This is a genomic window from Janthinobacterium sp. BCJ23 (assembly GCF_059617945.1).
The window spans coordinates 169,682-281,348 of the sequence record NZ_JCAQAW010000003.1 but is presented as its reverse complement, the minus strand read 5'-3'; the positions used below and the strand labels follow the sequence as shown (position 1 = coordinate 281,348).

Annotated in this window: 113 protein-coding genes and 2 other RNA genes (2 of these 115 cut by a window edge); 69 read left to right on the top strand and 46 right to left on the bottom strand. The window is 63.0% G+C overall.

The annotated features are described in order from the left end of the window. The 8 genes from AC54AG_RS12915 to AC54AG_RS12880 all read right to left on the bottom strand — a co-directional run. Nucleotides 1-1,013: the 5' portion of an MFS transporter gene (locus tag AC54AG_RS12915; RefSeq protein WP_496630566.1), read on the bottom strand. It extends 316 nt beyond the left edge of the window; the window shows 1,013 of its 1,329 coding nt (coding positions 1-1,013); it begins with the start codon at nt 1,011-1,013; the stop codon falls past the left edge of the window. Between the two features lie 26 nt (nt 1,014-1,039). Beyond that, nucleotides 1,040-1,888, bottom strand: a complete 849-nt coding sequence (locus AC54AG_RS12910) for a carbohydrate ABC transporter permease (protein WP_070303701.1) — start codon at nt 1,886-1,888, stop codon at nt 1,040-1,042. Between the two features lie 12 nt (nt 1,889-1,900). Beyond that, nucleotides 1,901-2,770 carry a carbohydrate ABC transporter permease gene (locus AC54AG_RS12905; RefSeq protein WP_072454376.1) on the bottom strand — a complete coding sequence of 290 codons (870 nt, stop codon included), beginning with the start codon at nt 2,768-2,770 and terminating at the stop codon, nt 1,901-1,903. A gap of 7 nt (nt 2,771-2,777) precedes the next feature. Continuing rightward, a complete protein-coding gene (locus AC54AG_RS12900; RefSeq protein ID WP_331777485.1) occupies nt 2,778-4,037 on the bottom strand; it encodes an ABC transporter substrate-binding protein in 1,260 nt (419 codons plus the stop codon). A gap of 132 nt (nt 4,038-4,169) precedes the next feature. Then, nucleotides 4,170-5,183 carry an SIS domain-containing protein gene (locus AC54AG_RS12895; protein WP_034759831.1) on the bottom strand — a complete coding sequence of 338 codons (1,014 nt, stop codon included), beginning with the start codon at nt 5,181-5,183 and terminating at the stop codon, nt 4,170-4,172. After that, the gene (nagA, locus tag AC54AG_RS12890; RefSeq protein WP_034759829.1) at nt 5,173-6,285 is read right to left on the bottom strand and encodes an N-acetylglucosamine-6-phosphate deacetylase; all 1,113 of its coding nucleotides are present in this window, start codon (nt 6,283-6,285) and stop codon (nt 5,173-5,175) included. The genes AC54AG_RS12895 and nagA overlap by 11 nt, the downstream gene beginning before the upstream one ends. Beyond that, a complete protein-coding gene (locus AC54AG_RS12885; RefSeq protein ID WP_046685618.1) occupies nt 6,282-7,016 on the bottom strand; it encodes a GntR family transcriptional regulator in 735 nt (244 codons plus the stop codon). The genes nagA and AC54AG_RS12885 overlap by 4 nt, the downstream gene beginning before the upstream one ends. A 2-nt stretch (nt 7,017-7,018) precedes the next feature. Next, entirely contained in the window at nt 7,019-7,891 is an 873-nt protein-coding gene (locus tag AC54AG_RS12880; protein WP_496630564.1) for a glucosamine kinase nucleotide-binding domain-containing protein, read from the bottom strand. A 348-nt stretch (nt 7,892-8,239) separates the two neighbouring features. On the opposite strand from AC54AG_RS12880, the gene AC54AG_RS12875 reads away from it, so the two are divergent. Next, nucleotides 8,240-8,527 (top strand): hypothetical protein, encoded by a 288-nt coding sequence (locus AC54AG_RS12875; protein WP_034759823.1) that lies wholly within the window; start codon nt 8,240-8,242, stop codon nt 8,525-8,527. Between the two features lie 51 nt (nt 8,528-8,578). Here the strand turns inward: AC54AG_RS12875 and AC54AG_RS12870 are convergent, their stop codons facing one another. Further along, entirely contained in the window at nt 8,579-8,857 is a 279-nt protein-coding gene (locus AC54AG_RS12870) for a hypothetical protein (protein ID WP_496630563.1), read from the bottom strand. Between the two features lie 414 nt (nt 8,858-9,271). Between AC54AG_RS12870 and AC54AG_RS12865 the strand changes: the two genes are divergently transcribed. The 8 genes from AC54AG_RS12865 (at nt 9,272) to bufB (ending at nt 16,852) form a co-directional block, all read left to right on the top strand. Next, the gene (locus tag AC54AG_RS12865) at nt 9,272-9,796 is read left to right on the top strand and encodes a hypothetical protein (protein WP_070303680.1); all 525 of its coding nucleotides are present in this window, start codon (nt 9,272-9,274) and stop codon (nt 9,794-9,796) included. A gap of 51 nt (nt 9,797-9,847) precedes the next feature. Next, a complete protein-coding gene (locus tag AC54AG_RS12860; RefSeq protein ID WP_496630562.1) occupies nt 9,848-11,488 on the top strand; it encodes an ExeA family protein in 1,641 nt (546 codons plus the stop codon). Between the two features lies 1 nt (nt 11,489). Continuing rightward, complete coding sequence (locus AC54AG_RS12855; RefSeq protein ID WP_496630561.1) at nt 11,490-12,164, top strand: general secretion pathway protein GspB; 675 nt, start codon at nt 11,490-11,492, stop codon at nt 12,162-12,164. Between the two features lie 100 nt (nt 12,165-12,264). After that, a complete protein-coding gene (locus AC54AG_RS12850; protein WP_496630560.1) occupies nt 12,265-13,749 on the top strand; it encodes an alkaline phosphatase family protein in 1,485 nt (494 codons plus the stop codon). A gap of 94 nt (nt 13,750-13,843) precedes the next feature. After that, the gene (gene mobB / locus AC54AG_RS12845) at nt 13,844-14,380 is read left to right on the top strand and encodes a molybdopterin-guanine dinucleotide biosynthesis protein B (protein WP_496630559.1); all 537 of its coding nucleotides are present in this window, start codon (nt 13,844-13,846) and stop codon (nt 14,378-14,380) included. A gap of 57 nt (nt 14,381-14,437) precedes the next feature. Beyond that, nucleotides 14,438-14,638 (top strand): YjfB family protein, encoded by a 201-nt coding sequence (locus AC54AG_RS12840; RefSeq protein WP_034781856.1) that lies wholly within the window; start codon nt 14,438-14,440, stop codon nt 14,636-14,638. Between the two features lie 265 nt (nt 14,639-14,903). Then, nucleotides 14,904-15,206 carry a BufA1 family periplasmic bufferin-type metallophore gene (locus AC54AG_RS12835; RefSeq protein WP_070303676.1) on the top strand — a complete coding sequence of 101 codons (303 nt, stop codon included), beginning with the start codon at nt 14,904-14,906 and terminating at the stop codon, nt 15,204-15,206. Nucleotides 15,207-15,223: 17 nt separating this feature from the next. Continuing rightward, on the top strand, nt 15,224-16,852 hold the full coding sequence (gene bufB, locus AC54AG_RS12830; RefSeq protein WP_496630558.1) for an MNIO family bufferin maturase: 1,629 nt from the start codon (nt 15,224-15,226) through the stop codon (nt 16,850-16,852). Nucleotides 16,853-16,856: 4 nt separating this feature from the next. On the opposite strand, the gene AC54AG_RS12825 is transcribed toward bufB, so the two are convergent. From AC54AG_RS12825 to fumC, 3 genes are all read right to left on the bottom strand, one after another. Beyond that, entirely contained in the window at nt 16,857-17,141 is a 285-nt protein-coding gene (locus AC54AG_RS12825; RefSeq protein ID WP_034759786.1) for a hypothetical protein, read from the bottom strand. A 124-nt stretch (nt 17,142-17,265) separates the two neighbouring features. Continuing rightward, complete coding sequence (locus AC54AG_RS12820; RefSeq protein WP_035825476.1) at nt 17,266-17,487, bottom strand: RNA-binding S4 domain-containing protein; 222 nt, start codon at nt 17,485-17,487, stop codon at nt 17,266-17,268. A 95-nt stretch (nt 17,488-17,582) separates the two neighbouring features. Next, on the bottom strand, nt 17,583-18,977 hold the full coding sequence (gene fumC, locus AC54AG_RS12815; RefSeq protein ID WP_496630557.1) for a class II fumarate hydratase: 1,395 nt from the start codon (nt 18,975-18,977) through the stop codon (nt 17,583-17,585). A 172-nt stretch (nt 18,978-19,149) separates the two neighbouring features. On the opposite strand from fumC, the gene AC54AG_RS12810 reads away from it, so the two are divergent. After that, nucleotides 19,150-20,274 (top strand): type IV pilus assembly protein FimV, encoded by a 1,125-nt coding sequence (locus tag AC54AG_RS12810; protein ID WP_496630556.1) that lies wholly within the window; start codon nt 19,150-19,152, stop codon nt 20,272-20,274. 417 nt (nt 20,275-20,691) lie between these two features. Here the strand turns inward: AC54AG_RS12810 and AC54AG_RS12805 are convergent, their stop codons facing one another. Further along, complete coding sequence (locus AC54AG_RS12805) at nt 20,692-20,964, bottom strand: flagellar protein FliT (protein WP_496630709.1); 273 nt, start codon at nt 20,962-20,964, stop codon at nt 20,692-20,694. A gap of 268 nt (nt 20,965-21,232) precedes the next feature. Between AC54AG_RS12805 and AC54AG_RS12800 the strand changes: the two genes are divergently transcribed. From AC54AG_RS12800 to AC54AG_RS12790, 3 genes are all read left to right on the top strand, one after another. Continuing rightward, nucleotides 21,233-23,317, top strand: a complete 2,085-nt coding sequence (locus AC54AG_RS12800; RefSeq protein ID WP_496630555.1) for a M13 family metallopeptidase — start codon at nt 21,233-21,235, stop codon at nt 23,315-23,317. A gap of 70 nt (nt 23,318-23,387) precedes the next feature. Beyond that, on the top strand, nt 23,388-24,032 hold the full coding sequence (locus AC54AG_RS12795) for a class I SAM-dependent methyltransferase (RefSeq protein WP_496630554.1): 645 nt from the start codon (nt 23,388-23,390) through the stop codon (nt 24,030-24,032). 175 nt (nt 24,033-24,207) lie between these two features. Next, a complete protein-coding gene (locus tag AC54AG_RS12790) occupies nt 24,208-24,393 on the top strand; it encodes a CsbD family protein (RefSeq protein ID WP_034759763.1) in 186 nt (61 codons plus the stop codon). Between the two features lie 69 nt (nt 24,394-24,462). Here AC54AG_RS12790 and AC54AG_RS12785 read toward each other — a convergent pair whose 3' ends face one another. From AC54AG_RS12785 to AC54AG_RS12775, 3 genes are all read right to left on the bottom strand, one after another. Continuing rightward, nucleotides 24,463-26,670, bottom strand: a complete 2,208-nt coding sequence (locus AC54AG_RS12785; RefSeq protein ID WP_496630553.1) for a S9 family peptidase — start codon at nt 26,668-26,670, stop codon at nt 24,463-24,465. A gap of 191 nt (nt 26,671-26,861) precedes the next feature. Then, nucleotides 26,862-27,701 carry a PhzF family phenazine biosynthesis protein gene (locus tag AC54AG_RS12780; RefSeq protein WP_496630551.1) on the bottom strand — a complete coding sequence of 280 codons (840 nt, stop codon included), beginning with the start codon at nt 27,699-27,701 and terminating at the stop codon, nt 26,862-26,864. A gap of 17 nt (nt 27,702-27,718) precedes the next feature. Then, a complete protein-coding gene (locus AC54AG_RS12775) occupies nt 27,719-29,113 on the bottom strand; it encodes an MATE family efflux transporter (RefSeq protein WP_496630550.1) in 1,395 nt (464 codons plus the stop codon). Nucleotides 29,114-29,302: 189 nt separating this feature from the next. Between AC54AG_RS12775 and AC54AG_RS12770 the strand changes: the two genes are divergently transcribed. The 6 genes from AC54AG_RS12770 to AC54AG_RS12745 all read left to right on the top strand — a co-directional run bounded on the left by AC54AG_RS12770 (nt 29,303) and on the right by AC54AG_RS12745 (nt 34,283). After that, nucleotides 29,303-29,962: a beta/gamma-crystallin gene (locus tag AC54AG_RS12770; RefSeq protein WP_496630549.1), complete on the top strand. Its 660-nt coding sequence runs from the start codon at nt 29,303-29,305 to the stop codon at nt 29,960-29,962. Between the two features lie 179 nt (nt 29,963-30,141). After that, a complete protein-coding gene (locus AC54AG_RS12765) occupies nt 30,142-31,014 on the top strand; it encodes a beta/gamma crystallin family protein (RefSeq protein WP_496630547.1) in 873 nt (290 codons plus the stop codon). Nucleotides 31,015-31,115: 101 nt separating this feature from the next. Beyond that, on the top strand, nt 31,116-32,111 hold the full coding sequence (locus tag AC54AG_RS12760; RefSeq protein ID WP_496630546.1) for a beta/gamma crystallin family protein: 996 nt from the start codon (nt 31,116-31,118) through the stop codon (nt 32,109-32,111). Between the two features lie 159 nt (nt 32,112-32,270). Next, nucleotides 32,271-32,951 (top strand): beta/gamma crystallin-related protein, encoded by a 681-nt coding sequence (locus AC54AG_RS12755; protein ID WP_319992453.1) that lies wholly within the window; start codon nt 32,271-32,273, stop codon nt 32,949-32,951. Between the two features lie 96 nt (nt 32,952-33,047). Beyond that, entirely contained in the window at nt 33,048-33,968 is a 921-nt protein-coding gene (locus AC54AG_RS12750) for a DnaJ C-terminal domain-containing protein (protein WP_072454394.1), read from the top strand. A 3-nt stretch (nt 33,969-33,971) separates the two neighbouring features. Beyond that, nucleotides 33,972-34,283, top strand: a complete 312-nt coding sequence (locus AC54AG_RS12745) for a chaperone modulator CbpM (RefSeq protein WP_070303663.1) — start codon at nt 33,972-33,974, stop codon at nt 34,281-34,283. Between the two features lie 3 nt (nt 34,284-34,286). Here the strand turns inward: AC54AG_RS12745 and AC54AG_RS12740 are convergent, their stop codons facing one another. Next, nucleotides 34,287-34,514: a hypothetical protein gene (locus tag AC54AG_RS12740; protein WP_034759733.1), complete on the bottom strand. Its 228-nt coding sequence runs from the start codon at nt 34,512-34,514 to the stop codon at nt 34,287-34,289. A 159-nt stretch (nt 34,515-34,673) separates the two neighbouring features. Then, complete coding sequence (locus AC54AG_RS12735; protein ID WP_496630545.1) at nt 34,674-35,591, bottom strand: LysR family transcriptional regulator; 918 nt, start codon at nt 35,589-35,591, stop codon at nt 34,674-34,676. Between the two features lie 134 nt (nt 35,592-35,725). Between AC54AG_RS12735 and AC54AG_RS12730 the strand changes: the two genes are divergently transcribed. From AC54AG_RS12730 to AC54AG_RS12720, 3 genes are all read left to right on the top strand, one after another. Continuing rightward, on the top strand, nt 35,726-36,331 hold the full coding sequence (locus tag AC54AG_RS12730; protein WP_034759726.1) for an FMN-dependent NADH-azoreductase: 606 nt from the start codon (nt 35,726-35,728) through the stop codon (nt 36,329-36,331). 144 nt (nt 36,332-36,475) lie between these two features. Continuing rightward, nucleotides 36,476-37,024 carry a hypothetical protein gene (locus tag AC54AG_RS12725; protein WP_496630543.1) on the top strand — a complete coding sequence of 183 codons (549 nt, stop codon included), beginning with the start codon at nt 36,476-36,478 and terminating at the stop codon, nt 37,022-37,024. A 287-nt stretch (nt 37,025-37,311) separates the two neighbouring features. Then, a complete protein-coding gene (locus AC54AG_RS12720) occupies nt 37,312-37,485 on the top strand; it encodes a hypothetical protein (protein WP_496630542.1) in 174 nt (57 codons plus the stop codon). On the opposite strand, the gene AC54AG_RS12715 is transcribed toward AC54AG_RS12720, so the two are convergent. Next, complete coding sequence (locus AC54AG_RS12715) at nt 37,467-37,706, bottom strand: TIGR02450 family Trp-rich protein (protein WP_034759713.1); 240 nt, start codon at nt 37,704-37,706, stop codon at nt 37,467-37,469. The two genes, AC54AG_RS12720 and AC54AG_RS12715, sit on opposite strands and share 19 nt — an antisense overlap. Before the next feature lie 72 nt (nt 37,707-37,778). Between AC54AG_RS12715 and AC54AG_RS12710 the strand changes: the two genes are divergently transcribed. Together AC54AG_RS12710 and pncB are read left to right on the top strand one after the other, a co-directional pair. Beyond that, nucleotides 37,779-38,642 carry a cysteine hydrolase family protein gene (locus tag AC54AG_RS12710; protein WP_219329264.1) on the top strand — a complete coding sequence of 288 codons (864 nt, stop codon included), beginning with the start codon at nt 37,779-37,781 and terminating at the stop codon, nt 38,640-38,642. Between the two features lie 79 nt (nt 38,643-38,721). Next, complete coding sequence (gene pncB, locus AC54AG_RS12705) at nt 38,722-39,912, top strand: nicotinate phosphoribosyltransferase (RefSeq protein WP_496630541.1); 1,191 nt, start codon at nt 38,722-38,724, stop codon at nt 39,910-39,912. An 8-nt stretch (nt 39,913-39,920) separates the two neighbouring features. Here pncB and AC54AG_RS12700 read toward each other — a convergent pair whose 3' ends face one another. From AC54AG_RS12700 to AC54AG_RS12690, 3 genes are all read right to left on the bottom strand, one after another. Then, nucleotides 39,921-40,220, bottom strand: a complete 300-nt coding sequence (locus AC54AG_RS12700; RefSeq protein WP_496630540.1) for an antibiotic biosynthesis monooxygenase family protein — start codon at nt 40,218-40,220, stop codon at nt 39,921-39,923. An 83-nt stretch (nt 40,221-40,303) separates the two neighbouring features. Further along, the gene (locus AC54AG_RS12695) at nt 40,304-40,777 is read right to left on the bottom strand and encodes a host attachment protein (RefSeq protein ID WP_496630539.1); all 474 of its coding nucleotides are present in this window, start codon (nt 40,775-40,777) and stop codon (nt 40,304-40,306) included. Nucleotides 40,778-40,804: 27 nt separating this feature from the next. Next, nucleotides 40,805-41,215, bottom strand: a complete 411-nt coding sequence (locus AC54AG_RS12690) for a hypothetical protein (protein ID WP_128140310.1) — start codon at nt 41,213-41,215, stop codon at nt 40,805-40,807. A 171-nt stretch (nt 41,216-41,386) separates the two neighbouring features. On the opposite strand from AC54AG_RS12690, the gene AC54AG_RS12685 reads away from it, so the two are divergent. From AC54AG_RS12685 to AC54AG_RS12670, 4 genes are all read left to right on the top strand, one after another. Beyond that, nucleotides 41,387-41,968: a DJ-1/PfpI family protein gene (locus AC54AG_RS12685; RefSeq protein WP_058051378.1), complete on the top strand. Its 582-nt coding sequence runs from the start codon at nt 41,387-41,389 to the stop codon at nt 41,966-41,968. A 64-nt stretch (nt 41,969-42,032) separates the two neighbouring features. Beyond that, nucleotides 42,033-43,265, top strand: coding sequence for a GAF domain-containing sensor histidine kinase (locus tag AC54AG_RS12680; protein WP_034759687.1), 1,233 nt, complete (start codon nt 42,033-42,035; stop codon nt 43,263-43,265). A gap of 32 nt (nt 43,266-43,297) precedes the next feature. Next, complete coding sequence (locus AC54AG_RS12675; protein ID WP_034759680.1) at nt 43,298-43,945, top strand: response regulator; 648 nt, start codon at nt 43,298-43,300, stop codon at nt 43,943-43,945. A 155-nt stretch (nt 43,946-44,100) separates the two neighbouring features. Next, nucleotides 44,101-44,796: a Crp/Fnr family transcriptional regulator gene (locus tag AC54AG_RS12670; protein ID WP_034759676.1), complete on the top strand. Its 696-nt coding sequence runs from the start codon at nt 44,101-44,103 to the stop codon at nt 44,794-44,796. A 7-nt stretch (nt 44,797-44,803) separates the two neighbouring features. Here the strand turns inward: AC54AG_RS12670 and AC54AG_RS12665 are convergent, their stop codons facing one another. Continuing rightward, nucleotides 44,804-45,997, bottom strand: coding sequence for an MFS transporter (locus AC54AG_RS12665; protein ID WP_496630538.1), 1,194 nt, complete (start codon nt 45,995-45,997; stop codon nt 44,804-44,806). 91 nt (nt 45,998-46,088) lie between these two features. On the opposite strand from AC54AG_RS12665, the gene AC54AG_RS12660 reads away from it, so the two are divergent. Further along, nucleotides 46,089-46,556 carry a winged helix-turn-helix transcriptional regulator gene (locus AC54AG_RS12660; protein WP_496630537.1) on the top strand — a complete coding sequence of 156 codons (468 nt, stop codon included), beginning with the start codon at nt 46,089-46,091 and terminating at the stop codon, nt 46,554-46,556. After that, complete coding sequence (locus tag AC54AG_RS12655; protein ID WP_496630536.1) at nt 46,553-47,773, top strand: D-amino acid dehydrogenase; 1,221 nt, start codon at nt 46,553-46,555, stop codon at nt 47,771-47,773. The genes AC54AG_RS12660 and AC54AG_RS12655 overlap by 4 nt, the downstream gene beginning before the upstream one ends. Here the strand turns inward: AC54AG_RS12655 and AC54AG_RS12650 are convergent. Both AC54AG_RS12650 and AC54AG_RS12645 read right to left on the bottom strand, forming a co-directional pair. After that, entirely contained in the window at nt 47,748-48,827 is a 1,080-nt protein-coding gene (locus AC54AG_RS12650; protein WP_496630535.1) for a hypothetical protein, read from the bottom strand. The genes AC54AG_RS12655 and AC54AG_RS12650 overlap by 26 nt on opposite strands. Before the next feature lie 67 nt (nt 48,828-48,894). Then, nucleotides 48,895-49,929: a MerR family transcriptional regulator gene (locus AC54AG_RS12645; RefSeq protein ID WP_496630534.1), complete on the bottom strand. Its 1,035-nt coding sequence runs from the start codon at nt 49,927-49,929 to the stop codon at nt 48,895-48,897. 340 nt (nt 49,930-50,269) lie between these two features. Here AC54AG_RS12645 and AC54AG_RS12640 point away from each other — a divergent pair, with 340 nt between their 5' ends. The 13 genes from AC54AG_RS12640 to AC54AG_RS12580 all read left to right on the top strand — a co-directional run bounded on the left by AC54AG_RS12640 (nt 50,270) and on the right by AC54AG_RS12580 (nt 62,650). Further along, nucleotides 50,270-51,280, top strand: coding sequence for a zinc-binding alcohol dehydrogenase family protein (locus AC54AG_RS12640; protein ID WP_496630708.1), 1,011 nt, complete (start codon nt 50,270-50,272; stop codon nt 51,278-51,280). 1 nt (nt 51,281) lies between these two features. Next, a complete protein-coding gene (locus AC54AG_RS12635) occupies nt 51,282-52,418 on the top strand; it encodes a mannitol dehydrogenase family protein (protein ID WP_496630532.1) in 1,137 nt (378 codons plus the stop codon). A 114-nt stretch (nt 52,419-52,532) separates the two neighbouring features. Then, entirely contained in the window at nt 52,533-53,450 is a 918-nt protein-coding gene (locus tag AC54AG_RS12630; protein ID WP_034759665.1) for a GntR family transcriptional regulator, read from the top strand. Nucleotides 53,451-53,475: 25 nt separating this feature from the next. Further along, nucleotides 53,476-53,811 carry a UxaA family hydrolase gene (locus AC54AG_RS12625; RefSeq protein ID WP_070303651.1) on the top strand — a complete coding sequence of 112 codons (336 nt, stop codon included), beginning with the start codon at nt 53,476-53,478 and terminating at the stop codon, nt 53,809-53,811. After that, entirely contained in the window at nt 53,808-55,031 is a 1,224-nt protein-coding gene (locus AC54AG_RS12620) for a UxaA family hydrolase (RefSeq protein ID WP_496630530.1), read from the top strand. The genes AC54AG_RS12625 and AC54AG_RS12620 overlap by 4 nt, the downstream gene beginning before the upstream one ends. 11 nt (nt 55,032-55,042) lie before the next feature. Continuing rightward, complete coding sequence (locus tag AC54AG_RS12615) at nt 55,043-56,062, top strand: aldo/keto reductase (RefSeq protein WP_496630529.1); 1,020 nt, start codon at nt 55,043-55,045, stop codon at nt 56,060-56,062. Further along, nucleotides 56,059-56,889, top strand: coding sequence for an amidohydrolase family protein (locus tag AC54AG_RS12610; RefSeq protein WP_496630528.1), 831 nt, complete (start codon nt 56,059-56,061; stop codon nt 56,887-56,889). Before AC54AG_RS12615 ends, AC54AG_RS12610 begins: the two co-directional genes overlap by 4 nt. A 100-nt stretch (nt 56,890-56,989) precedes the next feature. Continuing rightward, nucleotides 56,990-57,319 (top strand): L-rhamnose mutarotase, encoded by a 330-nt coding sequence (locus AC54AG_RS12605; protein WP_319992467.1) that lies wholly within the window; start codon nt 56,990-56,992, stop codon nt 57,317-57,319. 83 nt (nt 57,320-57,402) lie between these two features. Then, nucleotides 57,403-58,158, top strand: a complete 756-nt coding sequence (locus AC54AG_RS12600) for an SDR family oxidoreductase (RefSeq protein WP_034759659.1) — start codon at nt 57,403-57,405, stop codon at nt 58,156-58,158. Between the two features lie 21 nt (nt 58,159-58,179). Beyond that, the gene (locus tag AC54AG_RS12595; protein ID WP_496630526.1) at nt 58,180-59,046 is read left to right on the top strand and encodes a fumarylacetoacetate hydrolase family protein; all 867 of its coding nucleotides are present in this window, start codon (nt 58,180-58,182) and stop codon (nt 59,044-59,046) included. Nucleotides 59,047-59,127: 81 nt separating this feature from the next. Continuing rightward, entirely contained in the window at nt 59,128-60,639 is a 1,512-nt protein-coding gene (locus AC54AG_RS12590; protein ID WP_485882172.1) for a sugar ABC transporter ATP-binding protein, read from the top strand. A gap of 20 nt (nt 60,640-60,659) precedes the next feature. Beyond that, nucleotides 60,660-61,634 carry an ABC transporter permease gene (locus AC54AG_RS12585; RefSeq protein ID WP_070257549.1) on the top strand — a complete coding sequence of 325 codons (975 nt, stop codon included), beginning with the start codon at nt 60,660-60,662 and terminating at the stop codon, nt 61,632-61,634. 80 nt (nt 61,635-61,714) lie between these two features. Further along, nucleotides 61,715-62,650 carry an ABC transporter substrate-binding protein gene (locus AC54AG_RS12580; RefSeq protein WP_070304000.1) on the top strand — a complete coding sequence of 312 codons (936 nt, stop codon included), beginning with the start codon at nt 61,715-61,717 and terminating at the stop codon, nt 62,648-62,650. A gap of 15 nt (nt 62,651-62,665) precedes the next feature. Here the strand turns inward: AC54AG_RS12580 and AC54AG_RS12575 are convergent, their stop codons facing one another. Beyond that, entirely contained in the window at nt 62,666-63,565 is a 900-nt protein-coding gene (locus tag AC54AG_RS12575; RefSeq protein ID WP_456131789.1) for a LysR substrate-binding domain-containing protein, read from the bottom strand. Between the two features lie 98 nt (nt 63,566-63,663). Here AC54AG_RS12575 and AC54AG_RS12570 point away from each other — a divergent pair, with 98 nt between their 5' ends. Then, complete coding sequence (locus AC54AG_RS12570; RefSeq protein WP_456131788.1) at nt 63,664-64,731, top strand: SDR family oxidoreductase; 1,068 nt, start codon at nt 63,664-63,666, stop codon at nt 64,729-64,731. Between the two features lie 120 nt (nt 64,732-64,851). Here AC54AG_RS12570 and AC54AG_RS12565 read toward each other — a convergent pair whose 3' ends face one another. The 3 genes from AC54AG_RS12565 to AC54AG_RS12555 form a co-directional block, all read right to left on the bottom strand. Further along, nucleotides 64,852-65,796, bottom strand: coding sequence for an SMP-30/gluconolactonase/LRE family protein (locus AC54AG_RS12565; protein ID WP_200873082.1), 945 nt, complete (start codon nt 65,794-65,796; stop codon nt 64,852-64,854). A gap of 75 nt (nt 65,797-65,871) precedes the next feature. Then, complete coding sequence (locus AC54AG_RS12560) at nt 65,872-66,114, bottom strand: Imm32 family immunity protein (RefSeq protein ID WP_496630524.1); 243 nt, start codon at nt 66,112-66,114, stop codon at nt 65,872-65,874. Between the two features lie 5 nt (nt 66,115-66,119). Beyond that, nucleotides 66,120-66,869, bottom strand: a complete 750-nt coding sequence (locus tag AC54AG_RS12555; RefSeq protein WP_496630523.1) for a hypothetical protein — start codon at nt 66,867-66,869, stop codon at nt 66,120-66,122. 214 nt (nt 66,870-67,083) lie between these two features. Between AC54AG_RS12555 and AC54AG_RS12550 the strand changes: the two genes are divergently transcribed. From AC54AG_RS12550 to AC54AG_RS12530, 5 genes are all read left to right on the top strand, one after another. Continuing rightward, complete coding sequence (locus AC54AG_RS12550) at nt 67,084-67,320, top strand: hypothetical protein (protein WP_496630522.1); 237 nt, start codon at nt 67,084-67,086, stop codon at nt 67,318-67,320. A 163-nt stretch (nt 67,321-67,483) separates the two neighbouring features. Continuing rightward, on the top strand, nt 67,484-68,854 hold the full coding sequence (locus AC54AG_RS12545; protein WP_496630520.1) for a hybrid sensor histidine kinase/response regulator: 1,371 nt from the start codon (nt 67,484-67,486) through the stop codon (nt 68,852-68,854). 72 nt (nt 68,855-68,926) lie between these two features. Continuing rightward, nucleotides 68,927-69,343, top strand: coding sequence for a hypothetical protein (locus AC54AG_RS12540; protein ID WP_496630519.1), 417 nt, complete (start codon nt 68,927-68,929; stop codon nt 69,341-69,343). Next, on the top strand, nt 69,340-70,803 hold the full coding sequence (locus AC54AG_RS12535; protein ID WP_496630517.1) for an ATPase domain-containing protein: 1,464 nt from the start codon (nt 69,340-69,342) through the stop codon (nt 70,801-70,803). Before AC54AG_RS12540 ends, AC54AG_RS12535 begins: the two co-directional genes overlap by 4 nt. 103 nt (nt 70,804-70,906) lie before the next feature. After that, the gene (locus AC54AG_RS12530) at nt 70,907-71,149 is read left to right on the top strand and encodes a hypothetical protein (protein WP_496630516.1); all 243 of its coding nucleotides are present in this window, start codon (nt 70,907-70,909) and stop codon (nt 71,147-71,149) included. Nucleotides 71,150-71,196: 47 nt separating this feature from the next. Here AC54AG_RS12530 and AC54AG_RS12525 read toward each other — a convergent pair whose 3' ends face one another. Next, the gene (locus AC54AG_RS12525) at nt 71,197-72,351 is read right to left on the bottom strand and encodes a sensor histidine kinase (RefSeq protein ID WP_496630514.1); all 1,155 of its coding nucleotides are present in this window, start codon (nt 72,349-72,351) and stop codon (nt 71,197-71,199) included. A gap of 281 nt (nt 72,352-72,632) precedes the next feature. Here AC54AG_RS12525 and AC54AG_RS12520 point away from each other — a divergent pair, with 281 nt between their 5' ends. Continuing rightward, a complete protein-coding gene (locus AC54AG_RS12520) occupies nt 72,633-73,472 on the top strand; it encodes a hypothetical protein (protein WP_496630513.1) in 840 nt (279 codons plus the stop codon). Between the two features lie 2 nt (nt 73,473-73,474). Beyond that, the gene (locus AC54AG_RS12515; RefSeq protein WP_496630512.1) at nt 73,475-73,924 is read left to right on the top strand and encodes a GTP pyrophosphokinase; all 450 of its coding nucleotides are present in this window, start codon (nt 73,475-73,477) and stop codon (nt 73,922-73,924) included. A gap of 181 nt (nt 73,925-74,105) precedes the next feature. On the opposite strand, the gene AC54AG_RS12510 is transcribed toward AC54AG_RS12515, so the two are convergent. The 9 genes from AC54AG_RS12510 to AC54AG_RS12470 form a co-directional block, all read right to left on the bottom strand. Continuing rightward, entirely contained in the window at nt 74,106-74,627 is a 522-nt protein-coding gene (locus tag AC54AG_RS12510) for a GNAT family N-acetyltransferase (protein ID WP_496630511.1), read from the bottom strand. Nucleotides 74,628-75,195: 568 nt separating this feature from the next. Further along, complete coding sequence (locus AC54AG_RS12505; RefSeq protein ID WP_496630510.1) at nt 75,196-76,314, bottom strand: helix-turn-helix domain-containing protein; 1,119 nt, start codon at nt 76,312-76,314, stop codon at nt 75,196-75,198. A 5-nt stretch (nt 76,315-76,319) separates the two neighbouring features. Then, nucleotides 76,320-76,973: a hypothetical protein gene (locus AC54AG_RS12500; RefSeq protein ID WP_496630508.1), complete on the bottom strand. Its 654-nt coding sequence runs from the start codon at nt 76,971-76,973 to the stop codon at nt 76,320-76,322. 360 nt (nt 76,974-77,333) lie between these two features. Beyond that, nucleotides 77,334-77,694: a transfer-messenger RNA gene (gene ssrA, locus AC54AG_RS12495) on the bottom strand. Nucleotides 77,695-77,863: 169 nt separating this feature from the next. Then, nucleotides 77,864-78,190, bottom strand: a transfer-messenger RNA (tmRNA) gene (ssrA, locus tag AC54AG_RS12490). 127 nt (nt 78,191-78,317) lie between these two features. Beyond that, complete coding sequence (locus AC54AG_RS12485; RefSeq protein ID WP_496630507.1) at nt 78,318-79,022, bottom strand: HAD family hydrolase; 705 nt, start codon at nt 79,020-79,022, stop codon at nt 78,318-78,320. 68 nt (nt 79,023-79,090) lie between these two features. Further along, nucleotides 79,091-79,786: a bifunctional 2-polyprenyl-6-hydroxyphenol methylase/3-demethylubiquinol 3-O-methyltransferase UbiG gene (ubiG, locus tag AC54AG_RS12480; RefSeq protein ID WP_496630506.1), complete on the bottom strand. Its 696-nt coding sequence runs from the start codon at nt 79,784-79,786 to the stop codon at nt 79,091-79,093. 127 nt (nt 79,787-79,913) lie between these two features. Beyond that, the gene (ompA, locus tag AC54AG_RS12475) at nt 79,914-80,624 is read right to left on the bottom strand and encodes an outer membrane protein OmpA (protein WP_034751810.1); all 711 of its coding nucleotides are present in this window, start codon (nt 80,622-80,624) and stop codon (nt 79,914-79,916) included. A 164-nt stretch (nt 80,625-80,788) separates the two neighbouring features. After that, nucleotides 80,789-81,142 carry a hypothetical protein gene (locus tag AC54AG_RS12470; protein WP_139248369.1) on the bottom strand — a complete coding sequence of 118 codons (354 nt, stop codon included), beginning with the start codon at nt 81,140-81,142 and terminating at the stop codon, nt 80,789-80,791. A gap of 138 nt (nt 81,143-81,280) precedes the next feature. On the opposite strand from AC54AG_RS12470, the gene gyrA reads away from it, so the two are divergent. From gyrA to AC54AG_RS12395, 15 genes are all read left to right on the top strand, one after another. Further along, the gene (gene gyrA / locus AC54AG_RS12465) at nt 81,281-83,959 is read left to right on the top strand and encodes a DNA gyrase subunit A (protein ID WP_034751809.1); all 2,679 of its coding nucleotides are present in this window, start codon (nt 81,281-81,283) and stop codon (nt 83,957-83,959) included. A gap of 151 nt (nt 83,960-84,110) precedes the next feature. Next, nucleotides 84,111-84,695: a DUF2059 domain-containing protein gene (locus AC54AG_RS12460; RefSeq protein ID WP_496630504.1), complete on the top strand. Its 585-nt coding sequence runs from the start codon at nt 84,111-84,113 to the stop codon at nt 84,693-84,695. Between the two features lie 28 nt (nt 84,696-84,723). Beyond that, a complete protein-coding gene (gene serC, locus AC54AG_RS12455; protein ID WP_496630503.1) occupies nt 84,724-85,815 on the top strand; it encodes a 3-phosphoserine/phosphohydroxythreonine transaminase in 1,092 nt (363 codons plus the stop codon). A 179-nt stretch (nt 85,816-85,994) separates the two neighbouring features. Continuing rightward, nucleotides 85,995-87,065 (top strand): prephenate dehydratase, encoded by a 1,071-nt coding sequence (gene pheA / locus AC54AG_RS12450; RefSeq protein ID WP_496630707.1) that lies wholly within the window; start codon nt 85,995-85,997, stop codon nt 87,063-87,065. A gap of 149 nt (nt 87,066-87,214) precedes the next feature. Continuing rightward, nucleotides 87,215-88,321: a histidinol-phosphate transaminase gene (gene hisC, locus AC54AG_RS12445; protein ID WP_496630502.1), complete on the top strand. Its 1,107-nt coding sequence runs from the start codon at nt 87,215-87,217 to the stop codon at nt 88,319-88,321. Nucleotides 88,322-88,325: 4 nt separating this feature from the next. Then, nucleotides 88,326-89,234: a prephenate dehydrogenase gene (locus tag AC54AG_RS12440; RefSeq protein ID WP_496630501.1), complete on the top strand. Its 909-nt coding sequence runs from the start codon at nt 88,326-88,328 to the stop codon at nt 89,232-89,234. Nucleotides 89,235-89,252: 18 nt separating this feature from the next. After that, nucleotides 89,253-90,608 carry a 3-phosphoshikimate 1-carboxyvinyltransferase gene (gene aroA / locus AC54AG_RS12435; RefSeq protein WP_496630500.1) on the top strand — a complete coding sequence of 452 codons (1,356 nt, stop codon included), beginning with the start codon at nt 89,253-89,255 and terminating at the stop codon, nt 90,606-90,608. A 15-nt stretch (nt 90,609-90,623) separates the two neighbouring features. After that, the gene (gene cmk, locus AC54AG_RS12430; RefSeq protein ID WP_496630499.1) at nt 90,624-91,292 is read left to right on the top strand and encodes a (d)CMP kinase; all 669 of its coding nucleotides are present in this window, start codon (nt 90,624-90,626) and stop codon (nt 91,290-91,292) included. 118 nt (nt 91,293-91,410) lie between these two features. After that, nucleotides 91,411-93,123, top strand: coding sequence for a 30S ribosomal protein S1 (rpsA, locus tag AC54AG_RS12425; RefSeq protein ID WP_071650172.1), 1,713 nt, complete (start codon nt 91,411-91,413; stop codon nt 93,121-93,123). A 20-nt stretch (nt 93,124-93,143) separates the two neighbouring features. Then, nucleotides 93,144-93,449 (top strand): integration host factor subunit beta, encoded by a 306-nt coding sequence (locus tag AC54AG_RS12420; RefSeq protein ID WP_008446215.1) that lies wholly within the window; start codon nt 93,144-93,146, stop codon nt 93,447-93,449. Nucleotides 93,450-93,705: 256 nt separating this feature from the next. Next, nucleotides 93,706-94,008 (top strand): LapA family protein, encoded by a 303-nt coding sequence (locus tag AC54AG_RS12415; RefSeq protein WP_034751796.1) that lies wholly within the window; start codon nt 93,706-93,708, stop codon nt 94,006-94,008. Between the two features lie 46 nt (nt 94,009-94,054). Next, the gene (gene lapB / locus AC54AG_RS12410; protein ID WP_034751794.1) at nt 94,055-95,230 is read left to right on the top strand and encodes a lipopolysaccharide assembly protein LapB; all 1,176 of its coding nucleotides are present in this window, start codon (nt 94,055-94,057) and stop codon (nt 95,228-95,230) included. Between the two features lie 79 nt (nt 95,231-95,309). Next, entirely contained in the window at nt 95,310-96,677 is a 1,368-nt protein-coding gene (locus AC54AG_RS12405; protein ID WP_072454428.1) for a UDP-glucose dehydrogenase family protein, read from the top strand. Continuing rightward, on the top strand, nt 96,674-97,627 hold the full coding sequence (gene rfaE1 / locus AC54AG_RS12400; protein ID WP_051991229.1) for a D-glycero-beta-D-manno-heptose-7-phosphate kinase: 954 nt from the start codon (nt 96,674-96,676) through the stop codon (nt 97,625-97,627). The genes AC54AG_RS12405 and rfaE1 overlap by 4 nt, the downstream gene beginning before the upstream one ends. 178 nt (nt 97,628-97,805) lie before the next feature. Then, on the top strand, nt 97,806-98,510 hold the full coding sequence (locus AC54AG_RS12395) for a ComEA family DNA-binding protein (RefSeq protein ID WP_070303965.1): 705 nt from the start codon (nt 97,806-97,808) through the stop codon (nt 98,508-98,510). A 94-nt stretch (nt 98,511-98,604) separates the two neighbouring features. Here the strand turns inward: AC54AG_RS12395 and AC54AG_RS12390 are convergent, their stop codons facing one another. After that, entirely contained in the window at nt 98,605-100,170 is a 1,566-nt protein-coding gene (locus AC54AG_RS12390) for a phospholipase D family protein (protein ID WP_496630497.1), read from the bottom strand. A 227-nt stretch (nt 100,171-100,397) separates the two neighbouring features. Here AC54AG_RS12390 and AC54AG_RS12385 point away from each other — a divergent pair, with 227 nt between their 5' ends. Beyond that, nucleotides 100,398-101,732: a M20/M25/M40 family metallo-hydrolase gene (locus AC54AG_RS12385; RefSeq protein ID WP_496630495.1), complete on the top strand. Its 1,335-nt coding sequence runs from the start codon at nt 100,398-100,400 to the stop codon at nt 101,730-101,732. Here AC54AG_RS12385 and AC54AG_RS12380 read toward each other — a convergent pair. After that, the gene (locus AC54AG_RS12380; RefSeq protein WP_331777436.1) at nt 101,729-103,486 is read right to left on the bottom strand and encodes an FAD-dependent oxidoreductase; all 1,758 of its coding nucleotides are present in this window, start codon (nt 103,484-103,486) and stop codon (nt 101,729-101,731) included. The genes AC54AG_RS12385 and AC54AG_RS12380 overlap by 4 nt on opposite strands. Before the next feature lie 252 nt (nt 103,487-103,738). Between AC54AG_RS12380 and cysM the strand changes: the two genes are divergently transcribed. Continuing rightward, a complete protein-coding gene (gene cysM / locus AC54AG_RS12375; protein WP_034751785.1) occupies nt 103,739-104,641 on the top strand; it encodes a cysteine synthase CysM in 903 nt (300 codons plus the stop codon). 98 nt (nt 104,642-104,739) lie between these two features. On the opposite strand, the gene AC54AG_RS12370 is transcribed toward cysM, so the two are convergent. The 5 genes from AC54AG_RS12370 to AC54AG_RS12350 form a co-directional block, all read right to left on the bottom strand. Further along, the gene (locus tag AC54AG_RS12370; protein WP_034751784.1) at nt 104,740-105,072 is read right to left on the bottom strand and encodes a hypothetical protein; all 333 of its coding nucleotides are present in this window, start codon (nt 105,070-105,072) and stop codon (nt 104,740-104,742) included. 438 nt (nt 105,073-105,510) lie between these two features. Next, complete coding sequence (mltB, locus tag AC54AG_RS12365) at nt 105,511-106,674, bottom strand: lytic murein transglycosylase B (RefSeq protein ID WP_496630493.1); 1,164 nt, start codon at nt 106,672-106,674, stop codon at nt 105,511-105,513. Continuing rightward, nucleotides 106,665-108,686 carry a transglutaminase TgpA family protein gene (locus AC54AG_RS12360; protein WP_496630492.1) on the bottom strand — a complete coding sequence of 674 codons (2,022 nt, stop codon included), beginning with the start codon at nt 108,684-108,686 and terminating at the stop codon, nt 106,665-106,667. Before AC54AG_RS12360 ends, mltB begins: the two co-directional genes overlap by 10 nt. Further along, nucleotides 108,683-109,714 (bottom strand): DUF58 domain-containing protein, encoded by a 1,032-nt coding sequence (locus AC54AG_RS12355; protein WP_496630490.1) that lies wholly within the window; start codon nt 109,712-109,714, stop codon nt 108,683-108,685. The genes AC54AG_RS12360 and AC54AG_RS12355 overlap by 4 nt, the downstream gene beginning before the upstream one ends. Before the next feature lie 5 nt (nt 109,715-109,719). After that, complete coding sequence (locus AC54AG_RS12350) at nt 109,720-110,628, bottom strand: AAA family ATPase (RefSeq protein ID WP_496630489.1); 909 nt, start codon at nt 110,626-110,628, stop codon at nt 109,720-109,722. A gap of 211 nt (nt 110,629-110,839) precedes the next feature. Here AC54AG_RS12350 and AC54AG_RS12345 point away from each other — a divergent pair, with 211 nt between their 5' ends. Beyond that, on the top strand, nt 110,840-111,667 hold the 5' portion of the coding sequence (locus AC54AG_RS12345) for a histone deacetylase family protein (protein WP_496630488.1). Its footprint extends 99 nt past the window's final position; the window shows 828 of its 927 coding nt (coding positions 1-828); the start codon lies at nt 110,840-110,842; the stop codon falls past the right edge of the window.

Sequence of the window (111,667 nt, the reverse complement as noted above, 5' to 3'; positions counted from 1 at the left end):
GCGGCCGTGATCAGGGTCAGGTCGGTCGGCATGCTGTGGCTCAGGTAATAGAACACCAGGTTCGGCAAGTTCATGGCCAGGATGAGGAAGAACATGGCGCGTTTCAGGCCCAGCCACGACGTGAAGTAGCCGCCGCCGATGCTGCCCAGCAAAAAGGCGACGGTGCCGGCCGTGCCGTACACGGCGCCCACTTCCGTCGTCGACAGGCCCAGCCCTCCAAGCTCGCGCGCTTCGCGCAGAAACAGCGGGCCGATGGTCTGCACTTGCGCCTCGCCCGCGCGGAACAGGATGATGAAGGCGATCATGCCCCAGATGCCGGGCTTTTTCAGGAAGTCCACCAGCACGTCCCACAAGGTGCGGCTGATGCCCACCACGCTCTTGTCGGCCACGGCCGCGTTGCGCACCTGCGGCAGTGCCCACAGGTGATAGGCGGCCAGCGACAGCATCATGGCGCCGATGATCAGGAAGATCACCGACCAAGCGGGCTTGACGCCGATTTTTTTCTCCAGGTAGCCAGCCAGGATCACCAGGCCGCCCAGCGAGATGAATTTGCCCGCATTGAAAAAGGCGCCTTGCCAGCCCGCGTAGGCGGCCTGCTGCTTGTCCGACAGGCTGGCGATATACAGGCCATCGCAGACGATGTCGTGCGTGGACGAGGCCAGCGCGGCGACGAACAGCACGGCGATGCAGGCGGCGAACCACAGCGGCGTTTGCAGGGCCAGCGCGATCAGGCCCAGGCTCAGGCCGCCAAGGAACTGGAACAGCACCACCATGGTCTTCTTGCTCGAGGCCAGCTCCATGAAGGGGCTCCACAGCGACTTGAAGACCCAGGCAAAGCCGATCAGGCCCGTCCAGCGGGCGATCTGGTCGTTCGGCACGCCCATGCTCTTGAACATCAGGCCTGCCACCAGGGCCACGGCGTAGAACGGCAAGCCCTGGGCGAAGTACAAGGTGGGCACCCAGGAAATCGGGCTGCGGACTTTCTTGCTGATGCTGATGCGCTGGTCGTGCATGGAGGCTTCCTTATCGAGAGACGTTTTCATTTGACTGCGCCGTCCATGCCGCGCATGAAGAAGCGTTGGGTAAACAGGAAGGCGAGCAGGGTCGGCACGATGGTGATCAGGGTGCCGGCCGCGATCACGCGCGTGCTGCTGCCGAAGGTGCCGCGCAAGTACAGCACGCCCACCGACAGGGGAAATTCATCCGGCTTGCTCATGACGATGGACGGCCAGATGTATTCATTCCACGATTCTACGGCTGTCAGGATGCCGACGGTGGCCAGCCATGGCGTGATCAGGGGCAGCATGATGCGGCTGAAGATGACCCACTCGGACGCGCCATCGACACGCGCCGCGTCGATCAGGTCTTGCGGCACTTCCTCGAACGCCTGCTTGAGCAGCAAGATGGCCACGGCCGTCACCACGTTGGGCAGGATCACGCCCGTGTAGGTATCGACCAGGCTCATTTGCGTGATGGTGATGAAGTTGACGAGGAAGTTGACCTCGGACGGCAGCACCAGGGTAGCCAGGATCAGGCCGAACACGAGTTTGCGGCCGCGGAATTTCAGGCGCGCCAGCGGATACGCGGCCAATGAACACAGCAGCAGTTTCCAGAACACGGTGAATACGGCGATCAGCACGGAGTTCTTGAAGAACGACCAGATCGGGATCGCCTTGAACACCTCGATGAAGTTGTCGAATGACGGCGCCTTCGGCCAGAAGGTGGGCGGGAAGGCGAAGATATTGCCTTCCGTGGAAATGGCCGTCACCAGGGTCCACCAGAACGGGAAGACGCAGACGACGGCGATCGCGCACAGCACGGCGTAGTGGCCCGTGTATTGGCCAATGAGCTGCAGGCGGGTTTTCAGGGGGCGGGAGCGGTTTGTCATGGTCATTCCCGGTTAGCGGTGCTTCGGTTTCAGATAGCGCAGGCACAGCAGGGCGATGGCTATGCAGAACAGCGAGACGACGAAGCTGGCCGCCAGCGCGCGCGGCAGTTTTAAGTGTTTGAGGCCTTGGTCATACGCGTAGTACAGCGCCGTGAAGGTGGAATTCATCGGCCCGCCCTGGGTCAGCACGTCGACTTCCTGGTACGCCTTCAGGGCCGCCAGCACGGACAGGATGGAACACAGCATGATGGTGGGGCGCAGCATCGGCACGGTGATCTTCCAGAAGCGCTGCCAGCGGTTGGCGCCATCGAGCATGGCCGCTTCCTGCATGTCCGACGGTATCGATTGCAGGGCCGCCAGATACATCACCATGTACCAGCCCAGGCCGCGCCACAGGGTGACGAACATGACGGCAAACAGGGCCAGGCTGTCGTTCGTCAGCCAGCCCACGGGCGCGTTCACGAGCTTTAACGTCATCATCACGTAGTTGAGCGCGCCCTGTTCATGGAACATGAAGCCCCACATGATGCCGACCACGGAAACGGTGGTCACCACGGGCACGTAGAAGGCGGCGCGGAACAAACGGATGCCGGGCAGGCGGTTGTTCACCAGCACGGCCAGCACGATGGCGCCCACCTGCACGAAGGGCACCATCAGCAAAAACATCAGCGAGTTTTTCAGGCCCGAGACGAACATCTCGTTGTTGAAGATGTAGCGGAAGTTGTCGAAGCCGACGAAGCGCGTCTCGCGTATCAGGCTGTAGTCGGTAAACGCCAGCACGGAGCCGTAGCCGACGGGCCAGAAGGAAAAGGCGGCCAGCAGCAGCAGGGCGGGAGTCAGGAACAGCCAGGCTTGCACGGTGTGGCGGTGGGCGAGTTTCATGGTGTCCTTAGTGGCGCGGCAGGGTGGCCAGCTTGCGGTTCCAGATGGCGACGGCCTGGTCCAATGCCTGCTTCACATCCTGCTTGCCCGTGACCCCGGCTTCGACGGCTTTCACGAGCGAGCGGCGCAACTCGTCGTAGTCGTCGATGCCGGCCACGTACAGGGTGCGCGAGTGGCCCATCGACAGGGCGCCGGCGGCCACCGCTTTTTCAGCCGCGCCCGCGTTTGCTGGCGTGGCGAGGAAGAACGGATCGGCCGCCGCTTTCACCGTGGTGGGAAAGACGCTGGCCTGGCGCGCGAAGGCCAGCTGGTTCTCGTCGTTTGTCAGGAAGCGCGCGAACTTGCCGACCGACGGCAGCTGGCGTGCCGGCACGCCTTTCGGAATGGCGAAGTGCACGAGCCAGCCGCCGTCGGCGATGCCGGTGGGGCCCAGCGGCGCGGGAGCCACGTCGGTGATGGCGTAGATGTCTTTCGCATCGCCGCGGATGCGCTGCATGGCCGTCGGCGGTGCCAGCAGCATACCCAGGCGGCCGCCCTTGTAGGCGTCGATCACGGCCGGGAAATTGTCTTCGGCGAACAAGCTTTCCTTCAGCAGGCCGCCGACCTTGTAGGTGTCGGCCAGTTTCTGCACCAGCGCCACGTGCTGCGGCGAATTGAAGACGGCGCGGTTGTCGGTGATGACGGACAGGCCCTGCTGCATGAACAGGCCGTCGATCTTGGACAGGGCCGGGGCGATGCCGGCCTTGCCCGTGCGTTGCGCGATCTGGCGCGCGTACGCCAGCTGTTCATCGAGGCTGGCGGGGCCGCGCGTGAGGCCCGCCTGCTTGAAGATGGCGGTATTGAAGGCGATCACCGCGACATTGCTGTACATGGGAAAACCATAGGTGCGGCCCTTGAAGCGCAAGTCGTCCAGGGCGCTGGGAATGTAGCTGGCGCGCGCTTCCCCGATCAGGCCATCGACGGGTGTGAGCAAGCCGTCGCGCGCAAATTCGTCGGCCCAGGGCACGTTCAGGCTGACCAGCGCGGGCGGCGTGCCGGCCACGATGCGCGTGACCAGCTTGGTCTGGATGATGTCCCACGGGAAGTCGACCCATTCGATCTTGACGCCGGGATTCTGCGCCTCATAGCGCGCCACCACCGCATTGAAATACGGCGTGAACTTGGGCTTCATGCTGAAGGTCCAGAATTCGATTTTCTCGGCAGCCCATGCCTGCGGCGCGAGCAGGCCCGCGCAGGCAACAACCGCCAACAGTCTCTTGATCGTCATTTTTATCCTGGAGCGTGGCGCTCCAATGTCCATGAGTCCGCGGCGCGGGTACATGCCCTTGCCGTCGCTTATATTCGGGTGCTTCTGACGGCAGCCGCACCCCGTGCCGGGGGCGTAGCTGCCGGGTAGTGCCTAGTTGGTCTTGGTGACCTTGCTCAAGTGACGCGGCGCATCCGGATCCATGCCGCGCGCGGCCGACAGTTTTGCCGCCATCACGTAGAAGGACTGGATGGCGACGATCGGATCGAGATCCGGCGTGGCCGCCACGGGCAGGGTCAGGTCGCGCTCGGCCACGTCGGCGGGCGCCGCCAGCAAGACCTTGGCGCCGCGGCCGCGCATCTCTGTTGCCAGTTGCAGCAGGCCGGCCTGGGTAGGGCCGCGCGTGGCGAAAATCAGCAGCGGGTAGCCGTCTTCGATCAGGGCCATCGGGCCGTGCTTGATTTCGGCGCCGCTGAACGCTTCCGCCTGCAGGGCCGAGGTTTCCTTGAATTTCAGGGCCGATTCCAGCGCCACGGGGAAGCTGATGCCGCGTCCGACAACCATGATGTTGCGGGCCGGGGCCAGCACGTCGATCGCCGGCGACCAGTCGACGCGGGTCGCTTCGAGCAGCGCCTCGGGCAGCGCTTCCAGGCCGCCCAGCAGCTCGGGGTCGTTCTGCCACTGTGCCACCATGCGCGCGCCGGCGACCAGGCTGGTAATAAAACTCTTGGTGGCGGCGACGCTCTGTTCCTTGCCGGCGCGCAGGGGCATGGCCCATTCGGCGGCGTGCGCCAGCGGCGAATCGATGTCGTTGACGAGGGCCACGGTGGTGGCGCCGCCGTCGCGGAAGTAGCGGATCGGCTCGACCACGTCCGGGCTCTGGCCTGATTGCGAGATCGAGATGGCCAAGGTGTCGCGCGTCACCAGCGGCGACTTGTTCAGGGTGACCAGCGACATCGGCAACGATGCGACGACGCGGCCCAGGCGCGCCATGATCAGGTAGGCGACGTAGTTGCAGGCGTGGTCCGAGCTGCCGCGCGCGATGGTCAGCGCGGTCGAGAACGAGGTGCTCCTCAATTTGCGGCCCAGTTCCGCGTAGCGTTCCGTGTCGCTGGCCAGTTGCAGGGCGACGCATTCGGCGGCGGAAATGGCTTCTTTAAGCATCATTGAGGTCACAGATTTCTCCTTCTATATACACAGCTTTGAGTTTGAGATCGCGATCGAGTACCACCAGATCGGCGTAAGTGCCGGGGGCCAGCCGGCCGCGTTCTTCCAGGCCCAGGTAATCGGCGGCGTTGGTCGACACGCGCTTGGACGCGTCGGCCAGGTCCAGTCCCAGTCCCACCAGGTTGCGCAGCGCCTGGTCCAGGGTCAGGGTGCTGCCCGCCAAGGTGCCGTCGGGCAGGCGCACGCCGCCCATGCATTTCTGCACGGCGTGGCGGCCCAGCATGTATTCGCCGTCCGGCATGCCGGTGGCGGCGGTCGAATCGGTGACGCAGTACAGGCGCGGGATGGCGCGCAGGGCTACCTTGATGGCGCCTGGATGCACGTGCAGCAGGTCGGGAATCAGTTCCGCGTATTCGGCGTGCGCAAGGGCGGCGCCGACCATGCCCGGCTCGCGGTGGTGCAGGCCGCTCATGGCGTTGAACAGATGCGTGAAGCCCATGGCGCCGTGTTCCAGCGCGGCCACGCCGTCTTCGTACGAACCGAGCGTGTGGCCGATCTGCACGCGCACGCCGGCGTCGGCCAGGGCGCGCACCAGGTCCAGGTGGCCGGCGATTTCCGGCGCCACGGTGATGACGCGCAGCTTGGCCAAGGTTTGCAGGCGTTCGATTTCAGCCAGGGTGGCGGCGCGCGCGAAGTTCGGCTGCGCACCGAGCTTGCCGGAATTGATGTACGGGCCTTCCAGGTGGGCGCCCAGCACGCGCGCCGTGTTCGGGCGGCGGTGGTTGGCGGCGATGCCGATGGCCGTCAGGGCCATGTCGATATCTTCCGGCGGCGCCGTCATGGTGGTGGCCAGCAGGCTGGTGGTGCCGTGGCGCGCGTGGATGGCCGCGATGGTGTAGACGGCTTCGCCGCCTTCCATGATGTCCTTGCCGGCGCCGCCATGCACGTGCAGGTCGATAAAGCCGGGCAGAATATAGTCGTCGCTGTTGTTCGACGGGTGGAGGGAGTTGCCCTCGATGCTGTCGACGCGCTCGCCGAAGGCGATGGCGCCGTGGATCCAGCCGCCGGGGGTAAGGATATTGCCTTTGATAGTGCTGCTCATCTGCGCGACTCCGCTACGAATTCATAATAATCACTGCGGCAATACGAGTGGGTCAGTTCCACCGCTGCGCCGTTGTCGAGATAACTGACACGGGTGATGTGCAGCATGGCTTCACCCGTCTTGATATTGGCCAGCTTGGCCTGTTCCGCCGTCGCGTTGACGGCGCGGATATGCTGCAGCGCGCGCATCGGGATGGTGCCGCGCGACTCCAGGTAGCCGTACAGCGAATCGGTCACCTGCTGCGGGTCCGGCATGTACAGGGCGGGGATGGTGGTCGTTTCGATCGCCATCACCACTTCATCGGCCGTGCGCAGGCGGCGCAAGCGCGCCACCGGCATGTGCGGCGACAGTCCCAGCGACAGCAGTTCCAGCGGCGCGGCCGAGCCGATGTCGCGCTGCAGCCAGCGCGAGCCGGCCGTAAAGCCCCGCTGGCGCAATTCTTCCGAAAAGCTCGTCAGGCGCGACAGCGGCTGTTCCAGCTTGGGCGTGATGTAGGTGCCCGAGCCGCGCTTGCGCGTCAGCATGCCCCGGTCGCACAGCATGTCGATGGCCTTGCGCGCCGTGACGCGCGAGATTTCCAGGATATCCGACAGCACGCGCTCGGAAGGCAAGGCCTGGTTGGCGCGCCAGTCTCCGCTGGCGATGCCGTCCGACAGCATGTTCGCCAGCTGCATGTAGAGCGGCGTGTCGCTGGCCGGATTGGGTTTGAAGGTGGACAGTTTGGCCAGCATGGTCATTGCTCCTGCAAGTGCTTGCGTATCAGGCGCAGACCGCCTGCGGCCGAGTCGCCCTGTGCCGGCACGACCAGTTGCAACAGTTCCGCCGGCAGGTAGTCGGACAAGGGCGCCGCCAGGCCGCCGCACAGGGCTACGGGCAAGGCGCCGGCCGGGTCGAGCGCCTTGGCGATCAGCGCGATCTGCCGGCCTGCGTCGACCAGGATGGTGCGCGCCACGGCATTGCTGGCCGCGTGTTCAAGCACCAGCCGTGCCAGTTGCGCGAAATTGGTCTGGCTGGCGGCGGCCAGCCACACTTGCATGGCGTCGCGCTGGCCGCCGCAGGCGTCGATGACGGCCGTGGCGAAGGCGCTGCCGGGCACGCGGCCGTCGACCACTTGCTGCGCGTGGTTGATGGCGCGCATGCCGATCCAGGCGCCGCCCGCCTCGTCGCCGGAGGGGAAGCCCCAGCCGCCCACTTCGTGGCGGCTGCCGTCCGCGTGCAGCACTTCGCCCACGCTGCCGGTGCCGATGGCAACGATGGCGCCCGGCTGGCCCGCATGCGCGCCCAGCAGGGTGGTCAGGGCATCCGATTCCAGCACCACAAAGGCATAGCCTGGATTGTGTTCGACGAAGCTGACGGCCCACTGCTTGTTGTGCACGCCGGCCAGGCCCAGGCCGATGGCCATGCGCTGCAACGACGGCTGTTCCAGGCCGGCCGTGCGGAAGGCCACGGTGACGGCATGCGCCACGGAGGTCCAGGCCCGTTCGATGCCCAGTCCCAGGCCGGAGGGGCCGCTTTGTCCCTGTGCCAGCTCCTGGCCGTCGAGGCGCGCCAGGCGTACGCGGGTACCGCTTCCCCCGCCGTCGACGCCGATTATGTATTCGATCATGTTGTGCAGTCCCGCGTTTGGTTGAGTGCGCCTGTCTCGGTTCTTTTATTTGTCGGGCGGCGAAAAAGCTGAAGGCACTATATTGTCGCCCCGAGGGCTTGTCAACAGGTATTTAAGTGGTATTAATAATTGCGTTGCGCGGCGTCGCGCCATGCCCGAGGGATTGATTGCAAGTATCTGTTAATAAAGGATTTTTTGTGGATGCCGAATGGTATTGAAATTGGCCTTGTTTAATGCCAATTTTTTGCAACTGGTCTGTTGTTGGGCGCGCGGTATTGCTTGTATGCATGCTTGGCAAGGGACGCCATGAAGAGTAAAGTCCGCCTTTTACACCTGAGTTGGAAGAGCATGATGAACGACAAGGCAGCAAAGAGCGAGTACTGGGACGACTGGCAGCAAGAGGCGCTGGCCGCTGGCGTGTCGGCGCCGCTGGCCGCGCTGGGCATGGAAATGATGCGCACGCACCGCAAGAACCGCTGGCCGAAGGATTTCCTGGGCCGCGAAAGCGATGGCCCGGTCATGATCGAAATGTGCCTGGAAGATGAAGCGGAAACGGAATTGTTCTTTATCGAGAACCTGTATCCCTACGATGCGGCGCTGATCGAAAAGACGCGCCGCCGTCTGTGCCTGCACTGATTGTGCGCTGACGCGTGACTGGAACGGCCGCCTTGCGCGGCCGTTTTCACGTCAGGTGCTGAATTTTTCGCTGCTGGTGGTGCTGCTGGCGCGCATGCGCAGGCTCAGCAGCACGATGGTGACCAGCAGCAGCGAATGCGTTCCCGGTTCATGCGACGCGGGGACGCGCAGGCTGGCGTCCGGCGAATGGAAACTGGCCAGGCGCGTGGCCAGGGTGGGGGGGGGCGCCTGGTAGGCGGCCATCTGAACCGGCGGCGTCTCTGCCGCCTGCGTGTTGCCAGCGGCCCAGAGCGTCAAGGCCGCGCCCAGCAAGATCATTGTTCTCATCATATTGTCTGTTTCCGCCGAGGGCTGTAAATCGATTACACATGGTCGTGCCGTATGCCGGCCATGTCCTGTCCCCAGTTTGTATGCTTGTTTCCGTGCTGGTCACGCCGCACCGGAATGATATCTATTTATAAAGTTCGTGTATTAAAACATAATAAAATAAAAATGCAAACGTCTTTTTGCAAATAAGCGCATGCGCTGCCCGTGCTTGCCGGGCGGGATCTATTGCATGGGGGAAATGACGTGGCATTTTCATGGGGGAGTGTCATAATGGCCCAGGCATTTCCGCCCAGGCATGGAGTAGATGATGAGCAAGGCACAGGACAGCAAGAAAGAAGCCAAGAAGGAACCGGCCAAGACCATGAAGGAAAAGAAGGAAGCCAAGAAGGTCAAGAAAGAAGAGCGCAAGCGCTGACCATGCGCGTGCGCCGTTCATCGATGCGCCCGTGGCGTGCGCCGGCCTTGCTGGCGGCGTTCGCCCTGCTGGCCTGCGGCGTGCCCGTGTCCGGCGTGCTGGCGCAGCAAAAGCCGCCGCCGTCCACGTTCGGGCAAGTGGTGGGCAATGCCGTGCTGTGCATCGACCAGATCGACAACAAAGCCTTCTATGCGTATCTGCTGACGGCCTTCGGCCCCGCCTACAAGCATGAAGGGGGCGCCTACTGGTTCCGCACGGACGCCACCTTGTGGGGCGCGCCGATTACCGACGTGATCGTCAGCGACGACACCAGTCCCCTCGTCTTCATGGGCGTGGTGGCGGACTCGACACCGGAAAAGCTGGAGCCGGCCATCCGCGGCGTCTCGGGCCTGCGCTTCAATAAACTCGACAATTCCGCCTTTCCTGTCCGTGGTTCCGTGCCTGGCAGTAAAATCGTCTACTTCCGCAGCAAGGCGAAAGTCTATTGCGCCAAATACAAGCCGTTGCCGCCCGCCCGCACCCGATGAGGGTATCGGCTTGCCGCTGCGCATTTTGATCGTTTCATCCGCAGGGTCTCCATGTACACGCATTATTTCCAGCTCAAGCAATCGCCGTTTTCGATCGCCCCCGATCCGCGCTACCTGTTCATGAGCGAACGCCACCGCGAAGCGCTGGCGCATTTGCTGTATGGCGTAGGCAGCGGCGGCGGCTTCGTGTTGCTGACGGGAGAAATCGGCGCCGGCAAGACCACCGTTTGCCGCTGCTTCATGGAGCAGATTCCGGAAAACTGCCAGCTCGCGTATATCTTCAATCCGAAACTGTCCGTCGAGGAATTGCTGCTGTCGATCTGCGAGGAATTCCGCATCGCCCTGGCGCCCGGCGTGGCCAGCGTGAAAGGCTATGTCGACGCCATCAATGCGCACCTGCTGGCCAGCCATGCGCAGGGCAAGAACAATGTGCTGATCATCGATGAAGCGCAAAACCTGTCCGCCGCCGTGCTGGAACAGTTGCGTTTGCTGACGAACCTGGAGACGAGCGAGCGCAAGTTGCTGCAGATCATCCTCATCGGCCAGCCGGAATTGCGCGCCATGCTGGCCCGGCCGGAACTCGAGCAGCTGGCGCAGCGCGTGATCGCCCGCTACCACCTCGGCTCGCTGACGGCGGACGAGACGGCCAGCTACATCCGCCACCGGCTGGCCGTGGCCGGCAGCACGGCGCAGACGCCGTTCGCGCCGCGGCTGATGGCGCACATTCACGCCATGAGCCACGGCGTGCCGCGCCGCATCAACCTGCTGTGCGACCGCGCGCTGCTGGGCGCCTACGTGGAAAACCAGCCGCAAGTGACGCGCCAGATACTGCGCCGCGCCGCCGAAGAAGTGTTTGCGGAAGAGGGCGGCAGGGCGGCTGTGTCCGGCTTGCGCTGGCCGCACGTTGCCGGCGGCGTGCTGGCCGGCGCCGTGGTCACGGCCGCGCTGGCCTGGCATTTCATGCCGCGCCCGTCCGCTGTACCCGCTGTACCTGCCGTGGCCGCCTCCGTACCGGCAGCCTCCGCCGTGGCGGCTGCCGCTGCATCCGCATCCACGCCCGTACCCGCCAAGGTGCCGGACCGCAACGCCGTGCTGCGCCAGCTGGCCAACCTGTGGGGCGAGCAGTTGCCGGCCGGCGACGCTTGCCAGGCGGGCGCCCGCGCCGGCCTGCGCTGCCTGCACAGCAGGGGCGGCATCGCCGAGCTGCGCGTGCTGGACCGTCCCGCCATGCTGGCCTTGCGCGATGCGGATGGTGCGGAACAGCTGGCGCTGCTCACGCGCGTACAGGACGACAGCGCTACCTTGATGCTCGATGGCAAGCAGCAAAGCCTGCCGCTGGCCCAGCTGGCGCAGCGCAGCGATGGCAGTTTCACGACCTTCTGGCGCGCCCCGCGCGGCTGGCGCGACGAAGTGCCGCTGGGCGCGCGCGGCGCCGACGTGGACTGGCTGGCGCAGCGCCTGGCGCAACAGCGGGGCTTGCCGGTGCCGGCCGCCAATCTGCCGCTCGATGCCGAGATGCAAGGCCAGCTGCGCGCGTTCCAGCTAAGCCAGAAGCTGCGGGCCGATGGTCTGGCGGGCCCGAAAACGTATATACGCCTGATGCAGCTCGGTGATAACGCGGAGCCGCGCCTGAGCAGCGCAGCTCCTGCCGTGGCAGCGCCCGCTGCGACGGCGATGGTGGCGGGGAAATAAGATGTCTTACATACTTGAAGCACTGAAAAAATCGCAAGCCGAGCGCCAACTGGGCGAGTTGCCGTCGATCCACGCACCGCAAGTGCAGCTGCACGATGGCGCAGCATCGGGCGCGGCGAGCCGCGCGCCCGTCTGGCTGGCGCTGGGCGGCGTGGCGCTGGCCGTGGCTGCCGCACTGCTGCTGTGGCAGCCTTGGCAGGCAGCGGCCACGGCGCCTGCGGCCGCGCCTGCCGTGCTGGCCCAGGCCGTGCCCGCGCCGGTGCCAGCAGCAGTCCCGCCCGCAGTCTCTGTGCCTGCGCCTGTGGCTGTGCCCGTGCCCGTGCCGCCGGCACCCACCATCGCGCCAGTGCAGCATGCCAGGCCCGTGGCGGAACCGAAGCAAGAGCCGCCAGTCCCCGCTCCGGCGCCGGCCGTGCCCGTCCCTGCGGCGGCGCCATCGGCCGAAGAGACCGTGCCCGGCATGCGCGACTTGCCCGAGCCGATACAGCGGCAAATCCCCCCGGTCGCCATCGGCGGCTATATCTATTCGAAGAATCCGGCCGACCGCCTGCTGCTGATCGACAAGGTCCTGCGCCACGAAGGCGAGGAACTGGCGCCGGGCCTGGTGCTGGAAAAATTGCAGCCGAAGGCGGCCATCTTCAGTTTCAAGGGCTACCGCTACCGCGTGCCGTATTGAATTGTTGTGCATCAAGGCCGGGTAATAGTAGCTGAACCATACTGGCCTGGCCTGGTCGAACCAGGGTCGCTGCGACCGTGTGCGCGGCCGGGGAGTTCCGATGATTGCTGCCGCAGCGGGTGAGGGTGCTTTTGATGCGCATGGCTTGGGAAACCTGGCGCGCATCGACCATATCGTCGTGCTGATGATGGAGAACCGATCGTTCGATCACATGCTCGGCTACCTGAGCCTGGAAGGCGGGCGTGCCGACATCGACGGCTTGCAGGCCGGCCATGCCAACGTGCATGCGGGCGTGAGCTACCCCGTGCACCATTTGCGGCGCACGGCTTTTGGCCCGCAGCAAGACCCGTCGCATACGGGCATGTCGGTGGCGCAGCAATTGCAGAACAATAATGGCGGCTTTGTCGACGACTATGCGCAAACGCATCCGGGCGACCCCGACATCGACCTGGTGATGGGCTATTACAATGCATCCGACTTGCCCATGTACGATTTCCTGGCACAGCAGTTCTGCGTCTGCGACCGCTGCTACAGCTCCGTTCCGGGCGCCACCTGGCCTAACCGCCTGTATGCCGTCAGCGGCAAGGCGGCCGGCAGCCGCGACAGCAAGCGCGTGCCCCTGTATACGAACAAATCCTTCGTGCGCCACCTCGACCGCGCCCAGGTCAGCTGGAAATTTTATTCCGCCTGGAAGCCCTGGAGCCTGGCGCTGACGGACGACCATTACCGCTCATCCGAGCTGTACGAACCGTTCGGTTCCAGCGCGCGCCGCTATGGTTTCATCGGCGATGCGCTGGCGGGTACCTTGCCCTCGGTCAGCTGGATCGACCCGCATTTTTTTGAGAATGACGACCACCCGCCGGCCGATATCCGCGCCGGCCAGGCGCTGGTGGCGCAGGTCTACCAGGCCCTGTCGCGCGGTCCGGCTTGGGCGCGCACCTTGCTGATCCTCAGCTATGACGAGCACGGCGGCTTTTTCGATCATGTGCCGCCTGGCCCCGCGATCGATGACGATCCCGCGTTTCGCCAGTACGGCGTGCGCGTGCCCATGCTGCTCGTGTCGCCGCTGATCGCGCCGGGCAGCGTCAGCCACGAGGTGGTCGACCACACGTCGATCATCAAAACCATTCTGCAGCGCTTTTGCCGCGCCGCCGATGGCGCCTTGCCCCAGATGGGCGCGCGCGTGGCGGCCGCCAGCGGCCTGGGCGCCGTGCTGACCCTGGCACAAGCGCGCGCGGCGCCTGCCGTGCCCGCTGCTGTGCTGGCGCAGCGCGCCACATGGGAGGCGGATGTGCGGGCGCAGGATTTTACGCCGCTGGCGCCCGCTTGCCAGCCTGACGGCGAAGTGGCCGCCGCTGCCGCCGTGCCGTTCCAGTCCGATGCCGAAGCGGGCGCGATCGCCGCCCACCGGCAATTGGCGCGCACGGCCAGGAATGCGCAGGCGGGAAATAGTAAAACGGCGAGTAAAACAGCGGGCAAAACGGCGGGCGCGGCAGTGCCGAAGCCGGCGGGCAGGCGCCGGCGGCAGGGCGGCACACCGGCGCCCGCCAGTGCCGGGAATGGCGGAAAACCCGGAGCCGCTTGACTTGGGTGGTGACTTGGGCAATGCGCGGGGCCGGCGCCGGCGGTCGCGCCCGTGGGGCTGCGTATAATCATTCCTTCTCAAACAAGGAGTGACCATGCACGATGCGATGCCCGCCCACCCGGTACTCGGTGTGATCGGCCGTTCCGGTAGCGGCAAGACGACCCTGCTGGAATTTGTGGTGAAGGAACTGGCGACGCGCGGCTTGCGCGTCAACCTGGTCAAGCACAGCCACCATGACCTGGCGCTGGAACCGCCGCAAAAGGACAGCGCCCGCCTGCGCATGGCGGGGGCGGCGGAAGTGCTGGTGGCGTCGCCGTACCGTTTTGCCATCGTGCACGAGCTGCGCGGCGCGCCCGAGCCGAGCCTGGCGCAGCAATTGGCCCGCATGGGGCCGGCAGACTTGACCTTGGTCGAGGGTTTCAAGACGGATCCCATCCCCAAGCTGGAAGTGTTCCGCCCGGAAGTGGGGCAGGCGCCCCTGTATCCGCATGACCCGCATGTGATCGCCGTCGCCTCCGACAGTCCGGCGCCGGCCGACCTGCGCGAGGGCGTGCAATGGCTGGACTTGAATGCGCGCGAGCACGTGCTGGCCTGGTTGCTGCTGCAGTTGGAAAATAAGCTGGAAAAATAAGCTAAAGGTTTGCCGGCGGCATCCGTTAACAAGGGTAGAACCTCATTGGAGAAACGTATGGACGTCGGAAGCATTGCTCAACTGTCAACCACGATGGCGGAGACAGGCACGCGGCAAGCCGTTGGCTTGACTGTCCTGAAAAAAGCTCAGGATATCCAAAGCTCGACTGCCACTGCCTTGCTGGCAGCGCTGCCACCAGTACAGTCGGCGCCGAGTCTGCCGGCTCACCTCGGCAACCGCATCAACACGACTGCCTGAGCGCAGTCCGGCGGCGCCAGCCTGGCGCTCGCGCTATCTACGCCGACACCACCGTCATCGACGGTGGCGAGTGGGTGTTTTTGTCTGTCTTCCTTCCGCCTTCCTTCCCACCGCTGCCAGCTTGACTGATTGAACATGGTTCGCCATGGCACGGCCGATTCAGTAGAATGACGTCCATCACCTCGCGTTGCCCATCGTGCAGCCAGGGGCGTGCCGTGACTGAATGATTACTTATCGATTACTTTGACCCAGCAAGAGGATTTCCATGAATAAACGTCAAGCTCTCATCGCCGCTGCCCTCGCGGGCATCTGTGCCGGCGCCACCATCAACGCGGCCGCGCACGACGGTCCCGCCCCTGGCGACAAGGAAAAATGCTATGGCGTGGCCAAGGCGGGGCAGAACGATTGCGCCTCGTCCGATGGCGCGCATTCCTGCGCAGGCCAGGCCGAGGCGGACAATCTGCCTACCGAATGGACCTATGTTGCCAAGGGCACGTGCGAACAGGCGGGCGGCTCCGTCAAGCCCATCAAGGCTGGCAAGGCTGCCAAACCGGCCACGCAGCCCTAAGCGTCCGTCGCCTGCCCATGCCGCCGCCCATCCAGGCGCTTGCAGGCGTCGGCCTGCGCGCCGCGCATTACCGCGACTTTCTGGCGCGCCGGCCCAGGGCGGGCTGGCTGGAAGTGCACACTGAGAATTATCTGCAGCCATCTGGCTGGGACTGGCACGTGCTGCAGACCCTGTGCGAGGATTACCCGATCAGCTTGCATGGCGTGGGCCTGGGCCTGGGCTCCGCGCACGGCTTTTCCGAGCCGCACCTGCAGCGCGTGCGCGCCGTGGTCGAGCGCATCGAACCGGCCCTCGTGTCGGAACACCTGAGCTGGGGCGCCGTGGCGCGGCAGCAACTCAACGATCTGTTGCCGCTGGCCTTGAACGGCGCCGCCCTCGACTTGCTGTGCGCCAGAGTGGGGCGGGTGCAGGATGTGCTGAAAAGGCCGATCTTGCTGGAGAATGTCTCCACTTATCTGCGTTTTGCCGACGATGCCATGAGCGAGGCGCAATTCCTGGCGGAACTGGCGCGCCGCAGCGGCTGCGGGCTGCTGCTCGATATCAATAATCTGTATGTGAACCAGTGCAACCACGGCGAAGACGCCATGCTTGCGATGCAATCCATCGCGCCGGGCAGCGTGGGCGAGCTGCACCTGGGCGGCCACTTGCTGACGCCGCATGCCGTGATCGACCACCACGGCGCCGCCATCGCCGATCCCATCTGGGATTTGTATGCGGCCGCCTTGCTGCGCTTTGGCGCCATTCCCACCCTCGTCGAATGGGATACGGATTTGCCACCGCTTGATATCCTGCTGGGAGAAGCGGACAAGGCGCAGTCCATGCTGGCGCGCCATGCGCCGCAGCCACCATGGCAGGGAGCGGCGCTGCCGTCCCCGCCGTCCCCGCCGCCCGTGTCGCCTGACGCGCTGGCGGCTAGCCAGCAAGCGTTTGCCATGGCCTTGCTCGATACTGCGGCAGCCCTGCCATCGTTCGCGGGAGAATCGGTACCGCAGCGTTTTTCACTGTACCGCGGCAACTTGAGCGCCACCTGGCGCCGTACCCTGGGCCACGTCTATCCCGTCGTGCTGGCGCTGGTGGGCGAGGCATTCTTTGCCGGACTGGCGCGCGCGTATGGCCGGCAGATGCCATCCGATAGCGCCGATTTGAATGAGTTTGGCGCGCGTTTCGCCGATTTTCTTGCCGCCTTCCCGCCCGTGGCCGACTTGCCCTACCTGCCGGACATGGCGCGCCTGGAATGGGCCTTGCACCTGGCCCATTACGCGGCCGATGCGCAGGGCCTGGCTCCCGAGTCGCTGGCCGCCTTGCATCCTGATCAATTGGAAACGCGCTGTTTTACCTTGCATCCCGCTTGCGCCTTGCTGGCATCGAACTGGCAAGTGGCGGCCCTGTGGCAGGCGCATCAGGAGGGAGACGGGCAGGGGATGTTTCCGCAAGAGATGCAGGTGGCCAGCTACGAGCTGGTTTGTCGGACACGCTGGAAGGCGCAGGTGCTGATACTCGATGCGGCCGCGCATGCGGCCTTGCTGGCTTTACGGCAAGGTCAAACGTTTGGCGCCGCGCTCGATGCGGCGTTCGCGCTGGACCCGGCATTCGACCTGGCCGCACACTTGCGCCAGTGGCTGGCGCATGCGGTGTTGACGGCGTAACGGTTTATTCGAAGGCCCGCAGCAGGCGCGCTTCGCCCGTCTGATCGCGGTACAGGGCATTCGCCGCCAGGGTGGCGTCCATCATGCGCGTGACTTGCTCTTCTTCAAAGCGGGCCAGCTCGGCAGTGGCGGCGACAAGGGCCAGTTCCAATCTGGCGCGCGCGCTCTGGTACAGGCTGCTGGTGTATTTGTCTGTGTTACGCAGCAATTCTTCCGCGTTTTCTATGACCTGGCGCAAATCGCCGATCAGGCGTTCCTGGCTGCGCGTACCTTGTTCAGGATGGTCCATGGCGCTCCCCTTCTGCAATCGATATTTATCTGGCAATAACGACGTGTTTGCAGCTTGATGCAGGCAGCCGGCTGGCGGGGTGCTGGCTGGACGCATGGGGCCGCTTTCGCGCCCCATGCCGGGGTCAGACTGGAGCGACGACCGTGATACGGATATCGCCCACGCTGACGACCTGGCCGGCGCGGATCTTGGCGGTCTTGCGCAATTCCTTCTTGCCATCGACCTTCACCACGCCGCTATCGACCATGACCTTGCCTGCGCCACCGCTGTCGCACAAGCCGACCAGCTTCAATAGCTGGTTCAGCTCGACGAACTCGGATGTTAAATCAAAGCTTACTTTTTGCATTGTATCCCTTATTGCAATGATGTGTTTTCAACACTTGATGACGACCTCAACTAACTCGTAGTTTACCTGAAGCCGCCAGCAATGCAGGGTGGAAGTCAGCTTTTGTTGGGGCGCGTCATCTCCAGGGGCACGATCCACGCACTGAATTGTTCCTCCGTCACAAAGCCCAAGGCCAGCGCCGCTTCCTTCAGGGTCGTGCCTTCGTGCTGGGCCTGCTTTGCGATTTGCGCCGCCTTGTCGTAGCCGATATGCGGCGCCAGCGCCGTGACCAGCATCAAGGAACGCTCCATCAGTTCGGCGATGCGCTCGCGGTTCGGCGCGATGCCGTGCGCGCAATGCTCGTCGAAGCTGCGCATGCCGTCGCCCAGCAGGCGCGCGCTTTGCAGGAAGTTGTGTGCAATCAAGGGCTTGAAGACATTCAGCTCGAAATTGCCCGAGGCGCCGCCCACCGTGATGGCCACGTCATTGCCGAACACCTGGCAGCACAGCATGGTCAGCGCTTCGCACTGGGTAGGATTGACCTTGCCCGGCATGATGGAGCTACCCGGCTCGTTTTCGGGGATCGTGATTTCGCCGAGGCCGGAGCGGGGACCGGACGCCATCCAGCGCACGTCGTTGGCGATTTTCATCAGGGCCGTGGCCAGGGTTTTCAGCGCGCCATGGGCGGCGACGAGGGCGTCGTGGGCGGCCAGCGCGGCAAACTTGTTGTTGGCCGTTTCGAACGGCTGGCCCGTCAGACGCGCCAGTTCTGCCGCGATGCGGCCGGCAAATTCCACATGGGCATTCAAGCCTGTGCCGACGGCCGTGCCGCCGGCGGCCAGTTGCAGCAGCGGCGGCAACGATGCCGTGATGATGTGCTCGGCAAAATCCAGCTGCGCCACATAGCCGGAAAACTCCTGGCCCAAGGTCAGCGGGGTCGCATCCTGCAAATGGGTGCGGCCGATCTTGACGATGTCGGCAAATTCCGCCGCTTTCGCATCCAGGGTGGCGCGCAGCTGGCGCAGCGGTGGCAAGACCGTGTTGGCGACGGCCAGGGCGGCGGCCACGTGGATGGCGGTCGGAAAGATGTCGTTCGAGGACTGGCCCAGGTTGACGTCGTCGTTCGGATGCAGCAGGCGCTCGGCGCCGCGCAAGCCGCCGATCAGCTCGGAACCGCGGTTGGCCAGCACTTCGTTCATGTTCATATTGCTTTGCGTGCCAGAGCCCGTCTGCCAGACGGCCAGCGGGAATTCCGCGTCGTGCTTGCCGGCCAGTACTTCGTCGGCCGCCTGCGTGATGGCCAGGGCTTTCTTGCCATCCAATAAGCCCAGGTCCAGGTTGACGTGGGCGGCCGCGCGCTTGACGGTGGCCAGGGCGGCGATCAGTTCAGGCGGCATCTTTTCCGTGGAGATATGGAAGTGCTCGAGCGAGCGCTGCGTTTGCGCTCCCCACAGCCGGTCGGCGGGTACGTCGATCGGGCCGAAACTGTCGCGTTCGATTCTGCTACTCATGACATCCCTTTCATCGATAGAGGTGGATCGAGTGTACTCCAGGCGTCAAAACTGCACAGGATGATGCTGTATTGCATCATTTTTGCCTTGGCCCATCTATATTTTTGCGATTTCCTGCCGTTAAAGACAGGCGAGTCCCGATTATCTATCCTGTTATCAAAGCGATCAGTCCATGCAGAGCAGCATCTTTCCCCGTTGGTCCCTGATCGCGTGCGCCGCCGCCAGCCTGGCCTTGCCGTCTGTGGCGTGCGCGGCCGAACTGGGCGAGATGGCCGTGCTGTCGCACGTGGGCCAGCCTCTGCTGGCCGAGATCGAACTGACGGCCCTGGCGCCCGAGGAAGCCAGCGGCGTGGCCGTGCGCCTGGCTTCGCCCGATGTGTACCGCGGTGGCGGCATCGGCATGGACCCGGCCCTGCAGACCTTGACGATCAGTCCGCTGGAACGCGGTGGGCGCCACTATGTGCGCGTGAGTACCCGGCAAGCGATCCAGGCGGGTCACGTGCATCTGTATTTATTGCTGGGCAATGGCAGCGGCGCCGTCGTGCGCCTGGGTACCTTGTGGCTGACGCCGGCGCCGCCTGCTGCCGCCCCCGTCAGTGCGCCAGTCCGGCCCGCCGTTCCGGCGCCCGTGCCAGCGCCGTTACCACGTCCTGTACCCGTCGCGCCGTCGCCCGACGCCGCCGCACTGGCGGCCCGCGCGCGGGCCGAGGGCTTCGTGCGTCCGGCGCGCGTGTTCGTGCCGCCGCCCGCCGCACCCACGCCAGCTGCCGCACCGCAGCAGCGCCCGGCGCCGGTACGCCGTGCCACGGCGCCCGTGGCCGCTTGCGCGCCGCAAGCCGATATGGAGCAGGCGCAAGCGTGCATGGCGCTCGATGAGAAAAACACGGCCCTCAATGCAAAGCTCGGCGAATTGGAAGGCAAGATCGGCGACTTGCAAAAGGCGCTGGCGCTGCCCGCCACCACCACCGCTGTGCCAGCCGCCGCGCCCGTCGAAGCGCAGGCGCCCCATGCCAAGCCCAAGCCACTGCACGCGGCGCCCGCCGCGGACAAGGACAAGAAGGCGGGCGGCAACGGTCTGTTGTGGCTCGGTATCGGCACCTTGCTCTTTCTGTTGTTGACGGCCGTCATCGTGTATGTCGTGCGCAAGCGCAGGCAGGAGGCGGGGTCGCGCGCGCCGTCGAAATACTGGGTCTTGCTGCGCAAGCCGTTTAGCCGCAAGAAGAAGGATGTGCCCGTGCTGACGGAAGCCGTGGAAGAAGGGGCGGCCGAGCCGGAACCGGAGCCGTTCTCGCGTTAAAGACATGGCAAGGCGGCGCCGAAATTTGATATAAAAAAAGATATTGAAAAAATACATGGAAACGCTGGCCAATCGCGTTGCCTATTTCTTAAAGATGGTGATATGATTAATTCAGTGGACTTGCTCTACGACAAAACAGCCCCAGCCTGGCGCAGTCACCAACGATAGTGTGGCGCGGCAAACAGGTGTAGCGTTGCATAAACGCCTGGGTCTGGAAGCGGTTCGCGATGCCGACGATGTGCTCGCGAACGCCGGATGCAACCGGCAGCGAGGCGACGCCAGGAGATACCTGGGGCTCGCCTTCCAAATTCCCCCTCCTTGCTTCCCGGGCGCCGCAGATGGCGCGCTCCCCTGGCATGGCGGCAGACGTAAAAAAAGCACCTTCGGGTGCTTTTGTCGTTTCTGGCGCGGCAAGCTTTACATACGTGCGCGCGAACCCTGCATGGCGTTCGGCAGCTGAGTCATCCATGGTTCCGTGATGGCGCGGATTTCGCGGTCGTTGGCCAGGATTTGCTTGAGCAAGTCGATCTTGCGCAGGCGCGAGGCGCCGGCCAGAGCGGGCACCTTGCCTGTCATGGTCGCGCTGGCGGCGCTGGCACACTGGTTTTCCAGGGTATCCAGGCCATCCCAGTCGCTCGAACGTGCGGCCACGACCATTTTATTGGTCATTCCTGCAATATTTTCATACATCGAAAGAACGTCGTTGGAGGTCATGAGCACACCCGTAACTAGTGAATGGATTACCGCTTGTCCAGATTAACGGCAGGTCCAAGCGGAACTTGAGGGTATTTTTGAAAAAAAAGTGAAAATAATTTAGATGATTGCTTGGCTGCTGCCGACATCGCCCGCCAAGCCGCATGTCTGCTGGCGTCGCGGTGGCAGGGGAGTGTGTTGCGGCGCCTCAAAACGCGTTATGATTTTGCACACTACTGTCGTTACTTTGCCTGAAAGGATCACCATGCGCGTTGCCACTGCTGCCGCTTCCTCTTTCCCTGCTTCCTGGCGCAAGCGCGCCATGGTGCTGGCCCTGTCCGGCATCGCGCTGGCCGGGGGCACCGTCCACGCGCATGCACAGGAGGAGGCCGCCAGTCCCGCCGCCGCGATGGCGGCGCCCACGGCGGTCTTGCCCGGCGACGATTTCTATGACTACGTGAATGGCGACTGGCTGCGCAGCACGGAGATTCCCGCCGACCGCAGCAGCTGGGGCTCGTTCGCCATCCTCGCCAACGCCACCAACGAGCGCATCATCGCCCTCGTCGAAGGCCTGGCGGAGGCGCCACAGGCCGATGCCTCCGCGCGCCAGGTCAGCGATTTTTACCGTTCCTGGGTCGACGAAGCGGCTATCGAGGCGAAGGGCTGGGCGCCGATCAAGCCGCTGCTGCAGAAGATCGATGGCATACGCGACCAGGTGGGACTGGCCCGCGCGCTGGGCGAAAGCCTGCGCGCCGATGTCGACCCGCTCAATTCCACCAATTTTTATACGGAAAACCTGTTCGGCCTGTGGGTGGCGCAAGATTTGAACGACACCACGCGCAATGTGGCCTATCTGCTGCAGGGCGGACTGGGCTTGCCCGACCGCGCCTTTTACCTGAGCGACAGCGCCCGCATGCAGGGCTTGCGCGCAGGCTACCAGGCGCATATCGCCGCCATGCTCAAGCAGGCCGGCTACAGCGATGCGCCGGCCCGGGCCGCGCGCGTATTTGCGCTGGAGCAGCAAATTGCCGCCAGTCACGCCAGCCGCGAGGATTCGGCCGATGTCGCCAAGGGCAATAATCCGTGGCGCGCCGCCGACTTCGCCAGCAAGGCGCCTGGCCTGGACTGGAAAGCCTTCTTCCAGGCGGCCGGCCTGGGCCAGCAGACGGATTTCATCGTCTGGCATCCGACGGCCATGACGGGCAGCGCGGCCCTGGTGGCTAGCGTGCCGCTGGCCACATGGAAGGATTTTCTGGCCTTCCACGCGATCAACCATTTCAGCACGACCTTGCCGAAGGCGGCCGCCGACCAGCGCTTTGCTTTCTATGGCAGCGCCCTGAGCGGCACGCCGCAGCAGTCGCTGCGCAGCAAGCGCGCGCTGGCCGCGACGAATGCGGCCTTGAGCGACGCCGTCGGCAAGCTCTACGTGGAACGCTATTTCCCGCCTGAATCGAAAGCGCGCGTGCAGGAGATGGTGACGAATATCGTCGCCGCCTTCTCGCGCCGCATCGACAAGCTCGACTGGATGGCGCCGGCCACCAAGGCGCAGGCGCAGGAAAAACTCAAGACCCTGTACGTGGGCGTCGGCTATCCGGAACGCTGGGAAAATTATGCGGGCTTGCGCGTGGTGCGCGGCGATGCGCTGGGCAATGTGCAGCGGGCGGAGCAGTTCCATTACCGGCAGGAGCTGGCCAAGCTGGGCCAGTCTCCCGACCGCAAGGCCTGGGCCATGCCGGCGCAGCTGGTCAACGCCGTCAACCTGCCGCTGCAAAATGCGCTGAACTTCCCGGCCGCCATCCTGCAGCCGCCGTTCTTCGATCCGGCAGCGTCCGACGCGGCCAACTACGGCGGCATCGGCGCCACCATCGGCCACGAGATCAGCCACAGTTTTGACGACCAGGGCGCGCAGTTCGACGCCCAGGGCAAGCTGCGCGACTGGTGGACGCCAGCCGACCTGGCGCATTTCCAGGCAGCCTCGAAGCAACTGGTGGTGCAGTTCGCGGCCTACAAGCCGTTCCCCGACCTGGCCATGAATGGCCAGCTGACCCTGAGCGAAAACCTGGCCGACCTGGCCGGCGTGGCTGCCGCGCATGACGCGTTCACCCTGTCGCAGCAGGGCAAGCCGGCGCAGCCGGGCGCGGACCGCGATTTCTTCATCGGTTACGGCGTCAGCTGGCGCAGCAAGGCGCGCGAGGCAGCGGCGCGCCAGCAAATCCTCACGGATGGCCATGCGCCGGCGCAATACCGCGCCGCCACCGTGCGCAACCTCGACGCCTGGTACCCGGCCTTCGACGTCAAGCCGGGGCAGCAGCTGTACCTGGCGCCGGAACAGCGCGTGCGCGTCTGGTAGCAAATGGTGACGGTGCCGGCGCACAGCGCGCCGGCACCGTAAAATGGCGGAACATATCGACAGGACCGCCATGAAGCCGACCCCACCGCAAGATCAGCAAGACCCCATCCACGCCATCACCGAACGTACCCTGGCCCATTACGACGCCAGCGCCGAGCAGTTTTTCGAAGGCACGCGCGACCACGACGTCAGCCAGAATATCAGTGCGCTGCTAAACGCCATCGGCAAGCCGGCGCCTGTGGAGATTCTCGACCTCGGCTGCGGCCCGGGCCGCGATCTGAAAGCGTTCACGGCCATGGGCCACCACGCCACCGGTGTCGATGGCAGCGCCCGCTTCGTCGAGATGGCGCGCGCCTACAGCGGCTGCACCGTATGGCAGCAGGATTTCGTCGACCTCGACTTGCCTGCCGCGCACTTCGACGGCGTGTTCGCGAATGCCGTGCTGTTCCACGTGCCCAGCGCCGTTCTGCCCGGCGTGCTGCGCGCCTTGTACGTGTGCCTGAAACCGGGTGGCGTGCTGTTCAGCTCGAATCCGCGCGGGCAGAACCAGGAAGGCTGGAACGGCGCGCGCTACGGCAGCTACCACGACGAAGCGACGTGGGCCGCATACGTGCAGGCGGCCGGTTTCAGCCTGGTCGAGCAGTACTACCGCCCGCCCGGCTTGCCGCGCGAGCAGCAGCCTTGGCTGGCGACGGTATGGCGCAAAGCGGGCTGATTCCGCGTAATTAGCTGATTTTTGGCATGTGTTAGGGACCGTACATAGTTTTTGCAACCTCAAGCGTAGTATGGACACATCGACACGCAGCAAGCAGTTTGCAACGGCGTGTGAGCCGCAGTACCGGCCCTTCGGGGCAGGACAACAGATGTACCAACTACAGTGAGGATCCATCATGAACAAAGATCAAGTCGAAGGTAAACTGAAGGAAGTCGGCGGTAAAATCCAGGAAGCCGCTGGCAAAGTCGTCGGCAGCGAAGAACAGCAAGCCAAGGGCCTGGCAAACCAGGTCGAAGGCAAAGTGCAGAAGAAGGTTGGCGACGTCAAGGATGCGGTCGAGACCGTTACGCGCAAGCCGTAATCTGACGCACGCATAAAAAAACCGCCGCCTGTCGCGAGACAGGCGGCGGTTTTCATTTGCGGGTGCGCTTTACTTCGCTACGCCCAGGTTCTGCTTGAAGAACATCTCGATTTTCTTGTACACGTGGCGCTGGCCCGCGCGCGACGAGATGCCGTGCTTGGCGCCCGGGTACGTCATCAGGTCGAACTGCACGCCGCGGTTCACGAGCGCGTCGATCAAACGCGTGCTGTTGCTGAACAAGACGTTGTCGTCGGCCATGCCGTGCACCAGCAGCAGCGGCGACTTCAGGCCGTCGAGGTGGGCGAACACGGTGCTGGCCTTGTAGCCATCGACGTTTTCCTTCGGCATGCCGAGGAATTGCTCCGTGTAGTGGGTGTCGTACAGCGACCAGTCGGTCACGGGCGCTACAGAGACGCCCATGGCGATCTTGTCGGACGCTGCCGACAGAAGGCGCAGGGTCATGAAGCCGCCATAGCTCCAGCCGAACACGCCGATGCGTTTGGCATCGACGAAGCTTTGCTTGCCCAGCCAGTCGATGCCCACCATTTGGTCGGCCACTTCGGCCGCACCCAGGTTGTGGTAGATGGCGTCCGTGAACGCGCGCTCGCGGCGCGATGAACCGCGGTTATCGAGGCGGAAGACGACAAAGCCCTGCTGCGCCATGTACTGGTCGAAATTGTTGCCCCAGCGGCGAGCCACATGCTGCGAGTGCGGGCCGCCATACGTCGACAGGTAGACGGGGTAGCGCTTGCTTGCGTCGAAGTTCGACGGCTTGACGATGGAGTAATACAGCGTCTGGCCATCGTTGGCCTTCAAGGTGCCATATTCCGTCGGCAGGTGGTCCGCCTTGTATTTGGCGTACGGGTGGCTCGCGTTCAGCGCGTTTTCTTCAAGCCAGCCCACCATGGCGCCGTCCGGGCGGCGGATGCTCACCTGCGGCGGCGTGGCGGGGTCCGAATACGTATCGACGAAGACTTCGCCATTGCGCGAGAACGTCGTGTCGTGCCAGCCATCGGCTTTCGTCACGCGCTGCGGCTTGTCGGCCGTGCTGCCGTCGAGCGCCAGCGCGTAGGTCTGCTTGTCGATCACGGCGTCGCGGTTCGACGCGACGAATACTTTACCGGTCTTCTGATTCACGGCCAGCACGCTGTCGATGCCCCATGCGCCGGACGTGACCGGGTGCAGCAGCTTGCCGCTCATGTCGTACAAATACAGGTGATTGCGGCCCGTGCGCTCGGACGACCACAGGAAGGTGCCGTTCGACAGGAAGCGCAGGTCGTCATGGATGCTGACCCAGGTTGTCGACGTTTCCGTCAGCAGGGTGCGCTGCGCCAGCGTGGCTGCGTCGACGGCGACCAGGTCGAGGATCTTCTGGTCGCGCGACTGGCGCTGGTACACGAGCGACTTGCTGTCCGCGCTCCAGTCGGCGCGCACCAGGTAGATGTCCGGGTTCGTGCCCAGCTCCACCTGGCGCTGCACGCCCGTTTCCGGCGAGACGATCAGCAGCTGCACCAGCACGTTCGGGTCGCCGGCGGCAGGGTAGCGCTGCTCGACGACGTCCGTGCGGTCGGCGAAGATTTCAAAGCGGCGCACGACAGGAACCGGTGCTTCGTCGTAGCGTTTGTAGGCGATGGCGGAATCGTCCGGGGCCCAGTAGTAGCCGGTGCGCTGGCCCATTTCTTCCTGCGCCACGAATTCGGCTTCGCCGTTGCGTATCGTGCCCTTGCCATTGGTCGTCAGCTGGCGTTCCTGGCCCGACTTCAGGTCGATCACATAGATGTTCTGGTCGCGCACGAACGAGACGTAGCGGCCTTTCGGCGAGATTTTCGGGTCGAGCACATTGCCCTTGGCGACCAGGCGCGCCTTGTCCGGATGGGCCGCGTCGACCAGGTACAGATTGCCGGCCAGCGGCACCAGCAGTTGCTTGCCGTCGGGCGACCAGCTGTAGCTGAGAATGCCGTTCAGGCTGGCCGTGCGCTCGCGTTCGCGGCGCGCCTGCTCTTCGGGCGAAATCGTTTCATTCGGCACCAGCGCCTTCGAGTCGACGAGGCGGTGCGTGCTCTTGTCCTTCAGCTTGAATTCCCACAGGTCGAGCTGGAACTGGTTGTCGGCGCGGCCGCGCAGGAATGTGACTCGCTCGCCATCGGGCGACACCTTCAGGTTGCGCACGCCGGGGCCGGCCAGCGCCGGATCGGCGTGGATGCGTTCCAGGGTCAGCTTTTCAGCCGATGCGGGAACGCTGGCCATCGCGGCCAGAAAACAAAGAATAAAACGCATGGATGTCTCGGTAGTTGGAAGAATGAAGGGCACTGCATGCATAGGCGAACTTGAGCGTTGCCTAAGCGTAAGACGATACCAGAGCGTGCCTCTTTATGCGATAGGCCCGGCCACGGAATATGGGCGTGCTGGCCGTATTTCCTTCGTGAAAAATATCCAGGCACCACCCATTCGATGGCGCTTTGCCCGGTTCAGGCCAATATCGACCCCGTGACGACGCTCAGGCAGGCGCCGCCTATCCAGGCGTGACCATCGCGGAAGCTGACGGACACGCGGCCGGCGCGCTGCAGGCAGGTGCCCTGGCGGACAGTGTAGTCGCCACCGGCCAGCAGCTGCGCGATGCAGGCGTTGGCACTGCCCGTGACGGGGTCTTCCACCAGCGCGCCATGTTCGCTGAGCAGCGCGCGCACTTCGTAATCGGCCGGCCCGCCCGCAGCGTGCGGGCCGTACAGCGCCAGGCCGTCCGCTCCGGCTGCGGCCAGCAAGGCCGTCAGCGATGCGATATCGACACGCACGGCCAGGCAGGCGGCGGCGCTTGCCAGCGGTACGCACAGCCAGCGGATGCCCATGTCGACGACGGTGCCGGCAGCGGCTGGCGTGCCGCCCAGCGCGGTTTGCAGCAGCGGCAGCAGAGTGGGTTTGAGCGCGAGCGCCGTGCACGGCGGCGCCTGGAACGCCAGCCCGGCGCCCGCCTGCCGCTCGATCTGTACGAGGCCGACGCCGCATTCCTGCACGATGCGCGCGCCTTTCGGCTGCATGCCGGAGTCGAGCAGGGCGTGCGCCGTGCCCAGGGTCGGGTGGCCGGCGAACGGGAATTCAGTCTCGGGCGAAAAAATCCGCACGCGGTAGTCGGCTGCCGGATCGTGCGGCGCCAGCACGAAGGTGGTTTCCGACAGGCCCGTCCAGCGCGCGATCGCCTGCATCTGCGCGGTATCGAGGCCGTCGGCGTCGAGCACGACGGCCAGCGGATTGCCCATGAAAGGCAGGCTGCTGAACACATCGACTTGCCTGAAGGGGCGCGGCTGCGGCATGGCGAATTCCTTGAAAGTTATGGCGCTGCGCGCAGGCGCTGCAGCGACAGCCGGTTCAGATACCAGGTCAACAGCACGGCGGCTACCGTCAAGCCCGTGACGAGGCCGATCCAGAAACCGGCGGCGGCCATCGGCTCGGCCGGCGACCAGATGAAGCCTTGCGGCGCGAGGCCCAGCACATAGCCGATCGGCAGCGAGAAGCCCCAGAAGGCCAGCAGCTGGATCAGCATCGGCTGGCGCGTCACCTTGTAGCCGCGGATAGCGCAGGACGTGGCCACCTGCGTCGCGTCGGATAGCTGGAACAGGGCGGCGAACAGCAGCAGCTGCGCGCACAGCGCCTGCACTTGCGGGTCGGACGTGTAGGCTTGCGCGATCTGGTGGCGGAAGAGGGTGATGACGGCGGCCGAGACGATGGCCGCCGTCAGCGACATGGCCACGCCCACCCACGAAATGAAACGGGCCTTGCGCAAATTGGCTTCGCCCACGGCATGGCCCACGCGCGTGACCAGCGCGATGCCGAACGTGAGCGGCACCATGAAGACGACGGACGAGAAATTCAGCGCAATCTGGTGCGCCGACACCTGGATCACGCCGAAGCGCGCGACCAGCAGGCTGATGACGCCAAAGGCGCTCACTTCGGCAAAGTAGGTGACGCCGATGGGCAGGCCCAGGCGCAGCATGGGGCCGATGGACGACAGCTCGGGCCATTCCCAGTGTGTGAATGGATACGTGGCGCGGTAGGCGGGCGCGATCCTGATCCAGGCCAGCATGGCCAGCAGCATCATCCACACGCAGCAGGTGGTGGCCACGGCGCAGCCCACGCCACCGAGTTTCGGCATGCCCCAGTGGCCGTAGATCAGCAGGTAGTTGACGAAAATGTTCAGCGCCAGCGCGGCCAGCGCGATCACCATCACGGGCTTGGTCTGGTTGATGCTGGTGCTGTAGCCGTACAGCGCGCGGTAGGCGGCGAACGGCGGCAGCGCGCAGCTGATGATGTGCACGAACAGCTTGGCCTTGGCTGCCACTGCCGGTTCGAGCATCAGATGGTCGAACACGAGCGCCGCCATGTTCGTCAGCAGACAGGCGACCAGGCCCACGAGCAGCGCCTTCCACAGCGACTGGCGCACGATGTGCGGCACCCGGTCGTGGCGCGCGGCGCCGATTTCATGCGCCACCAGGGTATTGATCGCCATCATGATGCCGCTCACCGTGACGAGCACGATGGACCAGATGGCTGCGCCCAGCGACACGGCCGCCAGTTCCTCGGGATTCGTATGGCCCGTCATCGCCACGTCGGCCGCGCCCATGCCGACGGTGGCCAGCTGGCCGATCAGGATGGGCCAGGCCAGCTTCCACAGCGACGAGACTTCAGTGCGGATGGCGGGCAGGGTGAACGAGGTAGTGTGTGGCATGGGCGGAAAGCTTGACTAAACACAAGATTCTACCGGCATTCGCCGTGCTTGTCCGCCGTGGCACCCCGGGCGCTCGGGCACGGTAATCATTTGTTACAGCTAAGTGGGCCAGTCGCGGATAGACTGCGCGCTCTATTTGGCAAAATGACCAAATAGTCAACCGCAGTACCCTGACTATGGAGCAAGACCATGCTGAGACACACCCTGAACTGCGCCCTGTTGCTGGGCGCCGCCATGACGGCCGAACTGGCCGGCGCCGGCGAACTGACCCTGTACTCGCGCGACGATTATCACGGCCGCTCGCAGACCGTGCGCGATGCCGTCGCCGACCTGGAAGACGTCCGTTTCAACGACACGACGCAAAGCATCCGCGTGCGCTCGGGCCGCTGGGAAGCGTGCGAGGAAGCCGATTTCCGCGGCGATTGCTTCCTGCTTGAGGCGGGCGAGTATCCGTCGCTCGACGACCGCGCCAACAAGATCACGTCGCTGCGCGAAGTGCGCGGCGGCTGGGATGGGCATCCGGGGCGTGACCGTGACCGTGGGCGCGACCGGGACGGCCGCTGGGAACGCGAGCGCGGCCATTTGCCAGGGCGCTCGCTGGGCGGCGAACTGACCTTCTATACGCGCGATGATTTCGCCGGCCGCAGCTTGAGCGTGCGCAACGCTTCAGCCGACTTGCGCGAGCGCGACTTCAACGACACGGTGCAAAGCGTGCGCGTGCGCTCCGGCTATTGGGAAATGTGCGAGGACGTGGGCTTCCGTGGCCGCTGCCGCACCTTGGAACCGGGCGAGTACGCGAGCCTGGAGCGCATGAGCAACCGCATCTCGTCGGTGCGCGAAGTGCGCTGATGCGGGTCAGTTAGCATCTCAAATTGCAATAACCGGTTCGTGCAGGGCCGGCTATTGCTTTTGGTAACAATTTATTGTGCTTTTCCCATACTTTGTTACACCGTTTTTTCTACGGATGGCTACACTGACATCAGTTGTCATGTCGATCACTTGCCTTTGCCGCCACCGGAGACCTTCCCATGAATCGCCCGTTCGCCTTTGCTCTGCTGTGCGCCAGTTCGCTGTTTGTCCATTTCGCGGCGCAGGCCGGCGAGATCCGTCTGTACACCGATGACAATTTCAAGGGAAGGGTCGTGGTCTTGCGCGATACGACGGACGACTTGTCGCGCGTCAATTTCAATGACACCGTCTCGAGCATCCAGGTCGATTCGGGCAGCTGGGAAGTGTGCACGCATGGCGATTTCAAGGGCGATTGCAAGACACTGGAAAGGGGCGACTACCGCTCGATGCCGGGCATGAACGATAAAATTTCATCCGTGCGCGAAATCGGCGGCGGGCAGGGTAGCGGCAGCGGTAGCGGACGCCGCGCGGCGCTGGAGCTGTACGCCGGCGGCGGCCAGCGCGGCGCGTCGGTCGGCGTGAATGCGGACCGCGACGACCTGGTCGACATCGGCTTCAACGACCGCGCCAGCAGCGCGCGCGTCGAGTACGGCTACTGGCAGCTGTGCAGCGATTCCAACTACCATGGCAGCTGCCGCGTATTCGGGCCTGGCAGCCACGATGACCTGGGCAGCCTGAATGGGCGCGTGTCATCGGCGCGCCTGGTCGATCCGCGCGAGGAGAACCGTCCGCAAAATGACGAGGGCCTGGTGGTGCTGTATGGCCGCGCGTTCCTCAAGGGGCGGGGGCTGCAGGTGAACCGCGACGTCAGCGACCTGGTGCTCCTGAACTTCAACGACCAGGCCGAATCCATCGCCATCAACGAAGGCACCTGGGAAGTCTGCACCAACTCGCAGTTCAACGGCACCTGCGAGCGCATGGGGCCGGGCAGGTATGAAGTGCTGGACACGGCGCTCGACAAGCGCATTTCCTCGCTGCGCCGCCTGTACTGAACGCGCGATCGGACCTTCCCTGCGGGCTGGCACTTGTTACAATGGCATCCTGGCGTTTTGCCAGGCAAATCATCACCAAAGAATGAAGAATGGAGTTAATCATGACGGGCCCTTTCAAACACACGCTGGCATGCGCGGCCACCTTGCTGCTCTCGCTGGGGGCCCATGCGGCCGCCCATGCGGGCGATATCACCTTGTTCGAAGACGTTGATCTGCGTGGCCGCGCAGTGAACCTGCGCGAGACGACGGACGATCTGTCGCGCATGGGCTTCAACGACAAGGCGTCGAGCATCCTGGTGCGTTCGGGTACCTGGGAAGTGTGTACCGATGCCGGTTTCCGCGGCAATTGCCGCACCCTGGGGCCGGGCGAATACCGCTCGATGCCGGGCATGAACGACGCCATCAGTTCGGTGCGCGAGTCGGGGCGCGGCGATGGCTACAACCCGGGGCGTCCCGGACGCGATCCCGACCGGGGCCATGGCGGCGGCTATGGCCGTGGCGGCACCCTGGAAGTGTATTCGGGCGCGGGCCAGAATGGCGGCTCGGCGCGCCTGAACCGCGACACGGACGATTTCGTCAATATCGGTTTCAACGACCGCACCAGCAGCATCGTCGTCTATAACGGCTACTGGCAGCTGTGCAGCGATTCGAACTACAACGGCGTATGCCGCATCTTCGGCCCTGGCCGCCACGACGACCTGGGACGCGGCCTCGATGGGCGCGTCTCGTCGGCGCGCATGGTCGACGAGCGCGAAGCGCGCCGCCAGCAGCAGTACGATAACCAGTACCAGCGGCCGCAGTACGATCAGCCGCAATATCCGCAATACCAGCAGCCGCAGTACCAGCAGCGCGGCGCCGTGCTGCTGTTCCCCGAAGCGGGCATGCGCGGCGAACCGCTGGCGCTGGACCGCAATGCGGAAGACCTGGTGCGCTACAACTTCAACGACCGCGCCTCGTCCATCGTCGTCAACGATGGCCAGTGGGAAGTGTGCAGCGACTCGAACTTCCATGGCCGCTGCGAAGTGATCGGGCCGGGCGAATACGGCCGCCTGAACGCCATGGAAAACCAGATTTCCTCGCTGCGCCGCGTACGCTGATTCCTTCCTGCGCCGCGTTGACACGCCGCCTGCCGGGTTCATCCCGCCAGGCGGTTTTTACATTCGCTGCCGTGCGCTGACATTTGCTTGCCCTTTGTTACACTCGCCGCCTGCCGCCTGGTCTACACTGGCGAAAATGTCATCAGTATTGGAGTTGTCATGGTTTTATCTTTCCGGCCCGCGCTGTTGTGCGCCGCCACCTTGCTCGCCCCCCTTGCCGCATCCGCAGGCGAAATCACCCTGTTCGAGGACGCCGGTTTCCGCGGCCGCCCCGTGACCCTGCGTTACGACACGGGCGACCTGTCGCGCATGGGCTTTAACGACAAGACCTCGAGCATCATCGTGCGCTCGGGCACGTGGGAAGTGTGCAAGGACGCCAATTACCGTGGCAACTGCCGTACTTTCGGACCTGGCCGCTACGGCAGCATGCCGGGCATGAACGACGCCGTATCCTCCGTGCGCGAAGTGGGCCGCCCGGGCCATGGCGGCGGCGACCACCGACCGTATCCGCCGCGCCCCCCGCGTCCTGAGCCGGAGCGCCCCTATCCCGGTTATCCGGGCCACGGCGGCGGCCACCGTCCCGACGCGAATGGCGCCGTGCTGCTGTTCCCCGACGCCGGCATGCGCGGCCGCCCCGTGCGCCTGGACCGCGAAGTGCACGACTTGAGCCGCTATGGTTTCAATGACCGCGCCGAATCGCTCGTCGTCAATTACGGCCGCTGGGAGTTCTGCGTCGACGCCAACTTCCGCGGCCGCTGCGTGGTCATGGGGCCAGGCAGCTACGGCCGCCTGCACGGTGGCCTCGACCGCCGCATTTCTTCGGTGCGCCGCGTGCGCTGATCCCGCCGCCGGGCGGCGCTGTATTGTGCGCACGCTGTCCTTTGACCAATTCGTGTACTCTTCCCATAGGCACTTCAACCATGGGGAGCAGGCACGGTGGAATACAAGGACTACTACAAGGAACTTGGCGTCGAGAAGACGGCGTCCGAGGCCGATATCAAGAAAGCGTACCGCAAGCTGGTGCGCAAATACCATCCCGATGTCAGCAAGGAGCCGGACGCCGACAAGCGCACCAAGGCCCTGAACGAGGCTTATGGCGTGCTGGGCGACGCGGAAAAGCGCGCGGCCTACGATGAACTGGGCCGCAACCCTGGCGCACAAGGCCAGCCATTCCGGCCGCCGCCGGACTGGGGTGCCGGCTACGAATCGTCGGGCGCCGACGACAGCGATTTCTTTGCCGACCTGTTCGCCCACGTGGGCGGACGGCGCCGCGCCAACAGCACCTTCCAGATGCAGGGCGAGGACAGCCACGCCGCCATCACCATCGACCTGCAGGACAGCTACCAGGGCGCCAAGCGCCACATCGTCATGCGCGTGCCCGAAGCGGATGCGCAAGGCCACGTGGTGACGCGCGAGCGCACCCTGGAAGTGACGATACCGAAAGGCGTCACGGAAGGGCAGCAGCTGCGCATGAAGGGGCAGGGCAATCCCGGCAGCGGCGGCGCGCCCGCCGGCGATTTATACCTGGAAATCCGCTTCCGTCCCGATGCGCGCTACAAGGTGGAAGGGCGCGACGTCTTCGAGACGGTGCCCGTCACGCCATGGGAAGCGGCGCTGGGCGGCGACATCGACGTGCCCACGCCATCGGGCACGGTGACCGTCACCGTGCCGCCCAATTCGCAGACGGGGCGCAAGCTGCGCCTGAAGGGACGCGGCATTCCCGCTGCCCAGCCGGGCGACCTGTATCTGCTGCTGGAAGTGGTGCTGCCGCCGGCGAACGACGACAAGGCGCGCGAACTGTATGCAACTATGGCGCGCGAGATGGCTTTCAATCCGCGCCAGAAGCTGGGAGGCTAGATCATGACAAACAAGGTAATTGGCGAATTGCTGGAAGACCGTGCCCTGAGCCTGGAAGAACTGGCGCGCGCCTGCGCCGTGGAGCCGGACTGGGTGGTGCAGCACGTGCGGACGGGTGTGCTGCTGCAGGACGGCCCGCCGGCGGGCCAGCTGACGGCCTGGCGCTTCACGAGCCTGGACCTGGTGCGCGCGCGCCGCCTGCATGAAATCGAATCCGTGTTCGACGCGAACGCCGAACTGGCCGCGCTGGTGGTCGACCTGTCGGAAGAAGTGGCGCGCCTGCGCCGGCGCCTGCACGTGCTGGGCGTCGAGTAGTCCTCAGGCAGGATCGCCGTGCCGCTGCACGGTGATCCTGCCGATATAAAACTGCCCGTCGACGACGACGCGGTGCGGTATGCCGGCCACGTCGAAGCCGGGGCCGCCGTCTTCCATCCATTCCTGCGCCAGCGAGTCGAACTGCTGCGGCGTCATGCGCAGCATCTGCGCCGTGATGACGAAGCGCGCGCCAGGTTTTTGTTTGTTGACGAAGTCGTCGATGCCGGCCATGGTAAATCCTTGTAATTGAAAGTTGACTCCGGGTTGACTCCGTTAACGGCCGGGGTCAGACCCCCGGAAACGTTGGCACTGAGCCTTGCGTTAGCGGTGTTGAGGGTCTGACCCCAGACTTCCGCCGCGGGTTACTATCATACCTTCACTCTCACTTAACTAGAACCCTGCCTCTGGCAGCAACGGCAACTGCTCCGCAAACCGCTCCGTCAGCCACTTGCCCGCCTGCTCCGGCGGCGTGTCGGCGCGCTGGATCAAGTAAATCGGGTAATTCTCGCCATTGTCGACGGCCAGCGGCAGGTGCACCAAACGGCCTTCGGCCAGGTCCTCGCGCACCATCGCTTCGGGCATATTGCCCCAGCCCAGGCCCGCGCGCAGCAGCGCGTGCTTGGAACCGAGGTCGCCCAGGCGCCAGTTGCGCAATCCCAGCACGCCGAAATCCTGGCCCTGCGTCAGCACGCTGCGGTCGCTGAGCACCAGTTGCACGTGTTCGCGCGCCACGTTGGAGGCGATCGGCCCGGCCAGCTGCGCCAGCGCGTGGCTGGGCGCGGCCACGGGAATCAGGCGCACGTGGCCGACGGCCATACGCTCGAAGACGCTGGCCGTGGCCGTCATCCAGCCACCGAGGCCGATGTGGCAGCTGCCATCCATCACCAGCTGCGCCACGGCGCCCATCGCTTCGATGCGCAGGCGCAGGGCGACGGTGGGGAACTGCGCCTGGAAGGCTTCGAGCACGCGCACCAGCACGCAAGTGGGAAACATCACGTCGACCACCACCGACACTTCCGCCTCGAGCCCGCCGGCCAGCGCCTTGGCCCGCGCGCGCATGCCATCGACCTTCAGCGCCACGGCCCGCGCGTCGGCCAGCAGGGCCTTGCCCGCGTCCGTCAGCGTGGGCTTGCGCTTGCCGCGGTCGAGCAGCACCACGTTCAGCTGTTCTTCCAGGTTGGCGATGGTGTAGCTGATTACCGATTGTGTGCGGTGCAGCTGGCGCGCCGCGTGGGCGAAACCGCCTGCGTCGATGACGGCGACGAAGACGCGCAACTGGTCGAGCGAAGGCTGGCCCGGTTCTCTCATGACAACTCCATATCTAAAAATTCGATGCTAACCATTTATTTTTACACGGTTTCATCGATAGTAGACCCGAACTATGATGTGTGCAAGTGCAGCAAACGCCGCACCCCCATCTATCGATCTTGAAGGAGTGCATCATGGCAAACGTACTACACATCAATAGCAGCGTGCGCAACAGCGGTTCCCTGTCGCGTCAACTGTCGGGCGAATTCGTCGCCAAACTGGCCGCGCAAGGCGACACCATCGTCGTGCGCGACCTGGCCGCGCAACCGGTGCCGCACCTGACGGAAGAAGTCATGGGCGCGTTCTTCACGCCGGCCGAGCAGCGCAGCGCGCAGGCGGCCGCGGCCGTGCAATTGTCCGATACCCTGGTCGATGAATTGCTGGCCGCCGACGTGCTGGTGCTGGCCGCGCCCATGTACAACTTTTCCGTGCCCTCGACCCTGAAGGCGTGGATCGACCACGTGGCGCGCGCGGGCCGCACCTTCCAGTACACGGCCAATGGCCCCGTTGGCCTGGCCACGGGCAAGAAAGCCGTTATTTTCACGGCCAGCGGCGGCGTCTACAGCGAAGGCCCGGGCGCCGCGTATGACTACCTGAGCACCTATCTGCGCACGGCGCTGGGCTTCATCGGCATCACGGACATCGAGTTCGTGCAAGCCGAAGGCGTGGCAATGGGCGACGATGCCGTCACCAGCGCGATCGCCAAGGGCCGCGCGTCGATCGAAGCCCTGGCTGCCTGATATACGCCTTTTGAGGGATTGCCAAGCTGGCATGCTTGGCATAAGCTTGCCGGCGGCACGCCCCGTGCCAGGCCGGCGAGCCGTTCGCCATGAAAGTCCCTCATGCACCACCAGTTGGCCAGTGCAGTATTGTTCGGATGTTCCTTGTTTTCAGCAGGCATTGCGCTGGCACAGACCGCGCCTCCCGCGCCGTCCCACGTGGGCCGCCGCGCCTCCACGCCCGAGGATATCCGCGCCATTGAAAAAGTCGTCGCCGACTTCCAGGCGGCCCTGATCGCCAAGGATGTCAAGCGGCTGTCGTCGCTGATGCTGCACACGAACATCCTGTTCGCCTCGCCGGCCGATGACGCTTTCATCCAGAAAATGCGCGACACGACGGACGTCCACTTCGACGGCGTCGCGGCGGCCGGCTACGTCGGTTTCGCCAACTACATCAAGCGCGAACCCTTGCGCACGGAAGAAAAATTCTACAACGTCAAGATCACCCAGGACCGCCATGTCGCGTGGGTCAACTTCGACTACGAATTCCTCGTCGGCGACAAATTGTCCAACTATGGCGTCGAAGCGTGGCAGATGGTCAGGCGCGATGGTCATGGAAAATCCTCAGCGTCGTCTGGTCCATGCATGCCGCGGCCGAGGCGGCGAAATAGGGCAGGCGCCAGCGGCGTTCAGTACAGAGTTGCCTTCTCATAATTTTTTCGCATCGTCTATACTTTCAGTGGGCGTGCCGCCATGCCTCAAGGTGAGGCCGGCGTTCAAGTTTTTCCCTGTGCCGCGTAATAAAAAGCAGATAAGTGAGTCAGTATCCTGAGCAAGCGCGATTGCATGTATTCCAACCCTACGCCGGGTAGGGCCGTTGAGACAGGCTACCCGGGGATGTCATTTTTGGAGCAAACATCGTGCCGATAAAGTACGTTGATACGTATGAAATAAATTACACGGCGGAACCCTTACGCGGTTGCAAACTGTGGGGCGCCTATGTGTCCCTGTACACCCCATCGAGCAATCCCATGCACAGGAACAATATCGTCAAAAAGCACCGCGTGCTGGCCGACCATCCGTTTGCGACGGAAGCCGAAGCCGTCAGCGAAGCGGCCGAGGTGGCATTGAAGCTGGTCGAGCGGCGCCAGCGCCGTTACGTCTTCCACCCCTGATGCCATTGCGCCGCATCCTGCAGCGCGCGCCAGGGCAGGATCTGCACTCTGCCGGAATGCACGGCTTCCAGTTCCACGTGCGTGACGGGTTCATCCGGCGTGGCTGCGGCGCATACCTTGATGACGAGAAAATGTTTTTCCTTGTTGACGGGTGTCACCGCTGTCCATTTGCTGTTGAGTAATTTGTTTGGACGCAAGTTATTGCGATGTGGAAGGTGCATGGCGGGCCCGGGATTGGCGTGATGGCGATGTTGCCATTATCATGCAAGTTCCCGCCACGCACGAGGACCGCCATGAAACGCCAGCTACACCTGCTTGTGATCGACCCGCAAAACGATTTTTGCGACCTGCCCGCCGAATGGCTGCCTGCCGGCACAGCACCGGCCCTGGCCGTGCCCGGCGCCCACGCCGACATGCTGCGCGTGGCGCAGCTGATCCGTGAAGGGGGCAATGGCCTGACGCAGATCAGCGTGACGCTCGACGCCCACCACCGCTACGACATTGCCCACCCCGCCTTCTGGCGCACGGGCGATGGCGGCGCCGTGCCGCCGTTCACGCAGATCACGGCGCAGCAAGTGCGCGACCGCTTGTTCCTGCCCGCCGCCAGCGATGCCTTGCCGCGCGCGCTGGCCTACCTCGATGCCTTGCAGCAAGCGGGGCGCTATCAGCTGATGGTGTGGCCCGTGCACTGCGAGATCGGCAGCTGGGGCCAGAATATCCACGCGGCCGTGCGCGCCGCCTACAACGCGTGGGAAGTGGATCACCTGCAAGTGGTAGCCAAGCTGAGCAAGGGTTCCAATCCGTGGACCGAGCATTACTCGGCCGTCATGGCGGAAGTGCCCGATGCGCACGATGCGGCCACCCAGCTCAACCTGGATTTCCTCGCCACCTTGCTGCTGGCACAGCAGATTTATGTCACCGGCGAAGCGGGCAGCCACTGCGTGAAAGCCAGCACCGAGCACATCGCCGACTACCTGGAAGCGCAGCAAGGCAAGACGGCCCTGTCGCGGCTGGTGCTGCTGACGGACTGCATGAGCCCCGTCACGGGCTTTGCAACGCAGCAGCGCGACTTCCTTGCCGCCATGCACGAGCGCGGCGTGCGGCTGGCGACATCCACCGACGTTTTGCCCGAGTTGTTGGCAAACGCAGGCGATTAATGCTTTCCTGCAAGCGAACCCTGCCGAAATGCTTGCGGTGGCGTACTATTCTGGCTTCAGGAAGTTGGAGAAAACACACATGACCCCGATAGTGCGCAGTTTGCTGGAAACCGATCTATATAAATTTACAATGTGGCAAGCCTTGCTGCACGGTCATCCGAATACCCATACCGAATACGAATTTGTCTGCCGCAACGCCACCGCCTTTCCCCTGGCCGAACTGAAGGGCGAGCTGGAAGAACAGCTCGACCACCTGTGCTCGATGTCGTTTGCCGACGACGAGCTGGCCTATCTGCGCACTTTGCGCTTCATGAAGAGCGACTTCGTCGACTTTCTGACGGTGTTCCGCTTCCAGCGCAAGTTCATCGACGTGAGCACGGACGGCGACACCTTGCTCGTGCACGCGGCCGGGCCGCAAGTGCATGTGATGGGCTTCGAGATTTTCGTGCTGTACATCATCAACGAACTGTATTTCCGCCGCTTCGACCTCGACGCGGCCATGCGCGAAGGGCGCCACCGCCTGGGCTTGAAAGTGGAAGCCGTCAAGGAATTCGGCAAGCTGCCGCGGCGCAAGCACCCGTTTGAATTTTCCGACTTCGGCGTGCGCCGGCGTTTTTCCGGCGCCTGGCACGACGAAGTGGTGCAGCGCCTGGCGCGCGAAGTGCCCGAGTATTTCAAGGGCACGTCGAATGTCTACCTGGCGAAAAAGCTCGGCATCGTGCCGATCGGCACCATGGCGCATGAATACATGCAATCGTTCCAGTCGTTCGGCGTGCGCCTGCGCGACTTTCAAAAGGCGGCACTGGAAGACTGGGTGCAGGAATACCGGGGCGACCTGGGCATTGCCTTGACGGACGTGGTCGGCATGGATGCTTTCCTGGCCGACTTTGACCTGTATTTCGCCAAGCTGTTCGATGGTTTGCGCCACGATTCGGGCGATCCCGTCGAGTGGGGCGAGAAGGCGCTGGCCCACTACGCGGCCCTGCGCATCGACGCCAATACCAAGCGCCTCGTGTTTTCCGACGGCCTGAACCTGGACAAGGCGTTTGCCCTGTACCAGCACTTCGCCGACCGCATCATGACGGGCTTTGGCATCGGCACCAACCTCACCAACGATGTCGGCTTGACGCCGCTCAACATCGTCATGAAACTGGTACGCTGCAATGGCCAGTCCGTGGCGAAACTATCGGATTCGCCGGGCAAGACCCTGTGCAAAGATGAGACCTTCCTCGCCTACCTGCGACAGGTCTTTCACCACCCCGCAGTGTAGGTGCCGGTCTAGAAGCCTGTGAACACCGTATCCATGTGCTCGACCTGCGGCGGTGCGGCGAAAAATTCACCGACCAGGCCGCGCCATGCCTGGAAGTCGTCGCTGCCGCGGAAATGCACGGTATGGTCTTCCAGGGTTGTCCAGCCCACCACCAGGCGGTAGGCATCGCTATTTTCGATCGAGCGCTCCAGGCGCATCGACTCGCAGCCGCGTGCGCGCTGGAACAGGGGGACGGCTTTCGTCACGGCCGCTTCGAAGGCAGTGTGCGTGGCCGATTTGATCTGGATGTGGGCAATTTCAAAAATCATGACAAGTTCCGGTTTTGAAAGAAAGAACGCAGATCTTGCCACAGATTGTGCCCGCTTGCGGATGGCGATGGGGCCGCTGCCGTTCAGCTGTCGCCGCCGCTCCTGTCCAGCGCTTGCTGCAAGTAGGCTTCCAGCTGGGGCACGTTCATGCTGGCGACATCCCTGGCCAGGGCATGGCTGAGCCGTTTTTCCACCTGGGCATCGAGGCTTAGACGCAACTGCCCCAGGAACTTCGGTGCGGCGACCAGGCACAGCTTGTTGTAGCGCTGTTGCTGCAAGCCCTGTTGCAGCACTTGTGCGATATGCCGGGCAAACTGTGCGTTCGCATGCTCGACTGGCGTCACCCGTGGCTCGGTCGTGTGCGCCTGCGTGCCCCCCTGGGTCCCCGCGTGCATGCCGCTGCCGAAGCGTCCGCTGGCATCGCTGTTCAAGGCGTTCTCGTTTTCGCGGGCCGCCGGATTGACAAAATCTTGCAGCTCGCCCAGCTGGTTTTGCTGTCCCAGCGCAAACAGCCGGGCCCGGCTGCTGTCGGCCACTACCACCCATGTGACGTCCATGCTTGTTTTCCTTGCTGTGCGCGCCGGCTAGCGCGACAGGGCCGCCATCGCGTCGTGCCTGTCCTGGTCGCAGCGGGCCGTACGCTGTTCGATATCGCTGCCGCCACACGCCTGCACGATGGCGTGCGCGCGCTGCTGTTCCTCGGCGTGGCGCGTGGCCACCACCAGGCGGACCATGCCGCGGAACGCCGTCTTGCCGTAGTTGCGCCGGTACATATGGTTGTCGCCGCCGAACAGGGCATTGATCGCCCGTTCCAGCCGGCTGGTGAGGGTGTCGCAATTGCCGACCGTGAAATTGCCCTGCACGGGGCCAGCCTCGTCGTCGCCCGCGTCCAGCTGCACGGCGTGAGAAGGGAAACCTTCGGCCAGCAACCGGTTGCGGGCGCGCTCGGCATCGGCTAAATGGTCGAAGATACGTATCAGTGTGCTGCTGTCCATGGCCCTGCCTTTCAACGAGGTGTGCTTGATTTGACCGGCAAGGCTGCAAATAATTCCGCCTCAGCCTGTAAAATCCTCGATCAAGGCGCAAAAGTTTGATAAATATCCAGTATGGCTGCCAAGTCGCGCTAAGATACGTCTTGCGGGATCAATCTTTCATAGGAGAACCAAATGGCAGCGAAAAAAATTCTGTTTTTGACCGGCGATTTTGCAGAAGATTATGAAACGATGGTGCCATTCCAGGCCCTGCTGATGCTCGGTCATACCGTGCATGCCGTCTGCCCCGGCAAGAAAAGCGGCGAGACGATCAAGACGGCCATCCACGATTTCGAGGGCGACCAGACTTACACGGAAAAGCCGGGCCATCTGTTCACCCTGAACGCCAGCTTCGACGAGATCGATCCGGCCGACTATGACGCCGTGATGATCGCCGGCGGCCGTGCGCCCGAATACCTGCGCCTGAACGAGAAAGTCATCGCCGCCGTGCGCCATTTCGCCGAGGCGGGCAAGCCTGTCGCCGCCGTCTGCCATGGCGCGCAATTGCTGGCCGCCGCCGATGTCATCCGTGGCAAGCGCATTTCCGCCTATCCCGCCTGTGCGCCGGAAGTGAAACTGGCAGGCGGCACGTATGCCGACATCGCCGTCACGGACGCCGTCACGGATGGCCAGTTCGTCACGGCGCCCGCCTGGCCCGCGCATCCGGCCTGGCTGGCGCAGTTCGTCAAGCTGCTCGGTACCGAGATTCATTTGTAACCTTTATTTGTCCGGCAGGCCGCAGCGCTTGCCGGGCGCACCACTTTTCAGATTCGAGTTCTTCATGCATGCGCCGCGCAGTCAACCTTCCCGCAAACAACTTCCAGCCTCGCGCTGGCGCCAGCGCCGCCTGGCGCAAGCCGCATCGGGCCTGAGCGCCGCGCAGGAACGCCAACTGGCCACCCTGCACGAGATTTCCACCTTGCTGGCGGGACAGCACGCCATCGATGCGCTGTGCCGTGGCTTTTTACGTCACGTGATGGAGTTCGCGCAGGCCGAGGGCGGCACCGTGCGCATCCTCGATCCGCAGCAGGACACCGTGCACATCATCGTGCACGAGGGCATTTCCGAGGCCATGGTGGAAGAGGAGCACTGCATCCGCAACAACGATTGCCTGTGCGGCGCGGCCGTGGCGCAGGGCGTGATCCAGATCCGCGATTTCCGCCAGGTCGAAGCCTTGCAGCGCTACCGTTGCCAGGAAGAAGGTTTCATTGCCATCGCCGTCTTTCCCATCCTTGCACGCGAGCAGGTGGTCGGCAGCTTTTCGCTGCACTTTGCGCAGCCGCAAGCCGTGCAGGCGCAGCAGCAGGGCTGGCTGGAAACCCTGGGCCAGAGCCTGGGCATCGCCATTGAAAACCAGCGCCTGATCGCGCGCGAAAAGGAATTTGCCGTGGCGCGCGAACGCAGCCTGCTGGCCGAAGGCTTGCATGACAGCATCGCGCAAAGCCTGAACTTCATCAGCCTGCAAGTGCAGATGCTCGACGATTCCGTGCGCCGCGGCCAGCTCGACGAAGCGGCCGAAGTGTTGCCGCTGATGCGCATGGGCGTCGAGCAAAGCTACCAGGACGTGCGCGAATTACTCGTCAATTTCCGCACGCGCTGGCATGGCAGCGACCTTGAAAGCAAGCTGTCGGAAGTGCTGGCCAAGTTCGAGCTGCAGACGGGCGTGATCGGCACCTTGGAGATGAGCGGCAATGGCGCACCGCTGGCGCCCGAGCAGCAGTTGCAGATCCTGTTCATCGTGCAGGAAGCGCTGTCGAATATCCGCAAGCACGCGCAAGCGAGCAACGTGGCGCTGCGCGTGGACAACGGGCGCGATTTTGCACTGCAGGTGCGCGACGATGGCGAAGGCTTCGCCGCCAACCTGCGCGACAAGAAAACGGAATTGCAGATCGGCTTGCGTATCATGCAGGAAAGAGCCGAGCGGCTCGGTGCGCAATTTGCCATCGACAGCACGCCCGGCGGCGGCACGACGATCTCGCTGGCCTTGCCGGCAGCCCGGCGCCAGGCCGCGTAACAAATGAATCATCTTTATCAGGCAACAAACACGTGAACGCACCAATCAAAATCCTGCTGGTCGATGACCACACCTTGCTGCGCAGCGGCGTCAAGCTGCTGCTGCAGCGCAATCCTCAATTCCAGGTGGTGGGCGAGGCATCGAACGGGCTGGACGGCGTGCGCCTGGCGGCCGAACTGCAGCCCGACGTGGTGCTGATGGACTTGAACATGCCTGGCGTGACTGGCGTCGAGGCGCTGCAGCTGATCTTGCAGGACCTGCCGCAGATGGTGGTGCTGATGCTGACCGTGTCGGAAAACGCGGCCGACCTTGGTGCGGCCCTGCGCGCGGGCGCGCGCGGCTATTTGCTGAAAAATATCGAAGCCGAGCAGCTGGGCCAGGCCATCTGCCGCGCCGCCGCCGGCGAATCCGTGATCGCCGACGCCATGACGGCCAAGCTCGTATCGCAATTCCGCGCGGGGCAAAACGCGCCCCAGGAAGACTATGACAAGCTGACGCCGCGCGAACGCGAAGCCATGGCTTGCCTGGCGCAAGGACTGAGCAACAAGGAAATCGCGCGCCAGCTCGACGTGGCCGAAAGCACGGTGAAAATCCACGTGCAAAACATCCTCAAAAAGCTTAAGCTCAGCAGCCGCGTGCAGATCGCCGTCTACGCCGTCGAGCGTGAGTTAAGCAAATAGAGATCAAACAAAGCGCAAATAGTGGGCAAGGAATCCGCGATTGTTTGATCTGCATGGCGTTCCGGCCTAGACAACCCTAGTTCCTTTGACGTATGGCCTTGACCGTGCCTGCGCATTACACTCTTAGTCATTCGCTAATCTAATAAGAGAGTGTCATGCATAAGGTCAACGTCGATGGCTTGCTGTCGAGCCAGGCTCTGTTCCGCCATATTTCCCCTTCGCAATTAGAGCAATTGCGCCAGGATGTCGTGCGTGTCGAAGTGGAAAAAGGCAAAGTGCTGTTCCGCAAGGGCGAAGTGGCGGAAGGCGCCTACGTGGTGGTCTTCGGCCTCGTCAAGCTGAGCGTGTTTTCCATGGAAGGTACCGACAAGGTACTGGAACTGATCCGTCCAGGCCAGAGCTTTGGCGAAGCCATGATTTTCCTTGATGAACCATATCCGTTCTGCGCCGAAGCGCTTGAGCACTGCCTGCTGCTGCGCATCCCGCCGCACGCGCTGCTGCGCCTGCTGGACCAGTCGCCCCGCATCGCGCGCCAGATGATGAACAGCCTGTCGCACCACCTGATGGGTTTCATCCGCAACGTGGAGCGCTGCTCCGTGCAGAACGCCACCCAGCGCGTGGTCGAGTATTTGCTGCAGGCCTCGGACCAGCAGCGTTCGAACGAAGTCAAGCTGGACCTGAAGAAAAGTTTATTGGCATCGTTCCTGAACCTGGCGCCCGCCACCCTGTCGCGCGTGCTGCACCAGCTGACGGACTTGCACCTGATTAAAGTCAGCGGTTCGCTGATCCAGATCCAGCCCGATGCCTTGAAAACCTATCGCCATGGTTCCGCTACGGCCATGCTGAATTAAGCGTTGATCACTCAGTTTTTTCAGCAGACAAGGTTAGCCGCCAGAATAGCAGGGCGAGCAAGCTGACCGCCGCGCCCAGCGCGCATACCCCATGCCAGCCCGCCAGCGCATACACGCTGGTGGCGGCAATCGCACCGAGTCCGCTTCCCACCGCATAAAACAGCATGTAGCACGCCACCAGGCGGCTGTGCGCGTCGCTGTCCTGCTTGAAAATCAGGCTCTGGTTCGTCACGTGGATGGCCTGGCCCGCCAGGTCCAGCGCGATGATGCCGACGATTAACGGCCACAGGGCCGCACCGGCAAAGCCCAGCGGCAGCCACGCGGCCAGCAACAGCAGCAGGGCGGCGCCCGTCGTCCATTGCGCGCGGCCCTTGTCCGCCATGGCGCCCGCGCGCGCGGCGCCCAGCGCGCCGATCACGCCGACGAGGCCAAACGCACCGATGGCCGCATGGCTATAGCCTTGCGCCGTCAGGGGCAGCACCAGGGCGCTCCAGAAAATATTGAAGACGGCAAACATCAGCATGGCCAGCATGCCGCGCACGCGCAGCACCTTGTTGTGCAGCAGCATGTCCAGCATCGAGGCGAGCAGGGCGCCATACGCGAGCTTCTGGCCTTGCGACTTGGCCGGCGGCAGCATGCGCCACAGCAGCAGCAACAGGGCGCAAGCGATGGCGGCGGAAACAAAATACACGGCGCGCCAGTCGGCCACATCGGCCACGACACCGGACAGGGTGCGCGCCAGCAGCAAGCCGATCACCACGCCGCCCTGCGCCATGCCGACGACTCTTCCCCGTTCATGGCTGGCCGCCGCGCTGGCCGCGTAGGCGATCAAACCCTGCGTCATGGCCGTGCCCAGCAAGCCGACCATCAGCATGCCGCCCAGCAAGGCTGCCGTGGACCGGGCGCAGCCCAGCGCCACCAGGGTGATGGCCAGCATGCCCAGCTGGAAAAGGGTCAGCCGGCGCCGGTTCAGCATGTCGCCCAAGGGCACGAGCAGCAGCAGGGCCAGCGCGCAGCCGATCTGCGTGGCCGTGATGACCATGCCGCTGGCCGCTTCCGTCATGCCGAACTCGTGCGCCAGGGTAGCGAGTAAAGGTTGGGCGTAATACACATTGGCCACGCTGAGGCCGGCCGCCGTGGCAAACAGCCAGACGAGGGTCGGAGGAAGTGCTGTCGTGATGGGAGTCGTTGTATCGCGCATGGGAGGTCAATTAAGTGGTTTTAAATTAAAACCAGTTGGAGTCTACGCCGAGAAGTTTTAAAATGCAACCACTCAATCCTGGAGAATGCCCGTGGCCAAGCGCAAGAGCCTGAAAACCGACCTCTGTCCCGTGGCGCGCGCGCTCGACGTGATCGGCGAGCGCTGGTCACTGCTGATCGTGCGCGACGCCTTCGACGGCATGCGCCGCTTTGGCGAATTCCAGAAAAGCCTGGGCGTGGCGAAGAACATTCTGGCCGACCGCCTGCACACCCTGGTGGAAGAGGGCATCTTTACGATTGCGCCCGCCTCGGACGGCACGGCTTACCAGGAGTACGTGCTGACGCAAAAGGGGCTGGCGCTGTTTCCCGTCGTCGTCGGTTTGCGCCAGTGGAGCGAGGCGCAATTGTTTGAAGCGGGCGAGGCGCACTCGACCTTGCTGCAACGCGATACGCACGCGCCCGTGCGCAGGATGGACGTGCTGGCGCCGGACGGCCGCGTGTTGCAGGCGGGCGACACGGTCGTGCACAAGGTGGAGCAGAAAATGGAACCTGAGGCATGAAGCGCGTGGCCGTGCTGGGCGCAGGGATCACGGGCGTGACGACGGCGTATGCGCTGGCCAGGCGGGGCGTAGACGTGACCCTGATCGAACGTCACCGTTACGCTGCCATGGAAACGTCGTATGCGAACGGCGGGCAATTGTCGGCCTCGCACGCGGAAGTGTGGAACCACAAGGCAACGATACTGAACGCCCTGAAATGGATGGCGCGGCGCGATGCGCCCTTGCTGCTTCATCCCTGGCCCAGCTGGCACAAGCTGAGCTGGTTTGCCGAGTTTCTCGCCGCCATGCCGGCTTACGAGCGCAACACCATCGCCACGGCCCGCATGGCGATCGCCGCGCGCGAACATTTGTTTGCGTGGGCGCAAGCGGAAAACATAGCTTTCGATCACCGCCGCGCCGGCATCCTGCACATCTACCGTGACAAGGCCAGCTTCGAGCGGGCGGCCGGCGTATCACGCCTGCTGGCGCAGGGCGGCTTGCAGCGGCGCGCCGTCACGCCGCAGGAAATGCGCGCCGTCGAACCGGCCTTGCAGGGCGACTTCTACGGCGGCTACTACACGGACAGCGATTCCACGGGCGACATCCACAAGTTCACGAGCGGCCTGGCCGACGCCTGCGTGCGCCTGGGCGTGGCGTGCCGCTATGGCGAGGAAGTCACGGCGCTGGCGCGCGAGCACGGCAGGGTGCGCGTCAGCATAGGCGAGGACAGCAGCCTGTTCGATGCCGTCGTCATTTGCGCGGGCACGGCCAGCCGCGCCATGGCGGCCATGCTGGGCGACCATGTCAACGTGTATCCCGTGAAAGGCTATTCGATTACCGTGCAATTGGATGACGCCGCCAGCCGCGCGGCGGCGCCGAAGGTCAGCCTGCTCGACGACGCGACCAAGCTGGTCAGTAGCCGCCTAGGTGAAGACCGGCTCAGGGTGGCGGGCACGGCGGAATTCAACGGCGTCAACCACGACATCCGCGCCGACCGCATCCGCCCGCTGCTGCAGTGGGTGGAGCAGTGTTTTCCCGGCATCAATACCCGCAAGGTCGTGCCCTGGGCCGGCTTGCGTCCCATGCTGCCCGACATGCTGCCGAAAGTGGGGCCGGGCAAGGCGCCGGGCGTGTACTACAACACGGGCCACGGCCACCTGGGTTGGACCCTGGCGGCGGCCACGGCGGAGATGGTGGCGGAAGTGCTGGTGGCTAGTTCTTCGGCAGCAAATCGCTGAGCGCGGCGCGGCCCTTGACGGTGAGGAAGGGGCCGACCTTGCTGTAGGGCAGTAAAAAGTCGTTTTCGCAGCCGCTGCCGTTCGGGTCTTGCCAGAACGATACGCCTTCCGGCTTCAATGACAGGTGGAAGCGGCCGCGGCCGTCGTAATCCGTGCCCTTGCATTCGGCGTCGATCTTCACGTCCTTGAACAGGGCCTGGCGCAGGCGGTCCGGCAATTCGGCCTTGTCGTCGCCATCGCTGGCGCTGGCGCCAAACCAGTTCCACACGTCCGTTTCCTGGCCCGTTTTCACATCCCAGGTGCGGAACTTGATGGAGATGCCGCTGGCGCCATAGCCGGCCGCCCAGCGGTAGAACTTGACCGTCACCCAGTGCGGCGACCAGTAGGTGGGATCCGCATACACTTCGTCTTCCGTCGTGAAACCGTTGCGGCCCAGGTATTCGCGGCGCGTGGCATAGAAGTCTTCCAGGTCCTTCTTGTTCTTCGCCAGTATGGCGCGCAGCTGCGCATTGATTTTCGCCACGCCATCGCCGGGCGCCATCAGTTCCACGGTGATGGTGTCGCCCACTTGCAGGTTGCGGTATTGCTTGCCTTCAAAGATGACGGGTTTGCTTACCTTGGTGCCGGGAAAATCTTCCAGCGCCAGGTTGTAGGCATCGCTGGCGCAGGACGGATGTTCGTGGTCGCCCGCCGCTTCCAGCAGGCTCAAGGCCAGGGGCAGGCTCTTGCCGCTTTTCGGGTCCGTCCAGGTACCGGTGATTTTTCCGCCTTGCGGCGCGTTCAGCGACCACGTGCCCGTCGTATTGCCCTTGGCGTCGAGTTCCTGCCACAGCGTCTTGCCGTTCGGTTTGGCCAGCATGATCGGCGTCTTGTAGCGCGTGTAGTAATAGCTGCCGCTGCGGTCCGCGCCTTGCGTGGTGCTGGGCTGGTTGAAGCAGGCGACGATATTGGCCTTGCCCACGGTGCCCTGCCACACCCCTTGCACGGGCGGCTCGGCGGCCATGGCGGCATTCAGGGCGGGCAGGGTCAGGCAAGCAAACAGAAAGCGGCGCATCGGTTAATCCTCTCGTGGGCGATGGCCGATTCTACATGGCCGCGCCCACGAGATGCCACACCTGAACCTATGCGCCGGGGCGCTCCTGCGCCACGATCGCCATCGCCGCGCCCAGATACTGCAGCATGGCCGCGTCGACGAAGCTGCCTTCCATCAGACGCGGTTCCTGCTGGTGCGCCTGGCGGAATTTCAGCTGAGTGGCCGGGTCCGTGCCCGCGTAGGAACGGAACAGTTCCAGCCACTGGCGCGCCAGTTGCAGCACGGCCGGATCGGTGGGCGGCGTGCGCGCATCGATGGCGGCGCGCACGGCGGCGATCAGGGCTGGCCACTCGCCCGAACGCTTGCCGTAGTTGGCCAGCAGATGCGCGTATTCGTGCTCGTCGAGAAAGGGCCGGTACAGCGCCATGCGCGAGGCATTGAAGGCGGCGAGGATGAACTGCATCACGTCCGCGTCGATGCTGGTCGTCGCCTGCATCGATGGCTCCTGCGCATGCATGTCGTTCAGGCGCGCGAACAGGCCCGGATGGGCACCCGTGTCGCGCACCAGCTTGACCATCCATTCCGTGGCCAGCGCCTGCGCTGGCGCATCACCGGGGCCCGCGCCCGCGTCCTTGGCGGCGCGCACTCTCATTACCAGTGCTTTCCATTCCTGTTCCACGGCCGCATCGGACAGCAGCGGCAGTTGTTGCAGTTCTTCGTGACTAAAGTATTTGTCGTACATGGTCATCAACTCCATAGTGGTGAGCCACTCGGCCAGTTCCGGCGCCTGCCCCTGCACCAGTTGCGTTTGCAGGGTGCGCAGGCGTTCGCGCAGGGTGGAAGCCTGTGCGATCTGGTGCTCCAGCATGGCGATTTGCCGCGCCACGATGGAGGAGAGCGGCAGGTCCGGGCCGGCGAGGGCGTTGGCGATATCGGCCAGCGACAGCCCGAACTTGCGCAGCGCCATGATCCGGTGCAGCCGGTCCATGTCGCCGTGCTGGTACAGGCGGTAGCCAGCTTGCGTGCGCGCCGAAGGCGAGAGCAGGCCGATGCTGTCGTAGTGGTGCAGGGTGCGGATGGTCAGGCCCGTGAGCCTGGCCAGTTCACCGATTTTCAACAGCATCGTCTTCTCCTTGTCTTCAGTGCGTGCCAATCACGATGGCGCCTGACGTAACGTCAGGGTCAAGCAGGAATGTAGCAGAGGCCTCGAAAAAACCCGCAAAAGAATCCGTTGACCTTCATTTTTTTGTACGGTATATTTATAAAACCGAACGACAGCTTCAGCAAAATAAACGGGTTCGGGCCAGGCGGCATGACGGAGTAATCGTTGTGCGACGCAGCAAGACGCGCCATTGGCAGGGCTGGAAAGACAATCCGCACAGACGGATTTTTTTCACAGTTGGTTTGTACGTTAAATATAATATGCCACCGGCAAGATCCGGGCGGCGAGAGAGACGACCATGATGAAAAGTATCGTTTGCGATACCCCCGGCAGTTTGCGCATGGAACAGCGCCCCGTGCCCGTGCCCGGCGAGGGTGAAGTGCTGCTGCGCATACGCCGCGTCGGCATCTGCGGCACCGACATGCATATCTTCCGCGGCACCCAGCCTTTCCTCAGCTATCCGCGCGTGATGGGCCATGAATTGTCCGGCCATATCGACAGCGCGCCAGCCGGCTCGCGCCTGGCCGTGGGCGACCAGGTCTACGTGATGCCCTACCTGTCATGCGGCACCTGCGTGGCCTGCCGCCAGGGCAAGACCAACTGCTGCACCCGCATCGAAGTGCTGGGAGTGCACCGCGACGGCGGCATGACGGAATACCTGGCGCTGCCCGAGCGCTTCGTCTTCAAGACGGAAGGCATCTCGCTCGACGACGCGGCCATGATCGAATTTCTCGCCATCGGCGCGCACGCCGTCAAGCGCGGCGCGGTCGATGCCGGCAAGCGCGTGCTGGTGGTGGGCGCCGGCCCGATCGGCATGGCCGTGATGCTGTTCGCGTCCTTGAAAGGCGCCGACGTGACGGTGCTCGATGGCCGCGCCGACCGCCTGCAGTTCTGCCGCGACGCGCTTGGTATCACCCGCACGGTGCAGCTGGGCGACGGCGACAAGGAGCAGCTGTCTGATGCCACAGGCGGTGAATTCTTCGACGTGGTGTTTGACGCCACCGGCAATATCGCCGCCATGGAGCGGGGCCTGGACTTTGTCGCCCATGGCGGCTCCTATGTGCTGGTATCCATCGTGCGCGACCGCCTGTCCTTTTCCGACCCGGAATTCCACAAGCGCGAAACGACCCTGCTGGGCAGCCGCAACGCCACCGTTGACGATTTCGAGGAAGTGGTGGCGGCCATTAAGGCGGGGAAAGTCCCCACCGCGCTGCTCAATACCCACCGCACCACGCTCGATGAATTTACGGGCGTGCTCGATCGCTGGATGCAGCCAGAAGCGGGTGTCATCAAGGCCATCGTCGAGGTCTGAGATGAGCGATCTCAACCCCATACTGCAATTTGGCACCAGCCGCTTCCTGCAGGCGCACGCCGACCTGTTCGTCAGTGAAGCGGCGAAGACAGGCGAGGCGCTGGGCAATATCACCATCGTGCAAACGACCGGCAGCGTGCAGGGCGCGGCGCGGGTGGCGGCGTTTCGCCAGGCCGGCGGCTATCCGGTGCGCATCCGCGGCTGGCAGGACGGCGCGCAGGTCGATGAAGAGCGCCGCGCCGACGCCGTCACGCAGGCGTGGCAGGCCGGCAGCGACTGGCGACAGGTGCGCGGTGCGGCCGTGGCCGCGCGCGTGATCGTCTCGAATACGGGCGACACGGGCTACCAGCTCGAAGACGCCGACCACGCCGGCATGCTCAATGGCGCGACCGTTCCCGCCAGCTTTCCCGCCAAGCTGCTGGTGCTGCTGCATGACCGCTTCCTGGCCGGCGCCGCGCCCATCTCGATTTTTCCGTGCGAACTGGTGGCCGACAACGGCAATGTACTGCGCCAGGTGATCGTGACATTGGCGCGGCAGTGGCGCTGCGATACCGCATTCATCGGGTATCTGCAAACGGGCTGCCTGTGGATCAATTCCCTCGTCGACCGCATCGTTTCCGAACCGATCGAACCGATAGGCGCGGTGGCCGAACCCTATGCGCTGTGGGCCATCGAGGCGCAGGAAGGCATGCTGCTGCCGTGCCGCCATCCGCAGCTGGTGGTGACGGACAGCCTGCGCGAGTATGAGCAGCGCAAGCTGTTCCTGCTCAACCTCGGTCACACGTATCTGGCGCAGCTGTGGATGGAACGTGGCGGCCCGGCCGGCATGACGGTGCGCGAGGCGATGGACGATGGCGCCATGCGCGCCGCGCTGGAAGCCGTGTGGCACGAGGAAGTGCTGCCCGTGTTTGCCGCCATGGGCGCGCGGCACGGCGACGCCGCGCTGGCCTATGTGGCGCAGGTCAGGGAACGCTTCGGCAATCCCTTCCTCGCGCACCGCCTGGCCGACATCGCCCAGCACCACGCCGGCAAGATCGAGCGGCGCATGGCGCCCGTGGCGGCGCTGGCGCGGCAGCTGTGTCCCGCCCTGGCGCAGCCGCGCCTGCGCGCCATGCTGGCGCCGGGAGCGCAGCCATGAACGCCCCGCTCAGCGCAGTTGTTTCTTTTTTAGCATGCCGATCCAATCCGATATCGACTAAAATGGCCCACTCATCCACTTTCCCTTTCGCTGGCATAGCGCGTTCATTCATCCATGTCCAAACCCGCCACCGTCTTCAAGCGCAGTACCAATCTGCTGTTGCAATTTCTCGCCGAGAATGTCGCAGTGGGCGAGATGCTGCCGACGGAGCAGTTCCTGACCACGATCTGCCAGGGCAGCCGCACGGCCATCCGCAGCGCGATCGCGTATCTGTCGACGCGGCGCCTGATCGCCAGTCCTGCGGACCGGCGCCTGCTGCGCAAACCCATACCGGGCGACTACTTCGATATCTCCGAATTGCAGTCGGGGGCCGAGCGCATCCAGCAAGTGCTGATGGAACGCGTGTACCAGCGCGACATGCCGCCCGGCGCGGAATTCTCGGAAGCGGAGCTGGCGCGCGAGGCGGGTGCCAGTACCGTCAGCGTGCGCGAATTCCTGATCGGTTTCTCGCGCTTCGGCCTGATCGAAAAGAAACCGCGCGGCGGCTGGCGCCTGTGCGCGTTCGACCGCTCGTTCGCCACCGAACTGGCGGACATGCGGCGCATGTTCGAGATGGCGGCCGTGGAGCAGTTTGCGCACCTGCCGCATGGCGATCCGGCGTATGCGGAACTGGCGCGGCTGATCAAGCAGCACGAGAAGCTGGCGGCCAGGATCGACACGCGCCACAACGCGTTTCCGGCGCTGGACCGCGAGTTCCACACCTTCCTGATCGGCCTCTTGAACAACCGCTTCGCGCAGGGCTTCTACGATATCGTCTCGTTCGTGTTTCACTATCACTACCAGTGGGACAAGGGCGAGGAAAAGGGCCGCAACAAATACGCGGTGCAGGAGCACCTGGCGATCCTGCACGCGCTGGCGGAGCACGACATACCGAAGGCGCTCGAGTGCATGCGTTCGCACCTCGATTCCTCGCGCAGCACCATGCTGTCCTCGATCGGCACGCGCGAAAAACTGAGCCAGCCGGCCGCCTAGCCGTTTTTGCCGGGGAGGGTGCGCCATGAGCCTCGCTTCCCAGCCTAGCAGCCTGCTGCTGATGTCGCCCGAGGATAACTGCCTGATCGCCAGGACAGCCCTGGCCTGTGGCGACGTCGTCGCCATCGACGGCGTGCCCGTCACCCTGGCGCAAAACATCCACATCGGCCACAAGGTGGCGCGCCGCGCGCTGGCCGTGGGCGACAAGGTGCTGCGCTACGGCGCCCTGATCGGCAGCATCACGGCCCCCGTCGCCATCGGCGAGCATATCCATACGCACAACCTGGCAAGCGATTACATCCCCACGTTTACCCTGGGCCAGGACGGCCACCATTTCCTGGACAAGGACGACCAAGCATGAACGCTCCCGTAACGAAACCCGCCCTGTCGGGGTACCTGCGCGCCGATGGCCGCAAGGGCATCCGCAATATCGTGGTCGTGGCCTATATGGTCGAATGCGCGCACCACGTGGCGCGCCTGATGGTCAACGCCTTTCCCGGCCAGCCCGTGCACCTGATCGGCTTTACGGGCTGCTTCCCGAACGAATACGCGGACCAGGTGATGCGCCGTTTGCTGACGCACCCGAACGTGGGCGCCGTGCTGCTGGTTTCCCTGGGCTGCGAAGGCTTCAACAAATATGGCCTCTCCAGCGCCGTGGCAGACAGCGACCGCCCCGTGCACACGATCACGATCCAGGAAAACAGCGGCACGCGCCCCAGCGTGAGCAGCGGCGTCGAGTGGATCAGCTGGGCGCTGGAACACCTGGCGCGGCAGGAGCGCGTGCCGATGGGGATCGATGAACTGGTCGTCGCCACCATCTGCGGCGGCTCCGACAGCACCAGCGGCATCAGCGCCAACCCGGCCGTCGGCGTCGCGTTTGACACCCTGATCGCCGCCGGCAGCCCCTGCATCTTCGAAGAGACGGGCGAACTGGTGGGCTGCGAATACCACATGCAGCGGCGCGCCGTCAGTCCGGACCTGGGCAATGCCATCGTCGAAACCGTGGCCAAGGCCGCCCGCTACTACACCATCATGGGCCATGGCAGCTTCTCGCCGGGAAACGCCGATGGCGGCCTGACCACGCAGGAAGAAAAGTCGCTGGGCGCCTACGCCAAGAGCGGTTCTTCACCCATCGTCGGCATTCTGAAACCGGGCGACCAGCCGGCCGGCGGCGGCCTGTACCTGCTCGACGTGGTGCCGGACGGCGAGCCGCGCTTCGGCTTCCCGAATGTGTCGGACAACGCGGAAATCGTCGAACTCATTTCCTGCGGCGCCCACATCACCTTGTTTACCACGGGCCGCGGCTCGGTGGTCGGTTCGGCGATCTCGCCCGTCATCAAGGTGTGCGCCAATCCGCAAACCTTCGAGCGCCTGGCCGACGACATGGATATCAACGCTGGCAAGATCCTCACGGGCGAAGCCAGCCTCGAAGAAGTGGGCGCGGAGATCGTCGCCGCCGTGCTGAACGTCGCCAACGGAGAACTGAGCCGCTCGGAAGACCTGGGCCACCAGGAATTCGTGCTGACCTATAAACAATTCGATGCGGTGGGGCCAGGCTGCTTCCCATTGCGCGCCGCTTGAGGGCCGGATTCATGGATGTCACACAATTGCATACTTTGCCGCGCGGGGGCCTGTCGCTGCCCTGCATCGGCATGGGCTGCGCGCCGATAGGCGGCTTGTACCAGCCCGTCAGCGGCGCGCAGGCGCGCATCACACTCGATGGCGCGTGGGATGCCGGCGTGCGCTTCTTCGACACGGCGCCGTTCTATGGCTATACCCAGTCCGAGCGCCGTCTCGGTGCGGCGCTGCGCGAGCGGCCCCGCCATGAATTTGTGATCAGCACCAAGGTGGGACGGCTGATGCGGCCCGACGCTTCCGTGCGTCCCGGCGACGACGGCTTTGCCGCGCCGCTGCCGTTCCGCCCCCATTACGACTATACGTATGACGGCGTGCTGCGTTCGCACGAGGACAGCCTGCAAAGATTGGGGCTGGACCGCATCGATATCCTGTTCGTGCACGATATCGGCAAGGCCACGCATGGCGAACTCGATCAGCATTACTGGCGCCAGCTGACGACCGGTGGCGGTTTTCGCGCCCTCGATGAACTACGCGCCAGCGGCCAGGTGAAGGCCGTGGGCCTCGGTGTCAACGAGTGCGAGATCGTCCTGCGCGCGATGGCGGAATTTGACCTCGATTGCACCTTGCTGGCCGGCCGCTACACCTTGCTGGAACAAGCCTCGCTGTCGCCGTTGCTGGACCTGTGCGTGGAACGCGGCAACGCCATCGTGATCGGCGGCCCGTTCAATTCGGGCGTGCTGGCCGGGAACGGCAAATTCAACTACGCCGATGCGCCGGCCGCGATACTCAAGCGCGTGGCGCGCCTGGACGCCGTCTGCCGTGAATTCGGCGTGCCGCTGCAGGCTGCGGCACTGCAGTTTCCGCTCGCCCATCCTGCCGTCGCTTCCTGCATCCCGGGCGGCCAGGACCTGGCGCAGCTGCGGCAAAACCTGGACTGGTTCGCTACGCCGCTGCCCGACGCCCTGTGGCTGGCGCTGCGGGACGCGGATTTGATCGATGCGCGCGCGCCGCTGCCTGCGGGAGTGGCCGCATGATGCGCATCGACGCCCACCAGCACTTCTGGCAGCTGGCCGCGCGTGCCGGCAGCTGGCCGCCGCCATCGCTGGCCGCCATCCACCGCGATTTTGCGCCGGCCGACCTGGCGCCACTGCTGGCCGCGCACGGCATCGCCGGCACGGTACTGGTGCAGTCGCTGCCGTCGGCTGCCGATACCGATTACCTGCTGGCGCTGGCGGAAAAGACCAGCTTCATTCGCGCCGTCGTGGGCTGGGCCGATTTGCTGGCGCCTGACGCAGCGGCGGCGATTGTTCGCCTGGCATCGTACGGCAAGCTCAAAGGCTTGCGCCCCATGCTGCAGGATATCGATGACGATCAGTGGATCGCCAATCCCGCGCTGGCGCCGGCCCTGGCTGCCATGGTGGAACAGGGCTTGCGGCTGGACGCGCTGGTGCTGCCGCGCCACTTGCCCGCGCTGCTGCATTGCGCCCGCGCTTATCCGCAGCTGGCCATCGTGATCGACCATGCGGCCAAGCCGCCGATCGCCCATGCCGCGTTCGGCATCTGGCGCGAAGACATGGCGTTGCTGGCCGCGCTGCCGAACGTGCACTGCAAGCTGTCCGGACTGGTGACGGAAGCGCGGCCCGGCTGGAACGTGGACGACCTGCGCCCTTATGCCGCACATGTGCTGGACGTGTTCGGCCCCCGGCGCGTGATCTGGGGCAGCGACTGGCCCGTGGTGGACCTGGCCGGCGGTTATGCGGCGTGGCTGGCCGCCAGCGAGGCGCTGCTGGCGCATTTGGGGCAAGAGGACAGGGACGATATTTTCGGACGCAATGCGTGCCGGTTTTATGGTTTTGAATGAGGTGGCGGGCGTGTCGGCTTACGCCGTTCCGGCTAAGCCGACCTACGGTCATCGTCAACGGTATTGGTAGGTTGGCGTAAGTCAGCAAAAAGGAGTCGCAATGCAAAGAATGGGCATGGTCATCGGCATCGCGCCGGAGCGCATCGCTGAATACAAAACCCTGCACGCCGCCGTCTGGCCGCAGGTGCTGGCCAGACTGGCTGCCGCGCATGTCGGCAATTATTCGATCTTCCTGCGCGAGCCGGAAAACCTGCTGTTCGGCTACTGGGAATACCACGGCGAGGATTTTGAGGCCGACATGGCGGCCATTGCCGCCGACCCGGAAACGCAGCGCTGGTGGACCTTTTGCGCACCGTGCCAGGAGCCGCTGGCTTCGCGCGCCGAGGGAGAGCACTGGGCGATGATGGAGCAGGTATTCCACGTCAGTTAGCAAAAATCCGGGGTCAGACCCGCCGGGTCTGACCCCAGCCGTTAAGGTGTTGGGTTAAAAATATAAAAACCAGGAGACAAAAAATGACCGCCAGACTACAAGGCAAAATCGCCCTGCTCACCGCCGCCGGCCAGGGCATCGGCCGCGCCACGGCCGAAGCGTTCGTGCGCGAAGGCGCCACCGTGATCGCCACCGATATCAACCAGGCCCAGCTCGACGCGTTGAAGGAAGCGACGGGCTGCGCCATCCGCCGGCTCGACGTGACCGATGGCGCGGCGATCACCGCGCTGGCCGACGAGATCGGCCCCGTCGATATCCTGTTCAACTGCGCCGGCTTCGTCGACGGCGGCACCATCCTCGACTGCGACGATGCGGCCTGGGACCGTTCCTTCGACATCAACGCGCGCTCCATGTACCGGTTGATGCGCGCCGTGCTGCCCGGCATGCTGGCCAGGGGCGCCGGCTCCATCGTCAATATGTCGTCCGTGGCGTCGAGCGTGAAGGGCGCGCCGAACCGCTTTATCTACGGCACCTCGAAGGCGGCCGTGGTGGGCATGACCAAGTCGGTAGCGGCGGACTTCGTCACGCGCGGCATCCGCTGCAACGCGATCTGCCCCGGCACCATCGAGTCGCCCTCGCTGAAGGAACGCATTGCGGCGCAGGCGGCAGCGACGGGCGTGAGCATCGATGAAGTGCAGGCGGCGTTTGTCGCCCGCCAGCCGATGGGCAGAGTGGGCCGGGCAGAGGAAATCGCCGCGCTGGCCGTCTACCTGGCTTCCGATGAATCCGCCTTCACCACCGGTATGACTCACGTCATCGATGGTGGTTGGTCCAATTAATTACAACAACGAGAGACACACATGAAACTGATGCGTTATGGCGCCAAGGGCGCTGAAAAACCTGCACTCATCGATGCCGACGGCGTCGTGCGCGACCTGTCCGGCGTGCTGTCCGATATCACGGGCGCGACCCTGGGCAAGGATGGCCTGGCGACTTTGGCCGCACTCGATATCGCCAGCCTGCCGGTGGTGGCGAATCCTGGCCGCATCGCGCCGCCGTGGAAGGGCGTGGGCAAGTTCTTGTGCGTGGGGCTGAACTATGCCGACCATGCGGCCGAATCAGCCATGGCCGTGCCGGCTGAGCCGGTGCTGTTCATGAAAGCCACCAGCGCCATCATCGGCGCCAACGATGCCGTGGTGATGCCGCAGGACTCGAAGAAAAGCGACTGGGAAGTGGAGCTGGGCGTGGTGATCGGCACCACCGCGCGCTATGTGAGCGAAGCCGATGCGCTGTCGCACGTGGCCGGCTATTGCGTGGTGAACGATTTGTCCGAACGCGAGTACCAATTGGAGCGCGGCGGCCAGTGGGACAAGGGCAAGGGCTGCGATACCTTCGGCCCGATCGGTCCCTGGCTGGTCACAAGCGACGAAGTGGCTGACCCGCAAAACCTCGGCCTGTGGCTGGAAGTGAACGGCAAGCGCGTCCAGGATGGCAATACCAGAACCATGGTCTTCGGCGTGGCTAATCTGGTCAGCTACATCAGCCGCTTCATGACCTTGTACCCGGGCGACATCATCAGCACCGGCACGCCGCCGGGCGTGGGCATGGGCCAGAAGCCGTCGGCCGTGTACCTGAAGCCGGGCGACACCATGCGCCTGGGGATCAGCGGCCTCGGTGAACAGAGCCAGACCGTGCATGCCTGGAATCCGGAACTGATCGACAGTTAAACGAGTAGCAGACCGGCGCGCCGCCAAGGTGCTCAGACATCGGCACGCCGGCCTATGGCAGTGGAGTGGAGGAGACACACCATGAATGAATCCGAAGAGATACTGGCCCTGAACAAGGTCAGCAAGCGCTTTCCCGGCGTGCTGGCGCTCGACAACGTCAGTTTCAGCCTGCGCAAGGGCGAAGCCCACGCGCTGTGCGGCGAAAACGGCGCCGGCAAGTCCACCCTGATGAAGGTGATGAGCGGCGTGTACCAGGCCGACGAGGGAGAACTGGTCTACAAGGGCAAGGTGTGCAGTTTTTCCTGCAGCGTGGATGCGGAGGCGGCCGGCATCGCCATCATCCACCAGGAACTGAACCTGATCCCGCACCTGAGCGTGGCCGAGAATATTTTTCTCGCGCGTGAACCGGTGCGCGGCATCTTCATCGACCGCAAGAAGATGCGTGCCGATGCGCAGGCGCTGCTGGACCGGTTGAAGCTGCGCATCGACCCGCGCCAGCTGGTGAAAAACCTGTCCTGTGCGCAGCAGCAGATGGTGGAAATTGCCAAGGCGCTGTCGCTCAATACGGAAGTGCTGATCATGGACGAACCCACGTCGTCGCTGACGGAAAGCGAGACGGGCCAGCTGTTCGACATCATCAATGAACTCAAGCGCAATGGCGTGAGCGTGGTCTACATCTCGCACCGGCTCGAAGAGATGCAGCACATCATCGACAGGGTGACGGTGCTGCGCGACGGGAAATTCGTCTGCACCGACGATTTTGCCGCCACCACCTTGGACGCCATCGTGGCGAAGATGGTGGGCCGCACCCTCGATGAAAAATTTCCCGACCGCGTCTCGACGCCGACGGCTGAAGTGCTGCTGCGCGTGACCGATTTGCACCGCAAGGATGTCTTCGGTCCGCTGAGCTTTGACTTGCGGCGCGGCGAGATCCTCGGCTTTTCCGGCCTGATGGGGGCAGGGCGCACGGAAGTGGCGCGCGCCATCTTCGGCGCCGATCCGCTCACCAGCGGCGCCATCCACCTGGGCGACGTGGCGGTCACTATCGACAGTCCCATCGACGCCATCGGCCACGGCATCGCCTACTTGTCGGAAGACCGCAAGAGCCACGGCCTGGCGATCCGCATGTCGGTGGCGGCAAACCTGACCTTGACGAATGTATCGGGGCTGGCGAACCGCTTCGGCTTCATCGATTTCGCCAGGGAAGAGGCGGTGGCGCAGCAGTACATCGCGGCGCTGGGCATCAAGACGCCAACCTCGAAACAGATCGCGCGCAACCTCTCGGGCGGCAACCAGCAAAAGATCGTCATCAGCAAATGGCTGTACCGCGAATCGAAAATCATCTTCTTCGACGAACCCACGCGCGGCATCGACGTGGGCGCCAAGTTCGCCATCTACCAGCTGCTCGACAAGCTGGCGTCGGAAGGCATCGGCGTGGTGCTGATCACGTCCGAGCTGCCCGAGATCATGGGCATGACGGACCGGGTGGCCGTGTTCCATGAAGGACGCATCAGCGGCATCGTCAATACGCGCGAATCGTCGCAGGAAGAGATCATGCAGCTCGCATCGGGCCGCCAGGCAGCAATGCATTAACATCAGAAAGCCACAAGAAAATGAACAAAGAACTGATCCAAAAATTCGCCGCGCTGGGCAGCCTGTCGCTGTTGCTGCTCGTGTTTTCGCTGACCAGCAACGCCTTTTTCTCCGTCAGCAACGGCATGAGCGTGGCCTTGCAAGTAACGTCGATCGCCTACCTGGGCATTGCCGCCACCTGCGTCATCATCACGGGCGGCATCGACTTGAGTTCCGGCTCCGTGCTGGCGCTGGCCGGCGTGGCCGCCGCGCTGCTGGTGAAAAGCGGCGTGCCCGTGCCGGTCGCCATGCTGGGCGGTGTCGTGGTGGGCGCCATGTGCGGCGCCGTCAACGGCTTTTGCATCACGCAACTGAAGCTGCCTCCTTTTATTGCCACCCTGGGCATGATGCTGATCGCACGCGGCCTGGCGCTGCAAGTAACGGGTGCGCGCGCCATTTCCGGCCTTGGCGACTCGTTCGGCGAACTCGGTAACGGCGTGCTGTGGCGCATCGAGCGCGACACGGGCGGCACCTTTCCCGAAGTCGTGTTTCCCGGCATTCCGTATCCGGTGGTGCTGATGGTGGTGATCGCCGTGGCCGTCTCCATCATGCTCAGCCGCACCACCTTTGGCCGGCATATCTATGCTGTCGGCTCGAATGCGGAAGCGGCGCGCCTGTCGGGCGTGAAGGTGGGCCGCGTGACCCTGCTCGTGTACACCCTGTCCGGCGCCTTGTCCGGCCTGACGGGCTGCGTGCTGATGTCGCGCCTGGTGACGGCGCAGCCGAACGAGGGCGTGATGTACGAACTCGATGCGATCGCCAGCGCCGTGATCGGCGGCGCCTCGCTGATCGGCGGCATCGGCACCATTTCCGGCACCGTCATCGGTTCCTTCGTCATCGGCATCCTGCGCAACGGCTTGAACATGAACGGGGTATCGAGCTTTATCCAGCAAATCATTATCGGACTGGTCATCTTGCTGACCGTCTGGATCGATCAGAAGCGCAATCGCGCCTGAAGCAGCAAGCAGCACGCATGAAGTCAATCCACCAAATCTATAATTATTAAATGAGGACGACAATGAAAACCATCAAAGCCATGTCGCTCGGTCTGTTGACCGCAGCATTTGCCCTGAGCTCCAGCGCCGCCTTCGCCGCGCCGGGCGAGATCGCCGTGATCGTCAAGACGACCAATTCCAACTACTGGCAAAACGTGAAAAAGGGCGCCACGGCCAGCGCGGCAGACGCCAAGGGCTACAGCCTGACCTTCCAGGGACCGGCCTCGGAATCGGCCATCGCCGATCAGGTCAGCATGGTGGAAAACGCCGTCACGCGCAAGGTGGCCGGCATCGTGCTGGCCGCGTCGGATCCGGACGCGCTGGTGCCGGCCCTGAAGAAGGCGTGGGAAGCGAAGATTCCCGTCGTGCTGATCGATTCGCTGGTGGCCGACAGCGGCAAGCGCTATTACCAGTCCTTCCTGTCGACCGACAATGAAGCGGCCGGCGAGCAAAGCGCCAAGGCCCTCATTTCGCAGGTCGGCAAGACAGGCAAGATCGCCGTGATGTCGTACGTGGCGGGCGCCGGTTCCGAGACGGGCAGGGTGGGCGGCTTCAAGCGCTATATCGAAAAGAACTCGCAGCTGCAGATCGTCGGCACGTATTACTCGCAGTCGCAGATGGCCACGGCATTGAACCAGACGACCGACGTGCTGGCCTCGAATCCGGACTTGAAGGGCATCTTCGGCGCCAATGAGCCAACGGCCGTGGGCATGGGCCGCGCCATCGCGCAGGCGGGCAAAGCAGGCAAGGTGATCGCCGTGGGCTTCGACGGCAATGAAGACCTGAAAAACTTCGTCAAGGACGGCACCCTGTATGCGACCGCCGTGCAGGGTTCGTACTCGATGGGCGCGCTGGGCGTGAAAACCCTCGTCAGCCTGATCGAAGGCAAGAAGGTCGCACCGTTCGTCAACACGGGCGTGGTGATCGTCACCAAGGCCAATGTGGAACTGCCGGAAGCGAAGAACGTTTTGTATTGAGTTCCATATTGCGTATCAGCTGATCGTCAGGCGCTGCTTCAATTCATTGAGCAGCGTGCCGGTCTTGGTGGTCAGCTGGCGCGCCAGCGGCCACGCGAGGGACAGCGGCAAGCCTGGCGTGGCGCAGGCCGGCAGTACTTCGACGATGGCGCCGCTGGCCAGGTGCTCGTGCACGAGCCAGGTCGCCTGCTGCGCGATGCCCAGGCCCGCCAGCACGGCGGCCGTTTGCGCCTCGGCGTCCCCCACCGTCAGGCGCGGACTGACCGTCCGCCGTTCCACCCCGTCCTCGCCGGCAAACAGCCATGGCGCCGCCGTGCCGTCGCCGCGGCCGTAGGCGATGCAATCGTGGCCATCGAGATCCGCAATGGCGAGCGGCGTGCCGCGCCGCGCCAGATAGGCGGGCGCCGCGCAAAAGATCAGGCGCTCTTCGCCCAAGGGCATCTGCCCCAGCGTTGGCGGCCAGCTGCCCGGCGCGCCGATGCGCACGGCGATATCGATGCGCTCTTCGAACAGGTCGGCAAAGCGGTCGCTGAAGGCAATCGACGGCTGCAACTGCGGATATTTTTCGCACAGATCAATCAGCGCCGGCATCACGCGCATGCGGCCATATGACGCGGGCACGCCGATGCGCACCTTGCCCGCCAGTTCCCCATCCTGCTCGGCCAGCACGTTTTCCGCCTCGACCAGTTCCTGCAGCACGCGCTTGCAGGTGGCGTAATAGGCATGCCCCGCGCTGCTCAACTGCAAACGCCGCGTGCTGCGCTCGAACAGGATCACGCCCAGGCGGGCTTCCAGGCGTGCCACGCTCTTGCTCACGGCCGAGCTGCTCAGGTGTAGCCGTACGGCCGCCCTGGTGAAACTGCCGGCATCGGCGGTGGCAAGAAAAGGCGCGATGCCTTTCAAATGTTCGGACATGATTGCAGAATATTTTTCACGAATAAGGTGAAATACTATCGCGGATAAGAATTTCTGTCCGCTATATCATGGCTTTTTACACAGGCATGGGAGTACGCATGAACAAGCACGCATTGATTATCGGCGCCAGCGGCGTTATCGGCAGCAATCTGGCCACGCACTTGCTGGCGCAGGGCTGGCAGGTGACGGGCGTCTCGCGTGGCCGCACGCCGGTTCCCACCGGTTGCGCATTCCTGCCGCTCGATGCCACGGATGGCGCGGCGGTCAGCGCCGCCCTGGCGGGCCTGGACGCCAGCCACGTCTTTTTCACGGCCTGGGCGCGCCAGGCCAACGAGCAGGAAAACATCCGCGTCAATGGCGCCATGGTGGCCAATGTGCTGGCCGCGCTGGGGCCCACCGGCCACTTGCGCCATGCGGCGCTGGTCACTGGCCTCAAGCACTACCTGGGACCGTTCGACGCCTATGGCAAGGGCAGCGTGCCAGTCACGCCGTTCCGCGAAGAGCAGGGCCGGCAAACGGTCGAGAACTTTTACTATGAGCAGGAAGACCGGCTGTTCGACGCGGCCGCGCGGTATAGTTTTACGTGGAGCGTGCACCGTCCGCACACCATCATCGGCTACGCGCTGGGCAATGCCATGAACATGGGCCTGACCCTGGCCGTGTATGCGAATCTGTGCAAGGCCGGCGGCCAGCCCTTCGTCTTTCCCGGTTCGCCCGCGCAATGGCACGGCTTGTCCGACATGACGGACGCGGGGCAGATCGCACGCCACCTGGCGTGGGCGGCCGACAGTCCCGCCGCGCGCAACGAAGACTTCAATATCGTCAATGGCGACGTGTTCCGCTGGAAGTGGCTGTGGCCGCGCCTGGCCGCTTATTTCGGCGTCGAGGCGGCCGATCTGCCCGAGGCGATGGCGCCGCTGGCCGACCGCATGCAGGACGCCCCCGAACAGTGGCGCGCCATCGCCGAGCAGCAGGGCCTGGTGGAGGCTGATGTCGGCCGCCTTGCTTCCTGGTGGCATACGGATGCCGATCTTGGGCGGCCGATGGAAGTGATGACGGACATGGGCAAAAGCCGCAAGGCGGGCTTCCTCGATTACCAGGATACGCAGGATGCCTTCTTCAATCTGTTCGACAAGCTGAAGGCGGAGCGCGTCATTCCCCGCTGACCTAGTTGTGGCCAACCATGTTGTCGGCTTACGCCGTTCCGGCTAAGCCGACCTACGGGCCGTCGTGGTAGTGCGTAGGTCGGGTTAGCGCGCAAGCGCGTAAGCCGACATCTTCACATGCTATTCGGGCTTGCGCCGCTCCTGCGCCCGCTGCCACTCCAGCCCCGGGCGGTCGACGCGGAACTGCAGCAGCCGTCCCTGCACGACTTCCGTCACGTAGGCCGTACGGCCATCGGGGCCGCCGAAGGTGATGTTGCTGGGCTTGGCGCCGGGTACGCTGATTTCGCGCAGGATGCGTCCCTGAGGCGATAATTTCACCACCGTGCCCTTGCCATAGCGCGTCACGTACAGGTTGCCGTCGACATCGACGCGCATGCCGTCCATGCCGAAATCGTCGAACTTGATCAGCAAGCGCTTGCCGCTCAGGCTGCCGTCCGCGGCGATGTCGTACATCCAGATATTGCGCTGCACGCTTTCATTCACATACAAGATCTTGCCGTCGGGGCTGACCTCGATGCCGTTGGCCGTGCCCATGGTGTCGAGCGCCAGGGTCACCGTGCCGTCCTGCGCGATGCGCCACACGCGGCCCGTGTTTTCCTTCCAGTTCGGGTCGCTCGCATACAGCACGTCGTCGGCCGTGATGGCGATGTCGTTCGGCTGCGTCATGCGCGGCTCGCGCGCGTGGATGGTGAGCGCGCGCGTGGCCGGGTCGACCAGGTAGATCGTGTGTTCCATGTAGTCGGCCAAGTACATCTGGCCCCGGCTGCCGAAGCGGATGCCGTTGGCAATGCTGGTGCCGGGCAGGGTCAGGTACACCTCGCCAGTGCCGCCGGGGCTGACCTTGCCGATGGTTTGCTGGCGCGCAAAGTTGACGGCATAGATATTGCCGTCCGCATCCACGGCCGGGCCTTCGATGCCCTTGGTAAAGGAATGCGCGGGAGTCAAGGTGGTGGCGAGGAACAGCGCCTCGTGCGCGGGCGGGCTGGCGCAGGCGGACAGGTTGGCCAGCGCGGCGGCCAGCACGGCCGTGCGCAGCGACGGCAGGGCGTATCGGGAATCGGACATCAGTGTTCTCTGTATGGCAAAGGTGGCGTATGTTACCCGACGCGCGCCAGCCGGGGCGCCATTCTAAGCCTCGCCTCAGGCCGCCACCACGACGAGGTCGGGGAAGTCGTCCTGCCAGCCGTCCCACTCGTCTTGCAGATGGGTGTGCATGCCGGCGCGTTCCTGCGCCTGATCGAAGGTGTCTGCGCTGGCCAGCAGGAAGCGGGCGATGGCGCGCAGGGTGGCCGGGTCGGCCTGGATGGTCACGTCGGAACAGCGCAGGGGCTGCTCGGTGGCCTCGTCTTGCAGATAGCAGTGCAGCGATAAATGTGTGGTCATGGGTATCAATGGTTGATGTAGGCGCCCAGCATGGCGTGTGCGTTCATTGCGACGCGGGCGGCGTCCAGTTCTTCGTTGGATAGAAACCAGTGGGTCTGGCCATGCTGCTTTTCGCAGCGGCCATGGGCTTGCATGGTCTGGCGCAATGCATGCAGTCTTGGCGGCGGTAGCGCATCCAGTTTTTTTGGGTTGAAGATATTGATGGGATACACATCGCGCAGGTGCTCGTCTTGCTGCCCGCGCCGCTTGATGTCTGCCCAGTTGTTTGCCGGGCAAGGACTGCCAAAGGTCATCGGATGGGCCGCATCGAGCTGCCGGTAGCCGCGTGCGTAGCCGGTGCCGTAGCCCAGGGTTTCACTGTAGCCGTACACATACTCGCAATGATCTAGCAAGCCGGGTATGCTTGCCGCGCCGTCGAACAGCTGTTGCAACGGCTGCTTGCTGGCGCGTATCGCCAGCAGCAGCGAAACTGTCGGCTCATATACGGCGAGCGCGTTGCAGTTCGTGACCTCGTCGGCCTCGTCGGGAGGCAAGATGCGAGGTGAAAACAACTCGATGCTGCTGGCATCGGGCGCGAACAGGGTTTTCTCGTAGTTTCGCTGCGAGAACTTGACGACCTTGCCGCTCTTGCTGCCGTAGCGCTCGACGGGCTCGCCGATTTGCGCGAACCAGGCGAACAGCTGCGCGCTGGCCGCGGCGGGAAGGAACGGACTATTCTTGCTGAATTCGCCGACGAGGAAATGGTATTGGTCCATAGGGCAATGCGGAGGAGGGTATCGAGGCACATATTTTTGCACGGGATGCCAAAGACTGCCAATGCGTGCGGGGCCTCCCATTAGACGAACTGATGCGTATGTATTTGATTTAACTACGATTCAAGCCGCATTGCGGTTACACTAAGTCTGGCTATACTGCAATGACAGCCGTGGTTCCTGTCGACGGCGGCGCTGGCAATCCCACGGAGGCCTCATGTCTTATGCGAATCCCACCATCCATAATGGTTTCCTGATCTCGGCTTACGCCTGCGAATTGCCTGAAGGGTGTTGGCAGGGCCAGCTGGTGCTGAGCAAGTGCGGCTTTGAAGATGTCCGGCAAGCCAACCTGGAAAATCGCGATACGCAGCATGAAGCGGAGCAATCGGCCCTCGCCATGGGCTGGCAGCTCGCCAATTACGTGCTACCCCTGCGCACTGTTGACGATAAGTAAAGCAGTTCCTTCATTTCGTAAGGGAAATAGAGTATCGTGTTCGGTTAGAAAGCAATACACCGTATGCAGCAATTGAGCTGGCGTGCGCGGCGATGTCTGAGTGAACGCCGCGGAACGAAGAGTTGTCCTTGAGGTCGGTCCCCACAGGCCGTACACCGTTACCATGCACCACACAGCACTCTCGCCGGATCCTGAGGATGCGTCCGCCCAGCAATTACCCTCCGAGCACAATCTGCATGCCTTGCATAGCCGCGAGGTCAAGCTGCTGCGCGAGACGATCAATCAATTGTTGATCATGGCCAAGATGCAGGTGCAGGAAAAGGATAAATCCGACGCCTTCGGCCTGTTGATCATGCAGTTGCGCGAAGCCAATCAAAATCTGGTGCTGGCAACATTTGGCGCACAGGACATGCAAGCGTCCGCCGAAGCGACGACCGTGCGCCAGACGGAATTCCTGGCCATGCTCGCGCATGAGTTGCGCAATCCCCTGCAGCCGCTGGCGATGGCCAATGACTTGCTGGCCAAGAAGGTCGACCTAGATCCCCAGCTGGCGCACGTGCATGGCGTGATCGGCCGCCAAGTGGCGCACATGGCGCGCCTGATCGACGACTTGCTCGATGCGTCGCGCGTCAGCAGCGGAAAGATCACCTTGCAGCTGGCGCCCATCCTGCTGAGCGACATCGTCGCCGGCGCCATGGAAGTTGGCCAGGCCAGCATCAGCCAACGCCAGCAAGTGCTGAGCGTGAGCATGCCGGAGGAACCGCTGGTCATCGAAGGGGACCTGGTACGCCTGACGCAGGTGTTTGCCAACTTGCTCATCAATGCCAGCAAATTTACGCACGAGTTTGGCCACATCGACATCGTCGTCAGGCGCCATGATCATCAGGTGGAAATTGCCGTCAGCGACGATGGCGCCGGCATCGCCCTCGATATCCAGCCCTTCATCTTCGATCTGTTCACCCAGGGTTTCCGTTCGCTGGAGCGGGCGCAGGGCGGGCTGGGCATCGGCCTGTCGCTGGTGCGCATCATTACCCAGCTGCATGGCGGAACCGTGGACGTGTTCAGTGCCGGGGTCGGCTTTGGCAGCCAGTTTGTCTTGCAGTTGCCCTTGTCGTCGCTGCCGCCGCCGCCGCCCGGTATTGACCAGGAACGGGAAGCGCACCCATTGCCTCGGCGCATATTGCTGATCGAGGATAACGCCGATGCGGCGGAAATGCTGGCGCTGCTGCTGACGCAGGATGGCCACCATGTCGTCGTGCGCCATGACGGCCCCAGCGGCTTGCGCGCCGCGCTCGATGCGCCCTACGATGTGATCGTGTGCGATATCGGCTTGCCGGGCATGGATGGCTTCCAGGTCATCAGTTCTGCACGCGCGGCCCTGGTGACGCCGCTGCCGTGCTTTGTCGCTACGTCCGGATATAGCCAGCTCGGCCAGTTCGACCGCGCCGGGCAGGCAGGGTTCGACCATTACCTGGTAAAACCCATCAATATCGACGCTTTGTCGAAAATAATCACGGCAACGGTTCCCCGCTGATGGGCGAGGAAATCCTGATGCTTTTGTTTAACATGGTCCATGCACCGAAAACCGCAGAGAAAAGATCCGATTATGGCCACAGTCCATGAACAGCGGCAGCGCTTGATAGAGCGAGCGCTGCGACGCGACCCAAGTGCGGTGGTAGACGTCAGTATTCGCCTTTGGGAGCAACTGTCCACCGAGCTGAGCCAGATTATTGGTGAGCGGGGCGTGGAGTCGATGTATGCCCGCAGCCTGCACCAGAGTCAGAAACAGTTCAGCTGGCTGACGTCCCATCCGCCGCAAGCGATGGAAGCCGCCATGACCGCCTTGCGCGCCAGCTTGCAGGGACAGGCCGACACCGCCGCCTGCGCGGCAAGCACGGCGATGATGATGCACTTCATCAATACCCTTATTTTATTAATTGGCGAACTCTTAACGAATAGCATCCTCCTCAAAGCCTGGGGTGATGACGTTGTGAATAATGCTGGAACGGAGCCGAACGAATGAAAAAAGTCACCATCCACCGCCTGGCCACTGGCGTGCCGGGGCTGGACGAACTGCTGGGAGGCGGAATACCGGAATTTTCCTTCAACCTGGTGGCGGGCACGCCCGGCAGCGGCAAGACGACGCTGGCCCACCAGATCATGTTTTCCCTCGCCTCCCCGGAGCGCAAGGCGCTGTTTTTCACGGTCCTGGGCGAGCCGCCGCTGAAGATGCTGCGCTATCAGCAGCAGTTTCCCTTCTTTGACGTGGAAAAGATCAACGAGTCGATCAAGTTCGTCAATCTGTCGGCGGACTTGCTGGAAGGCGATTTCGACCGCGTGCTGGCGCGCATTGCCGAAGAGGTGGAGGCTTTTTCGCCCAGCCTCGTCTTCGTCGATTCCTTCCGTTCCGTGGTGCAATCGGCCAAGGCCATGGACACGGGCGCGGCCGGCTTGCAACATTTCGTGCAGCAGCTGGGCACGCAAATGACCAGCTGGCTGGCCACGACTTTCCTGATCGGCGAATATCTGGCGCCCGAGGCCGAGTCGAGCGCCGTGTTCACGGTCGCCGACGGTATCCTGTGGCTGTCGCAGCTTGTGCACCGCGATGCCATGGTGCGCAAGATCCAGGTGGTCAAGATGCGCGGCCAGGCGCAAAGCCTGGGCGTGCACACCTTCCGCATCAATGACAATGGCGTGGAAATCTTTTCCCGCGCCGTGCTGAAGGCGAGCGGCATGGAAGAGGTCAGCATTTCCGGCAATGAACGCCTGTCGCTGGGTGTGCCGGAGCTCGACGCCATGATGGGCGGCGGCTTGCCGGCCGGCTATTCGTTGCTGCTGGTGGGACCGTCCGGTTCCGGCAAGACCGTGCTGGCCACGCAATTTCTCACGGAAGGCGTGCGCTGCGGCGAGCCGGGCGTGATCGCCGCCTTCGAGAAGAGCCCGAACCAGTTGCTCAGCCATCAGATGAATGCCCTCGTCAGTTCCGGCCAGATCGGCGTGATCAACACGCGCACGCTTGACCTGTCCCTGGATGAAATCCTGCATGACCTGGTGAGCATGATCACGCGCATGAAGGCCAAGCGCGTGGTCATCGACTCGCTGTCCGGCTTTGAGATGGCGCTGGCCTCGATGTTCCGCGAAGATTTCCGCGAGTCGTTGTACCGCCTGGTGGCGGCCTTGACGGACATGGGTGTCTCGGTGCTGATGACGGCCGAGCTGGAAGACCAGTACACCATGCTGCGCTTCAGTTCCTACGGCAACGCCTTCCTGGCCGACGCTATCGTCATGCAGCGCTACATCGAGCTCGAAGGCCAGTTCAAGCGCGTCGTATCGGTGGTGAAGGTGCGCGGCAGCGGCCACAGCAAGGATATCCGTTTCTACGATATCGACGCCGAGGGCTTGAAGATCGGCGCCACCCTCAGCCAGTACCAGGGCATCCTGTCGGGCGAGCCTTACCGGACGCGTGCTGTTGGTGACAGCTGAGTTGAGGCGTATGATGGAAGTGCGGCCATGCCGACGGCGATGGCCGTGCGCACAGGGGACCAACGCGTCTTCTGAATTTCCGAGCTGATCAAGAGGAGATATGATGGACAAACCCGAATTTATCCTGGCCGCGAAAGCCATGGAAACGCTGGAGATGTATCAGACCTTCTATGGCCATTCGCAGGAATACCAGGCGCATCAGCAGGAAGTATTGAAACTGCTGCGCCACAAGGGCGCCTCCCTGCTCGTGTCCGAGCATGGCCCGGCGAAGTTCCTGCTGGCCTTTGCCGATGCGCTGGAAGCGGCCAGCTTGCCGGGCGAGTATGTGCCGCTGAACCGCAGGTAGGGCGAGCCTGTCCCGGCAGGGGATCCAGATATCTGCCGGGATAGTCCCTAGCCGCCGTTTCCTCTGTCGTTCAGCGATACCCTGGGCAGGCGCACGGTAAATATCGTGCCGCTTTCCAGGCTGGACTCGGCACCGATGGTGCCGCCGTGCGCGCTGGCGATTTCACGCGCGATAAACAGGCCCAGGCCGATACTGGTGGCATTGGGCGCCTTCTGATCGTCGGAAATGGCCAGCTGAACCAGCGGATCGAAGATGCTCTTCAGCGACTCTTCCGGGATCTGGCGGCCGAAATTCTTCACTTGCACCACGGCCGTATCGGCATCGCCGCAAGCCGTGATGGTCACCGGCTGGTCGTCGGTGCGGTATTGCGCGGCATTGTTGAGCAAATTGGAAAACAGCTGGGACAGGCGTGCCGCATCGAAGTCGCCAATCATCTCGCCCGTGGTACTCAGTTCGAACTTGCATTGCGGGTGAGCGGCCGAGGCATCCTCGACGGATGTCTTGCAGATTTCCCCCAGGTCGCCCAAGGCGGGTGAAATGGGCATGTGTCCCCCCAGCTGCGTCCTGGCAAATTCCAGCAGATCGTTTACCATGGTTGTCATGGTAGCCGCGCTGCGGGCAACCCGTGCACCGATCTGCACCGTGGAAGCGGAGGTCGCGCTTGGCCGGCTCAGCAGCGCACCGGCCATCGTCATCGTGCTCAGCGGACTGCGCAGATCGTGGCTGAGGATGGCGAGAAAGGTATTGCGGGTACGGTCGCTCTGCTGCGAGTAGCGTATGGCCGATTCCTGCAGCGCCTGGTCTATCGCTTCATTGAAGCGCAAGATATCGTCCGTTGCCGTTTTCGTCGTCACCGATACCTGTGCCATCCACAGTCGCAGCACGCTGGCCCGCATTGCGCGAAATTCCGCCGTCAGCTGCGGCAGCGTGAAGCCGATCTGCTGGCGCAGCGAGCCATGCGTGGCGGCCGCCGTTTCCTTGCCCGTTATTTCCGACACGCCCGTGGTCGATTTCTTCTTTCGCTGCGCCGCGTTCTCGATGACGTCCATGTCGCGCACGATGGTTTGCAGCATCTGCTTGGCATGATCGCGCAATTCCGCTTTCGAGATGGCGGCTCCCGGAATGGGCAGCGACCTGGCGAACAGTTCCCACTCTTCCAGGATCGGCTCCAGATGGCCGGTAATAAAGCGCGATAGTTTCACGGTGGACCAATGCGTTGATGGAAGAGGAGCCAGTGTACGCTGTTGAAGAGGGGATTGGGGGATTGCGTATGGGCAGGATGTTGCCAGGGGCCTTGCTGGAACGGAGGGAGCAGAATAGTCTCGCATTCCATGCCATCTGGAATGGCGGTATTGCAATCTATGGCGAGCAGGGGCCGGATTTGATCATTGCTCTCGGCGGCGCGTAAGCCAGCCTTGTCCATGTACAATCGGCAACATCCGGATCGACATATCCGCCCCTTCACTGTGGAGTACGCAGGAGCGTGACACCAACATTGCAAATCTGGCTGCTGGCCTGGCGGGAAGCCTTCACGTGCGTCGGCCTGGGGCTGCGCGATGCGCGTCATGCGGGCCTGTGGTGGCGCTCCGCGCTGTGGTGCATGGCGGTCGTGGCGCTGTGGCTGGGGCTGTATAGCTACTTCGGCCGTTTTTTTGTCGAGCTGAGCGCCATGCTGGCGCTGGTGTCCGTCACCGGCTTGCTGGGCCTGGGCGTGCTGGATGGCGTCGGAACACTGGCCAACGGGCCTGCCACCGTGTCGCAGATGGGCAATATTGCCGGCGGCCTGGGCAGCGCCGCCAAGGCCATGCTGTCGATCGGCCAGATCGCTCTGGCATTGCTGGCGCTGGCTGCTTTTTTCTATGTAATGGTCTTCATCGTCGGCGCCATCGGCACGGCGCGCCTGCCGCTGCGCTGGCTGCTGCTGGAGCGTGCCAAGGCGGTGGTGGCGCGGCGCTATGTCGCGTGGGCGCCGCCGGCCGGCCTGGATGCATCCGCCGCGCGCCCCGCCTGGCGGCGTCGCCTGTTGCTGCTGCTTTCCCTCCTGATTCCCGTGTGGGCCATGTGCGTGCTGATTTCGTACTTGCTGGCCTGGAACGTCCAGATGGTCTACGGCGCGGCGGCTGAAGAGGTGCTCGGCGCAGAACAGCAAGCGGCGTTGCGCCGCGAACAGCGTCCGGCGATTTTCGCCCTGGGACTGCTGTTGTGCTTGCTGATGCTCGTCCCGGTTCTCAATTTACTGCTGCCAGCCTTGCTGTGCAGCAGCGTTTGCCATTTGCAGCGCCGCGGCTGGCGCGCAACGGGAACGTCAATCAACGTGGAGTGAAGATGACTGAAAACGCACGACGCGGCACCCTCGAGCGCGCGATTGAAATCGCCGCCGCCACCCATGCTGGCCAGACGGACAAGGGCGGCGCGCCGTACATATTGCACCCCTTGCGCGTCATGCTGCGCGTCGCCCCCGGCGCCCAGCAGATAGTCGCCGTGCTGCATGACGTGGTGGAGGACAGCGACGGCAACGTCACCTTCGACGACCTGGCGCGCGAAGGATTTTCCCAGGAAGTCATCGACGGCGTGCGCGCCGTGACCAAGGTCGAAGGCGAGTCGTATGAGGCGTTCATCGCCCGCGCGGCTTTGAATCCGGTAGGCAAGGCCGTCAAGCTGGCTGATCTGGCTGAGAATAGCGATTTGTCGAGGATAGATAGGCCGACGGAGAAGGATTTGGAGAGGGGGGAGAAGTATCGGAGGGCGATTCAGCAACTTATGTCGCAGCAATGATTCTGGAGTGCCGAGATCGTGTCCGAGCGTGAGACCAGAGGCCGGCACCTGTGAAGACGTTGTCAAAAGGCTGAGGTCTTGCGGAAATGGCGGAACTGATCCTGGTCGCCGACACTTCCCTTTTCCTGTGCGCAGGTTTGTTGATGCTCATACCGGTACGTAGTGAACGTGAGCTGAGGCGTCACTCCATTGGAAGCTGGCATACCATCACCACCATGCCAATGGCAACTTTGTCTGTTTGGAAGGGAATTTCGCCCCGCTCTTGAAAACCCTGTTTTGCGTAGAAGCGGCGAGCATGTAAGTTGGTTTTGAGCACATCTAACCATATCAAGCTCTCTTTGCGCTCCACCGCCAGATCATGAATGTAGCTCAAGAGCTGCTTCCCATAACCGCGTCCTGCCTCGGATTTGAGGAAGTATATCTTCTGCAGCTCCAGGCCCACTTCGCCGCTGATAGGCGCCGGCTTCGATAAGTTGACCTTGGCGAAACCGACGACTTTTCCGCTTTCGTCGGAAGCGACAAGCCAGATTTGTTTCAATGAAGTCAGCGAATTTTCAAGCGTGCTGGGAGAAAAATCTTGGTCCAGGAAATCCGATATTCCGGTAGCGGACCAAATATCCGAAAAGTGCTCGCGGTAGGTTTGGCAGCCGATTTCCTGTAGAACGCGCAGGTCTGCGATTTCAGCTTCACGGATATTAATCATATTCTTTCGGTTTGGTCAGAAATGGAGATGCAATGATATTGTAAATTGCATCATTTCGTTGGGACTCTGTGGGCGGAGTCGTGCGGTGAACAGCGGAACGAGAAGTCCGATCCCCCATTGGTACACGACCTGAGCGACTGATGTTGTCGTTAGGAAAAACCGCCTGCGGCGCAAGAACTAGTCAGAAGAATCGGAGAGGGTTGCGCTTACAAGCGCAACCCGGTTTTGCGGCGTCGAGCTGCGCTCGCCGAAGGCCCCGCAAAACCCCCGCGCCCGTACCGGACGCGGATGCGACGCCCGCGCTCTGCATGCATGGAATAAATAAAAAGGGCCTCCCCGTCAAAACGGGGAAGCCATTTTATTTATTCAGTGGTGTAACGATGGAAATCACACTGATAAATTATTATTGAATTGGTCAATAACTGGCGTGATAAATTCTTAGTTCCATTCTTTAAGTTTCCCCAGAAATACCCCGTCTGTTTTTGGACTGTATAGGAAGAATCCAGTTGTTTCCTAACGCTATCCCAGGGGTAAATAGGGTATGTCGGTGTAGGGGGAATAAGAAAATTTATCCAACCAAGTAAAGTGTTGGGCGATTTTCTGAACTCTTTGCGGTAGAGGATGGTCGTCCTGGCAAATCAAATCCAACTAAATTCCTCAGAAATGACGGTTTGACCTGCATGGATTTTGCTATGTCTTCAACATAAATCCCTTTTTTTTCCGCCAGTATAGCAAACGCTCTTGCGATCATTTCGGGACCTTCGGCGGGAATTAGATGATCCTCTCGTTCTCCGTTGGCCTCTCCAGTGCGTTTAAGTGTGATTGCTCCGCTTTTATACTGATCGTCACTGATCAAATCCAACTGACGGGCACGGTACAAAATGGCAGCTTTGCTAACCTTCCAAGTTAATTTAAAATCGCTTAAACCTTGCCAATCTAAACGAGACCCACGAGGTCGAGGAAATAGTTTGGCCATCATTCCCCGAGGTATTAAAAGAGCTCCGGAAAATCTGTTTGCTTGACTCTCTGTAACCCGATCCCCCGTCACAATACCTGCGTGAAAAACAAAATGTCCTAACTCGTGGCCTATATCGAACCGTTGACGACACACGCTTTCTTTTGCTTCGTTTCGAACAATAATTGGCCGCCGAATTGCAACTGATAAAGCATCAATTTCTTTCGATACCGATTGAAAACTAGTAACTACGACCCCAATATTCTCTGCAAGACGGCTCATATTTGCGATTGGACCTAAGCCTAACTCCCATTCCCGCCTACATTGTTCAGCAGAACGCTCAATATCATCAACCGTGTTTACATTTGATATTTCTGGAATCTTTACCTTGGGAAGCTTGAGCTCTTTATCTAAATAGTTTACTAGTCGCCCAGTCAACTCACCCCTCGCCATCGCCACATGTTTGATCATGGCACGAGTGGTAAAAAGCTTTCTAAAATGAAACTGATCTTCTTCAATCATTAGAGAATGATTGGTCAATAAAAATTCCGGGTCAATTTCGAGAACTGTTGCCAACTGTTCTAATAGCTGCCCCGTCGGGGCAGCCTGCCCCGTTTCAAGCCTGTGAAGGTACTGGCGTGTCTTATCAACCCGCTCAGCTACTTCATCTAGAGCAAAGCCATTAAAAACACGGGCGAGCCGAAGCTCCGCCCCGTTAAATTGATACGTCATTCTAATTATTTACCTGATTCCATTTTTAAATTATCATCCTGACCTACATCGTCAGATTTGACTTCAAGAACATTGTCTAATTCATCGTTTGCCACTTTATCGTCGCGTATATCGATAGGTGCTGGTGACATATCAGCAGCTTCAGGGACGTCCAGGTCAACAGCATGCAACATTGGGGCCGATCCTTGATACATCCATTGCGATATTTTTTCATTGAAGGCGTTAAAGCCAATAAAAAATACCCGATCCTCATCTTCTTCAGTGAGTGCTCTTTCGATTACAAACCGCCAAACAACCGGAATTTTATCGTCAGTATCGAAAAGGCAGTCAACTGAATTTCGTTTGAAAAATCCGGCTTTTTCTGGATTTTGCACATCATCCCGAAAAAATCTGCAAACTACGCGCTCGATGTTAAAAGTCACATCCATACCCGCGTGCTTAATTCCCATCCATGGTCGATATTCGTCTTGCCTTGCCATATCAACTAGCATGTTTCGCGAACGACCAAATACTGTGCACTCACGCGTGTAATTATCATCAAACGGCGAGTCAAGTTCGCGAATCGCATTGAAACGAACATCTAATAGCTTTGACGCGATTATCCGAAGGCGGTCATCAGAGAGCTCTGGATAGAAGGTAGCAGGATGGATCGATTGCATTTATCGTTTCCTTGCAAAAAATTGGTTTTGTCAATCGCATGATCTTGCAAAATATTGATTCTGTCAACCATTGTTTTTCGCAGGGGAGCGAGGGTCAGGTCCGCCATTCATACAAGCCCTGAGCAGCCGATGTTGTCGTTAGGAAAAACCGCCTGCGGCGCAAGAGCCAGCCAGACGAATCGGAGAGGGTTGCGCTTGCAAGCGCAACCCGGTTTTGCGGCGCCGAGCTGCGCTCGCCGAAGGCCCCGCAAAACCCCCGCGTCCGTACCGGACGCGGACGCGACGCCCGCGCTCTGCATGCATGGAATAAATAAAAAGGGCCTCCCCGCCAAAACGGGGAAGCCCTTTTTATTTATTCAGTGGTGGAGACGGCGGGAATCGAACCCGCGTCCGCAAGCACTCTACAGACAGTTCTACATACTTAGCACTATCATTTAATTTAACTCAGCCAGCACGGATGTGCACGTTATGGGCAAGCGAGTTACCTATTATTTAGTCGGACGCTAAGTAACCCAGCATACGACGAGTCCCTGTAAATGACTCTAGAGCTTTTGACGGCCCACCCCAGGGACGAGGTGTTCTAGAGCTAACAGCGATTAAGCTGCCAGTGCGTACGAGTTATCGTTTGCAGTTAAGTTTTTTCAGGTTGTATTTACGAGGTAGCCCGCCCTCGGTATGCCCTGCGCTGCTTTGCAACCCACGTCGAAACCAGGTCGTCCCCACAGAACCTTCATTGTAGCGCAATCTGCCCACTCTTGCATGATGCATTCGCGGTAAGGAGCGAGGCAGCTTTGAATCGCTTGAGCCAGACGAATTGGAGGGGCTTGTGCTGGCAGGCACAAGCCGGTTGTGCGGCGCCGGGCTGTGCCCGCCGAAGTCCCGCACAACCCCCGCGTCCGCAAGCACTCTACAGACAGTTCTACATACTTGGCATTATCATTTGATTTGACTCAGCCAGCACGGATGTGCAGGTTATGGGCAAGCGAGTTACCTATTATTTAGTCGGACACCAAATAACCCAGCATCAGACGAGCTCTGTGGTGACTCTGGAGCTTTTGACGGCCCACCCCAGGGACGAGGTGCTCTGGAGCTAACTGCGATCAAGCTGCCAGTGCATACGAGTTATCGTTTGCAGTTAAGTTTTTTTAGCTTGTATTTACGAGGTAGCCCGCCCTCGGTATGTCCTGCGCTGCTTTGTAACCGACGCCGAAATCAGGTCGTCCCCACAGAAGCTCCTGTGTAGCGCAATCTGTCCACTCTTGCATGGTGCATTCGCGCCATCGACGTAAGGGGTCTGACCCGCCGGGTCAGACCCCAGCTTTCCACTGCGGAAAGTGCTGCTCCTCAAGCCGCCAACTGCCGCTCCTGCGCCGCCTTCAGCACGCCAGTCACCAGTTCCAGCAAGGCCAGCGGCGTATCGAGCAAATGGTCCGCGTTCCAGTGCTGCGGTTCGACGGGGCCGCAGTAGCCCCAGGCGCAGGCGACAGTGCGCATGCCGGCGGCGCGGCCGGCCTGGATGTCGCGCAGGTCGTCGCCCACGTACCAGCAGTCTTCCGGTGCCAGGTTCAGGCGGCGGGCCGCTTCCAGCAGGGGGGCGGGGTGCGGTTTCGGGTGGGGCATGGTGTCGCCCGAGATCACGCAGCCGGCGGCGCCCAGGCCGATCTGGCCGACCAGCGGATCGGTGAAGCGGGCGGCCTTGTTGGTGACGACGCCCCAGGTCAGGCCCAAGGCGGTCAAGCCGTCCAGCATGGCGGGGATGCCGTCGAACAAGCGGCTTTCCACGGCCAAGGCCGCTTCGTAATTGTTCAGGAAACCGTCTTTCAGGGCTTCGTAGCCGCTTTCGCCGGGGGCTATGCCATACGACGCGCCTATCATGCCGCGCGCGCCGGCCGAGGCCGTGGGGCGCAGCACTTCATACGGGGTAGGTGCCAGGCCGGCGCGCGCGCGCAGCAGGTTGATGGCCGCCGCCAGGTCGGGCGCGGTGTCGGCCAGGGTGCCGTCGAGGTCGAACAGGATGGCGCGCGGGGCTGGCAGATGGTCAGTGATCATGGCGGGCAAAGTGTGTCAAGTGGGAATGAAAAATGGCGGCCGCAGCCGCCTTGTATTGTGCGTGATGGTTACAGCGGCCGGGTGCAGGCCACCAGGTAATTGACGCTGGTATCGCTATTAAGTGAGTAAATCTTGGTCAGCGGATTGTAGCCCATGCCGCGCATGCTGTTGACGTCCAGGCCGGCGCTGCGCAGGTATTGCGACAGCTCGGCCGGGGTGATGAATTTGTCATAGTCGTGCGTGCCTTTCGGCAACAAACGCAGCAGGTATTCGGCGCCCAGGATGGCGAACAGATACGCTTTCGGGTTGCGGTTCAGGGTCGACAGGAACACGTGGCCGCCCGGTTTGACCAGCGCGGCGCAAGCCTTGACGATGGCGGCGGGGTCCGGCACGTGCTCGAGCATTTCCATGCACGTCACGACGTCGTACTGGCCCGACTCTTCCTCGGCCATGGCTTCTGCGGCGATCAGCTTGTAGCGTACCTTGGCGCCTGATTCCAGGCTGTGCAGGTCGGCCACTTTCAAGGCCTTGTCGGACAGGTCGATGCCCGTCACGTCGGCGCCCTTGCGGGCCATCGATTCGGCCAGGATGCCGCCGCCGCAGCCGATGTCGATCACGCGCTTGCCGGCCAGCGGCACTTTCGCGTTGATCCATTCCAGGCGCAGGGGGTTAATTTCGTGCAGGGGACGAAACTCGGAAGTGGGGTCCCACCAGCGGTGGGCCAGCTCACTGAATTTTTGGATTTCGAGAGGGTCGGCGTTCATAGGTCGAATAATAGCGGCAATTTTACAATTGGGCAGCCACGGACGAAAAAAAACCCCGCCGTAGCGGGGTTTTTCATGCTGTTCTTGACTTGCGCGATGACTTGCGGCAAGTCCAGGGGTTCAGCAATTACTTGTTGCGGGTACCAACAACTTCGATTTCCACGCGACGGTTTTTCGCACGGCCTTCGGCAGTTTTGTTATCAGCAACAGGTTGTTTTTCGCCTTTGCCTTCGGTGTACACGCGGTTGCTTTCAACGCCTTTGTTGACCAGGTAGGCTTTGACAGCATCAGCACGACGTACCGACAGTTTTTGGTTGTAAGCATCGGTGCCGACGGAGTCGGTGTGACCCACAGCGATGATGACTTCCAGGTTGATGCCACCCAGTTGTGCGGCCAGCTCGTCCAGCTTGGACTTGCCTTCTGGCTTCAGCGTAGCTTTGTCGAAATCGAAGAATGCATCAGCAGCGAAGCTGACTTTTTCCGAGGTAGGAGCAACTACGACTGGCACTGGCACGACTGGTGCTGGTGCTGGAGCAGGTACGACTGGTGCTGGAGGAGCCACGCATTTGCCGTCTTGCAGGGTTTCTGGCTCTACGCACAGTGGTACGTCGCAACCTGGCACTGCGTCAGCAGGTGTCCAGTAGCCGGTACGCCAGCACAGGCCGAATGGGTCACGCACGATTACGCCGCGAGCATCTTGCACATAAGCGCTTTTTGGGCTTGGTGCTTTGATGTCAGTGGTAACTGGCGCGAATGGTGGGGAGGTTGGGGTTTGGGCCGAAGCCGAGCCAGCAATCACTGCGGATGCAGCGAAAAACAGCGTTACAAATTTATTCATTCTTTTTTCCTTTCGGGGGGTGATATCCGCAGAACAACACTGCGCTACTGGTGCTACGTGCCAAGATTTTATCATGTAGACCATATGCGCTCGTTTCAGATTGCGAAACTAGCAATTAACTTCCCAGTCATTTTGCCACACGCATCAGGGGCACACGACCGTGGTTAAATCAAAGCTTGCCCGATTTTAGACCGTGCGTTGTTTTTGCGCAACGAAAATGCCCATTTGTAACGCATCTGTAACAATTGATCGCTTTTTTTGCCTCTTTTAAGGGCAGGTGTCTTGAACTGACATTGCCATTGTGCATTATCGACAGGGCAACATGCACGGCTCCGATGCAAACTGCCAATCTTGCCGGTATGGCCAATTTGTACAGGTAGCTGGGCGCGCATGCTAAAATCGTGCGCTTGACTGTTAAGAGTGTCGAGCAAATGCCCACGGCGGCACTGCATGGCCAGCACGTACCCTTGCGGTACGCGTACTGGCCGCGCCGCCAGCCCGCCGATTTGTTCTGGCACTCTGCGACATGGAAGCCGGGCCACGCCAGTAGCGCGCGGCGCGGCGTCCACGACGACAGCCACCCAGGATATGCAGTATTGCGTCATACATTGCGTAACAGATAAGTTAACCACAGCCTGAGATCAGTCGAACCGCCAATGGATCAATTCGCAAAAGAAACAATTCCTATTTCCCTCGAAGAAGAGATGCGCAAGAGCTACCTCGATTACGCCATGAGCGTGATCGTCGGTCGCGCCTTGCCCGATGCGCGCGATGGCTTGAAGCCAGTGCACCGCCGCGTCTTGTTCGCGATGCATGAAATGAATAACGTGTGGAACCGCCCTTACGTCAAGTGCGCCCGCGTGGTCGGCGAAACCATGGGTAAATACCATCCCCACGGCGATGCCTCGATCTACGACACACTGGTGCGCATGGCGCAAGATTTTTCGCTGCGCTACATGCTCGTCGATGGCCAGGGCAACTTCGGTTCCGTCGACGGCGACGGCGCCGCAGCAATGCGTTACACCGAGTGCCGCCTGGACAAGATCGCCAGCGAGCTGCTGGCCGATATCGACAAGGACACCGTCGACTTCCAGCCCAACTACGATGGCAAGGAAAAGGAACCGACGGTCTTGCCGACGCGTATCCCGAATCTGCTGATCAATGGCTCGTCCGGTATCGCCGTCGGCATGGCGACGAACATTCCGCCACACAACATCACCGAAGTCATCGACGGTGCGCTGCACGTGCTGCGCAATCCCGAGTGCACGATCGATGAATTGATCGAGCTGATCCCGGCGCCGGACTTCCCGACGGCCGGCATCATCTATGGCGTGTCCGGCGTGCGCGACGGCTACCGCACGGGCCGTGGCCGCGTCGTCATGCGCGCCAAGACCCACTTCGAAGAATACGGCAAGGATGGCGGCCGTATCGCCATCATCGTCGACGAGCTGCCATTCCAGGTCAACAAGAAGTCCTTGCTGGAACGCATCGCTGAAAACGTGCGCGATAAGAAACTCGACGGCATTTCCGACATCCGCGACGAATCCGACAAGTCGGGCATGCGCGTGGTGATCGAGCTGAAACGGGGCGAAGTGCCGGAAGTGGTGCTGAACAACCTGTACAAGCAGACCCAGTTGCAAGACACCTTCGGCATGAACATGGTGGCACTGGTCGATGGCCAGCCCAAGCTGCTGAACCTCAAGCAGATGCTGCAATGCTTCCTGTCGCACCGCCGCGAAGTGGTCACGCGCCGTACCGTGTTCGAACTGCGCAAGGCGCGCGAACGCGGCCACGTGCTCGAAGGCCTGGCGGTCGCGCTGGCCAACATCGATGACTTCATCGCCATCATCAAGGCCGCGCCGACGCCGCCGATCGCCAAGGTCGAGCTGATGGCCAAGGCCTGGGATTCGTCCGTCGTGCGCGAAATGCTGGCCCGCACGGGCGACGGCACGACGCCGGGCGGCGTGGATGCCTACCGTCCGGAAAACCTGCCGAAGCACTACGGCATGCAGACGGATGGCCTGTACAAGCTGTCGGACGACCAGGCGCAGGAAATTCTGCAGATGCGCCTGCAGCGCCTGACCGGCCTGGAACAGGACAAGATCGTCAACGAGTACAAGGACGTGATGGAACATATCGCCGACTTGCTCGACATCCTGGCCAAGCCGGAACGCGTGACCGTCATCATCACCGATGAAATGACGGCCGCGAAGAACGAATACGGCGCAGGCAACAAGGACGTGCGCCGCTCGCAGATCGAGTTGAATGCGACCGACCTGGAAACGGAAGATCTGATCACGCCGCAGGACATGGTCGTGACCCTGTCGCACACCGGCTACATGAAGGCCCAGCCGATCACCGAATACCGCGCGCAGAAGCGCGGCGGCCGCGGCAAGCAGGCGATGGCGACGAAAGAGGAAGACTGGATCGACCAGCTGTTCATCGCCAATACGCACGACTACATCCTGTGCTTCTCGGATCGTGGCCGCATGTACTGGCTGAAGGTGTGGGAAGTGCCGCAAGGCTCGCGCAATTCGCGCGGCAAGCCGATCGTCAACATGTTCCCGCTGCAGGACAACGAAAAGATCACCGTGATCCTGCCGCTGTCGGGCGAGAACCGCACGTTCCCGGAAGACCATTATGTCTTCATGTCGACCAGCCTGGGCACCGTCAAGAAGACGCCGCTGAAGGACTTCAGCAATCCACGCAAGGCCGGCATCATCGCGGTCGACCTGGACGACGGCGACTTCCTGATCGGCGCGGCGCTGACCGACGGCCAGCACGACGTGATGCTGTTCTCCGATTCGGGCAAGGCAGTGCGCTTCGACGAAAACGACGTGCGTCCGATGGGCCGTACGGCGCGCGGCGTGCGCGGCATGAACCTGGAAGAAGGCCAGCACGTGATCGCCCTGCTGGTGGCCGAGAACGAGCAGCAGTCGGTGCTGACGGCCACGGAAAACGGTTACGGCAAGCGTACGCCGATCACCGAGTACACGCGCCATGGCCGTGGCACGAAAGGCATGATCGCCATCCAGACCAGTGAGCGCAACGGTAAAGTGGTTGCCGCGACCCTGGTCGATACCAGCGATGAAATCATGCTGATCACCACCGGTGGCGTATTGATCCGCACCCGCGTGTCGGAAATCCGCGAGATGGGCCGCGCGACGCAGGGCGTGACCCTGATCGCCGTGGAAGACGGCACCAAGCTGTCCGGCCTGCAGCGCGTGGTGGAAACGGATATCGACGAAGTCGAGCTGACGACGGAGGCGGATACCGCGCCTGCGCCGGCAGCGGCTGAACCGGCCGATCCTGTCGATCCGGCCCAGCCGGAGTAAGATGATTGGGGCTCTTTCGGGAGCCCCAATTGCTATTGGCGCGTGCTTATGCCGCCAGCAGAATTGCGTAGGTCGGCTTAGCCCGTCGGGCGTAAGCCGACAGGTCTTCCGGCCGCCACCCTTTTACCAGTCATTCAAGACCCCGCATGCCATGAGAAAAATCGTCGCCACCTTCTTCGCCGCGTTTTCGCTGGCCTTCCTCGCGACCCTGCCGGCCCTGGCCCAGAGCACGCAAGCCACGCCCGTGCGCCAGGCGGCGCCCAGCCCCGCCATGAAAGTGGCCGTGCGGCGCATGCTCGACGCGATGCAGTTCCCGCAACTGACGCGCAGCATCTTCGACCAGATGCTGCAATCGGTGCCCGCCATGATCCGCCAGTCGGCGCAGCAGCAAATCAACACCAACCCGAAACTGGACGAGCAGCGCAAGGCGCGCGCGCTGGCCAGCGCCGAGGAAGAAATCCCCCTGGCCATCGCCACCCTGACGCAGGTACTGGCCGACCCTACCCTGATCGACGAGCTGGGCGACGAAATGGTGCCCCTGTACGCGCGCTTTTACACGGTGCAGGAAGTCGAGCAGCTGACGGCCTTCTACAAGACGCCGCTGGGCCGCAAGATGCTGGCGACCATGCCGCAACTGTCCGCCGAATCGATGGCCATCAGCCAGCGCGTGCTGATCCCCCGCGTGAATGCCGTGCTTGACCAGGTCATGCGGGCGGCCACGCAGTCGCCCCAATAAGATTTTCATTTTTGCCAAGGATCGTATCGTGACCCATATCTACAATTTTTCAGCCGGCCCCGCCGTCCTGCCCAAGGAAGTGCTGGCGCAAGCGGCCGCCGAGATGCAGGACTGGCATGGCAGTGGCATGTCGGTGATGGAAATGAGCCACCGTGGTCCCGAATTCATCTCCATCTACAAGCAGGCCGTGGCCGACCTGCGCGAACTGCTGGCCGTGCCCGACAACTACAAGATCCTGTTCCTGCAGGGCGGTGGCTTGGGCGAAAACGCCATCATCCCGATGAACCTGGCGGGCCTGGCCGCGCAGCAGCCGGCCACCGTCGACTTCGTGCATACGGGTTCGTGGTCGGGCAAGTCGATCCAGGAAGCGGCCAAGTACGCCAACGTCAACGTGGCCGCGTCGTCCAAGGCCGCCCATTTCACGGGCGTGCCGCCCGTCTCCGAATGGAAGCTGACGCTAGGCGCCGCCTACCTGCACATCTGCACCAATGAAACCATCGACGGCGTGGAATTCCAGCAGGCGCCGAACGTGCCGGCAGCGACCACCATCGTGGCCGACATGTCCTCGCACATCCTGTCGCGCGTGATCGACGTGTCGCAATATGGCGTCATCTTCGGCGGCGCGCAGAAAAATATCGGCCCGGCCGGCCTGACCCTCGTCATCGTGCGCGAAGACTTGCTGGGCAAGGCGCTGCCGATTTGCCCGTCCGCTTTCGACTGGACCATCGTGGCCGAACATGAGTCGATGTACAACACGCCGCCCACCTACGGCATCTATATCGCCGGCCTGGTTTTCCAGTGGCTCAAACGCCAGGGTGGCGTTGCGGCCATGGAACAGCGTAATATTGAGAAAGCGGCTCTGCTGTACGCAGCGCTCGATGCGGACGACTTCTACCAGAACCGGATCGAGCCCGCATACCGCTCGCGCATGACCATCCCGTTCTATCTGCGCGATGAAAGTCTGAACGACGCATTCCTGGCCGGCGCCAAGCAGCGCGGCCTGCTGCAACTGAAGGGCCACAAGTCCGTCGGCGGCATGCGTGCATCGATCTATAACGCGATGCCGATCGAAGGCGTGCAAGCCTTGGTCAACTATTTGAACGAGTTTGCCGGACGCTAGAATGCCTGCCAAAAAGTCCAGGGCGTTGTTGCATTGCCTTGTCGTACATTCGTACTGCCAGCGGCAACGCGCCTAGCCCTGATCATTTTGTCCGGCATTCTCATGAGCAAGCGCGCCGGCCCGCCGCCGGCGCAGGCCGTGCGGCCATGATTGAAGTACAGCTGACGAAACAAACCACCATGACCGATAAATTGAAACCGCTGCGCGAACAGATCGATGCGATCGACGCGCAAATCCTCGAGCTGCTGAACCGCCGCGCGCAAATCGCCCAGCAGGTGGGCCACGTGAAGGCCGAAACGCAGGCTCCCGTGTTCCGTCCCGAGCGCGAAGCGCAGGTGCTGCGCGGCGTGGCCGAGCGCAATCCCGGCCCCATGGGCGACCGCGAAGTGCAGACCATCTTCCGTGAAATCATGTCGTCCTGCCGCTCGCTGGAAAAGCGCGTGACCGTGGCGTACCTTGGCCCGGCCGGCACCTTCAGCGAACAAGCCGTGTATCAGCAGTTCGGCAGCGCCGTCGAAGGCTTGCCGTGCGCGTCCATCGATGAAGTATTCCGTTCCGCCGAAGCGGGCACGGCGGACTTCGGCGTCGTGCCGATCGAGAATTCCTCGGAAGGCGCCGTCAACCGCACGCTGGACATGATGCTGCAGACTAGCCTCATCATCAGCGGCGAGGTGGCGATCGCCGTTCACCACAGCCTGATGACGAAGAGCGGCAACATGGAGGGCATCACGTCCATCTGCGCCCATTCTCAGGCGCTGGCCCAATGCCAGGTGTGGCTGAACCAGAATTATCCGCACGTGGCGCGCCACGCCGTGGCCTCGAACGCCGAGGCGGCCCGCATGGCCGGCGAAGATGGCACGGTGGCCGCGATTGCCAGCGAACTGGCCGGTGCGCAGTACAAGCTGGGCGTGGTCAAGGGCCATATCCAGGACGACCCGCACAACCGCACGCGCTTTGCCGTCGTCGGCACCTTGCAGACGGCGCCGTCGGGCAAGGACCAGACCTCGCTGGTGTTGGCCGTGCCGAACAAGGCGGGCGCCGTGTACCAGTTGCTGGCGCCCCTGGCCAAGCACGGCGTGTCGATGACGCGCTTCGAGTCGCGCCCGGCGCGCATGGGCAGCTGGGAGTATTATTTCTATGTCGACGTGGAGGGGCACGTGCACGATGCCGCCGTGGCGCAGGCGCTGGCCGAGCTGCAGAGCAATGCGGCGTTTTTCAAGGTGCTGGGGTCGTATCCGGTCAGTCTGTGACTTCGATTGATGCCTGTGGTGGTGTCGGATTACGCTGCGCTAATCCGACCTACCCGACATACGGTAAGCTGTAGCTTGGGTTAGCGCAGCGTAACCCAACAAACCACCTCCATTGACTGCCATTCATTCACCAACTTTTAAAGAACACCATGTCTAAAAATATCGGTCCAGAATACGTCCGCGCCATCGCCCCTTACCAGAGCGGCAAGCCGATCGCGGAAGTTGCGCGCGAATTCGGCCTCGACGAGGCAGCCATCGTCAAACTGGCGTCGAATGAAAACCCGTACGGCATGCCGGAATCGGCGAAGCAGGCGATGATCGCCGCCATCGATGGCCTGGGCCGCTATCCGGACGCCAACGGCTTCGACTTGAAAGCCGTGCTATCCAAGCGCTACGACGTGCCTGCCGACTGGATCACCCTGGGCAATGGCAGCAACGACATCCTGGAAATCGCCGCGCACGCGTTCGTGCAGCATGGCCAATCCGTCGTCTACTCGCAGTACTCGTTCGCCGTGTACGCGCTGGCCACGCAAGGCCTGGGCGCGCGTCATATCGTCGTGCCGGCGCAAGCCTACGGCCATGACCTGGACGCGATGGCGGCGGCCATTGCCGACGACACGCGTCTGGTCTTCATCGCCAACCCGAACAACCCGACCGGCACCTTCCTGACGGCTGCGCAGCTGGAAGCGTTCCTGCAAAAAGTGCCGGCGCATGTCGTCGTCGTGCTGGATGAAGCGTACAACGAATTCCTGTCGGCCGACGACCAGTACGAGTCGACGGCGTGGGTGCGCCAGTATCCGAACCTGGTGGTGTCGCGCACCCTGTCGAAGGCCTACGGCCTGGCCGGCCTGCGCATCGGCTTTGCCATCGCCCAGCCGGCGCTGACGGACCTGATGAACCGCATCCGCCAGCCGTTCAACGTCAACTCGCTGGCGCAGGCGGCGGCGATTGCCGCCCTGAACGACAAGGCCTTCCTCGAGCAAAGCGCGCGCAACAACGCGGCCGGCTACCAGCAGTTCACGGAAGCGTTTGCGCAATTGGGCCTGGAATACGTGCCATCGCACGGCAATTTCGTGCTGGTGAAAGTGGGCGACGACGATGAAGCGGGCGCGCGCGTGAACCTGGCGCTGCTCAAGCAGGGCGTGATCGTGCGTCCCGTCGGCAGCTACGGCTTGCCGCAATGGCTGCGCATTTCCATCGGCCTGCCGCAGGAAAACGCCATCTTCATCGCCGCGCTGACGAAAGCGCTGGCCTGACGATATGACGACGCCTGCACTGAAAAAAATTGTCATCTTCGGCGTAGGCCTGATCGGGGGCTCGTTCGCGCGCGCCTTGAAACACGCGGGCGCGGTTCAAACCGTGGTCGGCATGGGCCGCTCGCCAGCGTCGATGGCGCGCGCGCTCGAGCTGGGCATCATCGATGAAATCGGCGGCGACATGGCGCAAGCCTTGCATGGCGCCGACCTGGTGCTGCTGGCCGCGCCCGTGGCGCAGACGGGCGCTATTTTGACATCCATCGCGCCGCATCTGCAGCCGGGCACCATCGTGACCGATGCGGGCAGCACGAAGAGCGACGTGGTGGCGGCCGCGCGCGCGGCGCTCGGTGGCAAGGTGGGGCAATTCGTGCCCGGCCACCCGATCGCGGGGCGCGAGACGAATGGTCCCGATGCCGCCATCATCGACCTGTATCAAGGCAAGAAAGTGGTGCTCACGCCGCTGGCGGAAAACGCCGCGGACGACGTGGAACGGGTGGCGGCCGCGTGGCGCGCCTGCGGCGCCATCCTGCACACCTTGAGCCCCGAAGAACATGACAAGGTGTTTGCCGCCGTCAGCCATCTGCCGCATCTGCTGGCCTTTGCGCTGGTCGACGACATCGCCAATAAACCGCACGCGGGCCTGCTGTTCCAATACGCGGCCAGCGGCTTTCGCGACTTTACGCGCATCGCCGGCTCATCGCCGGAAATGTGGCGCGACATCAGCCTGGCCAACCGGCCGGCGCTGCTGCACGAACTGGACGCCTACCTGGCGCAGTTGACGACCTTGCGCGCCCACCTGGCCGCGAACGACGGCGCCGCCATCGAGGGCGTGTATGCGAACGCCCAGCACGCGCGGCAGCAATGGATCGAGGCGATTGAAACGGCGGAAGTGCCGGCCGCGCCCACACGATAAATACTCAAGGATTCCAGCATGACCCAGACCAAGCACTACCCCCACCATATCGATCTGAAACCGGTGATGCATGCCGAAGGCACGGTGCGCCTGCCCGGCTCGAAAAGCATTTCCAACCGCGTGTTGCTGCTGGCCGCGCTGGCCAAGGGCACGACGAAGATCATCGACTTGCTCGCCTCCGACGACACCTTCGTCATGCTGACGGCATTGACGTCGCTGGGCGTCAAATGGACGCAGGATGAATTGACGGGCGACCCGGCCACCGCCCACCAGGTGCACCACGTGGAAGGCTGCGGCGGCGTGTTCCCGCACCACGAGGCGGACCTGTTCATGGGCAATGCCGGCACGGCCATCCGCCCGCTGACGGCGGCCCTGGCCGTCATCGGCGGCGATTACACGCTGCACGGCGTGTCGCGCATGCACGAGCGCCCGATCGGCGACCTGGTCGACGCGCTGAACGCCGTCGGCACGCAGATCGAATACACGGGCGAGCAGGGTTTCCCGCCGCTGCGCATCCGCCGCGGCCACATCCACGCGCAGCGCATTGCCGTGCGCGGCAACGTGTCGAGCCAGTTCTTGACGGCCTTGCTGATGGTGGCGCCGCTGATGGCGCGCGACCATGCTGTCACCATCGACGTGACGGGCGAGCTGATCTCGAAGCCGTACATCGAGATCACCCTGAACCTGATGCGCCGTTTCGGCGTGACGGTCGAGCATGACGGCTGGCAGTCGTTCACCGTGCAGCCGGGCCAGCAATACCAAAGCCCAGGCACGATCCATGTGGAAGGCGACGCCTCGTCGGCCTCTTACTTCCTGGCGGCCGGCGCCATCGGCGGCGGTCCCGTGCGCGTGGAAGGCGTTGGGCGCGACAGCATCCAGGGCGACGTGCGCTTCGTCGAAGCCTTGCAGCAGATGGGCGCGACCATCACCATGGGCGAGAACTGGATCGAGGCACGCTCGAACGGCGTGCTGAAAGCCGTCGACATGGATTTCAACCACATTCCCGACGCGGCCATGACGATCGCCGTGGCCGCCCTGTACGCGGACGGCACCAGCACTTTGCGCAATATCGCCAGCTGGCGGGTGAAGGAAACGGACCGCCTGGCCGCCATGGCCACGGAGCTGCGCAAACTCGGTGCCGAAGTGGAAGAGGGCGCGGACTACCTGCGCGTGACGCCGCCGGCCGAAATCGCCGCCGCCACCATCGACACGTATGACGACCACCGCATGGCCATGTGCTTCTCGCTGGCCTCGCTGGACGGCGCCGCGCGCCGCGGCAACGAGATGCGCATCAACGACCCGAAATGCGTGGCCAAGACCTTCCCCGAGTATTTCGCCGCGTTTGCGGGGATTGCCAAAGACACCCTGATTTAATTGATTGCTCATACTATGCCGACCTCCCACATCCCAGTCATCGCCATCGACGGCCCCACCGCTTCCGGCAAGGGCACGGTGGCGCACCGCGTGGCCGACAAGCTGGGCTTTCATTACCTGGACTCGGGCGCGCTGTACCGCCTGACGGCCTTGAGCGCGCTGCGCCGCGGCACGGACTTGCGCGACGAGCACGCGCTGGCCAAGCTGGCCGAGCACTTGCCTTGCCACTTTGCTAATGGCGAGATCCTGCTGGCGCAGGAAAACGTCACCGAGCAGATCCGTGCCGAAGAAGTGGGCAATACGGCGTCGAAGATTGCCGTGTTGCCAACGGTGCGCCAGGCGCTGGTCAGCTTGCAGCTGGGCTTTCGCAAGACGCCGGGCCTGGTGGCCGACGGGCGCGACATGGGCACGGTGATCTTCCCGCACGCCCAATTGAAGGTGTTCCTGACGGCCAGCGTCGAGGCGCGCGCGCAACGGCGCTACAAGCAATTGATAGACAAGGGTTTTTCTGCTAATATGGAAGACCTTCTGATGGATTTGCAGGCGCGGGACGAACGTGATACTCACCGTGCGATTGCGCCGCTGGTCCCCGCGGAAGGGGCGCATGTCCTCGATACATCGGAAATGACGGCAGATGTTGCCGTTGAAACCGTGTTTAAATGGTATGCCGCCGCAGCAAAATAGCGTGTTGTTGTGCTATGTGGTGCCCGTTGACGGCTCCTGGCCTGTCCGGGTGTGTCAAAAACCTAACCCAGTTTAAGTCGCATCGTGCGATCTCTGCTGGATAACCTGTGTGAACCCTATGTCTACTGTTACAACTAACGAATCTACCGGTATGGAAAGTTTTGCTGCGCTCTTCGAGGAATCGTTGTCGCGTCAAGATATGCGCTCCGGCGAAGTTATTTCCGCTGAAGTCGTGCGCCTCGACCACAATTTCGTGATCGTGAACGCTGGCCTCAAATCCGAAGCATTCATCCCTGTCGAAGAATTCAAGAACGACCACGGCGAACTGGAAGTCAAAGTTGGTGACTTCGTTTCCGTGGCGATCGAATCGCTGGAAAACGGTTTCGGCGATACCATCCTGTCGCGCGATAAAGCCAAGCGTCTGGCTTCGTGGCTGGCTCTGGAAAAAGCGATGGAATCGGGCGAAATCGTCGTCGGTACCGTCAATGGTAAAGTCAAAGGCGGTCTGACCGTGTTGACCAACGGCATCCGCGCATTCCTGCCGGGCTCGCTGGTTGATACCCGTCCTGTCAAAGACACCACCCCATTCGAAGGCAAAACCCTCGAATTCAAAGTGATCAAGCTGGATCGCAAGCGTAACAACGTGGTTCTGTCCCGCCGCGCCGTCATCGAAGCTTCGATGGGCGAAGAGCGTCAGAAACTGATGGAAACGCTGAAAGAAGGCACGGTCGTGACCGGCGTCGTCAAAAATATCACCGACTACGGCGCGTTCGTGGATCTGGGCGGTATCGATGGCCTGCTGCACATCACCGACCTGGCATGGCGCCGTGTACGTCACCCGTCGGAAGTACTGACGGTTGGCCAGGAAATCACCGCCAAAGTCCTGAAATACGATCAAGAGAAAAACCGTGTTTCGCTGGGCGTGAAACAACTGGGCGACGATCCTTGGACCGGTCTGTCCCGTCGTTACCCACAAAGCACCCGTCTGTTCGGTAAAGTAACGAACCTGACCGACTACGGCGCGTTCGTTGAAGTGGAACAGGGTATCGAAGGTCTGGTACACGTTTCCGAAATGGACTGGACGAACAAAAACGTTGCTCCTAACAAAGTTGTCCAACTGGGCGACGAAGTAGAAGTCATGGTTCTGGAAATCGACGAAGAGCGTCGTCGTATCTCGCTGGGTATGAAACAGTGCAAAGCCAACCCTTGGGATGACTTTGGCGTTACCCACAAGAAGGGCGATAAAGTCCGCGGCGCGATCAAATCGATCACCGACTTCGGCGTGTTCATCGGCCTGGCCGGCAACATCGACGGTCTGGTGCACCTGTCCGACCTGTCCTGGACCGAAACCGGCGAAGAAGCCGTGCGTCGCTTCAAGAAAGGTGACGAACTGGAAGCCATCGTTCTGGCCATCGACGTTGAGCGCGAGCGCGTTTCCCTGGGCGTCAAGCAACTGGAAGGTGACCCATTCAACAACTTCGCAGCCATGAACGACAAAGGCTCGCTGGTAACCGGTACCGTTAAATCGGTTGAGCCTAAAGGCGCCGTGATCCAACTGTCCGAAGAAGTTGAAGGCTACCTGCGCGCTTCCGAAATCTCGCGCGACCGCGTTGAAGATGCTGGTACGCACCTGAAAGTCGGCGACACCGTTGAAGCAATGGTGCTGAACATCGACCGCAAAGCCCGTGGTATCCAACTGTCGATCAAAGCGAAAGACAACGTTGAAACCCAGGAAGCAATGCAGAAGATGGCAGCTACCGACAACAACGCAGCTTCGGGCACCACCAGCCTGGGCGCCTTGTTGAAAGCTAAGTTCGATAACAAGAACTAAGACTTCGCGGATACTGGCAGATGACAAAGTCCGAGCTGATCAACCGCCTCGCTGAGCGTTATTCTCAGCTGGTGGCGAAAGATGCGGAGTATGCCGTCAAGACCATTCTCGATGCGATGACCAACGCCCTGGCGACCGGTCAGCGTATCGAGATCCGCGGTTTTGGCAGTTTTGCCCTGAACAGCAGGCCCCCGCGTATCGGCCGCAACCCGAAATCCGGCGACAAGGTGATGGTTCCCGAAAAACGGGTACCGCACTTCAAGCCGGGCAAACAGTTGCGCGAGCGCGTGGACGCGATGGTCGGGCAACCGATTATCGAGGATTAATCGTCTGCTGGAAGGCGGAAAATAAAGAGCGGCGTCCTTGGATGCCGCTTTTTTTTGTTAATATGCTGTAGAGCACTGCTTAAACCTACTGCGCGGCGCGCTTTGCGGCCGGCGATGCTCACCGTACTTCAGTACGGTTGCGCTTCTCGGCCACAAATCACTGCCGCTCGCTACGGTTTGATCAGCACTCTACGTTTGCGCCATTTGCCATTTGCCATGTCGCACTGGTATTTTTTTGTTCACTCTGGACCTATCGATGAAAATCATCTCCACCATCGTTGGCTGTGTTCTTTTCGTCCTGTTCTTCAGTTTTGCGCTGAAGAATGCGCAGGTTGTCGACCTGCATGTTTTCCTCAATTATGAAATTCGCGGCCCCCTGGTCCTGATGCTGCTGGGCTTTTTTGTCGCTGGCGCGAGCCTGGGCGTATTGGCCCTGACGCCGACCGTGTTTCGTCACCGCCGCGAAGCGACCAAGCAAAAAACCACCATTGCCGCGCTGCAGACCGTTGGCGTGGCCAGCAATGTCCAGCCGCAACCGGACAGCGTGAGCGCGCAGTAAACGCCGCCGTCGCTCCTATCTCTCTTACTCGAATAAAAACAATCGCATGGATTTTGAACTCTGGTGGCTCTTGGGTATCCCGATGTTTTTCGCGCTGGGCTGGATTGCCGCGCGCGTGGACATTCATCAACTGGTGTCCGAATCGCGCAGCCTGCCGCGCAATTATTTCAAGGGCTTGAATTTCCTGCTCAACGAACAGCATGACAAGGCCATCGACGCCTTCATCGAAGTCGTCAAGCTGGACCCGGAATCGGCCGATATGCACTTCGCGCTGGGCAATCTGTTCCGCCGCCGCGGCGAAACGGAGCGCGCGATTCGCGTGCACCAGAACTTGCTGGCGCGCCCGGACTTGCCGCTGGAACAGCAGGGCCACGCCGCCTACGAGCTGGGCATGGATTACCTGAAGGCAGGCTTGCTGGACCGCGCCGAAGAAACCTTCAACAGCCTGATCGACACGCAATATGCGGCCCAGGCGCGCCGCGCGCTGCTGGAAATCTACCAGCGCGAAAAGGAATGGCCACGTGCCATCGAAGCGGCCGTGGGCTTGCAGGAATCGGGCGCCGGCGCGCGCCAGAAGGAAATCGCCCAGTTCTATTGCGAACTGGCGCATGACGCCCTCGTGCACATGAAGCCGGACGACGCCATGCCGCTGCTGGAAAAAGCCCTGCAGACGGACCGCAAGAGCGTGCGCGCCACCATCCTGACGGGCGACGTGCTGCTGGCGCGCGGCGACGTGGAAGGCGCGCTGACCACCTGGCGCCGCGTGGAGCAGCAAAGCGTGCCGCACGTGGCCCTGGTGGCGCAGCGCCTGATGGATGGCTATACCAAGCTGGGCCGTCCACAGGAAGGCGTCAACCTGCTGCGTTCCTACCTGGAAGAGGCGTCGTCGATCGACCTGATCGAAGTCGTCTTCAAGGCCGTCATCGAGCTCGACGGCGTGGAAGCGGCGAAGCAGCTGGTCAGCGCCGAGCTGCGCCGCACGCCGACCCTGCTGGGCCTCGATAAACTGCTGGAAGCGCGCATGATGGATGCGCCGGCCGCGATCTGGTCCGAGCTGTCGATGGTGAAAAACCTCGTGCACGGCTACACGCAGAAGCTGGCCCGCTACCAGTGCAGCCACTGCGGTTTCAAGGCGCGCCAGTTCTACTGGCACTGCCCTGGCTGCAACAAGTGGGAGACTTACCCACCACGCCGCACAGAAGAACTCAATGTCATGAACTGATTCGTACACGTCACCTTGCCCTGAGCAATGTGGCGTGTACTTCTATGTAAGACCTGCTTTTTATCCATACGGTACATCCATGAAAATCACTATTATCGGCACCGGCTATGTTGGCCTCGTGACCGGCGCCTGCCTGGCGGAGCTGGGCAACGACGTCTTTTGCCTCGACCTCGACGCACAGAAGGTCGCCTTGCTCAACAGCGGCGGCATTCCCATCCATGAACCGGGCCTGGAAGAAGTCGTGGCGCGCAACCGCGCCGCCGGGCGCATGACCTTTTCCACCGACATTGAAGCGGCGGCCGCGCACGGCGTGATGCAATTCATCGCCGTCGGCACGCCGCCCGACGAAGACGGCTCGGCCGACCTGCAATACGTGCTGGCCGCCGCGCGCGGCATCGGCAAGTACATGACGGACTTCAAGGTCATCGTCGACAAGTCCACCGTGCCCGTCGGTACGGCCGAAAAAGTACGCGCCGCCATCCAGGGCGAACTCGATGCGCGCGGCGTGGCCGCCACGTTCTCGGTCGCGTCGAACCCGGAATTCCTCAAGGAAGGTGCGGCCGTCGAAGACTTCATGCGCCCCGACCGCATCGTCATCGGCGTCGACGCCACGCCGGAAGGCGAGCGCGCGCGCGAATTGCTGAAAAGCCTGTACGCGCCGTTCAACCGCAACCACGAACGCACTTACTGGATGGACGTGCGCTCGGCCGAATTCACGAAGTATGCGGCCAACGCCATGCTGGCCACGCGCATCTCGTTCATGAATGAACTGGCGAACCTGGCCGACAAGGTGGGCGTCGACATCGAAGCCGTGCGCCACGGCATCGGCTCCGACCCGCGCATCGGCTACAGCTTCCTGTACGCCGGTTGTGGCTATGGCGGTTCGTGCTTCCCGAAAGACGTGCAGGCGCTCGAACGCACGGCGCGCGGCCACGGCCAGGAATTGCTGATCCTGCGCGCCGTCGAAGCCGTCAACGACCAGCAGAAGCAGGTGCTGGGACGAAAAGTGGTCACTCGCTTCGGCGAAGATCTGACGGGCCGGCATTTCGCCGTGTGGGGATTGGCCTTCAAGCCGAATACGGATGACATGCGCGAAGCGTCGGCCCGCGTGCTGCTGGCCGACTTGCTGGCGCGCGGCGCCACCGTGGCTGTGTACGACCCCGTCGCCATGGCCGAGGCGCGCCGCGTGCTGCAGCTGGACTTGACGCCGGAGCAATTGGCCAAGGTGCGTTTTGCCGACAGTTCGAAGGATGCGCTGCAGGATGCCGATGCGCTGGTCATCGTGACCGAATGGAAAGCCTTCCGCAGCCCCGACTTCGAGCAGGTCAAGGCGCGCCTGAAGCAGGCCGTGATCTTTGACGGACGCAATCTGTTCGAGCCGGCCGTCATGGCCGAGAACGGCATCGAATACCACGGGATCGGTCGCTCGATCCTGACGCGCGCATGAGCGCCCAAGAGGTGGTCGCCTTGACGGCGCCGGCCGCATTGGCCCAGGTACGCCTGCTGGTGGTGGGCGATGTGATGCTGGACCGCTACTGGTTCGGCGACGTCAGCCGTATTTCGCCGGAAGCGCCCGTGCCCATCGTGCGCATCGAGAAGCGCGAAGAGCGCCTGGGCGGTGCTGCCAACGTGGCGCGCAACGCGGCCGCGCTGGGAGCGAAGACGAGCTTGCTGGGCGTGGTCGGCGACGACGAGGCCGGCAGCCAGGTCGAACGCCTGCTCGAGGGCGGCGGCATCCACAGCTATCTGCAGCGCGATGCGGCCATTTCCACCATCATCAAGCTGCGCGTGATCGGCCGCCAGCAGCAGATGCTGCGCATCGATTTCGAGGATGCGCCCAGCGATACGGTGCTGCGCGACAAGCTGGCGCAGTTCAATGCCCTCTTGCCGCACTACGATGTGGTGATCCTGTCGGACTACGCCAAGGGCAGCCTGGTGAACGTGGCCGAGATGATCAAGGCGGCACGTGCCGCCGGCAAGATCGTCATGGTCGACCCGAAAGGCGATGATTTCAGCCGCTATACGGGAGCGTCAGTGCTCACTCCGAATAAATCGGAACTGCGCCGCGTGATCGGCAACTGGAGCACGGAAGAGCAATTGACGGAACGCGCGCAGCAGATGCGCGCCCAGCTGGGCCTGGACGCCTTGCTGCTGACCCGTTCGGAAGAAGGCATGAGCTTGTACACGGCCGATGAGGTGCTGCACATGCCGACCGATGCGCGCGAAGTGTTCGACGTCTCGGGCGCCGGCGATACGGTGATCGCCACCATGGCGGCCATGCTGGGCGCCGGCATGGGCCTGGGCGAGGCCGTGCGCACGGCCAACCGGGCTGGCGGCATCGTCGTCGGCAAGCTGGGCACGGCAACCGTCACCCGCGACGAGCTGTTCCCGCAGTAACTATGCCGCTGGATTCCGCATCTCACCTGCGCCAGTCTGTTTGATCTGGCGCAGGTTTTCCCGTCCTTCCGCTGTCCCGTCTTGTCAACCGTATCACGCCACAGCCGTTAAAGCCGTTAAGGCGCTGCTCTTCCCTTGCGTTCGAGTCAACTTGAAACCACACCACGGAGAGATACCCATGTTCAAAAAAATACTGCTGGCCATCGCCACCTTGATTGCGACGATGGGCTTTGCCTTTGCCCAGGTCGATGTCAACAAGGCGGACCAGGCGGCACTCGACAGCGTCAAGGGCATCGGCCCCGTCACGTCGAAAGCCATCATCGATGAACGTGCCAAGGGCGGCGCCTTCAAGGATTGGGCCGATTTCGAAACCCGCGTGAAGGGCATCGGCCCGAAAAGTTCCGTGAAGCTGTCGGAAGCGGGCTTGCAAGTGAATGGCCAGTCCATGTCCGGCGCGCCAGCGGCGCCCGCTCCGGCGCCGAAAGCTGCCGCGGCTAAAAAGGAAGCTGCTGTGAAGGAAGTTGCAGCGAAAGAAGCCGCAGCGAAGCCAGCTGCTGCGACCGACACCGCTGCGGCGCCAGCCAAGACAGCCGCTGAAACGAAGAAAGAAGCTGCTGCCGCGAAGAAAGAAGCCAAGGCCGCCGCTGCTGCCGCCAAGAAAGAAGCCGCCGCCGCCAAGGTCGTGCCTGCCGCCGCTACCGCGCCAGCCGCCGCCGATGCCGCCCCCGTGAAAACGGCGGCCGAAACGAAGAAGGAAGCGGCTGCCGCGAAGAAGGCGGCTACTGCAGCGAAAAAAGAAGCCAAGGCTGCGGAAGCGGCTGCGAAGAAGGAAGCCAAGCTGGCTGCGGCCGATGCGAAGAAGGCCGAAGCCGAGAAAAAGTAAGCGTGTTGCTGTAAGGCGTGCTGCGTGGTGGTGCCGCGCAGCACGAGAAGAAAACCCCGCGTGGTACCGGCCGCGCGGGGTTTTTTTTATGCGGCTACAGCTGCGACTCGATCGGCAGCCAGCGCATCACCGACACCAGCATGCGGCGCCAGAAGCCTGTTTCCGGGTCCTGCGTCCACACTTTGGCTGGCTCTTCGGTAGCGTCGGACCAGCGCAGGGCGCCGTTATCGAGGAACAATCGGTAGCTGGTGTCGCTCGCGGTCGAGTGCAGGAACAGCGTGCGCATGTCCGCCGCCAGCGCGGCATCGTCGAACAGGACGCCCATTTCCGTGTTCAGCTGGGCCGAGCGCGGGTCGAGGTTGAAGGAGCCGACGAAGCCCCGCTGACCGTCCACCACCACGGCCTTGGTATGCAGGCTGGCGCGGCTTGAGCCCATCAGGCTGATGCGCTTGCGGTGCTGGGTCTTCAATTCAAACAGCTCGACGCCGCCGCCCAGCAGCATCTGGCGGTAGCGCGCATAGCCCGCATGCACGAGGGCCACGTCGGTGGCGGCCAGCGAGTTGGTCAGTACCTGGACCTTGACGCCAGCGGCGACCTTGTCGGCCAGGGTCTGCGTCAGTTCCGTGCCGGGCACAAAGTATGGCGAGGTCAGCAGCGCTTCCTCGCGTGCGTCCGTCAGCAGGGGCAGCAAGCTGTGCATGAGCCAGTGCTCGCTGCGTTGCAAACTGGCTACGGGCGCGGCTTTTTCCGGCGGGTCCGACAGCACCTGCACCTGGTCGCTCCAGTGCAGGCGCAGGCGGCCATCGAGGTGGGCCTGCAGCTGGCCCGCATCGGTCAGCTGGCGCAGATAGGGCGAGGCGCCCAGTTCGCCCGTGAGTGCGTCGAGGCGGGCGCGTACCGCCTGCAGTTCAGCCGCGCCAGCGTCCTTCCCCTCGTGCAAGGCGCCGATGGGGATGACGGCGCGGCTGTTCCAGAAGCGGTCGAAGATGTCGCTCGTCTGCCGCACGGCGGGCCCCACCAGCAGCAAGTCGGCATCCTGGAAATTGACTTGTTCGGCGGCATCGAAGTATTCGTCGCCGATATTGCGCCCGCCGACGAGGGCGACCCTGCCGTCGACGATCCAGGCCTTGTTGTGCATGCGCCGGTTCAGGCTGACGGCGCGCAAGCCCATTTCCACGGCGCGCATCCAGATGCCGTCGCGGTTGCGGCCCGGATTGAAGATGCGCACATCGATCAGCGGGTGGCTGTCGAGCGCGAGGATGGCCGCGTCCTGGCCCCGTGCGTTGATATCGTCGAGCAGGACGCGCACGCGCACGCCGCGGTCGGCCGCGCGCAGCAGTTCGCGCACCAGCAGGCGTCCCGTCACGTCGTTATGCCAGATGTAGTATTGCAGGTCGAGACTGCGGCCCGCTTCGCGCGCGCTCAGGGCGCGCAGGGCGAACGCTTCCAGATTGTCGTCGATCAGGGCCGTGCCGCTGTGGTCCGGGCGCTGCGCCAGCTGCGGCGCCAGCACGCGGTCGAGCAGGGTGGCATCGATCGCCACGGGCAAGGCCGTGCCCGGCGCCCCCAGCGAGCGTTCGGCGAAGCGTCCGTAGCTGTACAGGGCGGCGATGCTGAGCACGGCAAACAAGGTGGCCAGCAGCAGCAATTTGACGAGCATGCGGCGCACCGTCAGCGGACCGCGCGCAGGCTGAGGCTGCGGCGTGCGGAGTGATGGGTGGTCAGGCGCATGCGGTGTCTTTCGTGAGCGGGGCAACAGCCGATTGTAGCAGTTTCTATAATGCACGATTTTCGTCCAGGAACATTCTTGCCCGTCGTCAAAAATGCGAGAATGGCCAGCTCAATCAATCATCGGGGGATGCACGCATGGTAAGGATTTTGACGGCAATGACGGCAGCCCTGCTGTCGGCGGGCGCGGCGGCGGCGCCGGGCGCCGAACCGGCGCAGCAGCAGATACGGCAAGTGGTGGCCGACATTTCGCCGCAGCGCATCGAGGCGCATGTGCGCAGGCTCGTGGGCTTCCAGACGCGGCATACGATGTCCGATACCGTGTCCGACACGCGCGGCATCGGCGCGGCCCGGCGCTGGATCAAGGCCGAGCTGGAGCGCTGCGGCGCGCAGGCGGGCGGTCGGTTGCAGGTGGCGTTCGACAGCCATATCGCACCCATATCGAAACGCATTGCGCGGCCGACGGACATCGTCAACGTGGTGGCGACCTTGCCCGGCAGTCAGCCGCAGTCGGCCGGGCGCATCTATGTCGTCAGCGGCCATTACGACTCGCGCGCCACCGACGTGATGGATGCGCAGAGCGACGCGCCCGGCGCCAACGATGACGCATCCGGTACGGCGGCCGTGATCGAGATGGCTTGCGCGATGGCGCGCTACCGCTTCGACGCCACCATCGTCTTCATGGCCGTGGCGGCCGAGGAACAGGGGTTGCTGGGTTCCGGCCATTGGGCGCAGCAGGCAAAATTGAAAAATCTCAACATCGCCGGCATGCTCAACAACGACATCATCGGCAGTTCCCGCGCGGAAGACGGCACGGTCGATGGCGGCCAGGTGCGCCTGTTTGCCGAGGGCATCCCGGCCGTGAAGGAGATGAGCGACGGCGTGCGCGCCCTGGTGGCGACGGGCGGCGAAAACGATTCGATTTCGCGCCAACTGGCGCGCCATGTGAAACAGGTGGGCGAGCGCTATGTACCCGGCTTTACGGTCAACGTCATCCAGCGCGCCGACCGCTACCTGCGCGGCGGCGACCATATGCCCTTTCTCGCGCAAGGTTATGCGGCGCTGCGCTTCACGGAACCGCACGAAGATTTTGCCCATCAGCATCAGGATGTGCGCGTGGAGAACGGCGTGCAGTACGGCGACTTGCCGCAATTCGTTGACTATGACTACGTGGCGAAAGTGGCGCGCGTAAATGCGGCGGCGCTCGCGTCGCTGGCCTTGGCGCCAGCCGCGCCCGCCGGCGTGCAGGTGCGCACGGCCCAGCTGGAAAACGCCACCTCGCTGGTCTGGCAGCCGAATACGGAACCGGACCTGGCCGGCTACCGCATCGTCTGGCGCGCCACGACGGCCGACCAGTGGCAGGGCGCACAGGACGTGGGCAATGTCACCGAAGCCAGGGTGAAGCAGTCGAAAGACAACTATTTCTTTGGCGTCCAGGCCATCGACAGCGACGGCAATGTCAGCGTGGCCACGTATCCCATGCCCTTGCGTTAAGCGCTGTTGACGGGCAGGCGCGCAAGAAAGCCGTGAATCTGGGAAACGACGGCAGCGCCTTCGCCGACAGCGGCGGCCACGCGCTTGGTGGAGCCGGCCCGCACGTCGCCGATGGCGAACACGCCCGGCACGCTCGTTTCCAGCGCGGCCCGGTCGGGCAAGTCTGGCGGATAGATTGCGTGGCCGTGGGCGCGGCATTCGGCGCGCGTGACGTCGAAGCCCGTGCGGATAAAGCCCTGTTCGTCGACGGCCACGGCGCAGTCGTGCAGCCAGTCCGTGTTCGGGTCGGCGCCGACGAAAAGAAACACGCGGCGCACGGCGCAATCGGCTTCCTCGCCCGTGCGGTTGTTGCGCCAGCGCACCTCCGTCAAGCCATCGTCGTCGCCTTCGAGGGCGATGATTTCCGTGTGCGTGTGCAAGGTGATGTTGGGCGTGGCGGCGATGCGCTCGATCAGGTAGCTCGACATGCTGGCCGCCAGGCCTTCGCCGCGGATCACCATGTGGACCTTGGCGGCGTGGCCGGATAGAAACACGGCCGCCTGGCCGGCCGAGTTGCCGCCGCCAACGAGGATGATCTCTTCCTGCCGGCACAGCTTGGCTTCGATGGGCGAAGCCCAGTAATACACGCCCCGTCCTTCATATGTTTTCAGGTTGGCCAGCGAGGGGCGGCGATAGCGCGCGCCGCACGACAGCACGACCGTGCGGGCGCGTACCTGCGTACCGTCGCACAGATTGACGCGCAGGGGCCAGGTGTCGCATAGCAAGTTGGCGGCACTGGCCGGGGTGGCGATTTCGACGCCGAACTTTTGTGCCTGCACATAGGCGCGCCCCGCCAGGGCGCGGCCGGAGATGCCTGTCGGAAAGCCCAGGTAATTTTCGATGCGCGCGCTGGCGCCCGCCTGGCCGCCATACGCGCGCTGCTCGAGCGCCAGCACGCTCAAGCCTTCGGAGGCCGCATACACGGCCGTGGCCAGGCCGGCCGGTCCGGCGCCCACCACCAGCACGTCGAAAATCTTGTCGCCGGACAAATCGGGCAGCATTCCCAGGCAGCGCCCGAGTTCCGCATTGCCGGGATTCTTCATGATCTTGCCGTCAGGGCAGACGACCAGCGGCCATTCCTGCGGCGTGGGCTGGTAGCGTTCGGCCAGCGCGGCGGCGGCCGCATCCGTGGCTGGATCGAGCACCGTGTGCGGGTGGCCATTGCTCGATAAGAAACTTTGCAGGTGGAACAGATTGCCATTGCCGCGCGGCCCCACCAGCACGGGGCCGCCTGAATTCGATTCGATCAGCGCCACGCGGCGCAGGATCAGGGCGCGCACGATGCGTTCGCCCATTTCCGCCTCGGCCACGATCAACGCGCGCAGCGATTCCGAACTGATGTCGAGCAATTCCACGTCACCGACAGCGCTGCCGTTGACGAGGGTGGGGCGGCCCGACAATTGCGCCACCTCGGCAATGAAGTGACCGACGCCCACTTCGCGCAGCACGGACGCCTGTCCCAGCACTTCATGGCGCTTGATGCTGACCCGTCCGGACAGTATGACCAGCATGCCGAAGCTGCTGCTGCCTGCCTCGAACAGCGTCGCGCCATCGGCAAAGTGATGGCGCGTGCCATAGCGCTGCAAGCGCTGCAGTTCGAGCCCATTGAAGACGGGCGAAATCTGGTGGCTGCGGCCGTGCAAGTCGAGCGTGGCGAACTGGACGGGATCGTCCTGCGTCGTTTCGGGAATGAATTCGGGTGTGCTGCTGGCCATGGCGAGTCCGTTCGGAGGCTGAATAAGCAAATAACAAAAATAACTAACAGTGACGAGTTTAGCGCATGCGGTGCGCGCCTGCCGCAATACCCCTTGCGCACGCCCGGAAATGGCAGCGCGGCAGGCGCCATGCGACCAGTGGCGGCGCAGCCGGAGGCACAAATGGGCCCGGATGCCGCCACCGATCAGCGATACGCCGTCCAGCATCTCATATTAGAATGGGTCTTTGTTGAATCTACTCAAACAGACACGATGGCTTACAAGACACTTGAAGATACGATAGGCAATACCCCGCTGGTGCAGCTGACGCGCTTGCCGGGTGCCGATGCGCTTGCGCGCAACAACGTCATCCTGGGCAAGCTGGAGGGCAATAATCCGGCTGGCTCCGTGAAGGACCGCGCGGCCATGTCCATGCTCAAGCGCGCTGAAGAGCGCGGCGTCATCAAGCCCGGCGACACCCTGATCGAGGCGACCAGCGGCAATACGGGCATTGCGCTGGCCATGGCCGCCGCCTTGCGCGGCTACAAGATGTTGCTCCTGATGCCCGATAACCTGAGCGTGGAGCGCCGCCAGAGCATGGCCGCCTACGGTGCCGACATTTTATTGACGCCGAAGACGGGCGGCATGGAATATGCGCGCGACCTGGCCGAACAGATGCAGAAGGATGGCCGCGGCGTGATCCTCGACCAGTTCGCCAACGAAGACAATTCGCGCGCCCACTATGAAAGCACGGGCCCGGAAATCTGGCGCGATACGGAAGGGCGCGTCACGCACTTCGTCAGCGCCATGGGCACGACGGGCACCATCATGGGCGTGTCGCGCTATTTGAAGGAACAGAATCCCGCCATCCAGATCATCGGCGCCCAGCCTGAGGAAGGTTCGCAGATTCCCGGCATCCGCAAGTGGCCGGAAGCGTACTTGCCGAAAATCTACGACAAGTCGCGCGTGGACCAGGTGGAATACGTGAGCCAGGGCGTGGCCGAGCGCATGGCGCGCAGCCTGGCGGCGGAAGAGGGCTTGTTCTGCGGCATCTCTGCAGCCGGCGCGTGCGAAATCGCGCTGCGCATTTCACAGACGGTGGAAAATGCGACCATCGTGTTTGTCGTGTGCGACCGCGGCGACCGCTATCTCTCGACCGGCGTGTTTCCTGCCTGATAGTTAATACGGGAAATATATCGGCCAGAACGGCCTGAGAACTGCTGGAAATACCCCCTCCCCATGGCGGGGAGGGAAAACCTGCAAAACTGGCAGGATCAGCCTTGTGGCGTTTCGCCTTCTTTTGGCTTGAATTGCTTGTCGCTGATACGGAATTTGTTACGACGGTCACCCATCAGGTAACGCAGGTCGCGGATGCTCAGGTCGCTGACTTCGTGCATGCGGATCAGCAGCGATGCGCCGACCGGCAGGCGGTGGTGGCGGATTTTACTGATGACCGGTGGCGCCACTTCCAGCGCGCGGGACAAGGCTGCGTCGTTTTTCAGGCGCAGGTTTTCGATCAGGGTATCGAGCAGTCTGTTTGGGTTGTACTGAAGCAGATCGTCGGAGTCCGAATCGCTGTTCATATCAATGCCGACTTGGTTTGTCATGATGTTATTGTTCCTTCTGTAGTTGCACTGCAAAGTAAAAAACACTCGGAGCTCGCTCTTGCTGCGTTCATGTTCATTCTTTACTAAAAGGAACGAATTCACACACGGTACGATCCGGGATACAGTTTTTCATGATATATACACAATTGTACAACAGGATTCAATTTCAGGCGGGAAAGCCCAATAATCTTGCTTGGTACAGAACCGGTGTTGTCTAGCTGCAACACCTATTTATTCTTTATTATGCTCTATGATAGAACAAAAATTGTACTTTGACAAAAGTTAAGTATAAAACCATTACTGCATTCCGTGCCGCACAAAGGCTGGCGAGCGAGGCTGGCACATGTTATCGGGCCTACCATAGACCTGTTTGCTGGTCGATTCAATATCCCTTACGCTTTCTTACAAGTAATATTATAACTTTACACTGACTTTCGGTTAGCGTGCGCGCACTTGACTGATGGCTTTGCCCAAGTCGATCACTGACATGGCATAAAAATAACTTCTGTTGTACTGAGTTATAGCAAAGAAGTTATTGGTTGCCAAGTGATACTCAGTTGCTTCTGAACCATTTTGCAAGTCGATCAAGCCGAACAGCATGTTCTGGGGCGTGGACGGGGCGGCACTCACGCCGGCTTCCTGCAATTCCGCCAGCCGGTACTTCGCTTGCAAGCCCTGGCCGATGAACTTTTCCCACGCGCGGCTGGCCGAGACGGTGATGGGATAGGTGCTGATGGCTGGATCATCGCGGCGCCAGCCGTGCTCGACGAGGAAGTGCGCGACGCTGCCGATGGCGTCGGATGTGGAATTACGCAGGTCGATGTGGCTATCGCCATCGAAATCCACCGCATATTTCATGATGCTGCTAGGCATGAATTGTGGCAGGCCGATGGCGCCCGCATACGAGCCGAGCAGGGTCAGGGGATCGATGCCATCCTTGCGCGCGTACAGCAGCGCGTTTTCCAGCTCTCCCTTGAAAAATTCCATGCGCGCGGCGCGGGTCGGGCTTTCCGGATAGGAAAACGCCAGGGTCGTCAGCGCATCGAGCACGCGGAAACGGCCCGTGTTGCGTCCATATACAGTTTCCACGCCGATGATGCCGACGATGATCTCGGCCGGCACGCCATATTCGCGTTCGGCGCGCGCCAGCGCTTCCGCGTTCTCTTCCCAGAATTTCACGCCCGCATTGATGCGCACCGGTTCGATGAAGCGGGAGCTGTACGCTTGCCAGTTCTTCGGCTTGCCGGGCGGCGCGGGCTTCATCAGTTGCACGGTCGACTCGACATAGCGGACCTTGCCGATCAGGGTATCGAGTTCGGCGCGGTCAAAGCCGTGTTTGGCGGACATGTCGTCGAGAAAGGCGCGTACTTCCTTCCAGTTGGCATAGTCGACAAATTCGCCTTCGAAGTCGAATTTCGCCGGTGCCTTTTTGGCTGCTGCCTTGGCGGGCGGCGCCTTGGCCGCGCGCACGGCACGGGCGCGGTCGGCAGCGGAAATATTGCTGTTTTCGCCAGCGTGCGCGGTGGCCAGGCACAGGGGAAGGGAGAGGAGCAGGGACAGGGCGGGGTATTTGATCGGTAACAAGGAGCGTCTCATCGGCATTGGGTTAACAGGCGGCGCAAGTGGCGCCGCGCGCGGAGTTGTTCGTCTGGGCTGGCATTACCATACTTCATCGCGGCATAGATTGCCAGAAACTGTGCGATGGCGGCGTGTGCCTCTTGTGTGGCCTTGCCCGCGGCCAACCGCGCAGCATAACCGTGCGGGCCTTCGTGCGGCGCACGGCTGTACCCGCGCCGCGCCTGTAAATGGCAAAACTGCGCATACAGGGCGTCAAGCGGATCGCCTTGCCGCGCCTGCCGCCACCAGACCAGTGCGCCCGCCACGGCGGACAGCAGGGCCAGCACGGCGCACGCGAGTGCCAGCTTTTTCGCCGGCACGTTTTTCAAGCCCTCGAGCATGGCGCGCTGGCGCTGCGGCGTGGTGTCGAGCACCCAGCTGCTCCAGGCGTGCTCGGCCTGCTGCCATTGCTGGCGCCACGCGGCAACCGCCCCTTGCGCGCCGCCATCAAGGCCGGCCAGGGCGCGCCACGCCGTCAGCGGCGACGGGGCCGGCGGCAGGGCGGCGTCGAGGTTGCGCTGCGTGCGCAGGGGGGCGACGGCGCTTGTCGGGTCGACGCGCACCCAGCCCCGGCCCGCCAGCCACACTTCGCTCCACGCATGGGCGTCGGACTGGCGCACCGTCAAGCTGTTGTCCGTACCGTTGCGCACGCCGCCCTGGTAACCGGTGACGACGCGCGCGGGTATGCCCATGGCGCGCATCAGCACGACAAAGCTGCCCGCGTAATGTTCGCAAAAGCCCGCCTGCGTGCCAAACAGGAAGTCGTCGACGCCCTGCTTGCCCAGCAGCGGCGGCTGCAGGGTGTAGCGGAACGGCGCGCGGCGGAAGTGCCCGAGAACGGCGGCGATCGCGCCGGCGGGCGGCAGCGCCCGCGCGCCGCTGCCGCGCAATGCGCGGGCCCAGGCCACGCTGCGCGGGTTGCTGCCAGCGGGCAAGGCCAGCCATGGCTGCTGCTGTTCTGGCGACAGGTTTGCCTGCAGCCGGTAGCGCGGCTGGGAACTGACGCGGTAACGCACGGTCGAAGTAATAGGCTGTATGGTCAGCACTTCCAGCGCGGACGACACGACGTACGGATTGCCGGGCAAGCGTTCGATGCTGCGCGGCACGTCGAGCGCGAAGATGCGCCGCTGGCCGCTTGCTTGCAGGGTGACTTCGTAGTGGCTGGGCTGGCCTTCCAGCGCGATATCTATCCGGCTGTCGCTGGCAGGCGCGCGGCCCTTTGCGCCCCGGCGCGTCCAGGTGGCGCCGTCGAAGTCGCCCAGCACCACACCGCGCCAATACAGCTGGTCTTGCGGCGGGAGCGGTGTGGAAAATCGGGCCGTGAAGACGGGTTCGCTTGACAGGGCCAGCGAGGCGATGGCGCCCGGCTGCATGCTGTCGGACAAGCCCGTACGTGCCTGCGCGCCTTCCGGTGCCGTTCCCCACAGGGGGCCGTCCGCGCGCGGCAGGGCAAGAAACATCACGGCCGACAGGGGGATGGCCAGCGCCAGCATGCGTCCCAGCAAGCACAGTCTTTGTGCCAGGCGCGGCTGCACGGCGCCGTACTGGGCAGACAACAGGCCGGCCAGCAGGACGATGACGGTGGCCAGCATCCAGGCGGCGCTGAGGATGCCTTGCGCATGGAAGAAATTTGCCAGCAGGAGGAAAAAACTGAGGAAAACGAAAACGAAGATGTCGCGCCGGCCATGCATTTCCAGCGATTTCAAGGCCAGCAGCAAGGCCAGCATGGCCACGCCGGGATCGCGTCCCAGCACGGTGCCATAGCTGGCATAGACGCCGGCGATACCGAGCAAGGCCATCGGCGCGAGCAGGGCCAGCCGCGGCTGGCGCTTGCCCCGCACGGTGATGACGGCGCGCCACAGCAGGAGGGCTGCGGCGGCGGCCGACAGCCACGGAGGCAGGTGCAGCGCGTGCGGCGCCAGCACCATGGCGGCGGACAGCAACAGCAGCACGATGTCGGCCTTGTCGCGCGGCAAGTTGCTCAGCCAGGCTTTCATGGCGTCGCCTGCGCTGGCGGAAAATCGTGCCGCCAATCGTGCGGCGAACCGTGTGGCGAACCGTGCAGGGCCAGCGCGCGCAGGCAGGCGTCGCGGTGGCTGGCGCCCAGGGCCGGCGCGACAGTCAGCGGGCCCAGGCGTAAGCCATATGACAGGCCCGTGCGTTCCGCCTGCAGCACCCAGGCGGCCAGGCGCGACAAACGCGCTTCCGGCGCCAGCGCGTGCAGGGAAGCGTGCTCGAGCATGATGCTGCCATGGGCTGCGCCTGCGGGAGAGTCGGCGGCAGGCTGGAATTGCTTGCTGAATACATGCTCGCCATCATGGCGGGCGATCTGGCGCCAGGCCAGGCGGTGCAAGGGGTCGCCGGGCTGGTAGGCGCGCACGCCGGCCAGTTCCAGGGCGCCATCGGGCAAGTCTGGCGAATCTGGCGAGCTTGGCCTCTGTACTTGCTGTACCGTGCCGGCAGGCAAGGGTAGCGGCGGCGCATTGTGTTCGGGCTGCGGATACACGAGCACGCGCGCTTCGGGCTGCCAGTGGCACCAGGCAAGGAACAGACCGAGCGGAAAACTGCCGGACAGGCGCACGGGCGGGGCAATCAGCCATCCCCGTTGCGGCGCGGCCACGACGATGTTGACGGCCGTTTCCCCGTGGGCGGCGATGTCGGCCAGGTTGGGCGCTGCCGCCGAATCGCGGATGGCCACGTGGATCGCATGGCGCGGGCGCGCGCTGCGGTTGATCAGGCGCAAGGTGAACGTGGCCTGGCTGCCCGCAAACACGGGGCTGCCCGTCGTGGCGGCCAGGGCCAGGCCCGCCAGGTTGCGGCTGGCAAACAGCATGTCGGCGATGGCGCAGGCGGCCGCGAAATACGTGAGCGCATAACCCAGGCCCAGGCGGTAATTGACGGCGGCGATCCACAGCGCCAGCAGCAGCACGGCAAACGCCAGGCCAGCGCCCGAGGGACGGATGTGCACGCGCTCCGCGCCCAGCCAGGGGCGCGCCGGCAGCCATTGGATAGTGCGCCAGCGCATGCCGCTCAGACGGGAATACTCAACAGCATGTGCTGCAGCAGCGCGCGGCTATCGATGGCCCCTTGCGCGGCATGCAGGCGGTGGGCGCAGACGGGCAGCAGCACGGCTTGCACGTCGTCGGGCGTGACATGGTCGCGGCCTTCCAGGGCGGCCCAGGCGCGCGCCGCCTGCAGCAGGGCCAGCGCGGCGCGCGGGCTCAGGCCATCGGCAAACACACCGGGCGCGCGCGTGGCATGCACGAGGGCCAGCACATAGTCGACGACGGTGGCCGAGGCGTGGATGGCGCGCAGGCCCGCTTGCGCCTGCAGCAATTCTTCCGCGTTCATGACGGCAGGCAAGGTGTGCAGCATGGCGCGGCGGTCGGCGCCCAGCAGCAGCGCCCGTTCCGCGGCCGCATCGGGGTAGCCGAGGGTCACGCACATGAGAAAGCGGTCGAGCTGCGATTCGGGCAGGGGGAAGGTGCCCAGCTGGTGCGCGCAGTTCTGCGTGGCGATGACGAAAAACGGCTGCGGCAGCGCGTGCGTGACGCCATCGAGCGTCACTTGCCGTTCTTCCATCGCTTCGAGCAAGCCCGATTGCGTCTTCGGCGTGGCGCGGTTGATCTCGTCGGCCAGCAGCACTTGCGTGAACAGGGGGCCAGGATGAAAGATGAAGCTGCCACTACCCCGGTCATACACGCTCATGCCGGCCACGTCGGCGGGCAGCAGGTCGCTCGTGAATTGCTGGCGCTTCCATTGCAGGCCCAGCGAGATGGCCAGCGCGTGGGCCAAGGTCGTCTTGCCCACGCCGGGCACGTCTTCGATCAGCAGGTGGCCGCCGGCCAGCACGCAGGCGAGGGTCTGGCGGATCTGCAAGTGTTTGCCGACGAGAACTTCGCCGATCTGCTGTGCGGCCTGGTGTATTTTCGAAAACATGCTATTTCTATCACAGTAAGACGGATTATTTAATTTACAATCGCTTTGGCCAGGTCAAGCCGTGCCGCCCGCCCGTGCCGTGCACGTGGTAGATTAGTGCAGTAGCGGCACAGACCGGCCAGTGATTTTATGCGAGAACGCGCAGGGCGAACAGGAATGCCATGCAGTGTTCCCGGAGAATGGACAGAGACAGAGGTAACCAGTACAGCGCATGAGCACAGCCATTTATACCCATCCCGATTGCCAGCGCCATGAAATGGGCGACTGGCACCCTGAATCGCCGGCCCGCTTGCAGGCCATCAATGATCAATTGATACTCGCGCACATCAGCGACCTGGTCGAGCACCGAGATGGCGTGCGCGCGCAATTGTCCGATATCGAGCGCAACCACAGCGCCACGGCCATCGGCCTCGTGCGCGACAATGTGCCGCAGGAGGGCGACTACTATCCGCTCGACGGCGACACCCTGCTCAACGCGCACAGTTACGAGGCGGCGCTGGCCGCCGCCGGCTCGGCCGTGGCAGCCACGGACGCCGTCATTGATGGCGAGATCAGCAACGCCTTCTGCGCGATCCGCCCGCCCGGCCACCATGCGCGGCCCAGCGAACCGATGGGTTTTTGCCTGTTCAATAATGTCGCCATCGCCGCCAAGCATGCGCTCGACGTGCGCGGGCTCGAACGGGTCGCCATCGTCGACTTCGACGTGCATCATGGCAATGGCACGGCCGAGTCCGTTGCGCACGATCCGCGCATCCTGATGGTGAGCTTTTTCCAGCACCCGTTCTATCCGTACAGCGATGTGGAATCGTATACGGACACGCGCGTCAACGTGCCCGTGCCGGCCCGCTCGAAGGGCGACGCCGTGCGCCAGCTGGTGTTCGACCACTGGCTGCCGGCGCTGCACCGGCAGCAGCCGCAAATGATTTTCATTTCCGCCGGTTTCGACGCCCACCGCGAAGACGACGTGGGCGGCATGGGCCTGGTGGAGGCCGACTATACGTGGATGACGCAGCAGATGATGGCCGTGGCCAGCCAGTAT

Bases quoted from the DNA above. Each gene is read 5' to 3' on its own strand.
- AC54AG_RS12760 (WP_496630546.1), top strand. From the start codon at position 31,116: ATGACGGGCCCTTTCAAACACACGCTGGCATGCGCGGCCACCTTGCTG.
- AC54AG_RS12670 (WP_034759676.1), top strand. From the start codon at position 44,101: ATGCATAAGGTCAACGTCGATGGCTTGCTGTCGAGCCAGGCTCTGTTC.
- hisC (WP_496630502.1), top strand. From the start codon at position 87,215: ATGTCTAAAAATATCGGTCCAGAATACGTCCGCGCCATCGCCCCTTAC.
- AC54AG_RS12360 (WP_496630492.1), bottom strand. From the start codon at position 108,686: ATGAAAGCCTGGCTGAGCAACTTGCCGCGCGACAAGGCCGACATCGTG.
- AC54AG_RS12835 (WP_070303676.1), top strand. From the start codon at position 14,904: ATGAATAAACGTCAAGCTCTCATCGCCGCTGCCCTCGCGGGCATCTGT.
- AC54AG_RS12790 (WP_034759763.1), top strand. From the start codon at position 24,208: ATGAACAAAGATCAAGTCGAAGGTAAACTGAAGGAAGTCGGCGGTAAA.
- AC54AG_RS12825 (WP_034759786.1), bottom strand. From the start codon at position 17,141: ATGGACCATCCTGAACAAGGTACGCGCAGCCAGGAACGCCTGATCGGC.
- cysM (WP_034751785.1), top strand. From the start codon at position 103,739: ATGGCTTACAAGACACTTGAAGATACGATAGGCAATACCCCGCTGGTG.
- AC54AG_RS12775 (WP_496630550.1), bottom strand. From the start codon at position 29,113: ATGCCACACACTACCTCGTTCACCCTGCCCGCCATCCGCACTGAAGTC.
- AC54AG_RS12390 (WP_496630497.1), bottom strand. From the start codon at position 100,170: ATGCTCGTCAAATTGCTGCTGCTGGCCACCTTGTTTGCCGTGCTCAGC.
- lapB (WP_034751794.1), top strand. From the start codon at position 94,055: ATGGATTTTGAACTCTGGTGGCTCTTGGGTATCCCGATGTTTTTCGCG.
- AC54AG_RS12535 (WP_496630517.1), top strand. From the start codon at position 69,340: ATGAAAAAAGTCACCATCCACCGCCTGGCCACTGGCGTGCCGGGGCTG.
- AC54AG_RS12440 (WP_496630501.1), top strand. From the start codon at position 88,326: ATGACGACGCCTGCACTGAAAAAAATTGTCATCTTCGGCGTAGGCCTG.
- AC54AG_RS12615 (WP_496630529.1), top strand. From the start codon at position 55,043: ATGGATGTCACACAATTGCATACTTTGCCGCGCGGGGGCCTGTCGCTG.
- AC54AG_RS12585 (WP_070257549.1), top strand. From the start codon at position 60,660: ATGAACAAAGAACTGATCCAAAAATTCGCCGCGCTGGGCAGCCTGTCG.
- AC54AG_RS12485 (WP_496630507.1), bottom strand. From the start codon at position 79,022: ATGATCACTGACCATCTGCCAGCCCCGCGCGCCATCCTGTTCGACCTC.
- AC54AG_RS12650 (WP_496630535.1), bottom strand. From the start codon at position 48,827: ATGCGCCGCTTTCTGTTTGCTTGCCTGACCCTGCCCGCCCTGAATGCC.
- AC54AG_RS12460 (WP_496630504.1), top strand. From the start codon at position 84,111: ATGAGAAAAATCGTCGCCACCTTCTTCGCCGCGTTTTCGCTGGCCTTC.
- AC54AG_RS12370 (WP_034751784.1), bottom strand. From the start codon at position 105,072: ATGACAAACCAAGTCGGCATTGATATGAACAGCGATTCGGACTCCGAC.
- AC54AG_RS12895 (WP_034759831.1), bottom strand. From the start codon at position 5,183: ATGATGCTTAAAGAAGCCATTTCCGCCGCCGAATGCGTCGCCCTGCAA.
- AC54AG_RS12875 (WP_034759823.1), top strand. From the start codon at position 8,240: ATGATGAACGACAAGGCAGCAAAGAGCGAGTACTGGGACGACTGGCAG.
- aroA (WP_496630500.1), top strand. From the start codon at position 89,253: ATGACCCAGACCAAGCACTACCCCCACCATATCGATCTGAAACCGGTG.
- AC54AG_RS12415 (WP_034751796.1), top strand. From the start codon at position 93,706: ATGAAAATCATCTCCACCATCGTTGGCTGTGTTCTTTTCGTCCTGTTC.
- AC54AG_RS12855 (WP_496630561.1), top strand. From the start codon at position 11,490: ATGTCTTACATACTTGAAGCACTGAAAAAATCGCAAGCCGAGCGCCAA.
- AC54AG_RS12580 (WP_070304000.1), top strand. From the start codon at position 61,715: ATGTCGCTCGGTCTGTTGACCGCAGCATTTGCCCTGAGCTCCAGCGCC.
- AC54AG_RS12685 (WP_058051378.1), top strand. From the start codon at position 41,387: ATGGCAGCGAAAAAAATTCTGTTTTTGACCGGCGATTTTGCAGAAGAT.
- AC54AG_RS12745 (WP_070303663.1), top strand. From the start codon at position 33,972: ATGACAAACAAGGTAATTGGCGAATTGCTGGAAGACCGTGCCCTGAGC.
- AC54AG_RS12710 (WP_219329264.1), top strand. From the start codon at position 37,779: ATGAAACGCCAGCTACACCTGCTTGTGATCGACCCGCAAAACGATTTT.
- bufB (WP_496630558.1), top strand. From the start codon at position 15,224: ATGCCGCCGCCCATCCAGGCGCTTGCAGGCGTCGGCCTGCGCGCCGCG.
- gyrA (WP_034751809.1), top strand. From the start codon at position 81,281: ATGGATCAATTCGCAAAAGAAACAATTCCTATTTCCCTCGAAGAAGAG.
- AC54AG_RS12420 (WP_008446215.1), top strand. From the start codon at position 93,144: ATGACAAAGTCCGAGCTGATCAACCGCCTCGCTGAGCGTTATTCTCAG.
- AC54AG_RS12540 (WP_496630519.1), top strand. From the start codon at position 68,927: ATGGCCACAGTCCATGAACAGCGGCAGCGCTTGATAGAGCGAGCGCTG.
- pheA (WP_496630707.1), top strand. From the start codon at position 85,995: ATGACCGATAAATTGAAACCGCTGCGCGAACAGATCGATGCGATCGAC.
- AC54AG_RS12785 (WP_496630553.1), bottom strand. From the start codon at position 26,670: ATGCGTTTTATTCTTTGTTTTCTGGCCGCGATGGCCAGCGTTCCCGCA.
- AC54AG_RS12405 (WP_072454428.1), top strand. From the start codon at position 95,310: ATGAAAATCACTATTATCGGCACCGGCTATGTTGGCCTCGTGACCGGC.
- AC54AG_RS12805 (WP_496630709.1), bottom strand. From the start codon at position 20,964: ATGTATGAAAATATTGCAGGAATGACCAATAAAATGGTCGTGGCCGCA.
- ompA (WP_034751810.1), bottom strand. From the start codon at position 80,624: ATGAATAAATTTGTAACGCTGTTTTTCGCTGCATCCGCAGTGATTGCT.
- AC54AG_RS12820 (WP_035825476.1), bottom strand. From the start codon at position 17,487: ATGCAAAAAGTAAGCTTTGATTTAACATCCGAGTTCGTCGAGCTGAAC.
- AC54AG_RS12500 (WP_496630508.1), bottom strand. From the start codon at position 76,973: ATGCAATCGATCCATCCTGCTACCTTCTATCCAGAGCTCTCTGATGAC.
- AC54AG_RS12810 (WP_496630556.1), top strand. From the start codon at position 19,150: ATGCAGAGCAGCATCTTTCCCCGTTGGTCCCTGATCGCGTGCGCCGCC.
- AC54AG_RS12355 (WP_496630490.1), bottom strand. From the start codon at position 109,714: ATGCGCTGGCGCACTATCCAATGGCTGCCGGCGCGCCCCTGGCTGGGC.
- AC54AG_RS12910 (WP_070303701.1), bottom strand. From the start codon at position 1,888: ATGACAAACCGCTCCCGCCCCCTGAAAACCCGCCTGCAGCTCATTGGC.
- AC54AG_RS12665 (WP_496630538.1), bottom strand. From the start codon at position 45,997: ATGCGCGATACAACGACTCCCATCACGACAGCACTTCCTCCGACCCTC.
- AC54AG_RS12765 (WP_496630547.1), top strand. From the start codon at position 30,142: ATGAATCGCCCGTTCGCCTTTGCTCTGCTGTGCGCCAGTTCGCTGTTT.
- AC54AG_RS12695 (WP_496630539.1), bottom strand. From the start codon at position 40,777: ATGGACGTCACATGGGTGGTAGTGGCCGACAGCAGCCGGGCCCGGCTG.
- AC54AG_RS12780 (WP_496630551.1), bottom strand. From the start codon at position 27,701: ATGCCGCAGCCGCGCCCCTTCAGGCAAGTCGATGTGTTCAGCAGCCTG.
- AC54AG_RS12755 (WP_319992453.1), top strand. From the start codon at position 32,271: ATGGTTTTATCTTTCCGGCCCGCGCTGTTGTGCGCCGCCACCTTGCTC.
- AC54AG_RS12595 (WP_496630526.1), top strand. From the start codon at position 58,180: ATGAAACTGATGCGTTATGGCGCCAAGGGCGCTGAAAAACCTGCACTC.
- AC54AG_RS12770 (WP_496630549.1), top strand. From the start codon at position 29,303: ATGCTGAGACACACCCTGAACTGCGCCCTGTTGCTGGGCGCCGCCATG.
- AC54AG_RS12865 (WP_070303680.1), top strand. From the start codon at position 9,272: ATGCGCGTGCGCCGTTCATCGATGCGCCCGTGGCGTGCGCCGGCCTTG.
- AC54AG_RS12550 (WP_496630522.1), top strand. From the start codon at position 67,084: ATGTCTTATGCGAATCCCACCATCCATAATGGTTTCCTGATCTCGGCT.
- AC54AG_RS12640 (WP_496630708.1), top strand. From the start codon at position 50,270: ATGAAAAGTATCGTTTGCGATACCCCCGGCAGTTTGCGCATGGAACAG.
- AC54AG_RS12680 (WP_034759687.1), top strand. From the start codon at position 42,033: ATGCATGCGCCGCGCAGTCAACCTTCCCGCAAACAACTTCCAGCCTCG.
- AC54AG_RS12600 (WP_034759659.1), top strand. From the start codon at position 57,403: ATGACCGCCAGACTACAAGGCAAAATCGCCCTGCTCACCGCCGCCGGC.
- AC54AG_RS12570 (WP_456131788.1), top strand. From the start codon at position 63,664: ATGAACAAGCACGCATTGATTATCGGCGCCAGCGGCGTTATCGGCAGC.
- AC54AG_RS12395 (WP_070303965.1), top strand. From the start codon at position 97,806: ATGTTCAAAAAAATACTGCTGGCCATCGCCACCTTGATTGCGACGATG.
- AC54AG_RS12620 (WP_496630530.1), top strand. From the start codon at position 53,808: ATGAACGCTCCCGTAACGAAACCCGCCCTGTCGGGGTACCTGCGCGCC.
- AC54AG_RS12690 (WP_128140310.1), bottom strand. From the start codon at position 41,215: ATGGACAGCAGCACACTGATACGTATCTTCGACCATTTAGCCGATGCC.
- AC54AG_RS12630 (WP_034759665.1), top strand. From the start codon at position 52,533: ATGTCCAAACCCGCCACCGTCTTCAAGCGCAGTACCAATCTGCTGTTG.
- AC54AG_RS12635 (WP_496630532.1), top strand. From the start codon at position 51,282: ATGAGCGATCTCAACCCCATACTGCAATTTGGCACCAGCCGCTTCCTG.
- cmk (WP_496630499.1), top strand. From the start codon at position 90,624: ATGCCGACCTCCCACATCCCAGTCATCGCCATCGACGGCCCCACCGCT.
- AC54AG_RS12905 (WP_072454376.1), bottom strand. From the start codon at position 2,770: ATGAAACTCGCCCACCGCCACACCGTGCAAGCCTGGCTGTTCCTGACT.
- AC54AG_RS12860 (WP_496630562.1), top strand. From the start codon at position 9,848: ATGTACACGCATTATTTCCAGCTCAAGCAATCGCCGTTTTCGATCGCC.
- AC54AG_RS12730 (WP_034759726.1), top strand. From the start codon at position 35,726: ATGGCAAACGTACTACACATCAATAGCAGCGTGCGCAACAGCGGTTCC.
- AC54AG_RS12380 (WP_331777436.1), bottom strand. From the start codon at position 103,486: ATGGCCAGCAGCACACCCGAATTCATTCCCGAAACGACGCAGGACGAT.
- AC54AG_RS12700 (WP_496630540.1), bottom strand. From the start codon at position 40,220: ATGATTTTTGAAATTGCCCACATCCAGATCAAATCGGCCACGCACACT.
- AC54AG_RS12645 (WP_496630534.1), bottom strand. From the start codon at position 49,929: ATGCTGTTGAAAATCGGTGAACTGGCCAGGCTCACGGGCCTGACCATC.
- AC54AG_RS12795 (WP_496630554.1), top strand. From the start codon at position 23,388: ATGAAGCCGACCCCACCGCAAGATCAGCAAGACCCCATCCACGCCATC.
- ubiG (WP_496630506.1), bottom strand. From the start codon at position 79,786: ATGAACGCCGACCCTCTCGAAATCCAAAAATTCAGTGAGCTGGCCCAC.
- rfaE1 (WP_051991229.1), top strand. From the start codon at position 96,674: ATGAGCGCCCAAGAGGTGGTCGCCTTGACGGCGCCGGCCGCATTGGCC.
- AC54AG_RS12800 (WP_496630555.1), top strand. From the start codon at position 21,233: ATGCGCGTTGCCACTGCTGCCGCTTCCTCTTTCCCTGCTTCCTGGCGC.
- AC54AG_RS12625 (WP_070303651.1), top strand. From the start codon at position 53,476: ATGAGCCTCGCTTCCCAGCCTAGCAGCCTGCTGCTGATGTCGCCCGAG.
- AC54AG_RS12505 (WP_496630510.1), bottom strand. From the start codon at position 76,314: ATGACGTATCAATTTAACGGGGCGGAGCTTCGGCTCGCCCGTGTTTTT.
- AC54AG_RS12870 (WP_496630563.1), bottom strand. From the start codon at position 8,857: ATGATGAGAACAATGATCTTGCTGGGCGCGGCCTTGACGCTCTGGGCC.
- rpsA (WP_071650172.1), top strand. From the start codon at position 91,411: ATGTCTACTGTTACAACTAACGAATCTACCGGTATGGAAAGTTTTGCT.
- AC54AG_RS12555 (WP_496630523.1), bottom strand. From the start codon at position 66,869: ATGGACCAATACCATTTCCTCGTCGGCGAATTCAGCAAGAATAGTCCG.
- AC54AG_RS12560 (WP_496630524.1), bottom strand. From the start codon at position 66,114: ATGACCACACATTTATCGCTGCACTGCTATCTGCAAGACGAGGCCACC.
- AC54AG_RS12610 (WP_496630528.1), top strand. From the start codon at position 56,059: ATGATGCGCATCGACGCCCACCAGCACTTCTGGCAGCTGGCCGCGCGT.
- AC54AG_RS12575 (WP_456131789.1), bottom strand. From the start codon at position 63,565: ATGTCCGAACATTTGAAAGGCATCGCGCCTTTTCTTGCCACCGCCGAT.
- AC54AG_RS12515 (WP_496630512.1), top strand. From the start codon at position 73,475: ATGACTGAAAACGCACGACGCGGCACCCTCGAGCGCGCGATTGAAATC.
- AC54AG_RS12880 (WP_496630564.1), bottom strand. From the start codon at position 7,891: ATGATCGAATACATAATCGGCGTCGACGGCGGGGGAAGCGGTACCCGC.
- AC54AG_RS12715 (WP_034759713.1), bottom strand. From the start codon at position 37,706: ATGCACCTTCCACATCGCAATAACTTGCGTCCAAACAAATTACTCAAC.
- nagA (WP_034759829.1), bottom strand. From the start codon at position 6,285: ATGAGCAGCACTATCAAAGGCAATATCCTTACCCCCGGCGGCTGGATC.
- AC54AG_RS12530 (WP_496630516.1), top strand. From the start codon at position 70,907: ATGGACAAACCCGAATTTATCCTGGCCGCGAAAGCCATGGAAACGCTG.
- AC54AG_RS12510 (WP_496630511.1), bottom strand. From the start codon at position 74,627: ATGATTAATATCCGTGAAGCTGAAATCGCAGACCTGCGCGTTCTACAG.
- pncB (WP_496630541.1), top strand. From the start codon at position 38,722: ATGACCCCGATAGTGCGCAGTTTGCTGGAAACCGATCTATATAAATTT.
- AC54AG_RS12605 (WP_319992467.1), top strand. From the start codon at position 56,990: ATGCAAAGAATGGGCATGGTCATCGGCATCGCGCCGGAGCGCATCGCT.
- AC54AG_RS12850 (WP_496630560.1), top strand. From the start codon at position 12,265: ATGATTGCTGCCGCAGCGGGTGAGGGTGCTTTTGATGCGCATGGCTTG.
- AC54AG_RS12655 (WP_496630536.1), top strand. From the start codon at position 46,553: ATGAAGCGCGTGGCCGTGCTGGGCGCAGGGATCACGGGCGTGACGACG.
- AC54AG_RS12385 (WP_496630495.1), top strand. From the start codon at position 100,398: ATGACGGCAGCCCTGCTGTCGGCGGGCGCGGCGGCGGCGCCGGGCGCC.
- AC54AG_RS12735 (WP_496630545.1), bottom strand. From the start codon at position 35,591: ATGAGAGAACCGGGCCAGCCTTCGCTCGACCAGTTGCGCGTCTTCGTC.
- AC54AG_RS12885 (WP_046685618.1), bottom strand. From the start codon at position 7,016: ATGCTGGCCAAACTGTCCACCTTCAAACCCAATCCGGCCAGCGACACG.
- mobB (WP_496630559.1), top strand. From the start codon at position 13,844: ATGCACGATGCGATGCCCGCCCACCCGGTACTCGGTGTGATCGGCCGT.
- AC54AG_RS12740 (WP_034759733.1), bottom strand. From the start codon at position 34,514: ATGGCCGGCATCGACGACTTCGTCAACAAACAAAAACCTGGCGCGCGC.
- AC54AG_RS12350 (WP_496630489.1), bottom strand. From the start codon at position 110,628: ATGTTTTCGAAAATACACCAGGCCGCACAGCAGATCGGCGAAGTTCTC.
- AC54AG_RS12840 (WP_034781856.1), top strand. From the start codon at position 14,438: ATGGACGTCGGAAGCATTGCTCAACTGTCAACCACGATGGCGGAGACA.
- fumC (WP_496630557.1), bottom strand. From the start codon at position 18,977: ATGAGTAGCAGAATCGAACGCGACAGTTTCGGCCCGATCGACGTACCC.
- AC54AG_RS12545 (WP_496630520.1), top strand. From the start codon at position 67,484: ATGCACCACACAGCACTCTCGCCGGATCCTGAGGATGCGTCCGCCCAG.
- AC54AG_RS12590 (WP_485882172.1), top strand. From the start codon at position 59,128: ATGAATGAATCCGAAGAGATACTGGCCCTGAACAAGGTCAGCAAGCGC.
- AC54AG_RS12900 (WP_331777485.1), bottom strand. From the start codon at position 4,037: ATGACGATCAAGAGACTGTTGGCGGTTGTTGCCTGCGCGGGCCTGCTC.
- mltB (WP_496630493.1), bottom strand. From the start codon at position 106,674: ATGCCGATGAGACGCTCCTTGTTACCGATCAAATACCCCGCCCTGTCC.
- AC54AG_RS12565 (WP_200873082.1), bottom strand. From the start codon at position 65,796: ATGTCCGATTCCCGATACGCCCTGCCGTCGCTGCGCACGGCCGTGCTG.